Source organism: Candidatus Methanoliparum sp. LAM-1, assembly GCF_020885915.1.
GTDB classification, from domain to species: Archaea; Halobacteriota; Methanoliparia; order Methanoliparales; family Methanoliparaceae; genus Methanoliparum; species Methanoliparum thermophilum.
The window spans coordinates 746755-862097 of the sequence record NZ_AP025251.1; the positions used below are offsets into that span (position 1 = coordinate 746755).

A 115343-nucleotide genomic window follows, 5' to 3' on the forward strand; every position below is an offset into this window, starting at 1 on the left:
AAGATGATAAATAAAAAGAGGCAAAGCAATAAAGTCAGCAAGATGTTGATCAAGCGAACCTTCCTTATTTCTTATATCACATCCATAATCTAAACTATTTTTTCGATACCTCAGGTATTTACTTATATTGTATTTATTAATCGAATTAAACATATTTTTTTAACAAGATACTTAATGGTTCGATATCTTTATCATCTAAAGCTTTTAAGTTTGTAATAATTGCATCGGATAGCGAATTTTTACATTCACATTCAGTAGTTTTAAGATCAGGAATAATATCTTTTAATATTTTTTTAATCTTTGCCACGTTTAACCCGAGATTCTCTTCAACAAGACTTACACTTACCTCTTCTTTCTCTTTCCATACATCATAATCGGTCACCATTGTAAGCGATGTATAACATATCTCAGCCTCTCTAGCTAATTTTGCCTCAGGAATAGCCGTCATTCCTATCAGATCAAAACCTAATCGTCTATATATGTTAGATTCTGCTTTTGTAGAGAATTGAGGACCTTCTATACATACGTAAGTCCCACCTTTTTTAATAGTATAACCTTTTTTTATAGCCAGATCGTATATTGTCTGGGACAATCTTTTACAAAACGGGTCTGAAAAACTTATATGAGCCACGATATCTTCGAAGAACGTATTAACTCTATTTTTTGTCCTATCATAGATCTGATCTGGTATAACTATATCAAGAGGTTTTATATCTTCTCTCAAACTCCCAGCGGAACAGACACTTATGATATCTTCTACACCAAGTCTCTTGAATGCAAATATGTTAGCTCTATAATTAACCTTGGATGGAGAATAGATATGCCCTCTCCCATGACGAGAGATGAACGCTACCTTTTTATCTCCCACCCATCCAACAATGATAAAACTGGTAGGTTTACCAAATGGTGTATCTAGACTTATCTCTTGATTATCTTCGAGAATTTCCGGGTCATATACTCCACTGCCTCCAATAATGCCTATATCTACCTTTTCTACCTCTTCAATCATTATACTACCTTCTTCTCTTTTGTTTCTTTTAATATGTACATTCCATTATACTCTTTTATGATTCCTCTATATATAATTTCATTCAATACCTCATCCAACCTGCCCGGTTCGATCTGATATAAATCTTTCAAATCTTTTTTAATATCGGTCTTACTCCAATAATCCTTATCACCCTCTCTCATAATCCGTGATATTATATTTACCATATCCTCTATAAAATTCCATGGATAGATGATCCAAGCCCATTCGTCCAGGTATTCTGCATAAAAATCTATTTTTGCATTAGAGGTAAATAAAAACTGCAATACGGCTGTTTTTATATCTTTGGGATTGAGTTTTAAGATGTAATCTCTTGCACTCTCTATACTTTTGCCTGTATCGGTAATATCATCTATGATAAGAACATTTTTATCCTTAACCGCACGCTCATCCACAGTATATTTAACTATTGCTTCATCTTCCATTAACGCGGTTCCAACGTAATGTTCAATTTTTAAGCCAACCAAATCATGTAAACCGATAAAATCGCATAAGATTCTTCCTGGGATCCATCCTCCACGTGTGAGGGCTACCACTACATCTATCTTAAAATCTGAATCTTTTATCTTATTAGAGAGATTGCGGCATAGGTTGTATATATAATCCCAATTGGTCAAGACACATTTCATCTTTGTTTTAGTCATACTACAAAATTTGAGTTATCTTTTATATATCTTTATGGAATAGAATAATATAAATTTTATATGAGAAAGAAGAACAAAAAGAATAATAAAAAAAATTAGTTTAATTTATTTGCCTTGTAAAAGAATAGATAGCATAGCAGGTGTCATAGCAGGGCATATAGAGCAGCCTATGATTAAAGGCATGCAACATAGGTTTAATGCTGTTGCAGCTAAGTATCCAAAATCGCATATAGGGCAAGCGTCCGCATCTTTCAACATCCTTCCAATACTTTTCATATCTATCACCTCCTTTCGATATACATATCTTACTATCTTATAGGTTTATATATAAATTATATATAAATATTTGCTCAATACCATTTTAGAAAAACACCTTAACTATCTATCAAAAGACGATAAGACTTTTTGTGTCGTTGCTTTGCGTAAAATCACGCTAATCCTGAAATATTTTTCAAAATCAACCTTTAATTTACTTTTTATATAGGATAAAGACTCCTCCAACGATGAAAATTTTAATGGCCTATTTGATAATGCCCTTTTAACATTCTCTCTAACTTCCCATACGCCAACAGGGATATAATACTCATCACTGATCTCTCTAAAACATACTACCCGTGCTTTTTTTCCTTTATTCAGCATCTTATCCAATATAGGTAGCCTTGCCGCATAATATCCCCCGCCTTGCAGCCTTGCATACGTCTTCCTCCCTTTTTCTGGGTCATATTCGCTCGTAATGATTATATCCCCAAAGGACCAGACGCTTCCTGGCATCCAACACTCGATATTCTCAAACTCAAACGGGCCAGGCATGAACAAGATCTCAAAATGGTTTCCAAGATACGTATTACTGAAGACTAAAAATTCGTCGATGGATGGAAGATATCTCACTTCTTCCTTGATTTTAGTCGCAATTATGTCATCTACAGCAGTTATAGCCCACCTTGTTGGAACAAACCTTCTTTTCTTTCTGATACCTATCGTACCAGCAGAAAAAATTTTTGTCAAGTAATATTCATCGTACCCTCTCGTATAGAGAAAATATAATCCGTTAACCGTATTCAAATCCGTATCATAGTATATCTTTTCGACATCAGCCGGTATAGATATATTACTCTCCAATGAGAATTTTTTAATAGTAGCAGACGGCGGTAAGGGTTCGCTTATCGGATCAAAAAAAAGGTTTAATCTTGGTTTTTTTAGAAATTCTGCCTCCATATATACCGGTATTGTCGATAAAGTCAATTCTTGAATATTTTTTAAATTATAATCGGGATTTTTCGCCAGATCTGCATGAGTTATGCTCTCTGAACGTACCAATGAAGTTCTATACTCGATAAGATTATCCAGAGATAAACCATACCATTCTGCCGGATAATCCAGAACATGGAACTCCTTGTTATTCTTGTATGATTTCAGAGAGATCATAGGTCCTAATCTTATTTTAGGATAACCCACCCATCCTACAAAAATACCGGGCGGGCTAAAATTATGAATTTCTTTCGATAATAAGTCTGTAATAGAATTACTAATCAGTTTTTTATCTAATATTGGGCACTTTCTTCTTCCACATTGCAGACAGATCCCTTTTCTTTCAGAGTAATATCTTTCGTTATATATCTGCAAAAATCTACTCAATTTTAAATTATTTTGCATAAAAACCTCTTTATTGAAGGGTTAAAGGATTTATTATTTTTAAGAGATGTATTATTTAAATATATTTAGATTACGTATTGATACATAAAATGTGTTAATAATTCAAAGTAAATAAAGTCTAAGCTAGTGTTTATTTAAATTTTATTTGAGAATCGAAAAATTTAAATCTAAACATCATACCAAAGACTATAAATATAAAAATTTATATAATAGATATGATATCTAGGAATAAGAAATAGTAACTGGATAAAGAAGAATGCCCGGGTGGTGTAGTGGCCTATCATGCGGCCCTGTCGAGGCCGCGACTTGGGTTCAAATCCCGACCTGGGCGTTTTTTGGCTGAGGTATCTTTGATGGTCTCTGTTAAATCTGTTGGAAGTTCGTTGAAAAGGCGAGATTTATTAGCATGGAGAAAGGTTGTAGATAAGTCATTTGCTGGAAATGAGAACTATATTTTTTTTTCTCCTTTTCTTAGAGAGGGTGAAGAGAGAGAGTTTTTGTTTTTGATGGACGGGGATAAAGAAGTAGGCAAGGCATGTGCAACCTTTGATAAGGTTTGGGTTGAGAAAAAAAAAGAGAATATCGGATTCATAGATGATTTTTTGTTGATACCGGAGTATAAAGACCATGCAAAGTTGCTCATAGACCAATGCTTAGCAATCCTCAAAGATAAAGGTTTAGATGGGGTATATTTACGAAATAACGGATTTCCTGCTTTGCTTGCCGAAGGATACGAGCATTTACCACCTACACAGTTGCCATACAATCCGCCATCGTACATCGATCTCTTTACAGATTACGGATTTGAGAAGAGGGCTGAATGGAGTAACATGCGGATTAAGTTGCCTTTATTGAGTAATGAAGATATTGAATCGGGTAAGAAGAGATTAGAAGATGCTAATATCAAGATAACCCTTTTGAATCTAAAGAATAAAAAGGCTGTGAAGGAATATAGCGACCTGTTAAACCGTATATTCATAACACATTTTGGTTTTAATCCTAGAGAATTCATTTCTTCATATAATACGGTTAAAAAACGTGTTTTATCAAGATTTTCAGCACATTTAACCAGGCTGAAGATATACGTAGGATACAAGGAGGATAGAATGATACTTTATTTCTCTTTTTTCTCCGATATGAATCAATATTACAAATCTTTACGCGATGAAGGGAAAAACCCTGTTGGTTTTGGTTCTTTTTTAAGATTGATATTCAAAGGTCCTACAGGTGTAAATAGAGCAAGAATTGGTAGTTTAGGTATAGATGAAGATTTTAGGGGTATAGGTCTGATATCTGATATAATAGGGTATGGACTCGGGCTAATAGCAAAAGAAGGATATAAAGAGGCCGATACTGGGATTGTATCCGCAGAAAATATGCCTGTGTTCAAGATAATAGAGAAGATATCCAGAGAGTGGGAAGTAAAAGATATTACGCCGATGAAGTATTATACGCTTGCTTACATGTTCTCTTAATTACTTGTAATCTCTATCATTCTTTTTATAGGTATAACTGCCTTACTCGCAATATTTTTGTCTATTGTTACGTTGATGATCTCCGTTTTTAATGCTCTTTCGATCTTGTCCAAGGTATGGATCTTCATAGACGGACATACAGAAAATTTTGATATCATGTAGAACTCTTTATCAGGCATTTCCCTTTTTAAACGATGAATAAGTCCTATCTCTGTGCCTATCAAGAACTCTTCTTTATTTGACCTCTTACAATATCGTATTATACCACTTGTCGACGCAATAACATCGGCTTTTTTCTGGATATCCTCGGTACACTCAGGATGTACGACTATCTCGGCATTAGGATGCTTTTTAACTGCGGTCGATAGATCATTGATCGTGATTTGATAATGTGTAGAACAAAAACCATATCTAGGCACGGGTATTATCTCTTTTGATGTTTTATTTGCAACATAACGTGCTAGATTTATATCTGGACCAAACAAAACTTTATCAGAGTCCATTGAATCTACAATCTCCGGTGCATTTGAAGAAGTACATATAGCATCGGCGTATATCTTATGTTTTGCAAGGGTATTAATGTATAAGACAACCTTGGCATCAGGGTACAGTTTTTTATAATCCAATAATGAGTCTGTATCAAGCATCTGTGCAAGTGAGCAGGTTGCAATATCAGGAACCAAAACTTTTTTACTTGGATTTAAAATAGCAATGGTCTCTGCCATAAAATCTACACCACAAAACAGGATCAAGTCCGCATCTACCTTCGATGCCTTTAAAGCAAGTTCTAACGAATCACCGACAAAATCTGCGATATCTTGTATCTCTGGCCTGACGTAATTATGTGCAAGGATTATAGCATTTTTCTCTTTTTTAAGATCTTTTATCCTCATTTTATACTCATCTTCATTTTATAATCAGATTTGTTTATAATTTAATCTTTTAAATTTAACATTGTTCTATAAACATGGAAAGAGTTTACCATTATATTTAAATATTGTCTTGCAACAAGTAAATGATATGATGTTATATTATGGAGTGATTTAAATTGGTTAAATATAGTATATCATTAAAACAGGCATTGAAGTTTTTGGGATACAGTATCGTTCCAATAGTTATAGGTATCGCATTTTTAGTTTTCGGGCTAGTCCCGATCATAATCAACTTTTTCCTTGCACAAGGAGATATTTTATCTATATTAAGCGCTCCTGGGTTTGGATGGAAAATTCTGTGGACGGTCATAGGAGTTGCAATATTGATCTTGGGCATAGTCGCCGCGCTCTTTAAATTATTACCGGAGGTCATCAAAAAAGAAGAATAAACAAATATTGGAGTATTAATAAATTTAAATTTCATAAATTTTTAAATCTTAATTTTAAAGATGAAGTGGTATATAAAGGAGAAAACATTGGTTATAGAGGGAGATTTTGAAGCTTTAAGCTCTGGGCTTGATGGTGGTAGAAGTAGCGTTAAATTCATTTTGAACTCCACCGTTCATAATGAGTTTAATGCAGAAGATCACCTAAAATATCTTGAAAATAGGTTAAATATCAGATATCCGTATTTTTCTCTTCTGACTGCAGTTGATATGCGATACCTCGTCTTTATCAAGATGCAGGACTTATATACATTTGTGACTGCTGGGATTAAGAATCCTGTCCATTTTAATTTTGGAACGATCAACATCATTATAATATCAAAAAGACCTTTATCAGAGGGAGCATTGGTAAATTGCGTTATCACGGCAACGGAGGCAAAAACCTTCACTTTATTTGAATGTGGATTTAATTTTAGCGGAACTTCCACAGATGCTGTAATTGTAGCTTATGAAAAGTCAGACAAGGAAAAGATCGAATTTTCTGGTCCATATACTAAATTTGGAGAAGAGGTCGTTATATCCGTCAGAGAGGGTATTAGAAGATCTTTAAAAATGCAAAAGGCATAATATGATATGTGTTTTTGCATACTCGTGATACGGTTCATCTCCCAAATCAGAGGTATCAAGCTGAAGATTGATACGAACGACTTGGATAGTAGCATAATATAGATTACATCATTAACCGAAATGTCTATTTTAGTAATCCTCTAATTTCAACTATTTTTGATAATAATAAAAATGAGAAACTTTAAAAGGAACATAATTCTTTTGATCTATCCATGAATGATTTCCGGATGGAATGCTCTTCTACATCACCTCCAGACCGTTGAACTCGATATGTCGAATACCTCTGCTATGACAAAGGTTGATATCCTCTTCTTTACCACGTCTGCAATGATCGGGAGTGATCCTTTGCTTTATAACCTGTAGGATATACCAATATCATCCCTATCTATTTCAGATAGATTATTAATGATGTTTTACTTCAAGATATACTCTACCAAAAATTATATATATTATAATAAATAAGATTTAAATATGAAGAATCCAAACGAGGAGTTTGTAGATGTAGGTTATCATTACCAGTTGACATTGAATCATATAATAGAACATGCATCAAAGCTTCATCCTAAAGAATATGTCGTTTATAGAGATATCCGTAAGGAGACTTATAAAGAAGCGTATGAGAGATGTAAGAGACTTTCAAATGCTCTAGAAGGATTGGGTGTCAAAAGAGGTACAAAGATAATAGTATTCGAATGGAACTCAGACAGGTATCTTGAGATGTACTTTGCGATACCATCTATGGGGGCTATACTACATATGGGCAATCCTCTCTTGACTCCGGCACAGATAAGTTATATCATAAACCATGCCGGTGATGAGGTGCTTATATTAAACAAAGACATCTTACCTCTTATAGAGGGTATAAAAGATAAGATAAAGACGGTAAAAAGTTACATACTAATTACGGATGATGGAGAGATTCCGGATACGAAACTAAGACCGATATACGAGTATGAAGACCTATTAAAGTCTTCCTCGTCTAGTTACCAGTATCCTGAATTGGATGAAAATACCGTCGCAACGTTGGGTTACACCACAGGCACAACCGGTGATCCAAAAGGTTGCTGGTTCACTCATCGTGCTTTATCTCTTCACTCAATTATCTGGGCCGGTTATTCTTCCGGGCATGGTCTTACGCCTGCGCCATACGGAGCGACACTATGTATTGTTCCTATGTTTCATGCTCATGCATGGTGTATACCCTTTATGAGTACTCTTTTTGGCGCAAGACAACTGATGATCGGTAGGACAGATCCAACGATGGTATTAAATATGATAAAGAGAGAGAGGGAGGAATTACCGGATCGACCTATCACAATATTCGGTGTTGCATCGGTGCTAAGATTTTTAATTTATCATCCAGACATAGAGAAATATAAAGAATATCTAAAGAACGTTAAATATCTTGTTGGCGGAACGGCATTTCCCAGAGGTCTTGCAGAACGGTGTATAGAGTTAGGAATGGATCCGTATTCCGGATGGGGTATGACTGAGACTTGTCCTATCATGGGCATATCATTATTAAAATCACATATGAGAGATTGGCCGGATAATAAGATTCTAGATTTTAAATTGAGGACAGGATGGGCTGCACCATTCGAAGAACAGAGGGTTGTCGATGAAAATGGAAGAGATGTGCCGAGAGACAATAAGACGATAGGCGAGATAATATTAAGATCGCCTTGGTGTACTTTAGGATACTACAAGGATTTAGAAAAATCTAAAGAGCTTTGGAGGGATGGATGGTTGCATTCAGGGGATTTAGCAGTGATCGATGAGGAGGAAAACCCGTTAATAGTGGATAGAGAAAAAGATGTTGTCAAGAGCGGTGGAGAGTGGATATCTACACTGACCTTAGAAAATCTACTTAGTAAATACCCAAAAGTATTGGAGGTTGCTGTTATAGGAGTCCCTCACAAAAAATATGAAGAGAGACCTATAGCCCTCGTAGTACCTAAGAGCGAGTTTAAAGATGATATAATGGAAGATGAGTTGAGAAAACATCTTGAGAGTTATGTAGAGAACGGAGAGATATTGAAATGGTGGATTCCTGAACGATTTGTCTTTGTAAACGAGATACCAAAGACAAGTGTAGGTAAATTCGATAAAAAACTGCTCAGACCAAGGTACAAGGATATATTATCAGAATAGATAAGATTTTGATATTTATTATAAATATTAAAGGGATAGATTTATATATAAAAGAAATATATATAATTCCTTTGCAGTGGACTAGCCCGGGTGGCTCGACGTCATCTGTAACCCGAAACCGTCGATATGCGGGGGGCGAAGCCTTAGGAAGGTTTTTCTGCCTTCAGAGTAGCTTTGAAAGGCTGCTGTAGATGTCTTGTTCCATGTGGTCGCCGGTGATATAGGATATATCGGAAGGTATATTCCATATTCTTTATCGTGCAGACCGGTTCAGGCCCGGAAGGGAGCAGACTTAGCACGAACGTACGACGCTCATGGAGTGGCAGGACGGAGGCGGTTTTCAAAAGCACCTGGAGGTTAAGATTTTCCGACCGATGGCGTGTCCACTGCAAATTTATAGATCTAAAAAATCTCTTTGATCCTCTTACATACTTCTTCTGGGGATGTTGATATAACCGGCTCATTTAATAACATCCTTAGATAATTTGCGTCGTTCATATAGTATCTCTGCATGTTAGATCTCGCAATGATACGTATGTTAGTCGAAAAGTACTCTTTATCTTTAAAATCACTCATAATACCCGAATATATAGACATATTAAAGCTATCTCGGCCTTCTGTATTGTAAAATTTTAAAACTTTTGAAACTCCTGTTGCAATATCCATAATCTCTTTATCGGATAAGGATATATAATCAGGGGAATTTGTAACTCCGATTATCTCGAAATGTCCTCTTGGAGCGAATGGAGTAATCCATTCTACGGATCCTGTCTTGCCAATATACCTTTCATCTCTATCCATCTCTACGTTGATAATATCTTTCCAATACGAAGATCCATTAACAGAAAAATACTTTTTACTATTATCCAGCAACAATCGATGATAATTTGAGACGAAAGGATCTATAAGCGGTTGAATATGTGGATGCAATATGCTGCTACCGGCAGGAGGCAAATAATTCCAATTGATCGTACAGTATTTTGCAGTTTTATCGTTTTTATAGACGTTTTCTGCAAATATCTTACAAGCGATTAGAGCTTCCTTTATAAGTCCAGCATTAAACTTTTCTAGCGATATAAAATGTTCTTTAAATGCACAAACTCCGCTGTATTTACCGTAAGGAAATATGTTTGGGAATAATATAACGCTTCCTTCCTTTATTCTTCCATCTTCCACGATCTCCTGTTTAAATTTTGGTGTATCTCTCTCAATGTTCTCCTCACAAAAAAAACACCCTCTACTCTCTTCGATGATATCTGAAAAATCTTCTGTCCTCTGGAGCTCTATCCCTGTTTCAGGGACTATACGAGACGTTTCTCCAGTAAGAGGATCTTTTCTCACTTCAAAACATACCGAACTCTCTGAAAAATTGTTCATCGGATCTAAAAATACAGATTCGATGCTCTCTTTTGTAAATAGAATAGTCATATTAAGACCTCCTTTTATCTTTTATTACCAATGTTATAGAGCGACTCTATTAATATTAAAAAGAGCCGTCTCCATAAACGGTTGTTATTGTATTGTGGTATATAAATAAATCAATAGACCAAATTTAAACATACGCTCAAGAATGTTTTAAAACTTCTGTTATAGTAAATTTGTAATATTTAAAGAATTCGTTCTAATAAATAATAGTAATTTATATATATTAGATTAAATAAAATAATATAATATGAGTGAAAATCAAATAAATGTTGGAGAGATATTAGGTAATTTGATGGGTAGTTTAGCCGATACGGCAGCACCGATAGTTCTTGGAATTACAAAATCGATATTATCACCAGAATTTATAAAATCTATCGTAAAAATGATTCCTGAGCTTCTTAATACTGCCATTGATGCACTTTCTTCTATAAATTTAGGAGAGATTATATCATCGCTTGCCGGTGCGCTTCTGCCATTGCTTATGAGATTATTAGATCCCATATTAAGCTTTATTGGACCAATAATCGAGACTTTGCTTGATAAGCTCAGTCCCGTACTAAACTTCATAAGCCCATTATTAGAGATGGCTGGTCCGATTGTCGAATCTTTAAGCAAGATATTGGGACCGATAATCGATGTTCTGATAAAAGCATTGAATTCTTTACTCGGCATGTTTTCTCCGTCTATATCATAAAACTTATTTAATAAGTTTTATATTATTTAATACGAAAGTTTATATTTAATATAATAATTAATATTTATATAAGAAAGGGGAAAAGATGATAGAAATGAGTGAAAAAACATCTAAAAAAGGGTTTATGGACGGATTGGTCGGTGGACTGGTAAGGCTGATCGGTCCACCAGCGGTAGATATAATAAAGTTTTCAATGAAGTCTGTAAGCGAAGAAGATATTTCAGCCGTTTCAGAACTTGTAAATAACGTTCTTGATGTTGTGAGTGATAAACCAGATATGGTACTCGGGACTTTATCCAATTTAGATACAAAATCAATTGTAAAAATGATAGAAAATACCACTGCAGCGCTTGGTAACAATCCGGAGATTATTTCAAATATGGTCTCTGGAATCATGTCAGAACTTGATATCTCTAAGTTGATTAAATCTTCAATACCATTGGTAACCGGTTTAATAGGTCCTGTGCTGGATCTGGTAGTTCCTGTCGTTGATAAAATCTTAGATATGTTGAATTCTCTACTACAATCATTATCACCGTATATAGAATATCTGTCTTCCATGTTAAATCCAATTATAGAGGCGATATCTCCATTTATAAATCCGATAATATCAAAAGTGATGGATATCGTTAATTCTCTTATGGCATCTATTAGATAAACATATTAAAACCTTAAACACAACGGTAGCCAGTACTTTTTATACAAGTGGGGGTCGTTTAAAAGGTATCTAAAATCACTTTAGATGATATTATTAAAATATTTACGTATAAATCATAAAAATCGATAAAGATAAAAGAATACAGAAGATCGCAACGAGTAACGAAAAAAGTAACCAAAAATCCCGGGAAGATGCCCCGATTGTCTTTTTAAAACCCTCTTTATCTTTCAAATAGTTTACTAATGTGACGATGATAATTGCTGCAATAAAAAAAGTCATCAGAATGACGGAAAATAATAACGGAAGATCTTCAAATAGATTCATAGATACACCTTTTTAACAAAATATTTTAAAATTTATATATCCTTATGCAAGTTTAACCTGAATTATATTTTAAATAATCAACAAAGTTATTCAAAACTCTTCTTTACATTAATACATTAAAATCTTGTTTAAACTTATTCATTAAGTATCTATTTTATTATCTATGTAATAATGATACCTATGGGAAATAATGTAAAAAGACGGATCAATCCGACTATCGAGTATAGCTCCATCCATCTAATTTTTAATGGTCTCTCTATCAAAGATTTGTTTACATAAGATAATAATAAGACAGATAATGCAGATAAGATAAGATATACTGAAAAGATAAAGTATGTAAAATACGTATACCTAAAGGTTGAGAATGCAGCATAGTATGTTATAATAAAGATAGCACTTAACAGAATCATAAGAGAGATCGTTTTTTGGATCTTAAGGTTTTTATTCAGATTGATACTGGTAAAAGTATTCTTTATACCATATATAGCATCCTTATCTCTATCGACGATGCCGCCGTTAATAAATACAAGAAGGCTGGTAAATCCAAAAAGGAGCAATATCGGTCCTACGTATCCTACCATTAAGAGTGGTGCTGTACCCAAACAAAAATTAGAGATCATATCTACAATTTTTGTATTTTTAAAAAATTTAGAATAGAGCACCACCATCGATACAGATATAGATGCTATTACAAATTGAAAAAGACCTATGATAGCGGTAATAAGAAGCGATACAGTGCATAAAAATATAGACGACCTGAGCAGGATCCTTACATCTTTAGGATTTTTATATGTAAACTTCCAATGTTTGCCTGAATTAAAGTCCAGATCTCTATCTATAATATCGTTGAACATAAATGCAGATATGAAGATAAACCCCATACTGAGCGCGGATAATATTATCTCCGGAGAGGATAACGTGCTTAATGTTATACCAGATAGTAGAGTTATAACAAATCCTGTCATGAAAGATTCATAATAATACATCCAAAGAGCAAATGGTCTTGCCGACAAAGGGATCGATGTCATAGTAGTTTAAGTATTGATTAACGTTACCGATCAATCAATGATGCGAGCATCTGTAATAAACGAGATGTTTGATCTATTGGAAAAGCCAACTCATTGATTACTCCTTCTATTATGCCTATCAATCCATAAAATAGACGATCAATAGGATTGTAGATATCTGTTTTATCTATGAGGGTACCAGCAACTACCATCATAACACCCGTCAGTCCTTCAACCAACGCTTTTCCAACCATATTGCCAACGTTCGATTCACCACCAAACGTGTCTGGATGATCTATAGCAAATTTTGCACTCCATATAGCATTGTTTAATATTTTTGTCATATATCTCTCTATGTTGGGAGAATTTCTATGGTAGATTCTTGCTTTAGGATTGTAAACAATATTACCACCGGATTTTGCTATCCTATACATCATATCCATATCCTCAAATAATATATATTCAGGATTAAAACCACCGAGATTTTTTATTGTATCTTTTTTGAGCAGGACGTTTCGCGTTTGATGTGCATAATCGATCTTTACTCCGTTAATCTCTACAAATGCCGGATTGTGTTCTTTAATATCGGATAAAACACCGTCACCAAATATTCCTGCAGAACCCCCTACAACATCTATAGTCTTGTCCGACAAGACAGATTTTTCAAGCTCATATAACCATTTATAATCGGTTATACAATCAGAATCGGTCATTGCCACATATTCAAATGACGATCTATTTATAATCTCGTTCCTTCCTACAGCGATATTACCTTCTTTTTGTATGAGGAAGAATGGTATTTCAAAATACTCGTAATAAGCAATCGTCTCTTCTATCGCCTCTTTTGTCCCATCGGTCGAAAAAGCATCTACTATCACTATTTCATCAGGCAATCTTAATTGGTGTAATATACTACCGATTGTATCGACTATACCTTTATCGTTCTTAACAGTGATACCCACAGAGATACCAATACTTGATAGATTTGTTCTTTTCATAATCTTTCCCGGAAATCTTCAAAAAAGGATCGAGTACCACATATATAAATATATATGATTAATATTTGTATTAATATTTATATCTTTTTTACAAAATCCTTTAATACATTCTTGACAAAATCATCATCGATACCGCTCCGTACTATTCTTTTATCAACCAGATCAACGATGGTGGAAGGAATACCGGATACAGTGCCTCCATCTATATATGGGATATCGAGCATAATTTGATCTATACTATTAGGAGGATTTTCACCCGAAATATTTGCGCTTGTAGAAGTAATAGGAGAGCCAAACTTTTTGATAAGATCGTAAGCGATCGGGTGTTGTGGTAATCTGATACCTACCTTATCTGAACCGCCTGTAATATAATCTGGAACGGATTTTTTCTTCTTTAATATGACAGTAACCGGTCTGGATAAAAGAATACGCAGTATATCTCTGTTGGGTATAAAAGCAAAATTCTCTATCGTATCAAAATCCACTACAGCGATAGATAACGGTTTATCAAATGGCCTTTTTTTAATCTCATATATCTTTTTTACAGCATTTTTAGAATAAATATCACATCCCAAACCATAAACAGTCTCAGTAGGATAAACTACAATTTTTTTACGTTTTAACGAATTTATTGCATCTTCAATAGTTACAGAAATCTTCATGCAAATACCTTTTTTAGCTAAAAACGATCATTTTCTTTTTATGTTAACAACATCTCCTAATGTAAGGTCTCTTTTGACATTATCGATCTTATGCGTATGAACATCCTTTATTGGCTCCGTTAATTTTATTTTAAACAATCTCTCAAGCTTTTCTCTGATTTTATCATCTAAACTAATATCCCCTTTTTCTATCTTTTTAATAATACTCTCCTTTTCATTGATCTTTTTAGCTAGATCTTTTTGATCCCAGCATCTTTTTTCTCTCTCTCTTCTTATTATCTCATAATATCCCGAAACGAGCTCTTCTTTTAGATCAATAACATTTTTTGTCGTTTTTTGAACTAAAGGTCTCCTATTTTCTCTATCTTTTTTAATAAACACTTTTTTACCAAATTTAGAACATTTTGGACAGACATTCATGATCGTGCCATTTATCTCGATGGTTGTTGCCTCCCCTTTTATATTCTCTCCACAAATTTCACATTCCATAATCTATACTCCAAAAAGAATATATACGATAATCACTAAAATAGTTTATGGGTATGATAAAAGATGGAATACAATACTGATGATGAATTCAAAAAATACTTGATGGATCGTATAAATCAACTGGAAGATAAAAATTTAAAATTAAAGAGGCTGTGTGAGAAGTTAGAAGAAGAAAAGAGATCTTTTGAAAATTATAGATTACAATATGAGAGAGAGAATAGAAGATTGAGAAATGAACTTGAAAGGATGCATATGCCTCCTTTACTTTTAGGAACGGTATTGGACATATTGGATGATGATAGGGTCATAATAAAGAGTAGTGCAGGTCCTCGGTTCATGGTAAACGCACCAAAATCTTTTGATAAGAATTTAACGGCAGGAGATAATGTAGTATTAAATCAACAAACTTCTGCAATTGTAGATATTATTCCAATGCCTAAAGATCCATCTGTTTGTGGTATGGAGGTGATTAATGCTCCTGATGTAAGTTTTAATGATATAGGCGGATTAAAAGATCAGATAAAGGCTATAAAAGAGACCGTAGAATTACCGTTAAAACGGCCTGATCTATTCAATAGTATTGGTATAAATCCGCCTAGTGGTGTTTTGTTATATGGACCACCTGGAACAGGCAAAACAATGCTTGCCAAGTCGGTAGCTAACTCAACAGATGCTGTTTTTATACGAGTAATTGGATCTGAGTTGGTCCAAAAATACATTGGAGAAGGTGCCAGGATGGTTAGAGAACTCTTCCAGTTAGCTCGAGAAAAAGCTCCAACGATTCTCTTTATAGATGAGATCGATGCTATAGCGTCTAAACGGTATGATACCACGTCTGGAGATAGAGAAGTACAGAGGACATTGATGCAGCTTCTCGCAGAGATAGATGGCTTCGATGCAAGGGGAAACGTGAAGATATTAGCAGCAACCAACCGGATAGATATGCTGGATGATGCGTTGCTCAGACCAGGTAGATTTGATAGGCTGATAGAGGTGCCTTTACCAACTTTGGAAGGTAGGATCGATATATTAAAGATCCATACAAAGAATATGCCTATTGCGAAAGATGTAGATTTAAGAGAGATCGCTCGGCTCTCTGAAGGATCGACAGGTGCGGATATTAAGGCGATAACCACTGAAGCAGGAATGAACGCTATAAGAAACGAGAAAAAGATTGTATCAATGACCGACTTTTTAATAGCGGTTGAAACTGTCTTACGTGGGGGATCGCATTACTCGTACAAGAAGTCGCAATTTGGAAGTATATATGTATGATATCAAACATAAGTAAATCTTAAAATGGTTTTTACTATTGATATATTAGCCTCCGAAAGTATGGGGGCACGATCTATGTCTACTTTTTTAAAATCAACCAATTTATCGATGATTATAGATCCTGGGGTAGAATTAGCTCCTAAAAGATTTAATCTTCCTCCACACCAGATTGAAATAAATAAGAAAGAAGAATTATGGCTTAAAATAGAGAAATATCTTAAAAAAAGTGATCTTGTAGCCATAACACATTACCATTATGATCATTACAACCCTTTAGCAACCGATCTTTTAAAAGAAAAAACCCTCTTTATGAAAGATTACAATATATACATCAACAAAAACCAGAAAAATAGGGCAGATATATTATTAAAAAACATTTCAAGAATAAATAAAAGTGAAAAACCGTCTATTATCATAGCGGATGGAAAAGAGTTAGATCTTGAAGATATACACATCTGTTTTTCGAGTCCTGTCTTTCACGGAGTTAATGCACGGCTTGGGTATGTAATTCAAGTCTTTGTCTCTGATGGAGAGAAAGGTTTTTTATTTACAAGCGATGTTGAAGGTCCATCGACAGACGAACAGGTGAAATTCGTAATTGAAAAATCTCCAGATATTCTCTTTGTAGATGGTCCTATGACTTATCTTTTGGGTAGATCCTACTCGTATCTCGCATTGGAAAGGTCTATTGAAAATTTAGAAAATATAATGAGCGATACAAACGTCAAAGAGATAATTATAGATCACCATTTTATGAGAGATTTAAAGTATAGAGATAAGATAGAGAGATTATACGATTATTCGGAAGATCTGGGAGTTAAGATATTATCCGCTGCTGAGTTTATGAGAGAAGAGAATAATCTGCTCGAGGCGAGAAGAAAGGAATTATATGCAAGAGACAGATATGCATAGTAAGGATAGCAGAATAAATAAAAATGGTAAAAAACCTGAACCAATCCGATATTATTAAAATTACTGAATTTTAAATCGCATTTTTTTCTAAAAGATCAAGCTCGTAGTTTATAATAACTATACATTGATCCGCCTGCAATGATAAAGTTGGTATCGCTACAATATTTTCCGTGTTATTTAATACAATTTTCTCGTTATCATCATTTAATCCTAAATGGTCTCCTGTGATAAAAAGAATATCATTTTTCTCCTTTTTGATGAAATCTCTTATATCTTTCCCGTCTTCCCGTAGATAAGCTATAGTATTATATTTTTTCTCTTTACAGATATCTTTTAGCAAATCGGATAGATCTTTTCTCGATACGAATATACCAGGGGTACTCATGACCCACCCGTCAGTATATCGAATGCGTAATGCTTTGTTGATTAAGCCACCAATGCTTCTTTCATCAGGTCTCATCCCTCGAACGTATCTTCCTGATATTTTTATAGTTTTAGGATCGTTAGGATTGCCTAATAGCAGTAAATAAACCTCGACATCTCTTCTTATACCATGAGAGATAAATAGCGATTGGGCAACAAACCTGCATAATATATCCATTCGTCCGTTGCCAGGAAGATCGTTAAGATTGAACGGCTTGCCTACTGCGTTGTTACCAATAATCAAGAACCCTCTCATTATTCACCTTTTATGAATCATTGAAAAAGGTTATTTTATAAAATATCGTATCAGATTCTTATATAAATTTTATTAATTGTTATCATGATTTAATAAGAATAAGTTTGATATATTAAAAAGTTTTATATACTATGTTGTTAACGTTAATTTTATTATGGATTTCGAATTTGATGAAGACCAAAAATTGTTTAGAGATAGCCTGAGAGAATTTTTGCAGAAAGAGATTGCACCAATAGCAGATGACATGGATAAAAAAGGGGCTTTGACAAGAGAAGAGGCGCTGGGTATCATGAGAAAATTAAGACAAGTAGGTATCGGTTATGATATGGAATGTATAACCGAGCTTTTCGGTGATATGATAATGTATGGAATTGTAGCTGAAGAAGTATCGAGAGTATGGGCGTCTCTTCTTCCACTATTTGGAATGACTGCATTACCTGGGATATTGGTTAATTTTGCTACAGATGACGTCAAAGATAAATGGATACCAAGGATGGAGAGAGGCGAGTTTATAGGATGTTTTGGTGAGTCTGAGCCTGCTCATGGCTGCGATACGTCTGGAATAGAGACAACTGCTGTGCAGAAAGGGGATAAATATGTTATAAATGGGAACAAGACATGGATAAGTAACGCCACTATAGAAGATATGACCCTCGTAGGAGCAAAAGTTGATGGAGAGGCGACATTTATACTAGTAGACAAAGAAGAGTCACCATACGGATCAAGTTTGTTACATAAGATCGGATGGAACGCAGATCCAACAGGAGAACTATTCTTTGAAGATTGTGAGACTCCTGTTGATAATGAGATGAACAACCTGTTCGGCAATGCTATGAGTAGCGGAGTACTTGCAGAATTTGGTGAAAAGATGGAAGGATTCGTTAACATGTTTACCAAAATGGCTCCTGCAACGGCTCTTTTAACCCCAGCAAGAGCTGGTATGGCTTTAGGTGCTGTTGGAATTGCAGAGGCGGCATTGGAAGCAGCTAAGAAATACGCTAAAGAGAGGATACAATTTGGCAAGCAAATAGGTAGGTTCCAGCTAATACAGGAGATGCTTTACGAGATACAAGTTTTTGTCGATACGGCAAGGTTGCTCGGTTATAATGCGATATATGCTATTCAGAGAGGGCTTCCTGAAGCCAGACGTCTTTCTGCCGAGGCAAAAGTCTATGCATGTCATGGATCCGTAAAAGCCACGTATCTAGCATCGCAGATTCATGGTGGGATGGGTTTATCTACAGAGATGCCTTTAGAGAGATACTTTAGAGATGCAAGAATGATGACCGTTCCAGACGGGACTAACGAGATAATGAAATTAATAACAGGTTACGAGATGTTAGGAAAAGGATTCTCAGCGTACGTTTAAATATTTTATCCATACTCTAATCCCATTTTTATTTTTTTAATCATCTTTTATCCTATCTTTTTATTATAAAATCATAAGTCAAGATCGTTTACGAGAATTTAAATCTAGAAAAACATCTTCGAATCCGAGAGATTTAAATTTTTTTAATATAACCTCTTTATATCGAATAATACCACTAAAATACTCATTACGTGCCTCAATCCGTGCTGTTTTTCCTGGATTTCGTACTCTAACATCTTCAAACCCCAACATCTTCAAGAAACCTTCTGCTTCTTCTATCATAGAGATTCTCTCTTTATAAATCTCCTCGCCAAAAGGTATCCTTGATGCCAGACAGGCAGAAGATGGTTTATCCCATAAAGGCAGCCCGATCATTCTTGAGATTTCTCTTATATCTTCTTTGTTTATACCGACATCGAGATACGGGTGCCAAATTCCTTCTTCGTTAGAAGCTATCACTCCTGGCCGATAATCATTTAAATCGGATAGATTAACACCATCTGCTATATGTCTTATCCCCTTTTCGATCGCTATCTTTTTCAAGAGTCGGGATGATACTTTTTTACAGATATAACACCGTTTTATCGTATTTTTAATGAAATTTTCATCGTTTAGAATCGGGAGTTCTTCTACTCTGTAATCGATAAGATTTTTTTTTAAAAATGCTCTTGCCATCTCTCGTTCGGATCTTGATATTAAATCCGAATCAAAAAAGACGCATATGACATTACTATAACCTAAAACATCTTTTGCAACCTTAGCCAATAAACTACTATCAACCCCACCAGAGAAAGATATTAGAAGTTTTTTTCTATATCTAATCTCCTCTTCAAGTCTATCAAGTTTATTTTTGATGATATCGGCCCTTATAATCATATTTACACGACATCTTATTATCCATATCTGTACTATTCAGGTAGCATACAGATTGGTTTTCGCTAATTTAGCATATATATACATTATTTATAGATTCGTTGATTAAAAATTTTATATCTATCTTACTCTCTTCGTACATTACATCATCCAGTCTTGCCGAAGTAGCAGGACTTTTAGGAACGATCTTGCATTCTAAACTGGGTGATATAGAGATATCGTAAGTACCTATCTTTTTGGCGATCTCTATAATTTCTATCTTATTCATTCCTATCAAAGGACGTATTATCTGTTTTTCAACCGTCTGGTTTAAGATACAAAGGTTATGTAACGTTTGAGATGCCACCTGCCCGATAGATTCCCCTGTAACTATACCGTTAGCCTTCTCTCTATCTGCGATATCTTCCGCAATTCTCAACATCATTCTCTTGCATAAGATGCAACGAAGACTCTCTTTACAATTTTTTGCCAAAAATTTTAAATTTTTACCATTTGGAATTATGTATGCTTTGATATTTCTTTTAAAAGATTTATTGAGATGGTTTATTATTTTTTTATATTTTTGTAAGCTCTCTTGATCGATAAAAGGAGAATTATCAAAATGGATTGTAATGACATCTACATATTTATCTAATAAGAGATAGGTAGCCACAGGAGAATCGATTCCATCCGACATCAAAGAGACAACTCGTGAAAACGGTTTTTCATCCAATAAATCATATCTTTTATCCATAGGGTTGATATTAAAGAATTTTTTAAATCTATCTAGATAATCCTTTTTTAACCCAATTAGTGGTTGATATATCGGGATTTTATATCTTTTCTCATTTTTCTGCGATGGTATTTTAATATCACCTGTCACAATACCCAGAATTTTTTTAGTTTTTAAATCCTCGATGGTACTTGATTTAATATCTGGTTTAAATTCTCTTAAAACCTTTAATAGATCATCCGATTTGTTGAAATCTTTATCGATTATCGCCCAGATATTACAACCTCTCTTGATCATCATCCAACAGGCTAGTAAATCCAACTCTGAAGATAAACAACCCAATACAGAGCCCTCGACTCCTTCTGGTAATCCACCGACTCCTTTAATTATGTCATCAAAAAGATAACAATCTCTATCTCTGATCTCTATGAATATCTCTTTTTCAGGATTTTCTAAATCAACAGATAAAAAAGGATAGTTTTCTTGAATTATAGCACCCATTTGTCGGGCTACATCCTGTGAAGTAAAATTGTGATCTCCTATTCTTTTAACCCTTAAAGCAAATGTCTTTTCATCTTTCAACGATCTCTCGACAAATTCTAAGAGGTTATCTTTAAGATCGTCCAAGGTGCATGGATAACATAAAGAGAAAGAATGTATGCCTGGTATCTTTCCTAACTTGGATGATATATCCTCTCCAGAATATACCCAAATTCTACCTCTTTCGCGGCGAATATTACAAGATTTAATACGGCTCTTTATGCTCTTTACCAGCTGATCTTCCCACTTTTTCCTAACATAGTCAGATTTTAATGCCAACTCATCATATCTGATTAGATAAAGAGTCGGTTTACCCATTTTTACTCATCATCTTTTTGTAGCTCTCTTCTCATTCTTTGAGACTATTTAAAAATTCGCTAATTCGATCCGCCGCATCTATTAAATTTTTTCTAGACGTTGCATAAGATATCCTAATAAAACCTTCTCCACAATCTCCAAAAGCATTCCCTGGAACAACAGCAACTTTTTTCTCTTTTAATAAACGCTCAGAAAACTCTTCTGATCCAAGATAACCGTTTAACGATGGGAAAACGTAAAAAGCTCCTTTAGTTTCTGATAGATTTAATCCCATCTCTTTAAGCCTGCCTACAATAATTCGTCTTCTTCGATTATATTCATCAATCATCTCTTGTTTTGTATTATTTCCATTGGTTATTGCCTCTATAGCCGCCATTTGAGACATTATTGGTGCACAAATAGATGTGTATTGATGGATCTTAACTGCACCCTCTATAATCTCTTTATTAGATGCGATATACCCTACTCTCCACCCTGTCATGGCATAAGCCTTTGAAAAACCATTTAAAAGGATTGTTCTATCCTTCATCCCGTTCAAAGACGAGAAAGATATATGTTTGCCGTTGTAGGTCAAATCTTCGTATATTTCATCACTTATGAGTATTAAATCGTGATTAACAACCACATCTGCGATCTCTTCCATCTGTTTCTTATTAAGTATAGCTCCAGTAGGATTATTAGGATAATTCAATACGATAGCCTTCGTTTTATCGGTAATCTTTTTTTCTATCTCTTCATACGTTGGAACAAAATTATTCTCGATTGATGTTGGTAAAGAGACTGCTACTCCATCAACAAGAATAATACATGGCTTATAAGCGACATAAGATGGTTCTACAACTATGATTTCGTCTCCCGGATCTGTAATAGTCCTTATTGCAAGATCGTATGCCTCGCTTACCCCAGAAGTTATCAGGATTTCATCCTCATAATTATATGAAACCCCGTGTTTGTCGTAGATATACTTAGAAATGGCTTTTCTTAATTCTAACAAACCATAATTAGACGTATAAGAAGTATATCCTTTTTCTATAGCGTATATTGCCGATTCTCTTATCTCCCATGGTGTGATAAAATCGGGTTCACCCACACCTAAAGAGATAACATCTTCTGCTCCAAGTACAAGATCAAAAAATTTTCTTATGCCCGATGACGATATCTTACTAACTCTTTTAGAGATCATAATGATATAGCCAACCTATGATTTTTTTCAGTCTCGAACAATGTCTCTCCATATTCTTTGTACTTTTTCAGAATAAAATGAGTCGTGGTATGATATACCCTATCCAAAGTAGCCAATTTATCAGATACGAAGAAGGCGACATCTTTAATATTATCTCCCTCTACTAAAACAGAGAGATCATATGCACCAGAGACCAGATAAACCTCTTTAACCTGAGGAAAATTGGATATTCTCTTGGCAGTGAGATCATAGCCCTCTCCTCTTACAGGATTCAACTTTAAATCCACTATTGCATAAACTTTCTCCTCTCCAACTTTTTCTAAATCGATAACCGCCTTGAATCGCTTGATTATACCTTTATCCACATACTCTTTGACTTTTTTTTCTATCTCTTCCTCACTTAAACCGGTTATCTCAGTCAATTCCTTATATGAGATTCTTGCATCATCTTCCAAAATTTTAAGTATCTCATCCATTATTAATAACACCTTTTTATGCGTCTGTTTATATTTAAAATTTCCTTCCTTTAACCCTGTTTATATCAAATTTTGCACTATCTGCTATATGCATAACAGCAAAGGTTCCTGCCTGTATAGGATCTGTAACGACCAAATCACAAACCTTTGGAACACTACCTGCCATATTTAAAGAGATGACAGGTATCTCTTCCTCCTTAAGATGTTCCACTTCTTTTGTGATCCTTCCTCCCATTAAACTACCTGCAAGAACTAAAATAGACGAACGATGTGTTCTAGATACTGCATTTACAGCATCTGCTATCGTATCCTCTCCAACTAATGGGATTGTATCGATGCTTATCCTATCTCCACGAATGTTGTGTCTATCTGCCTCGTTTATGGCACCTATTGCTACCTGAGCAACTTGAGCACCACCTCCAATTATTATCACTCTCTTTCCCCATATCTCTTTAAACGTATGGTAAAGACCGACGTAATCTACATTCTTGATCTTCTTTAAAGAAGATACAAGAGCGTCCTTCTCTTCAAACTCTCCTTCTATTTCAAAATGTATCGATGCTTTACCTTTGTTTGGACCTTTATCAATGATGTATTGCTGAGTATACATAATATTCAATCCAAAATCTGCTATCAAAGAAGAAACATCCCTGAGAACACCCGGAACATTGTTACATATCAAAACAATAGCAAATTTATCCATAACAAGATCTCTATCCTTTTTAATACTGCAATATTAAGCCATATTAAATCTTGTTTGCTATAATCCTATATATAAAATTACCTTTAATCAAAAAGATTTTCATCGCTCCCGTATTTATTTATCAACATCCTTTTTAAAACTGCTGATTATATCCTCAATCAGTGTTAAAAACTCTGGAAATATTTTGAAAGTTAGATAAGCCAATATTACTACAACTAGGAACGAATAGATCTTTGCTATCACGTTATGTGCCCAAAAAAAGCTCTCGTGTGCTGTACCTATTATTCCAAATTGAAACAATTGATTACCATATGCGTAAATCGCAAAAGCATTTCTAAAGAGATTTGCTATGTATATTACAGGAATAAATACAAGTGCTATAATTTTTCTTTTCAAAGGAGCGTTTAGACATAAGATAAGACCAGCAAAAAATGCCATACTTTCTATTGCCGTACAGCCTATAACTATAGAGACAGGGAAGCCATTCAAGATAATAGTTGCATCTGTGATGATCTCTCCTGACGCATTAAAAACGGATGATAGTATAAAGAGAGTATGATTGGCAACCATATCTATTAAAAAATCTCTTAGTATCGGGATCTTATAAAAAGGGAATATGATCAGAATGCTTATTGTTACCCATAATGTTATATTCTTCCATGGATATTTTCTATTATCTATAATTATTTTAAAAGCAATAATAAAACTGAAAATCGCTGCTAGTAAAGTTAATAACATATTTACAAAATCGTCTGTATCCAAATAAGCTATAAAAGAAGATAACCAATATATTGAGAGAAAAATCCAGCCAATCGAGGATAGTTTATACCATCTATCAATACCGAGCCTTTCAGCAACCCGTTCGAATATAAGAATTATTAAAAAAATTGCTAGAACGATCCACATAACATTCATTAATAACCTAATAGTTAGATAAATATAGATTTGATAAAGTTTTTGAATATTAAGTTTTTGATATTTATGCATGTCATCATTAAAATTGGCTGTCGATGGAATAGTTCTATATAAAAAAGGTATAGTCTTGATAAAGAGAAAAAACCCACCATTCAAAGGACAATACGCTCTTCCTGGCGGGTTTGTCGAATATGGAGAGACGACAGAATCAGCATTAAAACGAGAGGTAAAAGAAGAGACTGGGCTGGATGCTGATATAATTAAGATTGTTGGGGTATATTCGGATCCTAATAGAGATCCTCGTGGACATATAATCTCTATTTGTTATTTAGCATTTGGTAACGGAGATTTGAAGGCTGATACGGATGCTGAATCGGTCGAATTGTTTCCTATTAAAAATATCCCAAAACTAGCATTCGATCATAATCAGATGATAAATGATGCAATGGAGGATATAAATGAAGTTTTGTCCCAAATGTAAGAGTATTATGCTACCTGTTGATAACAATAAGATGGTATGCAGAAACTGTGGATACGAGATAGATTCGGATAGAGCAGAAACTACGGATAACATGATTATAAAGGAGAAGAAAAAGGATGATAATATCACAATATTAGAAGAGCAGAGTGAAGGAATCCTTCCTGTGATCGAGGTTAAATGTCCAGAGTGTGGTAATAATAAAGCATATTGGTGGCTTAGACAATTAAGAAGCGCCGATGAAAGTGAGGTAAGATTCTTTAGATGTACAAAATGTGGGAAGACATGGAGAGAATATAATTAAAGAACTAAAGATTTAAGATGTGAGATAAAAATGTTACAAATCAAAAAATTTGTAGCTCACAAAATAGGAGGTATTTTGTGATGTTTAAGGCATTAATAAATGGTGATGTAATAAAGAACGCACTTATGGGTGTATCAATACTATCTAACGATGTTAAGATGAATTTCAATGATGAGGGGATATATATCAAAGCCGTAGATGATGCAAACGTATGTATGGTATCTTTAAATTTAAAAAAGGATGATTTTGACTATTTTGATGCATCATCTTCATCAATCGGTCTAAACATTAAAACTGCGTATGATTTACTGAAAGATGCAAAAAAGGGTGAACCAATAGAGATAGAACTTTTAGAAAAAGATAGCAAGATAAAATTTTCTATGGGCAATCTGAGTTATTCCCTCGTGCTTTTGAATATAGATGCTATAAAAAAAGAGCCTAAGACTCCTAAGATAGATCTTCCTGTTGAAGCAGTTATCAATGGAGAAGATTTTAAAAAAGCAGTAAAAGCAGCAGAGAAGATCAGTGATTACATAATCTTCAATGCAGATAACGAAGGATTAAAGATTAGTAGTAAAGGAAATATGCGTGATATGTTTTTATCCATTCCGAAGGAAGAGTTGATGAAGTATTCTATAAAAGAGGGTAATAGTGTTAGATCGATGTTTTCTCTAGAATATGTATCAGAAATCGCTAAAGTATTTACAAATCAAGAAGACGTGGAATTACATATCGGTAACGATTTCCCTATACTGATGAAATCTAATATTGCCAAACATGAAGGATTCATAGAGTATCTATTAGCACCAAGAGTAGAAGAAGGCTATTGAAGGATCTGTGGGTTTTCGAGCAGAACCACGTTCCTGCATCACAAATCGAAGATTCGAAAAGAACCGAAGGTTTTCAAAGTAGCCAGAAGTATGATTTTTTGATATATAAGAAATTCTTCTTGACATTATCGCTACCTTGAATAATAGAATCATGTCCTGGTAAAAGATATTCGATATCCAAATTAGAGACGCTATTTATAGACTCTTTCAATTTTTCGGCATTACCTCCGATTAGATCTACTCTACCAACACCCTGTTTGAATACCAAATCTCCGCAAAGTAATACCTTCTTTTTTGGTATATACAAGGATATACTCTCGGGAGAGTGTCCGGGTGTATGCAATACATCAATCTCTATATCGTTTAATTTTATATTTTTTTCAAATAACTGATCATAATAACTATAATACTGCTTTACCTCCTCATAAACCGCAATTTTCGCCTTAAATTCTTTTGCAAAATCCTCGTTTCCTCCGCTATGATCCGGATGTAGATGCGTATTTATTATATATCTTATGTCATCGATATCTATTTTATCCTGATCCATTTCTTTTATTTTATTTTTCAGGTATGCAGGTGATCCTGGATCGATAATTGCATCTCCTACTACGTAAGTATTACAATCTAAGAACCCTCTTTCGGGATAAATATAAACCTCATCGATCAATCTCATTTTTTCACCTCATAAGAATACTTCTCAAAATATATTAAAAATCCAACATCCTTTATATAAATTTGGTATCTATATAAAACTAACAAATTTCCTAATTTTCAACATATCCAAAGGCAAAGTTTTATGGATAAAATAACGATTAAATGATGATAGAATAGATATGAAACTCTTATTCGAATTATCCGGAGAAGATGAAATACTTTCTAAAGCCGAAGTTTTCTCATCATTTGATGAATATAAGGTTATTTTAGATTTTAAAACTGCCTTAGTTTTAGATTTAAAGCAAGATGAGTATACTACGAAGTATAAAAGAAAGTTTCAGTATCTAGGCTTGACAAAATACGTATCAGAAGTGCTTGCCATAACAGAATTGGACAAAGATGATATAATTAAACAGGCGATAAAGATCAAACTGGACGATGAAGATAAAAACAAAAATCTTTCTTTACGTGTAAGATGCAAAAAAGTGGAAAAATCTGATAAAATCTGTTTAGAGTTAGAGAGAAGAGTTGGAAGGATATTCAAAAATAAGGGGTTTAAAATAAATTTAACAAATCCTGATATTGAGATAAGGATTATACTTTGCAAAAATAAGGCTATAATCGGTAGAAAGATTACTTCGTATGAAGATCTTGAGAAAATATCATACAAAGATTTACCATTTTTTTATCCTGGCATCATCAAACCTAAATATTCCAGAGTCTTTGTAAATCTATGTGCATTAAAAGAGGGGGAGATACTTCTCGATCCAATGTGCGGCACCGGTTCTATGCTTATAGAAGGAATTTTAATGAATTTAAAAGCAATAGGATCTGATATACGGAAAAAGGTAGTAAAAGGTGCCATACAAAATCTTAATTTTGTATCAAATATCGGACGAGTTCTCCAACCAAAATATCATTTTATAGTGGCTGACTCAAGATACTTACCATTTAAAGATAAAACGATAGATGGAGTAGTTGTAGATATGCCTTACGGGCGATCTTCCCCTATCTTCGGAAAGAGTATGAAAGAACTCTATCAGAAATCTTTAGAGGAATTATATAGAGTATCGAGAGGACGGTGTGTCATCGTATCGAGAGACAACATCTCGGATTTAGCAGAGAGTATCGGATTCAAAAGAGTAGGATATTACGAGCAACGGGTACACGGAAGTCTGGTAAGAAAAATTTTGGTCGTCAGTCCCTCTCTATGATCATAGCTATACCCATCCCACCGCCAATACACATGGTAGCCAAGCCTCTTTTAAGGTTTCTCCGTTTCATTTCATGTATTAATGTAACGATGAGCCTCGTTCCTGTACAGCCGATAGGATGGCCTAAAGCTATACCACCGCCGTTTACGTTGGTTTTATCCAGATCTATGCCAAGCTCTTTAATGCATGCTATCGTCTGAGAAGCAAACGCCTCGTTAAGCTCTATCAGATCTATATCGTCGATGGTAAGATTCGCCTTTTCGAGAGCTTTTCTTGTTGCAGGAATCGGCCCAAGACCCATATAGGCAGGATCAACTGCACCGGATGCGTAAGATACTATTCTTGCCATAGGATTAAGGTTTAACTCTTCAGCCTTCTCTTTCAGCATTAAAAGGACGGATGCAGCCGCATCGTTTATCCCTGATGCATTTCCAGCAGTTACTTTTCCATCTTTCTTGAATGCAGGAGGCAATTTTGCCATTAAATCCATACTTGTCTCTCTCGGATGCTCGTCGGTATCGAACAACACAGTCTCTTTTTTCTTTTTTACAGGAACAGGCACTATTTCATCCTTAAATTTACCCTCTTTTGTAGCCTTTAATGCTAATTGGTTACTTCTTAACCCTATCTCGTCTTGTTCCTCCCTTGATATCGAGTACTTTTCGGCTATGTTCTCTGCAGTAACTCCCATATGATAGCCATAGAAGATCTCCCATAAACCGTCATAAACCATAATATCCATTATCTCCCCAAAAGCATTAATATTCATCCTATAACCCCATCTTGCAGATGGTAGAGCATAAGGTGCATAACTCATATTCTCCATTCCTCCTGCAATTATAATCTCTGCATCTCCTGATTTGATTGCCTGGGCTCCGAGAATTATAGATTTTAATCCTGAACCGCATACTTTATTTACTGTATATGTAGGTGTCTCCTTTGGGATACCAGCATAGATCGATGCTTGTCTTGCCGGGTTCTGTCCTTGTCCTGCCTGAAGAACGTTTCCCATTATTACCTCATCGATCGAGATCTCTTTTAATCCTTCATCCCAATCGTAATATTTCTTTTCAACGTCACATAAACCTTTATCAATAGCATTAGGAGCAAAATATGGATTTTTTTCTCCAAATTTTGGTTTGAGACCGGATTTTTTAAGTATTTCTTTTATAACGATAGCACCGAGATTTTTTGCAGGTATATCTTTTAATGATCCGCCAAAATTACCGATAGCCGTCCTAATCCCATCTATTATAACTACTTCATTCGATTTCATTCTTATCATCGAGTGTTATAACATATAATCTGTATATAGTACTTATGTTATCGATTATCATATTTATATTTATTATTTATAGAAAACCTCAGAAGATCCATATATACGATATAAAAAATAGCAGAAAAGGATGAAAATTTCACAAAAGTATTAATAGAATATTCTAATGAGGATATAGAAAGGTTTAAAATAGATGGTGTGATTTAAAAATCTAACGTGAAACGCCGAAGTAAAATTTTTTTGATATCATCTGTAGGGATTAGTATTTTAACAACACTGCTTTTATTATTTTTAACTATTAATGAAGAAACGATACTATCTTTAAAACAGATAAGGTTGGAATACTTATTTTTAACGCTGATAATCCAAATTTTTAATTGGTTCTTATGGGGGTTGCGTATAAAGTTTTTATGTAAATCGGTAGATAAAGAGACAGATCTATCGATTACAGATAGTTTTACTACCGTTCTATCCAGCTTATTTTTTGCAACGATCACCCCTTCAAGTATGGGAGGGGAACCTATCAGAATTTACATGCTAAACAAAAAGGGTTTCTCTATAGGAGACTCTACTGCTGTTATTATAGGAGAACGTATCCTTGATATGATCTTCTTTATATCTGCATTCTTAATTGCTATTTTTTTATTAAAAAATGTAGTTAACCGGGATGTATTGATTGCCGCATTTATCTTCATAGGTTTCATCATTGTTTTAGCATTAATAGCAATTGTCTATGGAATGATCAAACCAAATAGCATTAAAAGATTGATTAATAGGTTTGTAAAATCTGAAAAAATTTTAAATAAAGTAGATAGTGAAGTAACTAATTTTCACGAGGCGTTATGGAAGTTTACTAAAAACGATAGGATAAATATTATTTATGCAGCCCTCCTTACATTTCTTATCAAGATGATCGATTATTTTTTACCTGTGATAATACTTCTCGGTTTGGGTATTGATGTTAAGGATATATTGCTTTTATGTTTTGCAGCACAGGCAATAGTCTATGTAATAACCGCCATACCTATAACGCCAGGCAGCAGTGGAATAACAGAGATCAGTATGGCCTACTTGTATAACATATTCTTAAATTCACCCATCATAGGAGTTTTCGTTCTGATATTCCGCTCACTGACCTATTATTTTACCATGATTATCGGAGCACTAATCAATTTTAAAAATATACATGATTATATAATAAAGGATATTTTATAGTGCTATAGTGATATATCCAGACCGAACTCTTCAGATAACTCTTTATACCTATTTCGTATCGTTACCTCGGTCACGCCAACAACTTCTGAAACTTCTCGCTGTGTCCTTTTATCACCGCAAAGTATCGCAGCTATATAAATAGCGGCAGCCGCAACACCAGTAGGACCTTTCCCACTTGTCAGTTCTTTTTCTTTGGCTTTTTCTAAAATTTCTAATGATTTGGTCTTAACATCCTCAGATAGATTAAGTTCTGAACAAAATCTAAATATATAAGATGCTGGCGAAACCGGCGGCAACTGCAAAGACAACTCTCGTACTAAGAATCTGTATGTTCTGCCAATCTCTTTTTTAGATACTCTTGATACGGATGTTATCTCATTTAATGTTCTAGGCACACCACACTGTCTACATGCTGCATACAAGGCTGCAGATGTAACTCCTTCAATACTCCTTCCTCTTATCAAGTTTTTATCCACAGCTTGTCTATAGATCAACGCTGATGTCTCTCTTATATTCCTTGACAAGTTTAATACAGATGCCATTCTATCAAGCTCTGATAATGCAAAAGCAAGGTTTCTTTCGGTTGCATCATTAACTCTAATCCTTCTTTGCCATTTTCGTAACCTATATAACTGTGTTTTGTTTTTCGACGAGATCCTTTTACCATAAGAATCCTTGTCCACCCAATCGATTATTGTACTCAGACCTTTATCATGAATTGTGTAAGTTGCTGGAGGACCCGCACGGCTTTTCTCCATTCTTTGATCGTTATCGAATGCTCTCCATTCGGGACCTTGATCAATTATATAATCTTCTATTACAAAACCACACTTTTCACAGAACAATTCGGCACGTTTATAGTCTTGAATAAGCCTTTTATTTCCACATTTAGGACATTCTGCAATTATCTCTTCAAATTTTTCTTTTACTTCATTCTCTTTTACTAAGTAATCATTTTTTTCTATATCCAACTCATCTATCCTCTCTTTTTCTCTCAATTTTTCCTCCTTTATCAAACCATATTTGATAAAATATTTACCCTACCCTGATTATAACTTATTAAGAAAAACAAAAATTTTAATTACAGTAAGTGTGTTTTCGCTAACTTTATATAAGTGATATTTTTACTATATAAAACTTTTGATTTCTGAAATAGAAACTGCCAAATTAAACCTTTTGCACAATTAACCTTTTAAGATCATGACGAATGATCTACGATAGATAAAAAAGTTTAATATTTGGCTATAACAATAGCGGATAGATACGGGGATTCTGATGGTATCTTCTGGATAAAGATTTGGTATCTGGCTTATATTGTCATATATAATTCATAAAAGTCTTTATCTCTACAGTATTTATAAGATAATAAAATATCAAAATACGATAAAACAGATATATTAATTGAATTTATAAAAAAAGGGGAGCTCTTAGATGAAAGTTAAAATGAAATTAGAACTAAAGGACGAACCTGGAACATTAATCAAAGCCCTTCTACCGATTAGTAAATATGGTGGAAATATCGTATATGTAGTACATGATAGGGAGAAAAAACTGCCTAATGGAAATATTACAGTTCAGATTAGCATAGAAGCCAATAAAGACCAAGTTAGAGAGATTAAAAATGCTCTTGAAGATGAAGACATTGGTATACTAAGCATAGATGAAGTAAAACTGATAGAAGATCTGGCATTTATCATGATTGGGCATATTGTGGATACTGATATCAAAGATACCATAGATAGGGTTGATAATACCGGATTTGCTGAAGTAATCGATCTCAATCTTAAGATGCCTAACATAAAGAAAGAGAGCTCTGCGAGGATTATTATAAGAGCTACAGGTAAAGAAGAGATGAAAAAATGTGTAGATCTGATTAATAAGATAGCAAATGAGAAAGATTTCGTTTTAATCTATCCTTTGATGCTGGAGACGCAAAATGAAAGAGATTAAGATATCTATAATTGGATTTGGATCGATAGGTAAGGGATTAGTAAGAGAGATCATCGAAAAGAGAGATTTTTTATTACGAAAAGGATATGATTTAAAAGTAGTTGCAATAGCAGATAAAAATAGCTCTGAAATAGATATCAATGGGTTAGATTTAGCAAATGTTTTGAAAAAAGAAGAGTATTCTTATAATAAAACTGCATTAGATATAATCTATGAAGTAAAACAAGATATAATGGTAGAATGCACTCCTTCTAACATAATAGACGGAAATCCTGGATTATCTCATATCTTAGCTGCATTAAATTCTAGAATAAATGTTGTAACATCCAACAAAGGCCCTTTTGTAGTAGCATATGATAAAATAATAGAGAGTGCAGATAAGAACAATGTATCTATTGGATATGAAGCAACCGTTGGTGGTGCTATACCTATTATAAATCTGATTAAATCTAACATACGGGCAGATAAAATACTCTCAATAAAGGGAATATTGAACGGAACTTGTAACTATATATTGACAAGGATGCAGAAAGAGATGCTTGATTACGAAGAGGCATTATTCGAGGCTAAAGAACTAGGTATCGCTGAAACGGATGAAAGTTACGATGTTAAAGGTATAGATACCGCTTCAAAACTGGTTATATTGGCAAACTCTCTGATGAAAATGAATGTAAAATATACTGACGTCAAGGTAGAAGGTATAACAAGGATTACCAGAGAAGCGTTGGAGTTGGCAGAAGAGATCGACTGTACAATCAAATTAATAGGAGAGGTAAATAAAGAAGAGCGATTATTAAGAGTGGCTCCCAGATTGGTACCTTTTAATCATCCTCTCTCGGTAGGAGGTACACTCAATGTGATAATGTTAAATACAGATATAGCAGGAGAGATAACCATTACTGGAAGAGGTGCCGGTCCTAAAGAGACATCGAGTGCTATATTGAGCGATATTATTAATATTGCAGACGAGAGACTCTAAAAAGATTGCAATCTTTTGGTTTTCAAAGAAGGTTTTTACCTGAAAGGGTATTTTTTAATATTATTATCAAATCTTACAAGTGGTTTTGAAAGATGACGCCTGGCTAAAGGAGGTACCTCGTAAAATCCTTCTTCTATACCTCTATCTATTTTTTCTACAACTCGATCTTCTTTATGCGTTTTACATTTTTTGCATTTAAAACCTTGATTCTTTCCTAAAGAATCCATTCTTTTTCCGCAAAAAGGACAGATAGGATTCCTATGTATTGTATTGTTCAATCTTTTTAGATTTATCTTCTCGATATTTAACGTATCATCTTTAAATCCCCCATATATCTCGACTACGTCACCAATTTTAAGTATTCTAATTATCTTTCTGAATTGTTTGGTTGGTTCAAAAGCAGCACATTTTACGCTTTTTTTTCCATCTGTTATCTCAAAAAAGACATGTCCTCCTTTTATATCATAGGGAGCCTCCGATATTATACCATAAACGATATAAGATCCATACTCTTTCAGTTTATTGATGCTCTCTCTATTTAAATGCATATCAGTTCCTTGGTTCGTTATAAAAAGGTTTTTTGATCTTATACGCTCGCTAATGATCAAATCTGATGCTTTAATTATCGCATAAGGATCATCTCCTCGTATACCATATAAGACTGGATCTTTTCCTGCAGGGGAAAAGACTATCTTATTATTGAAACGATCCACGGTATCCCATGTTTTTGGATAAGTAACTTCATCGGCATAAAAGACGGATTGCTTATCTATTCTTCTTTTTTTATCTAAATTCGAACTTAATCGATATGCAATAAGTTCATACGTATGATCCATCTTATCCAAGTTTAAGCTCAATCCTATAGCGGATAATGCTCCTATCAGACCTCTACCGTTTTTATATTCAAAATAATCAAGATTATGCTCTTCAATGATCTTTTTTGCCTCGTCTATCCCTATAATTCTATGCAATGCAGACTTGGAAAAGTCTGTGATATCTTTTATAGCATCTTTTTTAAGATCGTCTATAAATACAATGCCCGGGTTTGTCTTTGGATCAGAAAATATGGCTAATTCTTCGACACACTCTTTCACAACATATTTGATATCTTTTATTATAGATCTTCTATTCTTTCCTTTCTCTTCTAACAAGGATAATCTTAAACATATTGCCCCATTTCCCCTAGTCTTAAAAGGGATATTCGGGTTTAGCCTAATGAGATATGATTTATCGACTATATCACCAAACCCATAATATACAAACCTCTCTTTTAAAATAGGGACAAGATATGTGGTGCACATACCTTTATCAGCAGAGTCTGTATCATCTATTCCTACGAAAAGAATCATTCTTATCAATTTCTTATTTTTTCATAATTCCTTTTATAACAACAATCCGCTCAAAAAATATTCTCTTCTCTCTAACAATCTCTGTATAAAATCCTTTAGATTTTGCAAAATCCATTATATCCTCAATCCCAGTCAACGAAGAGATAACGATTAAAAATCTTCCTTCATTGGATAAATACTTATCAATACTGTCTAAAAACTCTTTTATGATCTCTTGTCCTGTAGGTCCCCCAATCAATGCCAGATTAAACCATTTATCTTCTTCATTATACGCATCATCAGGTAGATACGGAGGATTAAACAAGACTAAATCGAATTTACCTCTTATTCCATCGAATAAATAGGTTCTAATTACGTTTATTTCTTTTTTCTTAGCAACCCTAGTTGCAAACGGGTTAATATCGGTAGCAACTAAGCATTTTGCTTTTTTCAATAATGCTTCTGCTATTACACCACATCCGGTACCGATCTCTAATACTATATCCGTCTTTTTAACCTCATCCAACGCTGCATCTAACAATATAAACGTATCATCGTTAGGTTTGTAGATATAGCCGTCCTCTTCTTTCATATCGTTAGATTATTAATATTAATCTCCATTCCGATTGTTGGATGATCCAGTTGAAAATTCCAGATTACTTCAGGATGGAACTCGCCGAAGACTCCAATTTTTTTGTTTTTGTAGAATATATCGCCTCTTCTACCATTCAAGAATGCAGGATCGTTAGACTCTTTTAGATCTACATCTATACCTATCTCTCTGAATAATGCATCGAGATATGACCGTATCTCGGCAAATTCTGCATTGGAATGCATGGATACGAAAGCCAAATTTTGGAGAGTCTTTTCATCTAAAACTATATCCCCGATCTCGAATATCTTTTGGGGTAATTCTCTGTGTTTATTATATGATAAAAACTCCATCAAGTTGGGAAGAAGAGACCCTCTTAACATAGTATGCTCGGTGCTTATGGGATTCTTCAGCACGATATAACCGGGTATCTCTTCTCGTCTCATTAAAGAGAACTCTTTGTCTCTGTTAGTAAGCGTAAAAGTCATAACTTCAAAAAATCCCAACCCAACCATAACATCGCTTAATTTTCTTGATAAAATCTCTATATCGTCCGATTTGCCTATAGAAAATGTTATTGGAAATTCTGATTTAATATTATCGTATCCGTATCCTATCGCTGCATCTTCTATTACATCCCTACTATGAAGGATATCCGTTCTGTACGGTGGAATTTTAACATGAACCATCTTATCTTTGATTTCTGCATCATACCGCAATCTCTTTAACGATTTTATTATCGTTGATTCTGTAAAATCTACACCAATCAACGAACGAAACTCTTCTATGTTTATATTTATCTCCTTATATGACATATCAGGAGACTTTATATTTTTTCCCTCTCTTTTTATGCATACCGAGTATAAATTACATCCCCTTTCATAAATAGCTGATAATACTATATTCAATGCTTTGAATACTATTGGATCGGTTCCAGTAACATCTATAAACAAATTTTTTGTATCTTCTGATACTCTTGTCAATTCTGCATTTATTATTGGTGGAAAAGATAGTACGTTATCGTTTGAATCCAATATTACAGGATATAAAGAAAAATTTTCAAAAATGCTACCATATTTTATACCTTTAGGATGCCGAGATAAGACCTCTTGCATACTCATCTCCTCGTCAAAATCCAACGGGATAAAACTGAAAGAGGGGGATACTGCCGTATATGTAAATGGCGGGGATACCTTGGACAAGTCATGGAGTCCTATTGCTAATTTCTTTCTATTTCTACCCAACCCTTTATGCAGATGCTCCTGAAGATTCATGATAGATTTTATAGACGATTCGGTAAAAAGAACGTCTTTAACGATGGCAACCGCGATATATGGCCGTATAGGTATCACTTTATCATCTACATTCAGCTCTACATCCGAATCATAGAGTCTATAATACTTTGCTCCCTCTTCGATAGAGAGAAACCCCTTGATAGCTCTTGCAACACCCTCTACAGAGTACAAATCAGGCCTATTTGGAAAAAATTCCACATCAAGCCGGTCTTCTTCTATTCTTTCTATATCTGCTCCTAGAAACGGAATCTTCTCTATGATTAGCTCTCTAGGGACCCCAACTAACCTTTCTAAATCTTCATAAGGTAAAGATACAACAGGCATTCAAAAATCTCCTTTGCAGAAACCTTGGTTTTGCTATACAAATGGGCTTTTTTCTTAACCAATCTATGTCGGATCTATAAAGTTCTCTTATATCGTTCAGGCCAAGCATCAACATTGCAAGCCTGCTAACTCCGATACCCCATGCGAGGACTGGATATTTTATACCGAATGGTTCAGTAACCTCCTGTCTGAAAATTCCAGCACCGCCTATTTCTATCCAGCCTAATCCTTCTACATATATCTCAGGCTCGACCGATGGTTCTGTGTATGGAAAATAACCTGGCCGAAATCGTATCTTCTCGAATCCCAACGCTCTATAAAATTGGTTGAGATAACCTAAAAGGTGCTTGAACGATAGATCTTTATCCATAATCACACCCTCTAACTGCTCAAATTCAGGTAGATGCGTCGGGTCTATACTCTCTCTTCTATATACCCTGCCAATACAAAAAGCTTTTACAGGCGGATCAGGATGGTCTGCAAGATATTTTATCGATAACGACGTAGTATGGGTTCTTAGGACGTTTTTTCGTGCTAACTTCTCATCCCAACTGCCACCCCAACCTTTGATATGCATATCCCTTATTCTATCAACATACTCCTTTGGAAGTTTTGACTCAGAATTTAGATAGAATGTATCTTGCATATCTCTTGCCGGGTGGTCTTGTGGTTGGAACAACGCGTCAAAATTCCAAAAAGATGACTGAATAATCTCTCCTCTTATCTCTACAAACCCCATTTGGAGAGATATCTCCCTTATCTCATCAATTATTCGTTTATACGGATGTTTCTTTGCAGGATAGACTTCTTTAGATGGTATATCTATATCGTATCTTCTAAACTTCCTGCCGATCCATTCTTTATTGCGTATTATCTGTGGTGTAATCTTAGTTATCTCGTCATAATCTTCAATTTTAGCATCTTTTGCAACTTTTTTACCAAGATCGGTCAATTTGATAACTATATAGCTATCTTCACGAACAGTTAGAAGGTTCCTTCTTTTAAGCTGGTTTAAAGAATCTTTATGCTCTTCTTTATCGATAAGACAAGAGTCTTTTTTATCAGATAACTCCTTAAGCAATCGTTCATCATCACCTAATGGAGCATCTAATGCTATTACATACTCATCATCTAGTTTAGCCCATTTTTTTCTCTTTAACCAACCAATACCTATATCTATAAATTCTGGGAACTTCTCTTTCAGGAGAGAGAGGGGGACCTTTCCTCCGTTCGATTGTATAAAATCAAATATTTTTCTCTCTGGAAGACCGCTGGTTGCATAATCCAGACCTTCCTCCGTAAGACAATACTTCTCTTCAGTATGCTCTTCTATCACGACAAGCCCTTTTTTCTCTAAGAAAAACGCCGATTGTATGACTGTTTCTACCTTCATATTTGAATCTTTAGCTATATCATCTGGCTTGGTCTTACCTGAAAGCAAGCTTTTTAATACTTTAACCTCGTTGAACGTCAAATCTTGATTGGGCATTATCTTAACCTCTCAATATATGATTCTACGGTATCTTCTACTGCCTTTCTCTTCTCTTGATGATCTCTTAAAAACTCTTCCATCAATATAGATGCCGCTTTTTTACACTCACCACACACTCTTTCTCCGCTCTTACACTCTTCTTTTATTCTTTCTACCTCTTGATCATCCTCAATTAAATGAAAATACAACAATTCGTAGACTGAACAATTCTCGGGACTACCACCCATCTTTCTTTGTTCATCTAAACTGATTCTTCCACCAGTTTTTGCTTTTTCAACCTTTTTTGCACCATCTTCCGGTTTATCTAGCAGAGATATATAACTATCTGGATTACTGCTTGACATTTTGCCACCCGTCAATCCTGATATTAATAGATGATATATAGAAGATGGATTATAAAATCCAAAATATCCGTAATCCATCTCTATTTGTCTGACGATTTTCTCAACCTCATTTAAATCTTCGTCTTTTAAACCGAATATATCTATATGTTTTTGATACATCTTAGGTCTTCCATATCCTCTTATTCTCTTATAAAGCTCATTAAACAGATCGTCATCGGCCGTTTTATTTCTTATACGAATATATCCGTCGTGCAATTCCACTTTAAACCTCCTTAATTTACCAGCAATATCTCGTACAAGCCTTATATGGGGATCTTGATCAAATCCGACTGGTACCACCACAGGTTTTGCTCCGCCGAACTCTTTAAGTTGTGGCAAGAGGATATCTGCCGATTGAGCAAGAACGCTTGACATATGTGAGATAGAGGTATCTCCTGAAAATCCATATATTGCACTCAATGTAGAAAAATTGGTAACAATACCTATCTCGAACATCAGATCTCTTAATCTAAAATTTTCTGATTGAAAATAAATATGAGCATTTTCTGGCTTTAAGCCGAGCGCGATAATGCTTGTAATATATTCTTTTATTCCTATCTCTCTACATTTCTCTAATGGAATTCCTCTAACAGCATGTGCCTCCATATCTGCAATAGACACAAAAGCATCTCCTCCCATCTCTTGGTGCCATATTATCTCATCCATCACCATTTTATTACCTATATGTGCCGCACCAGATGGCATAAACCCGCTCATCACGGCAAACCTATCGTGTTTATGAATAGCATTTAGAACTTTATCGTAATCCCGATGTCCTAAAATTATTCTTCTTCTGACAAACCTATGTTTTACCGGTATCTCTTCTAATAATGGATCTATCTTTTCCATTCCAAATTCCTTAAATATCTTAGAGATATCTATCCGTTTTGTCGTCCACGGATCTATTCTTTCCATTTTTTCCTCTCTTTTAAAATTTTTTATTATTTATTAATTTTTATCGATATTCTATCTCATAAGCTTCCTGTTCTACCTTATTCTTTTCTATTTTTAATTTATTAATAAATCGTTCTCTTGAAACCTTAGTCGAATAATACGTTCCTAAAACAGCAATTATAACACCACCTGCCAGATCTACTATCAAATCCCACATAGTATCTGCAAGACTTGGTTGAGTATTAGTCATAAAGAACATATCGGATAAAAATTCTCCTATTTCCCAAAATACGCCCATCGTCACGGTGAAAATTACTACAAAGAATGCAAGAAAGTACTTATTCTCAATCTTTATCGAATCTACATAATGATCGATAATGATTACAGAGATAAATCCAAAGATTGCAACGGCCATAGACGAGATAAGATGCGCAAATTTATCGTAAAAAGGATAAAAAATGTCATACCATTCTCTAATAGTACCTCCCATATGTAAGAGAAGAGGTAAAAGTATCAAAAAGCTTAATTCCCATGGAAGGCTGATTTTATAGCTCTTTTTTAATATTAAAGGTAGTATTGTTAAAAAAAATCCAAAAATTCCCCAAAAACCCCATAAATAATCTTTATTCAAAAAAGATGATATTATATATAACAAGATAGATATCTGAATAAGATAAGATGGGATTTGTCTAACGATGGACTTAATCTTATCTCTTTTATTACTAGCCATGATCTTCCTCTATAATAATTACTCTTTTAAATTATAGTTATTAAAGTTTAACCAATTGGTATAATAAATCAATAAAATGGTGTATATGTCTTCTTAATATTTTATTCTGGATAACTTTCTACTTTCGACATAGATAAAAAGTTTAATATTTGGCTATAAAATTATAATATTAAGTATATGAAATGGGTTGTTGCAGGATTTTTATTGATAATGTTGGGTATATTGATCCTTTTTGGAGGATTTTTTTACTTGATATACAAATCTAACTATGAGAAAGAGGTAAGAACGGGAGGTATCATAATGATAGGACCGTTTCCTATTATCTTCGGATCTTATACGGATTCTTTAAAATTTGTATCCATATTGGCAATAATCTTGATGGTTATATCTTTCATATTTATGATTTGGAGATAATACAAAATTTTAAATGATCATAGTGCTTTAATAACATCATCTATCAGGTCAGGCGTCTCGTTCTCAATAAAAGATCAGAAAAGACGAATCTTCCAACGCCAGATCTTGATCTCGTCTTTATATCTTATTATTCTTTTTTCACTACGTGCACTGAGGTAGCCTTAAATGAGGCATATACTTCCTCTCCTATTTCTAACCCAAGATCTTCCGCAGATAACTTTGTTACAAACGCGATCAAGCCGTTATCTAGTTGAAGGTGAACGAGCGCGCCAAAGTATGTCATCTTAACGATTCTCCCTCTCATATTATTTCTTGCACTGCTCTCCTGCATCTTCTTTGATATTAAGATATCCTCAGGTCTCACAAAGACTTTCACTTCTCCTTCTCCATAATCAGATACGGCATTAAGTTCGATATCGCCAAGATCTATTATGGCGATACCATCCCTGTTTCTCTTTATCTCTCCCTCCAATATGTTTTCAACACCAACAAAGGCTGCTATATCTTCATTCAAAGGTTTGTTAAAGATATCATGAGGTGTTCCCACCTGTACGATCTCACCGTCCATCATCACGGCGATCCTGTCTGCCAATATCATTGCCTCGGTTTGATCGTGTGTCACGTGAAGAGTTGTTAGTCCTTCTATCTGGTGTATCCTCTTCAATTCCTCTCTCAAAAGATTCTGAGTTCTCCGATCCAAAGCGCTCAACGGCTCATCGAGCAATAATACACTTGGTCTCGTTACAACGGCACGTGCGATTGCAACCTTCTGCTGTTCTCCTCCACTCAGCGTATCCGGATATCTATGCGATAGGTGTGATATCCCAAGCAACTTCATAATCTCATTCGATTTCCGCTCCATATCGTCTTTTGGAGTGCCTTTCAACTCCAATCCAAATCGTATATTTCTGATGACGCTTAGGTGCGGGAAGAGTGAATAATCCTGATAGACAAAACCGATATTCCTATCTTCAGGCGGATAGTTGGTCATATCTTTACCATTGATCCAGATCTCTCCCTCATCCGGTAAGTGAAAGCCTGCAATCATCTCCAGAAGTAACGTTTTTCCAGCTCCAGTTGGTCCCAAAATGACGAAATACTCGCCTTTTTTAATCTCCAAGTTTATCTCTTTTAGCGAGAATTCCTTCCAGTCCTTACAGATCTTTTTTATCTTTATCATCTTCTAATCGACCTGAATGAGATGAATATCCCTAAACAGATTAGCATCAGCAGGACTGCGACCGGTCTTGAACCTGCTAACCCATAGATCAAGAATCTCTCGTATATCAGCGTTGATACAACCATCGGATAGTATGCCAGGAGTATCACGGCTGCAAATTCGCTGATTCCTCGCCCCCAACTCATTCCAATCCCAGATAGTATGTATCTGTATGAGATGGGAATCGTGACCTTATAAAATGCCTTCCATTCTGAGGCGCCAAGCGATCTTGCGACGTTCTCTAAATGTGGATCTACGGACTGAAAGCCTTCTCTCACCGGATTTATGAAAAACGGAGCCGAAACGAATTGCATGGCAACGACGATGCCAGGAATCGCATCGAAGAAATTGATGATTGGAGAGAGAGGTGCTCCTATCAATCCATGACGATTGAATACGGAGAATAAAGCGATTCCTGCAACCATATGCGGAATCATGATTGGGAGATCTACAACACTCTCCACCATCCTCTTTCCAAAGAACTCTTTCCTGGCAAGAATATAAGCGAGAGGAATACCAAATAAGGATGATACTCCCGTTGCAAGAAAGGATGCGCCGATGGTTAGTCCTATAGAGCTCCAAACTTCTGGATCTCTGCAAACAGAGAAGAAATCATCGAGACCGAATAGAATCTGCGAAAAGATCGGTTCAGCCAGGACAATGATTATGAAAGATAGGATGAAAAAACTCAGGATATAGAAGAATATGAGCATCTTTTCTTGTTTTATTCTCATATTTTTAGCCTTTTTCTTATCTTATCCGTTCAGATCGTTTCCAAAGTTTTCGATACCAATCTCCGCTTGGTACTGTACCAGCCTCTTTTCAGATAAAGATCTCTTTTTTGTGCGTTCCAGAGCGATTCAGTCTTAGCAAATCGTTGTAGATTATCGATCTAATTCGTTTGTGATGCAGACACAATCACGGGATCCAATTCCTCTAATAGATTCCCACTTGCTTCTGCTGGAACAATCGGAGTGTGCCCCAATCTTCTAAATATATTCTGTCCTTCTTCGCTTATTACTAATTTAACGAATTCAATACCTAATTCCTCATTTATTGCATTATTTGGCACCGTTATTCCATAAACTATCGGATTACCGGTTCTTATCTCTCCAGTGGCATCCATCAGCTTCACTTTCCCATACAGATCCGTATATTCTACATCGCTTAGGTCTATCTGCGCGGGAAGATCTACAAATTTCAATCCGTGTTGTACCGCGACGCTTCTATATTCAAATGCATAATCAATCTCACCAGCTTTAACCAGATGTACCAGATCCACCGATTTATCCCTGATCGTTACCTTCCCTCTCGGCTCCAGATGTTCTGGAGATTTAATCAGATATGTCCCATCTGTCTCGTTTATTGTTATTTTCGTATTATTCGTGATTAGATCAAATATGCTTGTATTATAATATAATTCTGCGAGTTTGAATACCATTAGTGTCCTGTATCCACAAGGATCTAAATTTGGATTTGAAAATCCGAATTTAACATCAGGCTCTCGTAAAATCTCATACCAGTTCTCTTCAGTTATTTCGTCTGCATAATTGCTTTTATCTGTATATGCAAGAACCATATCATTCTTTGCAAATCTGATATACCAATCCGCATATTCTGGCATCATCATATCTGGAATGAGATGATAATCTGCCACTGCGATAACATCAGCAACTTTTCCAACCTCTGCAATCTTTCTAACGGCTTCTACACTACCAGAAGACTCCCTTTGAAGATCTACATTCGAATACTCATCCTCAAACTCATTTTCCAATTCCTCAAAAGGTACTGCTAAGCTTCCAGCATGAAATACCTTGACTTTGATCGTCTCTGTTGGAGGATGTACGAACGCCATCCACGAGGCAATACCTCCAACTATGCAGATCAAGACGGCAATCAAAATTACCGTATTCCTCTTCATGAAAAATTATTTCTCTATTATAAATAAAAACTTTTGTATTCACTCAAGGAGTTGACTTTGATTGTTCTATCAAATCTTCTAAGAACTCTCCCAGATCGCTTATCTTAATTCTCTCCTGTTTCATGGTGTCCCTATCCCGTACCGTCACTTTATCATCGTCCAACGTATCAAAATCGATAGTAACACAAAAAGGAGTACCTGCCTCATCTTGTCGTCTATATCTTCGTCCAATGCTCCCATTATCATCATAGAATACATACAAATTATAACTTTTCAATAATTCTGTAACCTCTTTACTCTTTTCTATCAACTCTTTTTTAGGAAGTAGAGGAAATACTGCCACATCTATAGGAGACATAAAAGCTTTGAAGCCTAAAACTACTCTCATCTCACCGTTTTCTAAAGGCTCCTCTCGATAAGAACTCTCCAACAGGGAATACAAAATACGATCTATACCATAAGAAGGTTCTACTACATGAGGAACAATCTTTTCTCCATGAACCTCTTCATCTGTTTCTTCTATCGAATATGCCCCGTTTTTTATTATAATATCTTCGTCCCCTATCTTCAAATGAAGATCTCCGTCTTTGATTATACCTTCTCCTTTTTTCAACTTCTCTAATATCAATGGAGACTTATCTTTAAACATAGGACCAATTATATCCATATTAGGTTTTATTACATTTTTTTTAACCTTTATAGGTTTATCAAATGGTTTAAAAATGTACAACTCTTGATCGCTCTCGATAGAATGAGATCTCAGATCATAATCTCCTCTATCTGCTATTCCCGCGACCTCAATCCAGCCATATTTATCCGTTTTTATCTCAGCATCCCAGCAATCAGATGCGTAATGTGCCATCTCGTCTTTCTTGTGCTGTCTAAACCTTATTTTTTCATTTGGGATACCTATCCTAGTCAAAAACATGTTGGCGATAGCAATATTGTAAGCAACAAACTTGTTTCTAATTATTTTATTATCTATAGCCTCTTTTATTGTTATTCGTATTTCCCTATTATAATCTCTTGGAAAGAGATTCACAACGTAATCTGCGACTTTGTCTATTGATAATCCGTCCTCGTTGGGGTCTATAAATATCTCCGCCTCTGCAATCGTAAATTCTCTTAATCGAATTATACCCTGCCTTGGAGATATCTCATTCCTGTAAGCTTTGCCTATTTGAACGACACCAAACGGAAGGGTTCTTGCCAGTCGTGATAAACGAAGAAAATTAATGAATATGCCTTGTGCCGTCTCCGGTCTTAGATAACCGCTCCTGTTATTTCTATCAACACCGATAGATGTTTCGAACATAAGATTAAACCGTTGGCATCTTCCTAATTTTCCCCCACAAACAGGACATCTTATGTTATTTCTTTCGATCAGTTCTTCATACTTGTTTAAATCTGTACCTTCTATATCGATCCCTAAGTCATTTAGCAGGTGATCTGCCCTATACTCCTCTTTACAATTGTCACATTTAACAATTATATCAACAAAGTTTTCTATATGACCGGATGCAACGAAGACTTTGTCTAAATTTATCGTTGGTGTATCCACCTCTAAAAATCCTTCTTTAATACGATAAAATCTCATCCATTCGTCGAGTATCTTTTTTTTGATGATGGATCCTAATGGTCCATAATCCCAAAAACCAGATGAGCCGCCATATAATTCAAAACTCTTCCAAAAAAAACCTTTTCTTACTGCTAGATTTATTATCTTATCATTTTTCTCTTTTTCAGTCATAAAAATCCGTTTTTATCTAATCTACAGAAATTGTTTCTAATAGACTGATAACCTCCCATATTTTTGTCCTTGTAGGCAAAGGCATATTTGAATCGCTACTGATTTCTTCTAAGAGAGATATTGCCATTGTAGCCCTCATAGGAATATCTTTAGATTCATCCAATATATTTGATCTTACTTCTCCGACTACACGCCTAATATTCTTCGGTACAGAGGCATCAGCTATAATTTTCTCTATAATATCAACGCACTCTCTTATTGTCTCCTCTTTTGTACTCATCATACCACCTTACTAAAATTACATCAAAGAGATGTTAAAGAGACATTCTATAAATAAAACTTATGCATCTATCTTTATATATCACACCATGATTTAATGATAATTATGAACGAAGATGAGAAGATTACAAAAATTTCAGATATGCTTATAAAAGGAGGAAAAATGTTATCGGCCCATTGCCCATCCTGTGGTAGCCCACTCTTTAAAAAGGATGATATAATTATCTGCCCGATTTGTGAGACAAGGTTTATCGAAGAGAAAGATCTAAAAGATAAGGATATAAAAAGAGAAGAGATACAGGACAGGTCTGATGCCAAAATGGAAAATTATATCAAAAAAGAAATACCAAAAAAGATTTTAGATATTTTTAAAGATCTTGAAGAAGAAAAAGATTTTACAAAGATAAATATGGGGCTTAATTGTATTAAAGATCTCTTAAATATCATAAAAATATTAAAAGAGGTTAAACTGATTGAAAAATAATAAAAATGCAAAAATTATAAAGATCGGTTTATAAACCCATGGTTTGTAATATCTCTTCATCGGTGTAACTTGCGTAAAACTCTTTAAAACTCTCTCTATCTTTCCTATTTTTAATATAGTTGTTCAATAGATTTTGCACGATAATTTTAGACTCTTCAACAGAGACTTTTTTTATACGTCGCCCAAAAGTAGGATTTTCTCCTAATCCTCCTCCTATCAATATCTCAAATCCTTCCTTTTTTTTAGTCCCTTCTTTAATCAAGACACCTTGAAGACCTATATCTGCGATACGGTGGCATGCACACCCGTGGGGGCAGCCGGTCACATGGATTTTGATATCTTCTACCGGGATATCATTCATCCTTTTCAGTATATCTATTCCACAATCTTTTGTATGAGCCAATCCATATCTGCATAGATCTTTTCCGATACAACAGACGAGCCCTTTTTCTATTGAAGATGGATCTGTCGATAACCCTATCTTAGATATACTTTTATCTACATCATTCAGATGCTTTTCAGGAATATTCAATATGATGATATTCTGCATAGCCGTAGTATTCAACGTTCCATCACCAAAATTAGATGCTAAATCTGCCAAACTTTTGATTTGATCCGAACGAATCCTTCCGCATGGGACAGATATACCTTTATAATAATAACCGGCTTGTTTTTGCTCGAAAGTTCCAATATGATCTTTATAGTTGTATCTTGGATATTTAAAATATATCTTATCCAATTTTTCCCCTAATTTGTCTTCTAATACTTTATTAAATCGATCTATGCCCCAATTATCTATCAAAAACTTAAATCGAGAACGGGATCTATTAGACCTGTCTCCATAATCTCGGTATATCTCTAAAATTGCTATGCAGACATTTTTAAGATTATTCTTGCCTACTAGATAACCAATGCTTCTTCCAAGATGAGGGGACGATGATAGTCCTCCTCCGACCAACAGATCAAAACCAATTTTACCATCTTCACCAGTCTTTACCGCAACTATTCCCAGATCATTAATCTCTGATTTTGTACAGTTTGATTTACAGCCAGATATAGATATCTTAAATTTTCGTGGAAGATTTAAAAAATCGTTACTTTTAAGTAAAAAATCGGATAGGTCTTTTATTATATATCGGGTATCGCACACCTCATCCTTCTCAAATCCAGATACAGGACAAGTAACGATGTTAGATACGGTATCTCCGGATGTTCCTTTTGTAGTGAGACCTACATTATTCAACTTATCTAGAACACCAGGAATATTTTCTATTTTCAACCAATGCAGTTGGATTGTCTGACGCGTGGTTAGATTAACGAAACCTTTACCATATTTTTCAGCAAGTTCTCCTATTAGCAAGGCTTGATCCGATTTTAATTCACCTCCAGGAAGCCTGATTCGCAACATGAAATATTCTTCTGTTGTTGGCTCGTGAACTATGCCATACCATTTAAACAATAATAAATCTTCCTCTTTAATAGAATCAAAACCTTTAAAAGCATATTTTCTGATATTTTCGATTATATCAAAATTGCTATTCTGTTTTACATATTCGATATCCAGCAAGATAGATTATCTCCTTTACTTTGATATCGATTATAGAATATCAATTACATAAAATACTTATTGTTAACAATATATAAAACTCATTAAATAAAATGAGTGATAATATTAAAATTATGGAGATCTTAAAAAAAGAGTACAAGAACAGATTAACTACGTTAGAAGATTCGTCTTTTAAAGACCCGTTCCAGATCCTTATCTCTTGTATCTTAAGCTTGAGAACCAGGGACAAAACAACCGATGAAGCATCTAAGAGATTATTTTCTATTGTAAAAAGACCTGAAGATGTATTAAAATTAACCAGAGAAGAGATAGAAAAAATCATACACCCCGTTGGATTTTATAGAAAGAAGGCAGATACTATCTATGAGATCAGTCTCCAGCTTGTAAAAGAATACAATTCATCTGTTCCTGATACGATAGATGAATTGTTAAAATTCAAAGGTGTTGGTAGAAAGACTGCAAACATCGTTATAACACATGCATACCACAAACCGGGTATAGCAGTCGATACTCATGTTCATAGAATATCCAACAGGCTAGGGCTTGTATCTACTAAAAATCCAGACGAGACGGAGTTTGCGTTAAGAAACGTGATTCCTAAAGAATATTGGATCTCTTTGAATAGCTTATTTGTAGTTCATGGCCAGACTATTTGTACGCCGTTAAGCCCAAAATGCAGCAAATGTATCATAAAAGAGTATTGCAAAAGAGTTAATGTAAAAAGATCTAGATAACTATCTCTTAAGACTACGATCTTGCATAACTAACACTCCTATCTATTTTGCAATTTAGTAGTTTTTCGTTTAGATGAATCTTTTTATAACATCTTCTATTTCTGCCAAACTTGAGAGAACTGTAATTCCTTCCATAATTCTCAATTTTTCCACCATTGCTGCATCTTCTTTTCTCACTCTGACAACGATCTCTTTGCCATTAGGAAGCTTAGTAACAAGTTTTCCCTCTTTAAGATCTACTGGAAGGATAAAAACAGGAAGATTTACCTTCATTGCCTGAGCAGCCGAGTTTGTAATTAACGAGTCGGCTATACAGGATGCAATTTTTGCTACGGTATTTGCAGTGGCTGGGGAGATAAGAAATAGATCATACGCACCGGTTTGCAGCCTTCCAGCTAAAAACGGAGAGTTTGGACCTTTTTCAATGCTTACCTTTACAAAATTATTTTTTACTTCATCAAGCAACTTATAGAACTTTAAAACGACTTCTCCCTCTTTTGAAATAAAAACATGAACATCTAAATCGTATTTTTTTATAAGGTCCTTCATAAAAGATATATTTTCTTCGATCATATCTCCCGCACCTGTTATACCCCAAGCAATCTTTAAACCCATTTTAATTCCCTTTTACTTTTATTATTAAATTTTTAAGTATATAAGTTTTTCCAAACATCAACCAATCTATCTAAAGTTTTATAAAGCGATTTTAACCCTTCTTTGTCCTCTTTTGCACCATCCGATCCTTTATCTTTAGACCAGATCGTAGCACCAAGATTCGCACCGAACGATCCGCCGCTTATAGGAATCATCTCATTTATCATATAAAAGTCTATTATCGATCTTAATGCAATCTCTTGACCGCCAATTCTATCTCCTCCATCTGCAATAGCAGCACCTAATTTACCGTTTAATGAATGCGGATTTTTTGCGACAAATGCCCTCATTCGGTCAAAAATTACTTTTGCTTGACCACTAAGTGTTCCTTGATAAACTGGGGTTCCAATTAAGACAGCATCTGCCCATTCAAACCCAGAATAAACATCTTTCATTGCATCGTTGAATATACAACCACCTTTTTTTATACAGTTGTTACAGTGGATACAGAAATTAATCTTTTTTCCATATACCGAAAAGAAACGAGTTTCGGCATTATATTCTTTTTCTAAATATCTTAACGCCTCGTTGATAATCCAAGCAGTGGCTGCTATTCTAGGACTTGTAGATATTCCAAAAACTTTTATCAATGCAATCTACCCCTCATATTAAAAATGTAAACATATATATAAAAGTATAAATTTAAATAAAATCTCCAAGTGATTCATGATGAAAAAAGTAGTATTAGCATACTCAGGTGGGTTGGATACATCTATCTGTATCTTCCTTTTGAAAGAGAGATACAATTTTGATGAAGTAATTTCAGTTATCGTAGATGTAGGGCAGCCTGAAGAAGATATCAAGATTGCAAAAGAGAGGGCAGAACGGTTTGCAGATAAGACTTACCGTATCGATGCAAAAGAAGAATTTGTCAATGATTATATCATTCCTTCAATAAAGGCAAACGGATGTTACGAAGGATATGTCTTAGGAACGGCGATTGCCCGACCTTTGATAGCAAAAAAAGTCGTTGACATTGCAAAAAAAGAGAATGCTCAGGCACTTGCACACGGTTGTACAGGGAAAGGAAACGATCAACTTAGATTCGATTTTATATTCTCATTATCGGGTTTAGATATAATTGCACCCATAAGAGACTTAAATTTGGTAAGATCCTGGGAAATCGATTACGCCAAAGAAAAAGGGCTTAATTTAGGGATAAATTCCAAAAAGCCATGGAGTATCGATGAAAATCTGTGGAGTAGAAGTATAGAAGGGGGAAGACTTGAAGATCCGTGGTTTACTCCACCGGAAGAGGTTTATAAATGGACTAACGATCCTAAAAACTCTCCCAAAGACCCTGCACTTATCGAGATCTCCTTCAATGATGGTATCCCTATTAAATTAAACAATAAGGAATTAGATGGTTTAAATCTTATAAGAGAGTTGAATAAACTTGGTGGATTGCATGGTATAGGAAGAACCGATATGATAGAGGATAGGATCCTTGGATTAAAAGCCAGAGAGATTTACGAGCATCCTGCCGCTACGATTTTGATATCTGCACATAAAGCGTTAGAACAGATTGTATTAACCAAGGAAGAGATATTTTTCAAGAATATGGTCGATGAAAAATGGTCTGATCTTGCATATAAAGGGCTTATTTATGAACCGTTATTTGATGATATTAACGCATTCATAGATAAGACACAAGAACGAGTCTGTGGTGATGTGAGACTAAAACTTTTCAAAGGATGTTTAAGCATCGTTGGTAGAAGATCTCCTTATCAACTTTATCAAGAAAAAAACGTCTCATTCGAAGAGAAACAAAATGAAAAAGTTATTTTATCTGAATATCATGGATATCAAGCCAAAATTTTTAAAAATATGATCATTGAGGGTAAAAATTAATGTAGATAGTAAAATAGTAATGTTTATATATGGATTTATAAATATGCAGACTTGTATAATCTAATTATATAGAAATATAAGATAGTATGGCTATGTATTAATAAAACAGAAAAAGGTGTTATTATGGGCAAAACAGGAACTACAAGATGGGTAAAAATTAAAAATAATAGAGGAAAATATAGATTGGTGGCAGAAAAAAGAACAGGTTTTAAAAAACCGGGACCGAATCAAAGATACGATGGAAAAGGACGATTAAGACGGCGAATAAAAAGATCACCATCATCGTTGATTAAATAATATTAAATTTTCAAAAAATTTATATTAAGTAACAATTAAGTATAACATATAATGAAACAAGACGTTTGTCCGATTTGTGGTTTACCGAAAGATCTTTGTATATGTGAAGATGTGGCTAAAGAGAGCCAAAAAATAGTTATAAAAGCAGATAGGCGAAGGTATGGTAAGGAAGTTACGGTAGTTGATGGAATAAATGCTGCCGATATAGATCTCGATAAATTGGCCAGGTTTTTAAAATCAAATCTGGCTTGTGGTGGAACTGTCAAGGGTTCGTCTATAGAGTTACAAGGGCAGCATAAAAATAAAGTAAAAGAGATGCTTGTATCAAAAGGCTTTTCTCCAGATCAAATAAAGGTTTTATGATGTTTTGTTGGCAATGATATTATTTTAGATACGTTAAGGGATATCGGATGTGAGAAAATGTAACGAATAAAATAGAATATTTATCATTCTAGAATATTTTTTATCATTCTAGAATATTTATCGTTCTATTTTATTTATCTTATATCATCTTATTAATTAAGTCTGAATTGGTCGGATTCTTCCCATTAATTTGGGCAGATTATGCATCGAAAGAGACAGACAATATAAGAATGGAATCCCAGCCAGAAGAGAGAGGATTATAATCGGGACAAAGAGAATAGTACCACCAAAATCTATTCTTATATATTTTTAAATGGAAAAGTTTAATATAACGAGAACTATTGCGATAAACACGGCCGATATAACAACTGTTTTTGGATTTATCCCTATTTTTGTATCCTCTGTATCGAAGTACCGCATTATACCTGCGCTTGATGATAAACCAGATGACGATTTCTTAGAAGCCATTTTGATTACATTTATAATGTAGATAACAACAGATATATAAAGATTATGAAGAAAGGGCATGAAGTTATCTTAAACGGTACCATCCTGACCGGTGAGGATCTCGATATAGTAAAGGGTAATCTTATTGTTAGAGAGGGAAAAATCCGAAGGATCGAAGAGTCGACAGTAGGATCCGAAATAATAATCCCGTCATTTATAAATGCACATACTCATTTAGGTGACTCTTTTGCTAAAGATATACCATTTAAAAATTTACGCGAAGCTGTTACCCCACCAGATGGACTTAAACATAAATTATTGAATATCACATCCGAGCATATAATATTAGAATCTATGAAGGAGAGTATAATTGATATGGTAAAATGTGGAACGGGTTTATTCATGGATTTTAGAGAAGGAGGTATAACTGGGCTTAATCTATTAAAAAAAGCGTTATCTAATTCGATTGATGCATTTATTTTAGGCAGGCCGGTTAACGAGAAAGAGATCGACGAGATTTTAAAAAAAGCCGATGGTATCGGAATGAGTAGTACCAACGATCATGAGGAGGAGTATCTAATAAGATGTATAGAACATACAAAAAAATTTGGTAAAAAGTTTGCGATTCATGCAGGTGAGTTAGATGATAGTGATATAGACCCTGCTATCGATCTTGGTGCGGATATACTGATCCATCTTACCCATGCAGATAAAAAACAGCTCAAGAAGATAAAAGATTTAGGAATCACCGTTGTTGTATGTCCAAGATCCAATTTTGTGACGGGTGTGGGTATTCCACCTATAAAAAATATGCTTGATTTAGGTATCGATGCCATTGTAGGAACCGATAATGTGATGTTTAATTCACTAAACATATTTTCAGAATTGGAGTTCATTTCAAAAATATTTTACAGAGATAATGATAAAAATGTTCTTAAGATGGCTACATCCAATATAAACCGTTTATTAAAAGATCACGGCACCATATCAGAGGGAGGATGCGCCAATTTAATGGTTATAGACGGAGGATCGCCGAATCTCAACCGGAGTAAAGATCTATATAGAAGTATCGTACGAAGAGCAAGACCTGACGATATCAAGATGATTATACATAAAAACACAGTTTTAAAAAAGTATTTTTAATATTTATCTATTTTACTTTAAATTTGATACTATCGAAAGGTTTATTACAAAGATTAGATTGAATCTCTCTTGATGATAACAATTACTATAGCAATAATAGCGTGGATATTGCTTATAGCATTTATCGCGCTAATTGCAGGAACTTTTGAAGATTTGGAGTCAGACGTTGGATCGCAGAGTAATCCTAATTCGCAGGTACAACTGGCAGCACAGGTAGGATACATAAACAGGTTTTTTAACAAGGCTATATCTGGTGAACCACCCGCATACGGATTATATTGTGCAGTCTCAGCGGGTATTGCAGTGGTCTTTTTAGGACAAGGTTACTCACCCATACTAGCGATACCGTTGGGTGCAGGAATAGCGGCTATTGTTCATATGTTGCTTGCATCTACCGCTTATATGGGTAGAACCGCATCTCAGAGAAGGTTTGAACAACCTATGTATTTGGATGTATTAATCAGACAACTGTTACCTATAGCAACGCACGGTTTTATCGCTGTGATAGGTATAACAACGATATGTTATATACAAGCTTATATTATGCCTGGCGTACTACAGAGTGCGTTTCCAATGCCTTTATTAGGATTGATTTGGGGTATAACTATAGGGTCCATAGGTTCTTCGGTAGGAGATGTGCACTATGGAACGGAGAGAGAGTTCCAGGATAGACCTTTCGGTGAAGGAAAACGTGTTGTTTATCATGGTAGGATAACCAGGTATTCAGAATGCGGAGTAAGAAACCAGAACGATGTTGTCTACTTCTGTGCCAAGTACGGCGGTCCGATAACTGGTTTGGCGTTCGGTTTGATACTGCTCTTCGAGAACTGGAGGAGTCTCTTAGGTTTTTCGTTAGGCGGTAGTCCTGAGATGGCGATAGCAATATCTATCGGTATCGGTATTGTGATAGCGGTCGCTCTCTTCTTCATAAACTATGCTCTTGTAGGATATGTTAGGAAAAGATATGGAACGTTTGTGGGGGAATAAAATATGGATCCGATCTTGATCTTTATATGTATAATAGTAGGAGGAATATTAACCAGTATAGGTGTACACTTGATGCCTGTAGGCGGTGCTCCAGCAGCTATGGGTACCGCTACGGGGGTTGCTACAGGAGTAAACATGTTATCAACGGGTGCGGCTATGACAGGTCTTTTCACTGCATCTACTGTGGCAATGGTAACCTCTAATATCTGGTTAGTCTCTTTATCAGGTGCTGTAGGCTCTATGCTGATGCTAGCGTTTACTATGCTAAGTGGTACTTTGATATATACACAAGGGACGGGGATCGTGCCTGTATCTGGAAGAGTAACGAAAGATCCGATTACTGGTCGTGATTTTCTATCTTACAAGACGCCTCAGACGGATGGACATGGCACTCCAGATGTATCTTTTTTATCTGGCGAAATTGGAGCATTTCTAGGCGGTTTTGGAGGTGCTTTAATCTTTTATTCATTAGTATTCTATGCTGGTTTTAATATAGCATTATCTGGTATCGCTGCGTTGGGTATATTCCTAGCAAACGCTGTTTTATCGGCTTATAACATAGGAGGTACGATAGAAGGATTTCACGATCCGAAGTTTAAGCTTTTGCCGAGAGCATTGCTGGCATGTTTTGTAGCATCTCTAATCTGTGCATCGTTCATCTACATAGTAGCTTATGCTTTACCAATAGGAGGAATTTAAGATGGAAGTAGACATTGATAAGAAGAAGATTGATTGGTTTAGTCAGCGGAACTTGATGATTATATCTATCGTTTTATCTACGATAATCGCGATATTCACATCGTTACCAGCCGTGGTAAAGGCGATTGGATTGATACTAGCAATAGTATGTGGTGCAGACGCAGTTAGAACGATAGCCCATTACGGGTTGGGTACAGGTGTGCCCTCGATAGGTATGCTTGCTTTGGGTATAGGTATCACGGCTGCTCTTGCAGGGATGGCAGCACCTCTCCTTTTTGAAGAAGGTGCTTATTTGGGTGTTATAATAAGCATTATTCTGGCAGCAATCGGAGGATGTGTATATGGTCTAGTTGCAGTTAATGTATTAAAGATGAAGATTCCTGTCATGGTCAGCGGTATGATTCAGTTGACGATAGCGGGTACGCTCTCTATAATTCTTGCCTCTTCTATCTTAGCAGGAACCTGGCACCTTGATATGGTGTTAAACTCTGTTATAAATACGGGATGGATTGCTGTTATATTCATAATGTCTGCTATCGGTATGCTTCATCCGTATAATGCTTGTCTCGGTCCTGATGAAAAGAGAAATAGAACTCTTGTTCTCAGTATAGAGTTAGGATCTCTTTTATCGTTGCTTCTTGGTATCGAATTGATATTTAACGATCTAATAGATGGTGCCATATTGATAGCATTATCTGGGATTATATGGGTGATAAGTTATGTCGTTTTTGTAAAATTATCTATGAAACAGGCATACAAGGTCGTTGGTACTGGATTGATCAAGACGTTGGAGTGATTAGAATATGTCGATAGTTATATCTGAAAAACATAGAGTGGTCTTAGATCCTAAGACACTAAAAGTAGGAATGGCATTACCCGACGTTTACATACTGGATATTTCTCCGATAGAGGAGAAGATAAAAGAGCTGGATATTATAGCAGATGACCTTATCGGTTGTCTGGATCCTACCACAGGTATGCTCAATTCTCAACCTAATCGAGAAGGAGCATTGAGCAGGGCAGGATTTTTAACGATGATGATGGTAGGGCTGACGATCGGGTTGGGTATGATAGCTCTTGTACTATTGTCTATCGAATAAGAGGAGTGTTAAAATATGGTTGAGAAAAAAGATGTACCACCTGAATGGCCACCGGTAAGCGGAGAGTATGCAATAGGTGATCCAAAAAATCCTGTCGTAGTCTCGTCGTTAGGAACATACTTTGATGATAAAAAGGTGCTTGGATTTGGTGCTTCTATGGTCGGTCCTACTAAGACCGAGAATATAGGATTGGAAAAGATTATAGCAAACACGATATCTAACCCAAATATACGGTTCCTTATCTTAGCAGGGACTGAAGTTCCTGGGCATTTGACAGGTAATTCAATGCTGGCATTGGCAGAATATGGTGTAGATCCTAATTCAAAAAAGATAATAAATGCTAAAGGTGCGATACCATTTATAGAGAATGCTCCAATAGAAGCAGTAGAGCGATTCAGAGAACAGGTAGAAGTAATAGATATGATTGGAACCGAGGATTTGTCGAAGATCGGTGCAAAGATAAAAGAACTTATGGAAAGAGATCCTGGTGCGTTTCCAGAAGATCCGATTATTATCAAATTAGGAGCAGAAACGGAAGAGAAAGAAGAGGCTGAACTTCCATTAGCAATGCCAACAAAACCAGTAATGGATACTTTAAACAAGGCGATAGAATCGATACAATATAAATCTCAGCTGATAGTCAGGGATCAAAAACTAACAAGCGGATTATCCAACAATGCAATCTTAGGTATATTGACCGGAATTATTCTCGCTATTATTATATCGCTGCCGCTTATACTTTTACGGTAACAGTAATCTCATAGTTAAAATTATTATATTAAAAAGAGGTAAAAATATGGAAGAACAAACGCCTGAAACGGTTTTGATAGAGGCTAAAGTAGAGGATCAAAAAAGAATGATCACCTTAATCGGTAAAGATAATCGGTTGGCCGCTGGATTATGGGTTGGATTTATAAAAGGTCTTTCAATAGGGTTATTTACAGGATTTATCTTGTTTGGAATAAGATTATTGATGGGGTAGAAAATGGATAAAGAGATCGAAGAAAAAACATCGTTAGGTGCACCTATTACGTTAACACCGCCAGAATACAAGGAGTTGCTGGCAAAACTCGATGAGATAGATGAAAAGATAGAGTTCACGGCAGGAGAGTTGGCTCAAAGATTGGGTGATAGGATAGGATTTTTGATCGGTATACCTTATGGGTTACTGATCGCTTTATTGATCTTCATATTTTTCTTTATGGGGTGAAACATAGATGTTTATATATAGTAAAGAACAAAAAGTGGTTGATTTTGCAGGAATTAAGATAGGAGGACAGCCAGGTGAGATACCAACAGTCTTGGCTGGAACGATATTTTATGCAGGTCATAAGATCGTAAAAGATGATGTGAAAGGAGTAATAGACGAAAAAAAAGCGGAAGAATTGATCAACAAACAGGATGAGATGTCTGATATGACGGGTAATCCTGCAATAATACAAATATTTGCGGAAGCACCTGAAGCGATGGAGAAATATATTAACTTTTGTACAAAAGTTAGTGATACGCCATTTTTAATAGATTCTACGGATGTAACTGCAAAGATTGCAGGAATAAAGTATACTCATGAGGTCGGTCTTTCAGATAAGGCAATGTACAACTCATTAAACGTCTCCTGTACGGAAGATGAGTTAAAAGCACTCAAAGATATGGATATTACATCTTCTATTGTTTTAGCGTTTAATCCAAGGGATGCAACGGTTAATGGTAAAGTAGATTTGCTTAAAACAGGAGCAGGACTTGTTGATAAAGGTTTATTGGATTTATCAAAGGATCTAGGGCTGGACAAGATAATAGTAGATGCGGCGTCTATGCCAATAGGCTCGGGTGCAGGATCTTCTGTTGCTGCAGGATATGTAATAAAATCTTTATTTGGAGTTCCTGTAGGGTTAGGAATACATAATGTTCCCTCTGCATGGGTCTGGCTAAAAAATTACAGGAAGGCACATTCCGAACACCCTGAAAAAGGGGTATGGATCGGAGAAGGAGCAGACGTTTTTAAAATGTGTGATATAGGTTCTAATATCATACCGATAATTTCTGGTCAAGATTTTGTCTTATATGGCCCAATAGAGAATTCCACGCTGGTATTTCCTTTATGCGGAATGGTGGATATAATGATGGCTGATGCAAATCAGGCAGAACACGGTATAACTCCTATCGATACACATCCGTTATTTAAGATGGTAGAATAATCAAAAATTATCAATATTTTTATTTTTTTACTTTTTATCTTTATATTTTTCTTTATATCTTTTTAAGAGTATCGATTCAAAAGATTAATATTACATTATTGTTTAAAATTTTTCAGAGGAAGAGATGTCATGTTCAATTCATTTACGATAACGCGTTACAAAGTTTTGAACGCATTTCATATGATTTTTAAATCAAAAGGAACGGTAATAGGATTTATTATATTCTATATACTTATGGGTGGTATTCTTATCACTATCTCTTACTATATATCCAGCATGATAGACCTTTTTATAAAATATCTTCCTATAATCTTTGGAATAGTTTTTATAATTCCTATAATGAATGCGTTTAGAGGAAGAGGTTTGCGTGCACCAAAAGAGGACGCAGATTTCGTTTTAACGACGTCAGTAAACCCAAGAGAATATTTTATGTCGATACAGTTTACATCTATCTCGACTATCATTCTCTTCATCCTACCGATAATATTCTTATGTATTATTATCCTTCTTCATAACCTTGGAATACAGTTATATCTATCCATCCCTTTAGCTTTATCGTTGGTATTCTTTATAGGAATACTAAACATGGTTGCTGCAGGGATAAGAATGGTCATAGAGAATAGGCGGAGTTTGATCATAGTACTCCCGATAATAGCAATCATTGGATCTATCTTTTATTTTTTGAGTCCGAGTCTTCTTTATAATATATTACCAAATTTTATAATATCTAATCTTACTATAGAGACGTTGAATTCTAATTTATCTGCGGTACTTATCTATTTTCTTGCTCTCGTGCTGTGGTATCTATTATTCGTCGGAATCTTCTTTTATTCTCTTAGATCTCAATACGATTTTATAGTAAAACCGATAGAAGACAGTAGAGAAAAAAAGCCACTCGTAGTATTCTCCATGATCGGTAGCACAATCGGTGTTCTTATTAAGAAAGAGTTTCTATCGATAGTTAGAACGAGAGTGATATATACACCATTACTGTATCTGTTTATATTCTTGCTTTTGCCATTATTTAGAATGTTACCTGGCTCTGATATATGGCAGGGTTTTGGTGGGATAATATTTATAACTATATTATTCATGGTTATGGGGACTTCTGCAATGGTACAGAGAAGGTTTGCTAGAGAAAAAAATACAATCTGGATACAAAAGACACTTCCTATAAAAAAAGAACAGATTGTGGATTCTATTTCTTTCTCTGCAACGATCGTAGGGATGATTTATTCGATAATCGTGCTTATCATTCTTTCTTTGATCTTTGGATCTAATCCTTTTCCATATACTCCGTTGATCTTTGCAACGAGCATTATAAGCGCTAATTTTGCTGTTTATCAAAATATCACGTCTCCAACACCTGAAGATATGTCATTTCCTCCAAATATGCCGTATATAATGCTACTTTCAATACTTCTGGTTACTCCCTGTTATATTCCTGTACTTTATATGCCTTTGATAGCAGAATATGCCGGTATAGCATTTAATTCGACTACTATCCTACTTATCTCATTTTTTATCCTGATATATGCCATTCCTGTATCATTAATTCTTAGAAAGATGTCGGCTAAAAAATTAATAGAAAACGAGGAGTTATATTAATGATTAAAAATAGTATTCTAGCAGATGTCGGCGGAAGTCCTGGCATTGATTGCAGAGGATTTTGTAGATACTGTTATTTTAAAGGTCATATATCAAAGGAGCCTTTGGGCTGCAAGTATTGCCCACCATACAAAAAGGGGTGTGATTACTGTACTTATAGTATAAGAGAGAGCTCTTTTGGATTTTTTCCTGTAGATATGGTCTTGAACAACGTTTATCTTAATTATAATGTTTATGGTGGAGATATAATAAGAATAAGTGCTGGTGGAGATTTAAGTTGCTACCCTGCTCTTATTCCATTGACAGATAGATTAAAAGATATGGAGATGCCAATTCAGTTGAATTATACAAGCGGTAAAGGATTTGATAGTGAGATAGGTAAAGAAGCAGATCTTTTGCTTAAAAATAATGTTTTAGAGGTCTCTTATACTGTGTTTTCAACAAATTTGGATCTTAGAAGAGAATGGATGAATGATAGAACTCCAAAAGCATCTATCAAAAATTTAAAGAGGTTTTGTGAGAGTTCAGATGTATATGCGGCATCTGTTATAATACCAGGCGTTAACGATGGAGAAGATCTATATAAGACAGCATCCGATCTCGAAGAGATGGGAGTAAAGGGTTTTATTCTTATGAGGTTTGCCAATAATAGGGAAGAAGGATTGATTTTAAGAAACGATCCTATTATAGAGGGTATAAAACCACATTCTATCGAATATTTCAAGGAACTTGTTACAGAGATAGATAAAAACTTCTCTTTTAGGGTAACAGGAACTCCGTTATGGGATCCACAATTAAAATCACCTTATACTATAAGATATGAAGAAGAAATGCTTAAAAAACTTCCTAAAATCAAAAAAGAGGCAACAATCTTGACAGGAAAAGTTTCTGCTCCTATATTAAACGAAATTTTCTTGAAAATAACGGATAAAGTCAATATTATCTCTGTAGAAAAAGATATAGCATGTCTAATAACTATCGAGGATATAAAAAAGATAGATCTTAAAGAGATCAAAGAGACCGTAATATTCCCAGGACGAGCATTCGTTCATGATAAAGAGATTGAAGAGGTTTTGTGCAGAGATGGTATTGGTAGATTGATAATACGCGGACCTGATAAACTTACGGCTGATGGCGAGGCAAGCATCTCAATGACAAAAGAAGAAGTAATAGAAGAAGAGATGGAAGGATTCAGAAAATTGATCGAAATGATAAACTTTTATGGAGTTTAGAAAAAAGATATTGTTGGATATATCATTAACTTAATTGCTAAGCATGCTGCCTGTTTTCTCAGTATGGTTAAAAATATGTGGTTTTTTAAGGACGAACTCATCTACTATTGCAGATACAGATATTATACCGTATAGCATCAAGTAAACAGGCATTAAAAAACCATACATGATATCGTTCCATCTAAAACTCTCTCCCGATCTTTTGTCCGCTATCAATGTCAAGATTACCGCAATCAGTGGTATCAATAGCAACAATGCCCACAAATAAGGAGGTACGATAAGTTCTATATTCAATATTTGGGCAGTTATACATAAAGGGATGAAAGATATCGTTAATAAAGGAACAAAGTTGTATAACCAGGTCATAGTTCCGTCTATCTTTCTAGCCAGAGAGATATCGCTCTTCAGCATCGGTATTATATGCGCGATGGCACATTGAACCCAACCTCTACACCATCTCTTTCTCTGATTCCACCATCCTTTAAACGTAGACGGTGTCTCTTCCCAACTTATAATGGTTGGATCTATGATTATTGTATATCCTGCCTCATAAACTCTTGCCGAAAAATCTATATCCTCTGTTAACTTATCACTGTTAAATAGACCTACTTTTTCGAAGAGTTCTCTTTTGAAAAAACCTAAACTTCCGCCAAAATAAGCAAAACCATTCAAGACATGGTTTCCATAGAAGATAAGGCGCTCTATTATATCCCTCTCGATAGCTGTAATTCTTGCTATTAAACTATCCTTTTTATTGATAACCCTTGGTCTTCCTCTAACTGCATAGATCCCATCATGATACAATCTGCTAACCGCTCTTTTAATGGCATTTTTATCTAACGAATGATCTGCATCGAGTATACAGATTACATCCCCTTTAGATAGGTTTATCCCATAATTAAGACAGACTGCTTTGCCACCATGATACTTCACAGCTTTTATTCGTTCATCTATTCTTGCAAACTCTCGTAAGATTGATTCCGTTCTATCTATACATGTATCTTCATATACGTAGATGAGTTCTATCTTCTCTTTAGGATAATCCACTTTAAGAAGAGATCTTATGGTTCTGGGTAATATTCGCTCTTCGTTATAGGCAGATACTATCACTGAAACGGTTGGAAAATGATCATTGCAGATCATATCAAGATCTTTAAAATCCGTTCTTCTGATTATGAATTCACCCCTTTTAAACATTTATTTTTACTATCGTAACCTATTTAATAATTTAATAACGACCGATACTTTCTAGTTATCAATTAAAATACTAATAAACTTTTTTAAAACGTTAACCAATACGATAATGGTTTTTATAAAATTTAATTATAATAGTATCTATCATCTATCTTTAACCAATTTATATAACGAGTAAATCCCTGAGAAAAAACCGAGTACGACACCTACAACCACTCCAATCGCGGCAAAATTTTCACCTAGTAATCTTTTAAATGAGATATATCCGAAAAGAGTCATAATAGATATACTCATACCTAACTCTGTCCCGATGGCAATATACCTAGCTACTTGGATATAAAGTGGTCTTTTGTATCCTTTCTTACTCATCGATTTTTTAGAAGAATCATTCACAATTTTTATTATTATCGATTAATAATTATTAACCTTTGCCAATGAAAAACTTTAAATATCAAAAAAAAGATGCATCTCATAGATGAGATGGTTGATAAAGAGGCATTGAAGAGGCTTGCATTGATGGGACGTGATAGATGGTTCAAGATATCTTCTGCAAAATTGGCTAAGGAGATGAACACAAGCATACAGACTGCAGCCAGAAAGTTAAAAGAGTTGGTGGATCTCAAGTTGATAGATAGAAATATAGTAAAAAATGGACAGTATGTTAAGATAAATAATAGAGGGTTTGATATATTGAGGAAGGAGTATCTAGATTATATTAATATATTCGAGTCGTTAAACGACCCAATTGTTATAAAAGGAGAGGTATTTACTGGGCTGGGTGAGGGGCAATATTATCTCTCGCAAGAAGGATATAAAAAGCAGATAAAAGAGATACTTGGTTTTGATCCTTATCCAGGAACTTTAAATCTAAAGATTTATGGTGACGAGATATTAAAAAGGAAAGAATTAAACGGAGTCGATGGTATAATAATAAAACCTTTTAAATCAGAAGAAAGGTCTTTTGGTGGAGGAATTTGCTATAAAGCTACGATTAAAAAGGATGGTGATTTAGTAGAAGGGGCTATAATTCGACCGGAGAGAACACATCATCCGGAGGATTTACTCGAATTGATAGCCTCTATTAATTTAAGAAAAAGATTAAATCTGAAAGATGGGGATATAGTGGAGGTAATATATGATAAAAGACGCGATAGAAGATATTAAAAGAGGTAGACCAATCTTACTCTTTGATTCTGATGATAGAGAAGGGGAGACAGATATCGTTATTCCTGCGATATCTACCACTGCAAAAGATGTAGCTATGATGCGAAAGGATGGCGGGGGGTTGATATGTGTATCCATCCATCCAGATGCAGCAAAAAAATTCGATCTTCCTTTCATAACAGACCTTTTAAAGAAGTTGGAGAACAATGGTTATTCTAACTTGTTAAGAGTAGTAGAAAAAGAGGGAGATCTTAGATATGATTCAAAATCTGCATTCTCTTTGTGGGTAAATCATGTCAATACGTTCACCGGAATAACAGATATAGACCGATCTTTAACGATACGAGAATTAGGTAGAGCGGTGAAAGACGTCTTAAGTGGTAAATCGTTTGATTTTGGATCGGAGTTCCGTTGCCCGGGACATGTGCCTTTGTTGAGGGCATCAGATAATTTAATATATGAACGAAGAGGTCAGACCGAATTATCGATAGCATTGGCAGAGATGGCAAAGATAACACCTGCAATGGTTGTCTGCGAGATGCTGGATGATATTAGCGGTAAAGCTTTATCCAAGGATGACGCTAAAAGATATGCTGATGATAAAGGATTAGTCTTTGTAGAAGGACGGGATGTTATCGATGAGTATAAAAAGAGAAGAGAAAGAGGTGTATTATGATAAAAGGAAGAGCATGGATCTTTGGAGATGATGTAGATACCGATGCGATAATTCCAGGCAGATATTTAACTTTAAATAATCCTGAAGACTTGGCTAAATACTTGTTTGACGGCGTTAGACCAGATTTTAGAGAAAAAATTAAGCAGGGAGACATAATTGTTGCAGGTGAAAATTTTGGATGCGGCTCAAGCAGGGAACACGCACCACTTGCAATAAAGTATGCTGGGATAAGTTGCGTTGTTGCCAAATCTTTTGCAAGAATATTCTTCAGAAACTCGATTAATCTAGGTTTACCGCCTATTGAATGCAGAGATGCTGACAAGATTGATGAAGGAGATGAAGTGGAAATAGATCTAAAAGAAGGTATAATAAAGGATTTAACAAAAGGGATGAGCTTTAAAATAACACCTATTCCTGAGTTCTTGAATAATATAATGAGGGAAGGATTGCTTGAATATACAAAAAAGAGGATAAAAAATCTGTAATTTAGATACACCAGGCGGGATTATAAGATCATACATTCCATCTTCATCCATTCTGAACAACCCTCTTATTATAGTTGATGAACAAAAATTAAAAAAAGAGAGGGGTATCGCAGCAAAAATTTTAGGGGATGGGATGCCGCGTTATATACCCTATTTTGATCTTTGTTTAAGTTTTATATATAGTTTACGATGTGATTCCGAACTAATAATTAATAAATTATGTGTATTCTTGTTATATTACACTAAATAATAATTAACAATTTAAAAAAATGGATAAATACTGTATATTTAGATTAGCAAAACCTATTTAGGATAGGAACGAATGCAAAGATAAGAAACAATAGTCCATATCTTATAAGCATAATATATCTCTTTGTTCTATGCGGGGGGCCGGATTCGAACCGGCGAACCCCTATGGGAGTAGATCTTGAGTCTACCACCTTTGACCTGACTCGGTAACCCCCGCATTCTTTTTAAAGTATATATCCTAGGTTATATTTAATATTTACTAAATTTTCAATCAGATTTAGAATATAGCATAAGTTTTTAAATTAAATAATTTTTTAATATTAATAAGAGTAAAATAAGATTATATAACCGATGGTGATAAAACTGAAATATAGTTTAGAAATAAGAAATTTGGCTGTCGATGTTGATGGCGGGCATGTTTTAAAAGATGTAAATTTGATGATCGAGAAAGGCGAGACACACGTATTATTAGGTCCAAACGGGTCAGGTAAGACTACATTGCTATTATCTATACTTGGTCTATCTAGATACAAGGTAGTTCGTGGTGAGATTATCTTTAAAGGAAGAAATATTGTAGATTTACCAATAGACGAGCGAGTCAAGATGGGAATAGGGATTGCTTTTCAGAATCCACCAATTATTCGTGGTATATCTTTAAATACAATGTTAAATGTATGCATGGGTGAGAAAACTACCGAGATTACCGACGATGCTGTGAAACTTGCCAAAGAATTGAATTTTTCTGAAGATTTTTTAACACGAGATGTTAATTATGGTTTTTCAGGAGGCGAGATAAAAAGATCGGAAATAATGCAGTTGATAGCACAACAACCGGATTTTATTATGTTCGATGAGCCTGATTCTGGATTGGATATAGAGAATATGGAACTTATAGGAAAGATAATAGGGAAGTTATTAGAGAGAGATCTTATACCTAGCAGGAGAAAAAAGATGGGATTGATCATTACGCACCTTGCAACAATACTCGATTATATTAATGCAGACAGGGCACACGTAATGCTTAAAGGAAAGATTGCCTGTTCTGGATATCCAAAAGAGATCCTTGACGGGATAAGAAAAAATGGTTATGAAAAATGTATAAGAACTTGTCAGGAACAATAACAATACGAATGATATTAATTGCAATTTAGATAAAGGAGATTAAAATGCCGAAAAATGATAAACAAGATGGTTATTATAAAGAGGATATTCTAAAGGTAGGATTCGATCTTGAAGAGAAAAATCGTTCAGGCTCTTATTTACAGATTGATCATTCTGTCTTAGCAGAAAAATCAAATTTGGAAGATATAGAGATTCTTAATACGGTAGATGCCCTTAAAAAATATGATTGGCTGAAGGATTACTGGTGGAAGGCTGTCTCTCCGGATAAGGATGAATATACAAAAGAGGTAGATATAAACCAAAATTATGGCTATTTCATACATGTAAAACCAGGTGCAAAGGTAGAGTTTCCGATACAATCCTGTCTTTTTGTCTCAAAAGAAAGCACCCATCAAAATGTGCATAATATTATCATAGTAGAAGAGGGGGCAGAGGTACATGTAATAACGGGCTGTTCTGCTTTACATGGAGTGAATAATGCGTTTCATATTGGCGTCTCTGAGATATATATTAAAAAAGGTGCAAAGCTTACTTTTACCATGATTCATCTTTGGGGACCTGAAATATTTGTTAGGCCTAGAACAGGTGTTATAATCGAAGAGAATGGAATCTATCTCAGTAACTATATCTGTATGAATCCGGTCAAAGATCTGCAGATGTCTCCAGTAACATATTGTGGAAAAAATGCAACGGCTTTATATCAGACAGTGTTATATGCATCAGAAGATTCTAATATGGATGTTGGATCTGTCATTTATTTAAACGGTGAGAATAGTAAGACCGAAGTTGTATCAAGAACTGTAGCACGGGATGATAGTGAGGCAACAGTAAGAGGTACCATTATTGGGAAGAATAAAAAGATCAAAGGGCATTTAGAATGTAGAGGATTGATGTTATCGGATAATGCAATAATACATGCGATTCCTGAACTTAGGGCAGAGACAGCAGATGCAGATTTATCACATGAGGCGGCGGTAGGGAAAATATCGGAAGAAGAGATAGAATATCTTATGTCAAGAGGTTTAAACAAAGAGGAGGCGGCTTCTGTAATCGTTAGAGGTTTTTTGAATATAGATATTAAAGATCTACCAAAACAGTTGGAAGAAGAGATACAAAAAAAGATAGATATAAGCATGGCCGGAATATGATCATAAAAAAGTTTATATTGGTGTATAGGTGAACGTACAATAGGCTTAACACCGAGGGTTACTTGGCGGACAGAGGTATATCACCGATAGGAGGAGGCCAGGAGTTAGTGTTAAGCTACAAATTTTATGCCCAAATTGTTAAAATGAATGATAAAATAAAATTGGAGAAAATAAAAGATGCAATAATCGAAATGAAGGAAATAACAGAAGATGGAGGGATAGTTATTGTAGAAGGAAGAAAAGATGAGGTCTCTCTATCCGATTTAGGAATTAAAAATTGTCTAAGACTTCCTTTAAACGTGCCTATCTTTACTTTTTCTGAATTTATTGCAAAACAAAACAGAAATGTAATTATAATGACCGATTGGGACGATAAAGGCGAAAAATTGGCTGAAAAGATCAAGAATAACCTTGAAAACATGGATATTTTACCAGATTTAAGTATTAGAGAAAGAATAAAAAAACTAGTTTGTAAAGATATCAAAGACGTAGAGAGTCTTAATAAATATCTGATTAAAAAAGTTTATAGAGAATTTGGGGTTACTATAGAACAATTTTTATAAACTTTGTTTAATAAAGTTTTTGATGATATGATGTGTTGACCAATTAATTTTGAAAAACCATTATCTCTTCCTCTTTTTACAATCAAAAATACACTGCTTCTTTATGTCTTTAAGGATTTATTCTACTGTTTTTTATAAATTATTTAATACAGTATGATGATACAAACCTTTATAAAATCATAATTATAAAATCATAATATATGACATATATAGTAAATTTTATTAACTCTGCAAAAATAAAAATGTATAGAGTATGAATATAAAAATAAGAAATAATATTGGGTAAGTTTGATAAAAAATTAAAAAATGTTCAAACTTTGAAAGATAACTTACATAAAAAGCATTAATAGTAATATAATAACTTCACAATTAACCAATCATGATCATTCATTCCTGAATAGATAGTATTGAGATCAGATTACAATAAAAAAATGATAATCTTAGGATTACAAAAAGTATTCTAAGGTTATGATGGGTAGTGAGACAGCTTTTTAAAGTTATCTTTTGGAAGATTATATGATAGGAAAAGAAATTCTTAAATTAAAGGGGGTTTATTTATTGAGTTCAGATTTATTAGAGACCACGAAATATATAATTCATCTTAATATTTATGCGGAAGGAGTTATTGAGGTACCAGATGTAATAGGTGCGATTTTTGGGCAAAGTGAGGGGCTTTTAGGCGATAATCTTGATTTAAGAGAGTTGCAAAAGACTGGACGCATTGGAAGGATCGATGTTAATATTATCAATAAGGATGGGAAATCTACAGGGACTGTCTTGATACCATCAAGTTTAGATAAAGCCGAGACGGCTATTTTGGCAGCTGCTTTAGAGATAATAGATAGAATTGGACCATGTATGGCTAAGATCAAAGTAGAAAAAATATCAGACATACGAGCTGAGAAAAAGAGACAAATAATTGATAGAGCACAAAAAATTCTAAAAACAATGTTTAAGAATGAATTTTTGGAAAGTGATAAAATAATAGACGCAGTACGGCAAGCAATACGGATCGATGAGATTTCAGAGTACGGTGCAAGCAGGCTTCCGGCAGGACCTCATGTAAAAGATTCAGATGCCATTATAATAGTAGAAGGTAGGTCGGATGTATTGAATCTTTTAAAATACGGAATAAAAAACGCTATCGCGGTAGAAGGAACGAACGTACCGAAAGATGTGATAGAATTATCTAAGACAAAAATAACAACCGCGTTTTTGGATGGAGATAGAGGTGGAGAATTAATATTAAAAGAGTTACTGCAAACAGCAGATATTGATTTTGTTGCTTTTTCACCTGAGGGAAGATGCGTCGAAGATATGAGTCAGAAAGAGATATTAAAAACGTTAAGGAATAAAATTCCATTAGAGCAAGCATTAGTACATCTTAACATTAAAAAGATAAAAAAAAATGATGAAAAACACAAGAAGTTGATTGTTAAAAAAGAAGAGACCGGTGAGGTGGAGATAGCAATAGTAAATGAAGATAAAGAAGATACTGCTGCTCTAATTGAGGAAAAAAGCATAGAAACAAATAAAGAGGTTTTAAAAGAGATCAAAACGATTATTAAATATAGAGATCATATTAAAAAATTGAATGGAACTCTTACAGCATTACTTCTTAATGAAAAAGATGAGGTAATAAAAGAGGTAGCTGTCAGAAATCTGGCTAAAGAATTAAAAGATATTAAAGAGAAGGTAAAAACAGTCATATTTGATGGTGTTATTACACAAAGGATATTAGATATATCCTTTGACAAAGGTATCAGATATGTAATAGGTGCAAAGACAGGAAATATTGTAAAAAAACCGGTATCCGTAAAAATTTTCACGTTAGACGATCTATAAAGATAAAAAAGAGAATCAAAAGAGATAGAATAAAAAGAGAATGTTTTTAATATTGTAGCTCAAAAATAATTATTTATTTGTGGTGTTTAATATTGCCATCTTCAAGAATATCAGGTTTTTATAATATCCCGCCTAAAGAACGGGCAGAAAAAGTCAGGGAGTTTGCAAATTTGACGAATGATGATATTTCCGTTTTACAGTCTATTTTACCGATAGACGACTTGGACAGGATGATAGAGAACGTTATTGGTGCGTTCTCTCTTCCGTATGGAGTAGCAACAAATTTTTTGATTAATGGGAGAGATTATCTGATCCCGATGGTTATAGAAGAGCCGTCTGTAGTGGCAGCGGCGTCGAATGCTGCAAGGTTGGCAAGAAACAATTTTGGGTTTATAGCAAAGGCAACAAAGCCTGTAATGATCGGTCAAATCCAGTTAAAAACGGATACACCACATCTCTCAAAAATGATGATACTAAACGAGAAAGAGGATATATTAAAAATAGCCAACGATAAAGATCCGGTTTTGAAAGATTTGGGCGGTGGTGCGGAGGATATAGTATGCAGGATTCTTATGAATCAATTAGTGATCCATCTGCTTGTGAACGTTAAAGATGCGATGGGTGCAAACATAGTGAACACTATGTGCGAGGCGGTTGCAGGGAGAATAGAAGAGATAACCGGCGGTAAGGTCATCTTAAGGATCGTATCTAACCTTGCAATAGAGAGACTGGCACAAGCGTATGCAGTGTTTAGAAAAGATGATATAGGTGGAGAAGATGTTGTTGACAAGATAATATCAGCCACCGATCTGGCGAATGCAGATCCTTTCCGATGCGCCACTCATAACAAGGGTATAATGAACGGGATAGATGCTTTGCTCATAGCGACCGGAAACGATTTTAGAGCGGTTGAATCTGGTGCTCATGCGTATGCATCCTTGAATGGTTATCATTCTCTGACAACATGGGAGAAGACCAAAGATGGAGATTTGGCAGGGTCAATCGAACTACCAATGCCGTTGGGTGTTGTAGGTGGTGGTACAATCTCGCCGTGTGCAAGGCTATCGTTGAAGATACTTGGCGTAAAAACAAGCAATGAACTTTCTTGCGTTGCGGCGGCACTAGGGTTAGCACAGAACTTTGCAGCGTTGAGAGCGTTGGTAACAGAAGGAATACAGAAAGGGCATATGAAGTTGCATTCTAAGAACATCGTTAAGATAGCGATGGAAAGCATGATGGATAACGAATCTTCGATTTGCAACAATAACGATATTATAAATAAGGTAGCGGATCTACTGATAAAAGAGGGGAACATCAGTGTTGGCAGAGCGAAAGAAATTTTAAAAAATATCACAAATCATGCCTGAATTTTTAGCGGAGTATATAAAAGAATTAAAGAGCAAGTCTGATAGGATAGGGAGAGATTTTGTACGAGACGATATTAAAAATATTGGATCTTTTTTTAATGAATACTGGGTTGAGTTCGATCTCTCTGATCAACCATCTAATATAGATGTCCTGGCGATAGATAGCAGTAGTGCAGTTTTTCCTACGAACGTAGGAGGTTTATTTTATGTAGTGCGAGGTTTAGGTATCGCTAAAAATAAAAATTACAAAAGAATAGCAACAGATTTTGATTATTCATCGTCAAAATCCGAGCAGGAGATCAGTCGGTTTTTAGGAATGTATCGAGAACATATGGAACATTTAGTAGGGCTTGATTCCATTGCCGATGGATATAATGGTTGTATCTTATTGGATGGATCTATCTATGGTAGGTTATCGCATATCCTATCGGAGTATAGCTTTTTAAATTCAAGTTCTAAAGGGCTATCGATAGACTATTTTGAAATTTTGGCTAAGTTTATAAAAAAATGTGAAGATAATAGAATCCTCTTAATTGGAATAAGCAAAGAGAGTAGAACTTCTTTTTTTAGGGATTTTCTTATCGAGAGGATACTAGATGATAGAGGATTAGAGAAGAAGAGTAGAAGAGATTTATTAAGCCTTGCATTAAAGGATAAAAGAAAGGCTATAGAGAAAGCGGAAAGTATGTATGACAAAGAGGTTGTAAAATTAATAGAAGAACTTACCGCGAGAATACCTGATTTTCAATTGATAACGTTACACGCAAAGCATCCAGGGTATACCAAGCCTCTTTTATTAGGAGCAAATCAGAAGAAAATAGAAGAATATAATAGGTACGTGGTGGATAAAAGATCTTTGATAAAGAGTAGTTTTCCTGAACTGTCGGATAACAAAGATACTTTTAGGAGATTATCGGTGCTATACGACGATTTATTTAACCTACCTGCTATTGTCTCGTTTCACCTATTACCTAAACAGATCGATACCGCCATGAGAATAGATGTGCCCTCATGGTATTTTGGGATATCTAAGAGAATAATAGACGTCGGATGGCCAGAATTTGTTGTAAACGATGAAAAAATTAACGAGATATTAAATATCGTATCTGCAGGATACTGCGGATTGGATAACTATAATATCTGGCTTAATATGGTAGATTTAAGAGTAAAACTTAGAAAAAAAGATTTTGAAGAGATTTATCTACCAGAATTTGAAAAGATTGTTGGACGTTTTGTAACAGCGAGAGGTTATAGACGTGACAGATATCCATAAAAAGATAGGTATAGTTATAGGAGAGGCTACATCTACCGAGTTCTTGTTTGTAGCAGACGAAGAAGTTACTAAATGGGAATATGTATCCGTAAGATCAACAGAAAAGGTAAATGGAGACGACGTAGATGTAGAAGTTTTAGGTCAAATTCATACCATCTGTTCCCAATCTATGGCATTAAGAAAGGAGATCGACTTATTCTCGGCAGAAAAAATAATACAGGCAGGATTAGCTGATAGTAAAATATTTGCAAAGACACGAATATTGGGTTTTATCCACAATGGAGAGGTTTATCAGCCAAGACGTGCCATACAACCTGGAAAAAAGGTTTATATAGCTGATGAACAGGTTTTAAAAGAATTTTATTCCAGCATGGAGGATGAGGGGCTCTTTATTGGGCATTTAATTACAAGGAATGGTGTCCCTATCTATGTAGATATCAATGGTTTCAGAAGGCATATAGCAATACTTGCACAGACAGGAGCGGGAAAAAGTTATACTACAGGCGTCTTAATCGAAGAATTATTAAAAAAAGGGGCTACAATAATTGTTATAGACCCTCATGCCGATTATGTTTTAATGTCTAAAAAAAAGAGTGGAGGAGCGATTGATGAAGTAGAGATCTTCCGCACATTGGACAGCATCGGTAGATACAGTGAGGGAGAGATTGGCAGGAAGGTTAATACTTACGAGATAAAGTTTTCAGATCTTAGTGTGGATGATATAGCAACCATTTGTGGAATTGAAGAGAAATGGACTAATATCAAGGATGCGATAGAGAATGCTATAAAGAGCCTACCAGATTCTTATGATATGAATGATTTAATAGATAAATTAGAAAAAGATAAAGTAGATAAAAACAAAGGTAACAATCCTTCTGCTGCTTTAAGATACGTAAAAAGATTAAAAAGATTAAAGGTATTTGGAGCGGCAACTACAGATATAGATAAATTTTTAAAACCAAAACACCTCTCTGTTTTAGATTTATCCGGGCTGGAGGATAGAGTATCGGATTATGTGGCATACAGAGTATTAAAAGAAATTTACGATAAATTAACATCCCGTTCTTATAAATATCCTGTCTTTTTAATGATAGAGGAGGCACATAGATTTATACCAGTTAAAGAAAATACCTTCTCACGATCTATTATTAAGAAGATAGCTGCCGAGGGCAGAAAATTCGGCGCTTTTCTAACCCTTATAACTCAAAGGCCATCTAAAATAGATCCTGACGCGTTAAGCCAGTGTAATAGTCAGATTATCATGCGTGTTACAAATCCAGAAGATCAAAATGCTATTAGAAAGAGTTCTGAAAGGATAAGTGAGAGTCTTTTAAACGATCTTCCTGGATTGAACGTTGGAGAGGCAGTAGTCGTGGGTCATCTTGTTAAAACGCCACTAATGGTAAAAATAAGAGAAAGAGAGACAAAAGAAGGCGGTGGAGATATAGATATCGTATCTTTATTAAATGATGCTTTAAAAGAGGCAGATATAAGAAGTAAAAACCGAGTTGAAGATATAAGAAAAGATTTGGATGGATTAAAAAGGATGATAGAGGGATAAATTATCTCGAATCTTTGATTCGAGGTTTACAAACCAAGGTTTGTAATAAAACATGATAAACTATTTAAACTCTTAAATAGATATATCTTTATAAAATCGTTCTTTGAGCATATTAAGATAAATGTTTTATGAATAAACATGCAAAACCCTTTGATCGATCTAGATAAAATAGAATGGAGAGATTATCAGATAAATCTTGCAAAAAAAGCTTTAGGAAAAAATTGTATGATTGTTCTACCAACAGGTCTTGGAAAAACAGTTATTTCTCTAATTGTAGCCTCATCTTGCCTATCTAAATTTGATAATGGTAAAGCACTCATTTTATCGCCTACAAAACCTTTGGTAGAGCAACATTCTCGTTTTTTTAAAAATTCTTTAAAATTAGATGAAGATTTTATCATTACTCTAACGGGTGAGATTCCTCCTAAAAAAAGAGTCGAAAGATGGGATAATGGCAGGATCATCGTATCTACACCCCAAGTAATAGAGAACGATCTTATAAGTAAAAGGATAAACTTGAGAGATGTCGTCCATATAACGTTCGATGAGGCTCATCGTGCCGTTGGTCTTTATTCTTATGTATATATCGCAAAAAGATACATAGAAGAAGGAAGTTTCGTAAATATTCTTGGTATTACTGCTTCACCAGGAAGTAACGTAGAAAACATCGAAGAGATCTGTAAAAATCTTTTCATAGACGAGATTGTAATAAAAGGGGAGAATGATCCGGATATTCTACCTTATACACATAAAAGATCTATCCAATGGATAAGATTGGATTTATCCGACGAGATCAAAGATATAAAAAAACTATTGGATGATCTTATTTATGAAAGGATGGATGATCTTAAATCTCTTGGATTAATAAACTCTCATTATAAAGATTTAACAAAAAAAGAGATTATATCTTTACAAAAATCCGTAAGAAGTTCTCTATTGAATAATCCATCCAACGATCTTTTTTTTGCTGTTTCTATATTGGCAGAGATTTTAAAGGTAAAGCATGCCGTAGAGTTGATAGAGACACAAGGTATCTCTACGTTTAACCGATATTTAGACCGTTTGATGGTAGAGGGGAGATCTAAAGGTGGAAGCAAGGCTGCAAAAAGGATTATATTAGATCCAAGATTCAATAAAGTCTTAGAATTATCTAAAAATATAAATAAAGAGAACAAAAAGATAATTGAGATAAAAAAGATACTTTCTGATCGGTTTAATAGCACACCAGATTCAAGAGTTATAATATTTGCCAATTATAGAGATACGGTAGATATAATTGTAAAGAGCATCGAAGAACTTGAAAATGTCAAACCCGTAAAATTTGTTGGTCAGGCAAAAAAAGAAAATGATAAAGGACTTACTCAGAAAGAGCAGGTAAAAATTCTTGAGGGTTTCAGAAATGGAGATTACAACGTGCTTGTAGCTACATCCGTCGCTGAAGAAGGGCTAGACATCCCTGCTACAGATCTAGTTATATTTTATGAGCCAGTTCCTTCAGAGATACGAAGTATTCAGAGAAAAGGAAGGACTGCCCGGAGAAGATATGGGGAGGTTATCTTTTTAATAACAAAAAATACTCAAGACGAAGTATATTATTGGATAAGTATGAACAAAGAGAAGAAGATGCGAAACATTGGAACATTAAATAACAAACAAGATTATAATGATCACAGAAGGCAAAAAAAAGTTTTAGAATATTTTAAAGATGATGAACGGATCAAAGTAATAGTAGATCACAGAGAGCTTAGGTCTAACGTGGCAAAAGCTTTAGAGAATAAAGGAGTAAGTATAGATGTAAAAACTCTTGAAGTAGGAGATTATATAGTGAGCGATAGGACTTGTTTAGAGAGAAAGACTACGCATGATCTTTTAGATTCTTTATTCTCTAAAAATAGGGGATTTTTCGAACAATTAATTAATCTTAAATCGTCTTACGATCGTCCCGTCTTACTAATAGAGGGTAGCGATCTCTATACTATCAGAAATGTATCACCTAATGCAATAAGGGGCTTGTTGAGCTCTATTGTACTTGATTTTAATATACCTATCCTGATGAGTACAGATTACAATGATTCTGCCGAATTAATTTATAGCATGGCCGAACGAGAACAGAAAAAGGAGAAAAGAACACCTGTGGTTCATAGTGGAAAGACAAAAAAGACTTTAAAAGAGAGACAAGAATATATAGTCTCTTCTCTGCCTAACATAGGATTGAGTACAGCAAAATCGTTATTATCTCATTTTGGATCTATCAGATCTATTTTTAATGCAGATAAAGAAGAGTTAATGGATGTTGAGAATATAGGAGAAAAAACTGCAAAAGAGATACGATATATAATAGATAAAGAGTATCAATCATCTTCTTCTGAATAACTTCTATCTTTGATATATAAAAAAGTATAGAAAGGAAAGTTTAATATTTGGCTATATATTGATGAAGAATAAGTCTAAAAAAATAAAATATTATAAGCGTAGATGATTTATATACCCATTATTCCTTCCTATTCAATCTTTCTGTTTTTCTACTTTCCAAGGAGCTGATCTGATACTATCCCTTTCTCTATCTCTTTGGTACCTTCATAGATTTCTACAACCTTGGACGCCCTCCAAAACCTTTCTACATCGTACTCATCGATATATCCATATCCTCCATGAAGTTTTACCGCTTGGTCAGAGACATATACACCCGTCTCTGCCGCGTACCATTTTGCAAGAGCCACATTTTTATGGCTTAATTTCCCATTATCTAATTCCCATGCAGCCTTATAAACAAGTTGCCTGGCTGCTTGTGTTCTCGTCTCCATCTCTGCGATTCTATGCCTTATTGCCTGAAACTTTGCAAGAGGCTGCCCAAATGCCTGTCTCTTCTTGATATAATCAATAATTCTATCTAGCGCACCCTGAGCACCGATGTACGTCCTGCCTCTATTAAAGAATGTCATCGTCTCGTAAAACCCTTTTCCACGTTATCCGACCATGTTTTCTTCAGGAATCTCAACATTATTGAAAGACAATTCTGCTGTATCTGATGCACCCATTCCGGCTTTCCCTTTTATTTTAGTACTTTCGAATCCGTCCCATCCTGTCTCTACTATAAACATACTCTGTCTTCTATGCCGTCGTTCTGCATCAGGATCGGTTACTGCAAGGACAAGGAGATGATCGGCTATTGTTCCGTTGGTTACAAACATCTTGCTACCGTTCAATATCCACGTGTCCCCATCTTTCTCAGCATGCATCGTTGTACAACCGGAAACATCGCTGCCTGCGTTTGGCTCGGTGATCGCTATTCCCATTATTGCATCACCGATAGGAACTGGTGCAAGGTACTTCTCTTTCTGTGCATCACTTCCATACTCGATAAGAACCTCTGCTCCAAGTGTTACAGAAAGAATAAAACCTATCCCAGGATCTGCACGAGTAAACTCTTCCATTATAAAAGCATTGTCGAGAAATCCTAATCCGCCACCGTTGTACTCTTCTGGTATATAACAACCGATGAACCCAAACTTACAGGCTTTTTTCCAAATATCCTTGGGAAACGTCTGTTCTTTATCCATTTTTCTAGCAAGATCACGATCAAATTCTCCCTCTGCGAATTCTTTGGCAGCATTTCTTAAATCTTCTTCTCGTGTTAACTCAAAATCCTTTTTTTTACTCCTTTGCTTAATAATAAATAATTATTAAATCAATCATTCAATATCATCAGATATTTAAATATCGATATCTGGGTTCCCTCCACTGCCAGGAAGTCTACGAGTTGGGTTATTATAATCTCCTATTACATTTAACATTTGTTATTCTGCTGTTAATAAATCTAATTATTTTCATTATTATGTACCTATTTAATAAATAACCATAACAATTATAACAATAAGGTATATTAATAACGATCAATATAAAACATTATATGATTCGTACAGAAAAAAATATAATGAATAAAAAGGATTGGGAAGAGGAGTATGTTAAATATAAAGAGAGAAAAGATCATTTTAAAACTTTATCTGGCATCAATGTGGATAGGCTCTATACACCAGAAGACATTACAGATGTAGACTATAATGAGGACATCGGCTATCCAGGGGTTTATCCGTTTACGAGAGGTCCGTATCCTACCATGTATCGGGGTAGAATCTGGACTTACAGGATGTTTTCAGGTTTCGGTCTGGCTGAAGATACAAACAAGAGATGGCATATGCTTTTGAAAAATGGAGAGACCGGATTAAGCACAGCTTTTGATTTTCCTACCCTTATGGGCAGAGATTCTGATGATCCTCTAGCTATAGGAGAAGTTGGAAAATGTGGTGTTGCGATAGATACTTTTGAAGATTTTAAAAGATTATTTGAAGGAATAAGAACAGATGAGGTCAGCAGCTCCTTCACAATAAACCCACCCGCAGCCATCATTTATGGTATGTATAATGCTCTGGCGGATGTTCAGGGCGTGGATAGAAAGATATTGAGAGGAACTATACAGAACGATATGTTAAAGGAGTTTCATGCCCAGAACACGCTGGTACTTCCTCCACGTCCGTCTCTAAAGATAATAGGAGATATATTTGAGTTTGGTGTCGATGTAAATCCAAAATTTAATCTGATAAGTATATCTGGATATCATATCCGAGAAGCAGGATCTACAGCAGTACAAGAATTGGCTTTTACCCTGGCTGACGGAATGGCTTACGTAGTATTGGCTAAAGAGAGAGGTATTGATCTAAATAAGCTTGGACCACAACTATCTTTCTTCTTCAACAGCCATAACGACTTTTTTGAGGAGGTAGCAAAATTTAGAGCCGCAAGAAGAATTTGGGCAAGGTTTATGAGGGAAGAGATGGGAACAACAAACCCAGAGGCATGGAAACTAAAATTTCACACACAGACGGCAGGATGCAGTTTAACTGCACAGCAACCGTTGAATAACATTGTTAGGACGACGTTGCAGGCGTTTGCTGCTGTCCTTGGTGGGACACAATCCCTCCATACAAACTCGTTCGATGAAGCATGGGCTCTTCCAAGTGATGAAGCAGCGAGAGTGGCTTTAAGGACTCAGCAGATAATTGCTTACGAGAGTAACGTTGCCAATACTATAGATCCATTGGCAGGATCTTATTTTGTTGAGAATCTGACCAGACGAATTGAAGAAAAAGCATTAGAATACATAGATTACATCAAAGAGATGGGAGACGGCAACATTCTTGAGGGAGAGTTTATAGGTATAGATCAAGAATATTTTATTAAAGAGATAGGAGATTCGGCTTACAAGGACCAAAGAAATGTAGAAAAGAGAGAAAGGATTGTAGTTGGAGTAAACGAGTTTGTTTTGGAAGACGAAAAACTTACCGTTCCTTTATTACAGATTAACGAGGAGGAATTAAGAGATATACAGGTTAAACGAATAGAACAAATAAAAGAGAGAAGAGATACTAAAGAAGTAGAATCTTCGTTAGAAGAGATCCAGGCTGCTGCTGATGAAGATAAAAATATAATGCCACCGATAATAAGAGCTATAAAGGCTTTAGCAACGGAGGGAGAGATAATGGGTGTATTAAAAAATGTTTATGGTATCTGGTCTAAACCAACCTTACTTTGAATGAACGGGTGATTTAAAGATGAATATGAATAGAAGCAAGATCAAAATTTTAGTAGCAAAACCGGGACTTGATGGGCATGATAGAGGCGCAAGGGTATTATGCAGGTTTTTCAGAGACTCAGGTTACGAGGTGATATATACCGGATTGCACAAAACAGCCGAAGAGGTTGCTAATGCAGCTTTACAGGAAGATGTAGATGTTTTAGGGATGAGTTTCCTATCGGGTGCCCATGAGAGTTATGTGCCTAAAATTTTAAATCTTCTCAAGAATAATGGGGTAGATCTGAATGAGATAGTAATATTGGTTGGTGGAACGATACCAGAAGAACATTTCAAGAGATTGATCGATCTTGGTGTAGATGGGGTGTTTATTCCAGGCGTACCGCTAAATGAGATATCAGACTTTATAGATCTAAAAATCAAAGAAAAAAGAGATAAAAGTGAGGCTCAACATTATTTTGTTGGTACTAAACTTATACAGAAAAATCCGGTTTAAATGAGAATGGAGTATACTATAATATGATGGTAGAAGAGATAATTGACGGTATCAAAAATAAAGATATAAGAAGTCTTGCAAGAGCAATATCATGGATCGAAAAGGAGAAGGATGAAGGTATAGAACTAATAAAGAATCTCCACCATTATCAAAAAGAGAATACACATATAATTGGAATAACCGGGTTTACTGGAGTTGGAAAAAGTACTCTATTAAGCCGAATAATTGAAAGATATAGATCTATGGGAAAGACTGTCGGGGTGATAGCCATAGATCCGTCCAGTCCTTTTACGGGTGGTGCGTTATTAGGTGATAGGCTTCGGTTGAGTATGTGGACAGATCCAGGGGTTTTTTACAGGAGTGTGAGTAATAGAGGAAGAATGGGTGGATTATCGAGGATGATTGGTGATATTATCACTACTATGAGTGTATTCGGGTTTGATAAGATTATTATAGAGACGGTCGGTGCTGGTCAATCTGAGGTTGATGTTATAAAGATTGTAGATACTTCTGTGGTTGTTTTAATGCCTGGTATGGGAGACAGAGTCCAGTTTGCAAAAGCGGGAATTTTAGAGATAGCAGATATATTCGTAGTAAACAAATCAGATCTCGTCGGTGCGGACAGAGTGAGACAATTCTTGGAGGAGATGCTAAATTTTAAAACAAGTGAAAAACGAGATTCGATGCAAGAAGAATGGAAGATACCTATTATAATGACTATCGGAGAAAGTAATAATTTAAAAGGAATAGATGAGTTAGTAGAAAAAATAGATGAACATTTCGATTATTTGATCAGGATAGGTAGATTAAAAGAGATTCGGAAGAGGAGGGCTAAAAATGAGATAGAGATGCTTGCTAGTGATATCATGCTCAGGATATGTAAAAATCATAGCAGTGATCTCGATGAATATGCCAGTAAAGTTGCAAATAAGGAGATAGACCATTATACAGCGGCTAAGAAGATCGTAGAAAAGATTATGATGGAGAACGCTATATCAAATACAAGCCGCTATACATAAACCTCCTTTTATTTTTTAATATTTCGATCATGAATATATAAAAATAAAATAAAAAATATAAAAGATAGAGGATGTATAGCTGATCTTAACAGATTAATATTCTATTCCCGCTCGACTTTCTACACCACTATCGTAGTAATGTTTTATACTCTCTATCTTGCTTACTAGATCGGCTTTTTGAATAAGAGAATCCATCATATCGGAAGATCCACGGCCTGTTAAGACCAACTCCGTTTTTTCTGGTTTTTTATCTAATAGATCTATTAACTCTTCTTCTTTTAAAAATCCATCTCTTACAGATATTATAATCTCATCGAGTACTATAAGATCATATTTATCTTCTTTGAAGATATTTTCGACGAACGCAACGCCTTTTAAACATTCTTCTCTAAGCTCCTCGCTAGTTACATCTTTATAAAAATGTGGATGCTTTTCTGCAAAACCAAATATCTTAACACCAAGTTTATCTAATACTTTTAGTTCGTTATAACCCCATTTGCTTGGTTCTTTATGGAAATATATCCAACATACGTTAAAATCATGGCCTATCGCTCTTACTGCCAATCCTACAGCCGCGGTCGTCTTACCTTTTCCTGGGCCTGTGTATATCTGAATTAATCCTTTTCTCATCTCGATCATATTACCAATTTTAATTGTTATATTTAAACCTTCTTCATATTTATGAATTATAATTTTCCCAAATTTGGATAAAAAATCATAATCTATTATTAAAATCAATAATGTTAGATTTGATATACAGTATTTTATTAGCGTAGTTACGTAATAATCAGGTTGTACAGCAGATCTACCAATCTTTCAATGATACTATAGGTTAATCCTTTATATGAGCCAATAATACTACCTATACATAGAGTTATTGCTCCAATTCCGCTAAATAACTCACTAACAATCCCAATACAGAGGAAAGATAACAAAATAGGTAGACAACAGAAAGGCATGCTTGTTATAACCTCTGTCAGTGGTAAAAACGAAGATACTATGTTAAATAATATTAAAGGCATTGCAAAGATCACTACTATAAATCCTATTATAAGCCAGGGATTCCGTAGATAAAAGCACCGACTATACATTGTTCAAGTGGGTTTAGACCGAAAAACACATCTTTTGATAGGTTATCCAAATATAGATCTATTTTGAAAACCTTTTTTCTATTTTTATATTACTTAATTATTCTACTATTAATATTTTTTATAACTAAATATCTTTTTATATTGGTATTATTATAAAACTTGATTATAACAAAGAGAAATATAAAAAGGAGTGTTTAATGGATATATCATCGTCGTTTATCGGTTCAGATGTTTTTTCGTTTGTAATTCTGCCTATATGTATATTTTTGCCAGGATAATTGATGTATCCCTTGGAACTATCAGAATTATCTATCTTTCCAAAGGATTGAAATTGTTAGCACCAATAGTCGGTTTTTTGAGACATTGATATGGCTTCTTGCTATAGCCCAAATCATGCAGAACCTCGATAATTTTATCTGTTATCTTGCATATGCAGGCGGTTATGCGATGGGAAATTTTACAGGTATAATTATAGAGAAAGATTGGCCATTGGGAAATAGTTATCGAGATAATTACACAAAAGAATGCTGATGATCTTATTAATTATCTCAGATCGATAGGATGTAGGTTTACAACGGTAGATGGTTATGGTGCCTTTAAACCTGTAAAGATAATATATAGTGTCATAGATCGTAAGAATCTTCCAAGTATTGTAAATATCATAAAAACGTTTAATCCAAATGCATTTTACACTGTTAAAGACGTTAAGTTTGTGCATGAAAAATAAATCCGTTAAATGGAATGAGGCGACGTAACAAATATCAAATTAAATTATTTAGATTACTGAAAAAGTCAAAGTAGCATATTTTGTATACAAAAATTTATATATCGATCTTTTATAATAATCATTATGAAAAAAATATCAAATAGGTCTATCTTTTTTATAATAATACTTCTGATAGCATTATGCATCTCTGTTCTATACATATATTCTAACGATAAGCAGAAAGGAACTATCGAGGTTGAAGGCATAGGCTATGCTACTGCCGTGCCAGATATCGCAGAATTATATATCGGAGTCGAGACAGAAGATATGCAATTAACTGTGGCACAAAATGAGGCTGCTGACGTAATGAGCTCCGTATTTAAAGTTTTGAATAAGAATAAAATATCAGAGAGCGATATCCAGACCATTAATTACTCGATAAGTCCTATATGGGTATGGAATCCGGATAAAGAGGTTAGCGAGTTCAAAGGGTATAAAGTTAAAAATGATATAAAAGTGAAGATAAGAGAGATAGAAAAGATTGGGAATGTGATAGATGACGTAGTTGTTGCAGGTGGTAATAATATACGGATAAACGGAATAAATTTTACCATTGAAGACTTTAACATATACCTTGATGAAGCAAGAGAGAATGCCGTGATAAACGCAGAGAACAAGGCAAGAATGCTGGCAGATAAGACCGATGTCGATCTTGGATCGCCAATAAGGATAACTGTAAAGGAGAATATTCCAGATATACGTGCTAAAAGTCTTGCTTTTCGAGGAAGTATTGAATCCACGCCGATTAGTGCGGGAGAGATGAGTGTTAGTGTATCGGTCCGTATCTTATATGAGATCTTATGATGCCCTGGCCGGGAATTGAACCCGGATCTCTGGCTCCGCAGGCCAAAAGGATAATCCATTACCCCACCAGGGCAGGGTATTAAAAATCATCGATCCATGTTGCATCTTTAATAATCCTTTTCTTAAAAACCTTACCTCTATCTCTCGGATCTCTTGCCTGATGATATTTGAAATATATCTCGTTATCTATCATACCGACGATCTCTATCTTTCCGGTCTTATGGGACATTATATACCTGAATCGTTTTCCAAAACCATCAAGCATATTTTTTGTCTCTTTTATGATACGATAGCCTTTAATTAACGGTACCTGAAAATGTGTTACTCTTTTTACAGGTCTACATTGAAAGACGTAATATGGGCTAACACCGATACTTACCAACTGGTTCATCAGTTCAGCCAAAATTTCTGGATCATCATTCACTCCTTTAAGCAGGACAGTTTGGTTGTTAACCAATACGTTAGATTTTAGTAATAGATCTATAGCGGATATGGCTTCTTCAGTGATTTCTCTTGGATGATTGAATTGAGTAACAATATAAATTCGTCTGTTAGGTACAGAAAATTCTTTAAAGATAGATAACAACTCTTCATCGGTCAATATTCTCTCTGGGAGGCTGACTGGTATCTTTGTACCGAACCTGATAAAACATAGATGATCTATCTCCGAGAGCATCTCTAAAAATTTTCTAATCATCTTTGTAGATAGCGTCAATGGATCTCCGCCACTTATAAGCACGTTACTTATCTCTTCATGCTCCTTGATATAATTTACAGCGTCTCTAAAATTTTGAATTACCTCTCTGCTAGATAAACCTACCAATCTTTTTCTGAAACAGTATCTGCAATAGGTAGCACATCTGTTCGTGGATAAAATCAACGCTGTTTGTGGATATTTATGTTGAAGCCCGATCATCTTTGTATTTTCTGCTTCGCCACTCGTGTCATAGTATCCGGAAGTATCCAGCTCTTCTATAGACGGTACAATCATTCTTCTAATGGGATCTTTTGGATCATTTTTGTCTATAAGGGATAGATAATATCTACTTATACGCATAGGATGCTTATCTATCACCTTTTCCAACGATTCTTTCTCATCTTTAGAAAGTTTTATATAACGATCTAATTCATCGATCGTATCGACTGTTTGGTCGAGCATATAATCCAAAGACATAGATAACACCTCCTTGATTTTTTTAATTGGTTGTACTCATTGCAAACTGTGTTTGTATCAAAAAAGATATTAAGATCTCTTTATATTATAATATTTATTAAACTGATCGTTATTATAATTATCGAAACCTTTATTAATAGTATTTTCGTTATCGTATAAGGTTGAGAGAGAAGAAGGGCGGCTACCGGTACCTTCATGGTACTGAGGAAAGTCCCTCCACTATATAAAACGCGAATATGCGAAAGCATATTACCCGAGAGGGTAGGTTATGGCACAGAAACGATACATCTGCGCGGAATATGACTATGATATGGCACTTAAGCTTTAATTTTGCTATAAAGGGAGAGCAAGAATAAATTTTTAATTGGAAAGCCATTGAGGATCCGTTCAGAAGTGTTGAAACGGCAAATCCTCGCGAGTGAAAGTTTAAGACGATAAGATAAATGCCGCCAAAACAGAAGGGGGCTTACTCTCTTCACTCTCAACCTTCAAATTAAGTAGCATTTTCCATAATAGTCTTCAGAAATCTGATCGAAGTTCCTTTCATAATATTTCACTGCTTTGGGAAGAAAATTCAAGATATCACTAGCAGTCACTCCTCTTGATCCAATTTCTTTAGCGGCTAAATCTCCGGATAATCCATGGATAAAAACTCCAGTTTGAACTGCCTCCTCAATATCTAATCCTTGACAAAACATAGCAGCAATAGTCCCATTCAAAACATCTCCGCTTCCAGCAGTAGCCATTCCAGCTTGCCCGTCAGTATCTCCACTCATATTAATTAAAACTCTTTGATCTGGATATCCGATCAAGGTATGGGACCCTTTCAAAACAATGATAGCTTTTAGCTCCTGGCAAGCTTGTTGTAGAAAGCCTACTCTATCTCGCTCTATATCAACACTTTTTATTTCAGTCTTCCTTAATCCTTTTATAATCCTAGCCATCTCTCCGGTATGAGGAGTGAGAATGGTCGGAGCTTTCCTCTCTTTGACAATTTCTGGATCTTTAGCAATGGCTGTAATTCCATCCCCATCGATCAACAATGGTTTTCCGATCTCTTTAGCTAATTCTCTTATCAAATTTTGAGTCTCCTCATCTATGGATAGACCAGGACCTATTATAACCATCTTTGGAACTCTTCCTTCTACTTCGTCCAAAAGATTATCTTTAGCCTCTAAACTTAGACTTTTTCTACTTGTCTCTTTTTCTTGAGGAAGAAAAACAATTTCCCTCCCACCTACCGCAATATAAGGAGTTAAGGATTTAGGACAAGCTAAGAATGAATATCCTCCCCCTGCCTTTAGAACTGAATAAGCAGATGCGTAAGGAGCCCAATAATAATTTTTTGCTCCAGCAATGGTCAAAACTGGTCCGTAACTGAATTTAGTGGTATTTGCCTCTCTTTTCGGAAGGGGAATTAATTCTGGAAGTTCTACCTTAATCTCTCCCGAATTTTGAAGTTGATATGGGTAAGAAATGTGAGTAAGATACAACTTTCCTCCTTTTCCATATCCTGGATAAAGCAAGTTTCCAATTTTTGGCATGCCAAAGGTGATAGTGTAATTTGCCTGAACTGATATTCCCATCTCTTGACCAGTGTTTCCATTTATTCCAGAAGGGATATCAATGCAAAATACTGGCTTTTTACTCTCATTGATCAACTGGATTACCTCTCTATATATTCCCTCAACATCCCGATCTAATCCTATTCCAAATATGGCATCGATAATTGCATCCGTATTAGATATGTCATCCTTGATTGAATTAATCTTAGCTTTATCTATCTCTATTGAGAATTTAGAAATAATTTCCAGGTTTTTTTTGGCAGGATCTCGGTATTTTTCTCTATCAGTCAAGAGATAAACTTTTATTTCTCCTCCTGAAGAACGGATCTTTCTGGCTACTACAAATCCATCTCCACCATTGTTTCCGCCTCCACAAAAAACTAAAAATTTCTTATTCTTTACTCCCAACTCTTTCTGAATCACATCGTAAGAAGCAATCCCTGCATTTTCCATCAAAATCTCTTGGCTAATTCCATAATCAATAGTCGCTCTTCGATCTAAGTCTCTCATCTCTTCCACTTTACAAACCTTCATTTTTTCCTCCCTTCTTTTCAATATGTCTGGAACTCATTGAAACTCTTTTCATCAAAAATTAAATTTTTATCTAACATTTCTACACACTCTTTTTTTTACTTATTCTTTGTCAAAGGAACTTTTAATTTCTTTTGACAATTCAAACAAAAATTAGAACTTTTTCTGTCTGTTTCAGATAGATTATTGGAAAAATGCATCACACATTTCGGGTCTTTACAATGATTGAGACCGAAAATATGTCCTAATTCATGAATAGCCTCTTTAATAGTTCTTTCTTTGAATACCAAAGATTTAGAAAATGGCAGAGACAAATAGATATCATCTACTAAATTTTCTCTTAATCGGGTTATAGAAATCACTGCAATCTTGGCTAAAGGTGAGGCTACTCCAAATACAAAATTAAAGTCAGGAATATACAGGTCTATATCTGCTATTCCTAACTTTATTTGACCTGATTTTGCTTGTTCTATTCTCTTTAAAATTGTTATAGCTGAATATTGGTTTCGCTGAGGATTAAAAGCATAATTTGGTTTTTCCAAAGCTTGATCTATCTCAACCTTAAAATTAAACCTATTTTCCATCTCTTTTTGAAGATAATCTAATATCTCCCCATCAATTTTACCTATCGGAATAATTAATACTTTTTCCATTTTTCTTAACTTAATTATAAAATTTCCTCCTTTTAATCCACTCAAATCTTCAAAAAAGAACGGATGATATAATTTATGAGAAGATAAAAATATATCAAATCCAATCTTATAAAGAGGTTTTTAGTAACAGATCTATTCCGCTCGTTATTTCTCTTTAAAGATAATTTGGTCTCTTTTTTCACCGATAGATATCATATTAATTTTTATATTACCGATCTCTTCTATCTTTTTGATATATTCTTTAGCCTGTTTGGGAAAGTCATTAAAATTGGTACATGAGCATATCTCCTCATCCCAACCGTCCATCTCTTCGTATATGGGTTTGCATCTCATCAATTCGTAAGAGTCTTCTGGCGGATAATCAAGCACTTTATTATTTAATTCGTAACCGATACATATCTTTAAAGGATCGATACAAGATAATACATCAATCTTTGTCAATACTATATCCGTATAACCGTTTAAATCGATCGCTTTCTTAAATAATAAGCCATCAAACCAACCACATCGTCTAGGCCTATTAGTGGTTGTTCCATACTCTCTTCCTTTTCGTCTAAATAACTCTCCTGTCTCATCATGCACTTCGGTAGGAAAAGGTCCCTCTCCAACTCTTGTCAGATATGCCTTTACGACCCCATATATCTTGTCAATCTTTTTTGGTCCTATACCGAGATACGATGAGACTGCCCCTGCGATAGTATTAGAAGAAGTAACCCATCGTTGTGTTCCATGTATCACATCAAGGAATGTTCCTTGTGCACCTTCTGCAAGAATCTTTTTACCAGTTCTCAATCCCATATTCAGTTCGTACGAGACATCCACTATAAAATCCTTTAAAAATTTTCCAAGATTCAAATATTCGGATATCTTATTTTTATCGGTAACAATGGTAGGATCTCCTCCTAATACCTTAACCATACCTTCTTTAATCGGTGCAATCTTTTCATAAATACTAAAAAATCTATCCTTATCGGTTATATCTATCAATTTAATCTCGTTTCTTAATATCTTATCAGCATAAGCGAATCCTATTCCTCTTTTTGTAGTTCCTATACCACCAATACTGTTCTTCTCGCAGAGTTCGTCCATTTCAATATGATACGGCATTACTATACTTGTTTTTGGATCAATTCCTAAAATTCTTGGTGAAATGTTTATTCCACTCTTTTTCAGGATATTTATCTCATCTTTAAGCGAGGCTGGGTTCATAACTACTCCAGGTCCTATCAAAAGCCTTTTTCCATAAAAAACTCCTGAAGGAATAAGATGAAGTTTGAAGGTTTTGCCACCGATCACAACGGTATGTCCTGCGTTATCTCCTCCTTGAAACCGGACTATGATATCGGCACTCTCTGAAAGATAATCAACAATTTTCCCTTTGCCCTCATCACCAAACTGGGCACCTGTTAATACAGTAAACATTCTAAAATTACCCCTTCTTTTATGATGATGACTCAATATATACCTTTTGATGATATATTTTTCCGATTAAATAAGGCTTGTTTAAGGATAATATTTTGATGAAACCATTTTTTCATACTGCAACCGATTTACTCGATTATCAATATCTCTCCTTCGTAACTCACTGATTGGACCGGTGTAGAGATAAATGGAAGCGAAGGAAGAGGTATTCCCATAAAAGAGCTTTCCTGTGATACTTTTAAAACATAGAAGGTATCGTAACTACTTTCGGATATAGTAAAATGTGCAGTCTCGCCACTTGATATAGTGTAAGACTCGACTACATTGTTGTTTTTTGCATCAATAAGAACAATATTCAGATCTACTGGCATTGTCGTTCCTCCTTCCTGGACATCGACCGCTCTATGCAGTATAACCATGATTGCAGTACCGTTGTTCAGCTGACCAAGCTTATAAAAATCAGCGCTTTCTGCAGAAAGCTCACCATATATTTGAATTGTTACTGCTGCAGCCGTTGTATGAAACGATAGAATAAAGATCAACAGAGATAATACTATAAAAAATCTTGTTCTTCTCATAATCATTCCTTTTTGTTTTGATAACTTTGGTGAAAAATATCGTATGATTTTTATAAGATCGAGACTCATATAAATGTTTTTAAATTTAACTATCAAGCTATAATATTTCCTATTCGTTTAACAGCCTCTTTTAATTTATCGATAGGTACTGCATAAGATATTCTTATATAATTCTCAAACCCAGGTCCAAAGGCATCACCGGGTGTCATTACCAGATACCCTTCCTTGAGCATCTTCTCAGAAAACTCGTTTGCATCTTCTGCAAAATCAGATATATCAACAAAAAGATAAAATGCTCCTTTAGGTAATAGACATCTTAAACCGATGGAGTTCAATCCATCGACAAGAAAATCTCTTCTTTTCTTAAATTCTGAAACCATCTCGTTCACACAGTCTTGAGGACCACTCATCGCACTTATAGCGGCTTCTTGGACAAAAGATGGTGCACAACTGATCGAATGTTGCTGTATTTTCAACATCCCGTCTAATATAATCTTTGGTGCAGAAGCGTATCCAATCCTCCACCCAGTCATAGCATAAGATTTTGATAATCCGTTTACCGTAATCGTCCTGTCTGCCATTTGATCGAAAGATGCTATGCTTATATGTTTTGAATCGTAGATTATCTTCTCATAAATCTCATCTGATAAAACGAAGAAATCATAATCTATAGATAAATCTGCAATCATTTTGAGAGTATTTTCTGAATAAACTGCACCAGAAGGATTATTAGGAGAATTTAGAACAATCAATTTCGTTTTTTTATTAATATTATCTTGTATATCTGTTGGTTGAAATTGATCTTCAATATTTGTCTTTATCCAGTTAATACGACCACCAGCTATCTTTACACATGCTTCGTAGCTTACCCATGCCGGAGATAAGAGTACAACCTCCTCACCCTCATCTATTATGGAGTTTATTGCCATATAGATAAGATGTTTGGCACCAGCAGAGATTATTATATTCTCATAAGAGGTATCTATATTATTATCTTTCTTTAATTTTTCTGCAACAACCTTTCTTAAACGTGGTTTGCCCAAACTTGGAGTATAATGAGTATCCCCGTTATCTAATGCCTTTTTTGCAGCATCCTTTATGAATTTAGGAGTATCGAAATCGGGTTCTCCAACACTCAAATTAATTATATCTGCGCCTTTACTTCTAAGTTGTTCTCCTATATCGTTAAGCCGCAAAGTTGCCGAATCTTTGATAAAATTGACTCTATTAGATAAGATATTCTTTCTCATTTAGATCATTTTATGGATTAACATACTACCTATTAATAAAGATAGTTTTAAAAGTATCCTCTATTTTTATAATCATTATCTGTATTGTTTTGGACTGCAAGTAAGACAAAAGGATAAAAAATGAGCAAATATACCATCATATAAACCCGTAATTTTTGGTAGGTATAAAAGAAAAATCACATTCGAGCCAGATCTTAATATCATTCAAGGGTTTTTAAGAGATTGAACAACTTTGAAAAATGTTTTCTCTCCTCCGATATTATATCGTCTACAAAACCTTTTTGATCAGTAGGTAAGAGGCTTTTTATTTCTGTATAATAAAAAATGGATCCTAATTCCAAATCTATTGAATAATTAACGGCAAATATAAGATTTTTAACCTCTTTTAACGTTTCTTTACTAATTTCACTAGGAAATACTCTATCTTTTACATATGCACGAAGGTATGCAAAGTATTCATCAGGGTATATATTTGATGATTTATATTCTTTAATCTTAGAAAGCATCGATTCAAAAGTCTTTTTATGGCTCATCTCATCGTTGGCCAGATTGTTGAAAAAGTTTCTAATATCTTCATTCTCTATCTCTTTCGCCAATCTCTTATAAAACATCTCTCCATTATTCTCTATCCCTATTGCAAACTGATAAACCTCACTAATATCATAATTCATAAAACTCCCTCGGCACAATATATTAAATTAAAAATTCTCTTTAATGCCTCTTTAAAGCCTCTTTGTGTTTTTTGAGGATATCATCTGCCAGTTTATCCAGCCTTCTGAAATCTTCCTCTTTTGGATACCCTTTCGCTACAACAGGCTCTATAAACTCGACGTTCATGTTAGAAAGCAACTCTTTAACCGACTCAACCAACCGGCCACCCCATCCGTATGACCCGATCAACGATACAAACCTTGTTTTGGGTCTTAATGCATTTAAAAGAACAATAGGTCCTATTACGTTAGGATGCGGATTTGCTAACATCATAGGAGCTCCAACAACTATAGTAGCAGCATCTACAGCTGCCATTGCCAAATCTCCCAAATCTGTCTTGGTTAAATCGAATACCTTTACAAATATGCCTCTTTTGATTAATTCATCCGTTAGATATCTTACCATCTCTTCTGTACTTCCATGCATCGATATATATGGAATAATAACCTCGTTTTCTACATTATTCGATGCCCAATCATCGTATAAATCCAATATAAAAGATGGATCGTTATATATAGGTCCATGGCTTGCTGCTATAATATTTACATCCAAATCTCTTATCTTTTTAAGGTTTCTTTGAACATGTGGAACCCTAAACGGCATCATAATCTCTGCATAGTATCTTTTCGCCGGCTCGTATATTCTAATATTGTCTTCGATAAAAAGATCGCTCGTTGCGAGATGGGATCCAAGAAAATCACACGTGAACAGAATTTTATCCTCTACAATATAGGTGAACATCGTATCGGGCCAGTGAACCCATGGTGCATAGATAAATTTGAGTGTCTTGTTACCGAGAGAGACCTCTTCACCGTCTTCGACCACCTCGATCTTATCATCAGGAATAAAAAGTAGATTGATCAACAGATCTTTACATTTTGGATTTGTAAGAACTTTTGCGTCTGGAAACAACTCTAAAATACGTGGCAGGGTACCGGAATGATCCTGTTCTGCATGGTTTACAATGATATAATCTATCTGATCTATATTCACTTCTTTGATATTCTCTATTAAAACCTCGCTCATCGTCGAATCGACGGTATCAATCAATGCAACCTTTTCGCTACCTTTGACCAGGTACGAGTTGTAGCTCGTACCATCTGGTAAAAGGATAAGAGCATCGAATAATCTTCTGTTCCAATCGATCGCTCCAACCGAGTATACATCTTTAATAATCTCCCGCGCCAATGCCATTTTACTTATTTCTCCTTTACGAATTGATCTTTACTCGCTCCACAAACAGGGCATACCCAATCGTCTGGCAACTCTTCAAAAGGTGTTCCTGGCTCTATTCCGGAGTAGGGATCTCCTTTTACAGGATTATATTGATATCCGCATACACTGCATCTATATTTATCCATTTTTTCACTCTCCTTACTCTCTTTCTTCTTTTCTTCTATATAGGTTGGTGCATTCTTAGGCGATTTACCTTTCTTTACCTCATGGTAATATGCATAAGTCATAGGTTCTTCGTTATCATCTATCACTTCAGCATCCACTACTTTACCGATAAAGATAGTATGAGTACCAACATCTATACTATTAACCATCTCTATATCCAGATATGCTATCGAGTTATCCAACACGATAGGCGCACCTGTCCTACCTATCTTGTATTTGACATTTTCAAATTTATTTTCGACATCTTTTCCAGATTTAAAACCAAATTTTCCTATAAATTCCATAGGTGTAGTTTTTGAAAGAATAGATGTAGCATAAATCTTGCTATCCTTAATAAATTCATGCGTCAAGTTATTTTTGTTTATAGCCACAGCTACCTGAATAGGATCCGATGTTACCTGAATTAACGTATTTGCAATCTGCCCGTTTAACCTTTTGCCTTTTTTTGATGTAACAACATATAATCCGTAACTTATTTTATATAATGCCTTATTATCCATTTATAACCCCTTTATAAGATATTATAAAATTGTTATCAAACATATAATTTTTCATAACTACTGACCGGTTACCCCCGTGCTTGTCTGTGCCGGCGGAACAAAAACTCTCAATGCAAGCTCTTTATCAAGCATCAGCAATCCATTGCCATCGTTACCGATATGTTTTAATTTGTTGATGATATCTGTATCGTTTGATTCTTCTTCTATCTGTTCGTTGATGAACCATTGCAGGAACATATACGTGGCATGATCTTTTTCACCTAGTGCAAGATCTGCCAGCTCGTTTATAGATTTTGTTATAAATCTTTCATGCTCCAACGTCTTTTCAAACATATCCAACGGAGACTCAAAATCTGATGGCGGCTCTTCGATGCTCCTAAGTTTAACTCTCGCTCCTTGATCATTTATATAGGTGTATATTTTCATTGTATGAACCATTTCTTCCTGATACTGAACCATAAACCAGTTTGCGAATCCTTTTAATCCTATATATGTACTATATGCAGACATGGATAGATACAGATATGCAGAATAAAGTTCTTTACTCAATTGCCCATTCAAGGCATTAGTTATTTTTTCATTAAGCATTTTTACCTCTTTGATTATTGAATTAACTCTTCCACCTCTTTTTTACCTTTTTCCAACTCTCTTACCTGATCTTCATCTTTTTTCATAAGAAGAGACAAAAATTCACCAAAATGGGTCTTTTCTTCATTTCCAACGTCTAAAAAAATTTTTTTGATATCCGAGTCATCAGCCATCGCAGCAAGTTGCTCGTAAAGATTGATCGCATCGAGTTCTGCAATAATTCCCATGCGTATTATCTCTTTATTTTTTTGATCTCTATCAAGCTTTTCTAAATTTATTGGAATCTCACTAAACATTATATCAACCTTTTAAGCCATTTTAAATCAGGCATAATACAAAAACGATACAAACGATTAATAAAAAAAATACTCAGATATTTAGAGAATCTTCCCAAACTCCGTGAATATTACAGTATTCCAATGCGATTAATGTCTTGATCCCATCTAAAGATATCTTAAAAGTCGTGATTGGATCTGTAAATGTCGGTCCAAAATCTGTTCTACCTAATTCAACAACCTGGTTGTTATCTTTCTTCACACCATACAACTGTATCCAGCAAATATGATGTTCGACCGTGTTAGGATGGGGTACCTCCTTCCCTACTGTCACCTTTACTATATTCTTCCCGTTATCGGCATTTTCTACTTCTATTATAGGCACATGTTTCTCTTTTCCTTCTACATCTCTCCCTTTTAACACTTCTCCATATTTCATATTAATACCTCCATAAATTATATTCATTATTTTTATAACTTATAAATATTTTTATTTATAAATTTCATATTAATACCTCTATAAATTATATTCATTATTCTTATAACTTATAAATATTTTTATTTATAAAGTCGATTAAAAATCGATCTTTTTAATCTTTTAGCTGATCTTCTAATTTATGTAACTTGACTATATGATCATGTTCTTCTTTAATCAATTTATCGATTAAATTTTGGTTATCATGTGAAACAAAGCTTTTTATCTCATTGAAAAATAAGATAGAATCTCTTTCAAAATTTAAAGCCAAATTAATCGCATCAAAAGGTGTCTTAATGTTTTTTACCAATTCTGATGTTGTATTTTTTTTAATAAATACGTTTTTGTCCGCCAACGCTTTTATATAATTGCTGCTATCCTCGTCATCAATTGTTGTATCTTCTTGATCTTCCATCTCTTCATATATATTCTTAAAAGCAAGTATATGCCGATTTTCTTCTCCTGCTAGAAAGGAAAAGACATCTTTTACATTTTTATTATCTATAATCTTTTCAATAGATTTATAAAACTCGAATCCATTCTCTTCTATAAATATTGCAGCCTGTATAACTTCTCTTATTTTTATAAGCCCATTCATTTTACTCATCCTAATTTAAAATACATCTCTTTCTATATATATTTTTCATTTAATTTAAAACAAGAATATTTAAATAATTGAAAAAAAAATTAGTAATATGCATATATCAGATGGAATATTAACACCATTATGGTGTTTAATATGGTTTATAATAGCGATAATATTTCTTGTGATCGGAATAAGTAGTATAAAAAAAAAGGAACGATGAGACTGAAAAATCTTATATGCCGATCTTAGCACTTATGGGAGCTGCAGTCTTTGTAATCTCAGTTTGGCATATCCCCGTCCCAGTAACAGGATCTTCATCTCATCCTGTCGGAACACCGATGGCTTCTATAATAATCGGTCCATTTGCAAGTACAGTAATTACCTTTGTTATATTGATAATCCAGGCATTTATAGGACATGGTGGATTGACAACGTTGGGCGCAAATACTGTCTCCATGGGAATTGTTGGATCGTTTAGTGCATATTTATTGTTTTTATTGTTTAAAAAGCTAAGGTTACCCGTTTGGACATCTGCAGGTATCTCTGCTTTTATAGCCAGTATCTTAGTATATCTAACAACAGCGTTACAACTGGCATTATCTCTAAATCCGACATCTGTCTTTTCACACTGGTTAATATATTCGGCAGGTTATATCCCTACACAGTTACCTTTGGCTATTGCTGAATTTATATTTACTGCCGGGATTGTGAAATATATATATATAAATAAACCAGATTTGTTTTATTTCTATCATAAAGGTGATTGAAATGATTTTTGACAAATTTACAAGAACTGCGTTGGTTTTAATGATAATTATAGTCTTTATGATTATGTTATTCTCTTATATCGGATCAGAGCACGGGATAAAAGGATCAGATGATATTGTGTCAGAAATAATCATAGAAGAGACTGGTAAAGAGGAAATATCAATAATTCCCACAGTTAGTGATTTTATTGGAGAAGAGATAACATATACGATTGTTGGAATTATTGCAGGATTCGTAGTAGGATATTTTTGGAGAGATATATTTAATAATAAAGAATAAAAGAGGTATCTAATATGCTTGAATGGCTTGCAGGAGATCCTTTATGTGGCATCGGTATCACTGTTGGATTCTTTATATTTTTAATAATAGGCTATCATGTCAGATCGTGGATGAAGAATGAAAGATAAATTGAAAAAAGGGATTGTATCGCCGATTAACGTAGAAATACCAGATGGAAGATTTTTATGGAAGATTGATGCACGTATAAAATTGATAGTTACACTTTTTTTATTGATAGCCGTTATCTTCATGGACAATTTGGCTATCCTTCCAATTCTTGCAGCTATTATCTTAATAATACCTTTATTGATATTGAAAATTTCATTAAGAGAGTATTTAAGACGTTTTATTATATTACCATTTTCTATAGCCCTTATTTTATTTATAGTTGTTGCTTTTACCTATGGTGGTATAGAGGAGGTATATTCTGTCTTTGGGTTAAAGATATATAGAGAAAGCATATCTTTTGGGCTCCTCTTGTTTACTCGTGTTATTATCTCCGTATCTGTTTTACAGCTATTTATCCTGACCACAAGCATAAATGATAATATAGAGGCGTTAAGATGGTTTAGAGTCCCAAAAGAGGTCGTAGATATTGGGTTGTTGATGATAAGATATATCTCTTTGCTGTTTGACGAATTTAAAACGATGTACAATGCACAAGTCTCTAGGGGAGGGTTTTTAAAACGGATAGGATATAAAAAAAGAATTAAAAATCTAAGTAGTATTGCTGGATTATTGTTTATAAAAAGTGAGAATAAAGGCGAACGTATATATTCAGCTATGGTATCGAGGGGATACAATTTAAATTTTTATAATAAAAATAGTAAAAAATACAATAGATCGATATCTTTAAAAGAGTTCTTGTTATGTATCTTGATGATACTCTTTATAACTTTATTTGTTATCGCAGATAAGATATGAATCATGATCCAGTGATAAAGGTTATAGATCTGTTTTATACGTATCCTAACAATACTCTTGCATTAGACGGGATAAATTTCATGGCAGATAAAGGAGAAAAGATCGCTTTAATTGGTCCTAACGGTAGTGGAAAATCAACTCTTCTTTATCTCTTAGACGGACTTCTTCTTCCAATAAGAGGTGAAATTTGGATAAAAGATAAAAAACTAAATAAAAATAATTTGGATAGGATAAGGCCTATTGTAGGACTCATATTCCAAAATCAAGACGACCAGCTATTCTCTCATACAGTTTGGGAGGATGTGGCATTTGGCCCTAGAAATTTAGGATTGGATGATAGAGAGGTAGAAAAAAGGGTAAAAGAATCATTGGAGATATTAGGTATATTCAATCTTAAAGATGAAAGCCCATATAATTTAAGCAGTGGCCAGAAAAGGCTAGCATCTATTGCCGGAGTGTTGGCAATGAATCCAGAAATAATTTTGTTGGATGAGCCTACTTCTAATCTTGATCCAAGTAGCTCTAGTAGCTTGATTCGTCTCCTACTATATTTAAACAAAGAGAGAGAGATTACGCTGATCATTGCAACACACGATATCGATAACGTTCCACTCTTCTCAGATAAGGTCTATGTTATGAAAAAAGGAAAATTTATTGCCGAAGGATCGCCTGCTGAGATATTTTCAAAACCAGATGTTATAAGAGATGCATCGTTAAGACTGCCAAGAGTCACCCATCTTATGGAGATATTAAACAAAAAAGACGGAGTGCCTATAAAAAATCCTTATCCTTTAACCATAGGCGAGGCGAGAAGAGAGATATTAAATCATATTAAATACAGATAAAAAGGATAATTATCTATTTAAAAGTAATTTTATAAGTTTGTTTGCCATTACAAGTCCAAAAGAACCTTTTTTTGCTGATTCTTCATTAAATTCTTTTATGCCATCTGAAACGGTTGATTTACTATCATAAATTATAAACGGGACTGGATCTGATGTATGGACTCTATACTCTACTGGAGTAGGATGATCTGGTAACAAAAGTATTGAAAATTCTTTAAACTCTCCTAATCCATCGAGAATTTCTCCCAAAATCTCTTTATCAAACCGTTCTATCGCTTTTATCTTTCCTTCAAGGTCTCCTTCATGTCCCATCTCATCCGTTGCTTCTACATGAACAAATACAAAATCTTTATTTTTAAGCGATTTTAAAGCATATTTTGCTTTGTTTAATAGATTTGAATCTATATAACCTGTAGCACCTGGAACATCTATGATCTCCAGCCCTGCATAGATACCGAGACCTTTTATTAGATCAACAGCCGTTATGACAGATCCGTCTATTTTGTAGAGTTCTTTATAAGTAGAGATATCCGGTTTTTTACCTTGACCCCACAACCAGATCATATTAGCAGGTCGTTTTTTGTTCCTTATTCTCTCGATATTGACGTTACTTTTCTCAAGAATAGATCCAGATTCGAGCATAATCTTATTCAACCTGACAGATTGTGAAGATTTTATAAGATAATCATCGATCTTCCTCCCAATTATGTTATGGGGTGGCGTACATTCCACTTGAATAAGTTCTGGACAATCTCTTACGACCATCAAATTTCTATAACTTTTACCCTGATAAAATTCAACCTTGTATCTCGCACCGATAGACCGGTTAAGTTTCTCTATAAGTATCTTACCTTCTTTATCTGTAATCTTATCTGCGCTGTAATCTTCTAATACCTCATCTTTTATCGTTATAAAATTACATCTAAATGCAACATCGTTATTATTAAGAGTTACACCGATGCTGGCCGCTTCTAATCCGCCCCTTCCAGCAAAATACTTCGGATCATAACCCATTATTGTAAAATTGGCAATATCACTTCCTGGTTCCATTCCATCTGGAACAGTTTTGGCAAGACCTAATAACCCTTTTTTTGATAATAAATCCATATTTGGTGTATTTGCAGCCATTAATGGTGTTTTATTACCTATACTCTTAATAGGATAATCTGCCATACCATCGGGAACTAATATTAAATATTTTTTATCTATCATATCTGTATTAGAATTACTTTAACACAATAGATTAATCTTTTTATAATATATTAAATAAATCCAAGATTATGAATGTATTGTTAATTGGATCTGGTGGTAGGGAGGATGCTATAAGTGAGGCATTGATTAATAGCAGAAGGATTGATAATCTATTCGCCACAATAAAAAATAATAATCCTGGGATAGTATCCCGATGTAAAGATTTTTTAATGACTGAAGAGACCGATATCGAAAAGATAGTCGATTATGCGATCAAAAAAGAGATAGATATCGCTATAATAGGGCCTGAGGCTCCTTTAAATGTGGGTTTGGTCGATTCTCTCGAAGAGTACAATATAAAGACTGTAGGACCTATTAAAAAGGTTGCAAAGATTGAGACAGATAAATCATGGGCAAGACGGTTGATGGCAGATTATAGGATAGATGGTTGTCCTATATTTGAAATTTTTGATGATGTTTATCAGGCAAAAGAGTTTTTAGAAGATAATAAAGATGTAGTTATCAAACCTGCAGGGCTTACTGGGGGAAAAGGTGTTAAAGTGATGGGAGAACATATAAAGAACAAGAATGATGCGATAGAATATATAAAAGAGGTTATAGAAAAGCATAAGTCCGTAATATTAGAAGAAAAATTGGAAGGAGAGGAATTTACAATACAGACATTCACCGATGGTTATAATTTGATAGGGTCTCCTGCTGTTCAGGATCATAAAAGAGCTTACGAGGGTGATATAGGACCAAATACTGGTGGTATGGGATCTTATTCCGATAGATGCCTGAATCTTCCTTTTATGAATAAAAAAGATTATAATGATGCGATAAAGATATTGAAAGATACCATATCTGCCATAAGAGATAAGACGGGAGAAAGATTTAAAGGTATTTTATATGGTCAATTTATGTTATGCAGAGATGGAGTGAAGCTGATAGAGTATAATGCACGATTTGGTGATCCTGAAGCAATGAATATACTTCCAATACTGAAGATAGATTTTTTAGATATTGCTGAAGCAATCGTTGATAAAAAAATAGATAAATTAGATATCGATTTTGAGGAAAAAGCAACGGTATGTAAATACATAGTGCCTAAAGGATATCCTTCAAATCCGAAGACCGACAGCATAATCACGATAGAGGGAAAGATTAATAAAAACGCACGTTTATATTATTCAAGCGTAAATAAGATTGATGATAAGATATATACGACAAAATCTAGATCTCTTGCAATTATAGGGATTGCAGAAACAATAAGCAAGGCTGAAAAAATAGTTGAGAACGAGATTATAAAAGTTAAAGGCGATATATTTTATAGAAGAGATATAGGAACAGATATTCTTATTAAAAAAAGAATAGAACATATAAATAGGTTAAGGAGGATAAATTGAACGTTCTTTCTATTCTAGACCTATCCAAAAAGGATATAGAAGAAATCCTCGATCTTGCTATGGAGATGAAAAGAGGTAACGAGAAAAGAAAATTTTTAAATGATAAAAACGTTGCAATGATATTTGAAAAGCAATCTACAAGAACAAGGGTCTCTTTTGAGGTTGCAATGAGACAGCTCGGTGGATATGCGATCTATCTGAATAAGAACGATCTACAGCTGGGTAGAGGTGAGAGCATTCAAGATACCGCCAAGGTCTTATCAAGATACGTAGATGGAATAATAGTAAGGACGTTTGAGCATGAAACGGTAGAAGAGATGGCAAAATATTCATCTGTTCCTGTAATAAACGCTTTGACTAATTTAGAACATCCTTGCCAGTCATTGGCAGATTTGTTTACTATAAAAGAGTTCAAAGGAGATCTTAAGGGATTAAAATTGGTATGGATCGGGGATGTCAATAATGTATGCAACTCTCTCATCCTGATATCATCCCTTTTTGGAATAAATATAAGTATTGGGTCCCCGAGAGATTATGGACCGAGTAGATATATACTCGATAAATTAGATGGGCATATAAAGTATTACAATGATCCGTACAAGGCTGCTGAAGACGCGGATATCATTTATACTGATGTCTGGGTATCAATGGGGAATGAGGATGAGAAAGATAAGAGAGAAATCGATTTCAAAGAATTCCAGGTCAACCAGAAACTTTTGAGTCATGCTAAAAAGGACGCGATAGTTATGCATTGTCTCCCTGCGATAAGAGGCAAAGAGATAACTTCCGATGTGATGGACGGCAAAAATTCTGTTATATTCGACCAAGCAGAGAATAGACTACATACACAAAAAGCGTTATTAGCAAAAGTTATAAGATAAGATGATCAGATTGTGATTGATTCAGTAGCGAATTATATTATTAATAAACTGATAAACCTTAAAGCGGAGGTTGCCGAGTGGAAAAGGCGCAGGGTTGAGGGCCCTGTTCCGTAGGGATCCGTGGGTTCAAATCCCACCCTCCGCATTAATGATAAAACCCTTTAATGCGTTTAAAAATAACAAATAGTTAAAAGGTTTTATATATATTTGGTTCTCAACTATAATAATAAGGTTATTCAAAATGGATGAAGATGGAGTGTATGATCTCATAATCCCGCCTGGTGTATCTAAATCAATAATAGAGGATATTCTCAGGGAGTTTGACGTAGAAGTTGTAGAGAGAGAAGTGAAGATCACTTATGCTATTGGAGAACAAGATGATGTAATAAGAAACGTTTTAGCATTTAGAGGAAGCAAAGAATTATTATTAAAGGTAGAAGAGTTTATCAAGCAGAGTCTGATCGATAAAATAGAGAGTTTAGGTTCGGATAGGCATAAAGATAGATCTACCAAATAAAGATCAAAAATTGATAACTCTAACCCAGTCTCTGGAACATTTTTTCTAATTGATAGGACGAGATCTTGATGATTGTCGGTCTCCCATGCGGGCATATCATCGGATTTCGGCATTTAGATAATTCTTTCAACAGGTTTAACATCTCTACCTTGCTGATCTTATCACCAGATTTTATCGAGCCGCGACATGAAATAAGTTTGATCGCCTCGTCTTCGATCTCGGGATAAGACGACCTGCTCAATGTAAACAGATCTTTAAGAAAACTATAGATCGATGGTGAATCGTTCAATTTAGACGCAGAATATGGAATCGATTTAACGTTATAAGTTCTTCCTCCAAAATGCTGTATATCGAATCCTATGCTTTCGAGAATGTCTTTCAAATCTTCAAATATTATCTGCTCTCTGGGCGACAATTCTATATTTACAGAGACAAGCAACCGTTGCGATATTTGTTTGGAATCCCTCATCGTTTTAAGCCTTTCGTATCGTATCCGTTCGTCAGCTGCATGTTGATCTATCAAAAAAATCCCGTTTTTTCCCTCTATTATAATATAAGTGTCCAAGACTTGACCTAATATCTTTATTTTTGTATCATTAAAGATATTTAAGAACGAAGATTCAAAATTGATATCGATAGCATCACTTTTTTGGTTGGTATCTCCTTCAATAAAGTCAGATATGGATACTGGTTTAGATATAAAACTATCTACTATCTTATTTTCTGAATATAAGAACGTTTTTTCCTCATTCGCATAATCGAGAAGTTTTGTCTTGTTATCTTTGATAAGGTCATTAAACGTTTTCTCAGGAAGATCCATCTCATGATCTTTTGTAATAGCCTCCAAAACTGCCTCTTTTATTCTTTTTATAACCTCTTCTTCTTTGTAAAACCGTATCGTATTTTTATTAGGATGAACGTTTATATCTATCAGGTAAGGATCGATATTTAAATGAATTATGGATATAGGATACTTGTTTGATAATATATAACCTTTATACGCCTCTTTTACTGCATTTGTAATAGATGAAGAGATTATTGGTCTGGAATTAACATAGATAAATATCCAATCACGGTTGATTTTAGTCAGATTTTTCCTGCTCGTAAAACCGGATATCTTAAAGTCGTTTGAGACAAAGTTTATAGGTATAAGATTTTTCACCGTATCAGCACCAAGAATGTTTACCAGGGTAGCTTCCCACCGATCCGAACGGACAGATTTAAAGATACTCTTATTTTTATTAATCAATTCAAAAGATACCTGGTGGTTTATTATCGCATATCTCGTTACGATATCGATGATCCGTGATAATTCGGCCCTTGAACTCTTAAGATATTTCTTTCTGGCAGGTATATTTTTAAAAAGATCTTTTACAACAATTGTTGTTCCAATTGGACAACCGATCTCTTCTATCTCTCCCATCTTCCCATCTTTAATAACCAATCGGTTACCGCTCTGCATATTTTTAACCTTAGTCTGTGCCTCTACATACCCTGATACATTTGCTATGCTTGCAAGCGCCTCTCCTCTAAAACCAAACGTGATAATACGGCTCAGATCTTGGAAAGATGATATTTTGCTCGTTGCATATCTATCAAACGCCAGAATAAGATCTTCTTTCTCAATACCACAACCATTGTCTGTAACTCTTATAAGCTGTTTACCACCATCCACCACCTCTATCACAATTTTAGTAGCCCTTGCATCTATAGAATTCTCTATCAATTCTTTAACCACAAAAGATGGTCGTTCTATTACTTCTCCTGCAGCAATTTTAATAATCGTCTCCTGATCAAGATGTTTTATCTTGGACATATAATTAATCTCTATTATTTTAACTATTCAACCTTTTTTTATAACCTTTCAAAAGCTCAAAGGCATTTAAGGGGGTAATATTGTTAATATCGATACTCTTAATATCTTCAATAATAGACTCCGCATCTGACAAAAGAGTATCAACCACAGATTCATCAAAAAAGATCAATTGTGTATATCTCTTCTTTTTATTGGTAATCTTACCTTTCTTTACTGGAGTAATATCTGTATCTTCTTCTATAATCTTTAAAATCTCTTCTGCTCGATCAATAACCTCTTTTTTTACTCCAGCCAATTTTGCAACATATATCCCATAACTCTTATCGGTCGCACCGGGAACTATCTTTCTAAGAAAGATAACAGAACCGTTAACCTCTTTTACCGCTACATTATAATTCTTTATCCCAGAAAACAAATTTTCTAATTGGGTAAGCTGGTGATAATGCGTCGCAAATAGGGTCTTTGCTTTGATCTTGTTATAGATGTATTCTGAAACTGCCCAAGCTATGCTTAAGCCATCGAAGGTGCTTGTTCCTTTACCGATCTCATCAAGAACGATAAGACTGTGTGGTGTGGCATTAGTAAGAATATTAGCTACTTCACTCATTTCTACCATAAAAGTGCTTTGGCCGGACGTTAAATCATCGTATGCTCCTACTCTTGTAAAAATTCTATCTGTTATAGGAATGGATGCATATTTTGCAGGTACAAAACTGCCCACATGAGCTAATAAAACAATAAGCGCTATCTGTCTCATATAAGTCGATTTTCCAGCCATATTTGGTCCAGTCAAAATTATAAACCGATTATCCTTGTTATCCAGATATACATCGTTAGGAACGAATCTGCCTTTCATATACTTATCTAGTATAGGATGGCGTGCATCCCTGATGATAATCCTACCATCGTTGTTTATCTCGGGTCTTATAAGATCGTTGTCTAAAGCAATAGATGCAAAAGACGATATAGCATCAAGAATACCTATGCATACGGCTTTTTCCTTTAACTCTCTTACATGTCTGCTGATTCTCTCTCTTATATCGAGAAAAAGTTCGTATTCAAGAGAAAATGATTTTTCCTGTGCAGTAAGCACTTTCTCCTCTATCTCTTTCAGCATAGGAGTAACGTATCTCTCCGAATTGACCAGCGTCTGTTTTCGTATGTAATCTTTGGGAATAAGTAAAACGTTCGATTTGCTCACTTCGATATAATACCCAAAGACTGTATTAAATCCAATCTTCAAAGATTTGATACCAGTTCTTTCCCGTTCTTTCTGTTCTAGATCAGTTAACCAGTTCTTTCCTTTTCTAAAAAGCTTCCTTAGTTCATCTAACTTCGTGTTATACCCATCCTTTATAATACCGCCTTCTTTTATAGTAAGAGGGGGGTCCTCTATTATAGATTCTTCTATTAGAGAGATGATATCGTTTAACTCTCCAAGATCGAGTCTTTCTCTAATACCCACCAATTTTTTTGATTTTGCGCGATCTAAGTTCGTTAAAATTGGTGGTAGCTTTTTTAAAGACAATTTAAGATTTATTAAATCTTTTGGTGAGGCAATTTTACACGATAATCGGGAGGATATCCTTTCAAGGTCGATAAAACCATCTAATAAACTTCTAAGATCGTTAAGCAGAATCCGATCGTTGTAAAGTTCTTCTACCGCACACAACCTATTTTCTATCTCCTCTTGTAAGAGAGATGGCATTTGAAGCCATTTATGAATAATACGAGAACCCATCGGGGTTTTTGTATCATCTAAATAATCGAAAATCGATCCTTTTTTTAACCGATCTCTTATATTTTTGAAGATCTCTAAATTTCGGATGGTAGTATCATCCAAAACCATAAAATCAGAAGACGAGTAATATTTAATCTGGACAAGATGATCGAGGATATCAATATATGTAGATTTTAAGTAGGAGATGATAGCACCGCTAATCCGTATAATAAGAGGTTTATCCAGTATTTTAAAAGATTTTAACTCCTCATCGTTAAAATACTCCGATAAAAGTTCGTATCCTCTATCTAAATCAAAAAAAGACCTTTCTTTTTTTTGGATAGTTATATCAATATTACCACCGATATCATTCATCAGCTTCGTCAAGAATGGGCTCATCGGTGAAGGTACGATACACTCGACGGGTGAGAACTTTACAAATTCAGATAAGATCTTTTTACTAAGATCCGATGAATTTAACTCAGTAACATAAAAATCACCGGTAGAGACATCAACAAAAGCCATACTGACAGCCCCATCTTCTTCAAATATAGCAGATAAAAAATTATTGGTCTTTTCATCTAGCATCGATGGTTCTAATATCGTTCCAGGCGTTACAATCCTTGTAATCTCTCTTTTAACGAGACCGTTCGATTCTGCAGAATCTTCCACCTGATTACATACCGCAACCTTATACCCCTTTTTAACCAACTTAAACAGGTAAGACTCTATCGATTTATGAGGTATACCTGCCATCGGTATTTTGTTCCCTTTTTTATCTTTTTGCCGTGAAGTTAAGACGATATCAAGCTCCTTCGATGCGATAACTGCATCATCCTCAAATGTCTCATAGAAATCTCCCATTCTAAACAGGAGAATGGCATCTTTACATTCTTTTTTTATCCGATGGTACTGTTCCATCAAAGGGGTAGTATCTTTTTCCATCTAATACTTAGTTAACATTTTAAAGATATGTAAAAAGGTGCTATGTTGGTTAATTAATAATGCTTCTTTAGTCCTTTAAGGATACCGTCTTCCAATCAACACAGCATAAAAGAGATAAAAAATTGGGTAAATACAAAAAAGGTTATAGAATTTTACAAAATTTGTTTTATCTCCGTAATACGATCTCAATATTGATATCTTTTGGTATTTGAATCCGCATTAATCTTCTGAGTGCTCTTTCATCAGCATCCATATCTATCACCCTCTTGTGAACTCGCATCTCCCAGTGATCCCATGTTGCAGTCCCTTCACCATCAGGACTCTTTCGACATGGGACGACCAATCGCTTTGTAGGCAGTGGGATCGGCCCTCTTATACTAACACCAGTCTTTTCTGCTAAATCCTTTATCTCATTACACAGTCTGTCTAATTCCTTTGAAGAGTTTCCAGATAGACGTATTCTTGCCTTTTGATCCATCTTACCACTTTATATTATTTTTTTAACATCTAAACAGACACCAGCAGCAATAGTCATACCCATATCTCTCACTGCAAATCTTCCCATCTGAGGAATATCTTTTGATTTCTCTATTACAAAAGGACGTGTAGGTTTTAATTTGACTATTGCAGCATCACCTGTCTTTAAAAAGTCAGGATTTTCCTCTGCCACCTGTCCTGTTCGTGGATCTAATTTTTTTTGTAATTCTAAAAAAGTACATGCCACCTGAGCAGTATGACAGTGTATCACTGGCGTATATCCTACCGTAATGGCTGTTGGATGCTGTAATATCACGATCTGTGCCGTAAATTCTTCTGCAACTGTCGGGGGATTATCAGGATGGCCACAGACATCTCCTCTCCGTATATCCTTTCTACTAATACCCCTAACGTTAAATCCAACGTTATCACCAGGTAAAGCTTCTGGTATCTCTTCGTGATGCATCTCGATAGATTTTACTTCACCGACTACGTTAGATGGCTGAAATATTATTTTATCTTCTTTTCTCATCACACCAGTCTCAACTCTTCCGACAGGAACCGTACCTACACCACTGATTGAATATACATCTTGAATAGGTAGTCTTAAAGGCAAGTCAACAGGCAAGACCGGTACCTCTAATGCATTCATCGCATCTATCATTGTTGGGCCATTATACCAAGGCATTTTTTCGCTTTTTTTGATAATATTCTCACCATAAAATGCAGATATTGGTATAAAAGGTATCTTATCTACTTTATAACCGATCATCTTTAAAAGGCTACTTATATCCTTTTTAACCTCATTAAACCTTTTCTCTTCGTAATTTACTCTATCCATCTTGTTTATAGCCACTATTACCTGATTTATACCGATGGTTCTTGATAAGAAGATATGTTCTTTAGTCTGTGCTTGAACACCGTCTTTCGCATCCACGACAAGTATCCCAGCATCGGCCTGGCTCGCACCGGTTATCATATTCTTGACGAAATCTCTATGACCTGGGCAATCTACCACCGTAAAATAATATTTATTTGTTTCAAACTTTTGATGAGAGACATCTATTGTGAGACCTCTTTCTCTCTCCTCTTTTAGGGTATCCATAACCCATGCAAACTCGAAAGAGCCTTTACCTATACTCTCAGCATCTTTTCTATATTTTTCTACAATGTGTTTATCTATAGAATCAGTATCATACAGTAATCTACCGACAAGCGTCGATTTTCCATGATCTACATGACCTATAACTGCTAAATTTAAATGTGGCTTTTTTTCTGGCATATTATTTTTTCCTCCTTTTTATTAAAGACAATCTTTTTGTATTAAAATATTACCAACCGTTGTTATATTTAAAACTATCATAATATATATATCTATACGTAATCGCTGATCTCAGGTATTCTTTCCTTCATACCTTTTCTACGCCTTATATTCATGACTACATCGTTATGTAAACTAGACGGTAATACCTGGAATCCTATGTTCTCGCTATTCCACAACGCTCGTCCCTCGGTTGCAGACCTTATAGACCCTGAAAAACCAAATAACTCTGATACTGGAGCTATTCCTTTTACTACTACATCTCCCTTCTCTGTTTGGATATCCATTACCTGCCCTCTTCTTCCCTGCAACTCCCTTATTATCTCCCCCATGTAATCTTGTGGTGCGCTTATATAAATCCTTTGGATCGGCTCTAGCAATACAGGGTTATCCGACAGGATAGCAGTATATATGGCATTTCGTACAGCAGGTATCACTTGTGCAGGTCCCCTATGGATAGAATCTTCATGTAACTTAACATCGACCAGTTTAACCTTTATACCTTGGCAGGGCTCTTTCGCGAGAGGACCTCCCGACATAACCTCTCTGAATCCTTCTATAATTAATTCCATAGTTTCAGGTAGGTACTGAATACCTTTAGTCATATTTAAAAGAAGGTTATTTCTATACTCATCAACCACTGCTTTTGCCTCATTGCTATTCAATCCGGCATTCATTAAAAGTTTTCTTCGTTCTAGCTCTGGTAGTTTCATAGAAAATGCCCCTGATTTCAATAATTCAACAACAGACTCGCTTAGCGGATCAACCTCCATATAAAACCTGTTATGCCTATTTGGTGATACTCCTTCAGTAGGACCACCTTTAGAGGTTATACCCTCTCTATATACCACGATCGGTTCTGATGTTATAATGGGAACTTTTTTATCCCTCTCTATCTTATGTCCTATAACTTCTAGATGAAGCTCTCCCATACCAGAGATCAAATGTTCTCCGCTCTCCTCATCTATCTGAACCTGGATTGTAGGATCCTCTTTTGATATCTCCCTTAGTACTTCTATCAAACGAGGAAGATCCTTCATATTCTTTGCCTCAACCGCAACAGTGACTACAGGCTCACTAACATGTCTTATTTCCTCAAAAGGAAACATATCTTTAATTGATGAAACGGTCGATCCAACTATAGCATCTTTTAAACCAATAACTGCTATAATGTTTCCTGCAAAGATCTCCTCAATCTCAAACCGATCAGGTCCCATATAGATACCAACCTGTTGAATCTTATTCGTCTTGTTAACACCAGAGATATAAAGCTCCATCCCCCTCTTGATCGTTCCACTGAATAACCTGCCTGTAGCTACTTCTCCAGAATGAGGATCAGGAACGATTTTTGTAACCATAAATACCACAGGTCCGTTTTTATCGCAATTCAACATCGATCTTCCTACATCACTATCCAGATCACCGTGCCAGATTGTAGGAACTCTTCTTTTTTGTGATACCAACGGATTTGGAAGATGCTCTATAACCATATCCAGGATTATATTATATAACCGGCTTTTTTCAGACAGTTCTTCCATCCGTCCAGATCTACAATAATCATAAACCTCATTGAAACCTATTCCTGTCTTTTCTAACATAGGTATGCTTATAGCCCATTTGTATAATGCCGATCCAAACGCGACGGATCCATCAGCTGGATTTATCTTCCATCCACTCTTATACTTCTCTTCTTGTATATTTTTTATGAACTTATTAACTTCTTCTATGACCTTTGCCAGTCGATACTGCATATCTTTTTTATCGATCTTGAGTTCATTTATTAATCGATCGACTTTATTCACGAAAAGCACCGGTTTAACATTCTCTTTCAATGCCTGTTTTAGTACAGTCTCAGTTTGTGGCATCATACCCTCAACCGCATCCACTACAACAATACATCCATCTACTGCCCTCATTGCTCTTGTAACGTCTCCACCAAAATCAACATGCCCTGGAGTATCTATAAGATTGATGAGATAATCTTTATTTGTCTTTTTATGATTGAACAAGATAGATACGTTTGCTGCATTTATAGTTATACCTCTTGCCTGTTCTTCTTCATCATAATCCATATAAAGCGTTTTTCCTGCTAATTCATTTGAAATAAGTCCAGAACCTGCCAGTAGGTTATCAGATAGCGTGGTTTTACCATGATCGATATGTGCGACTATACCGATATTTCTGATCATCTCTGTCTTATCCATCAGCATCTTTATCTTTTCTATTATCTCTTTTCTACTAACCATTTAATTTCACCAATTATTATCGTGATGCTTTAGCAATTCTCTCTCTTTCTTCCTTTTTAGATATGGAATAACATTTTATATCATAATTAGCTGCTGAAATAATCTCCGATGCAAGAAGATCTTCTATACTTCTTTTATTTTTAAATGATGCAATAGATGCCCCTTTTGCGATAAACATCAAAGCTTCATCTATTCTACGTAAAGGTGCCGTATCAACCGATTTTGCTACGGAAAGACCTGCATATTTGAGTTGAACGGTCTCTTCTCTCGGCCCTGCATTGGATATAGCCTTTATCAACATTTGGAGAGGGTTGTTTCCAGTCTTTTCATATATTATATCAAAGGCATCTTTAACGATGTTATATGCTTTTATTTTTTTTCCGGTATTCTTCTCCGTTCTCATAACCTTATTAATGAGTCTTTCCACTATATTTATCTTATATTTGTCCTTTCCTGCATATCTTCCACCCGTATGAGGAACCACTACAGGCCTTAACGAGATATAATTTTTTATACTTGGATCGTCGATAACCACCTCTGCCAAACTCCATTTACCAAACAACTTGATATCGCCCAATAATGCCCATAATTCATCGTCTGCATTTTCGATCATTAGAACACCTTTTACCGAACAGGTTTATTCTTTTTACCCAATGTCAATTCTCTAATCGGGGTATTATTTACTGATATCACTTTAAACTTTACTCCTGGAATATCTCCCATAGATCCACCCATCCGTCCGCCAATCCTTTCGACCAAGACCTCATCATGTTCATCGATAAAACCAATAGCTCCATCGTAAGGGCAGAATGCAGTTATCCACTTTCCATTTTTTACTAATTGAACCTTAACCGCCTTACGTATAGCAGAGTTTGGTTGTTTTGCCTCAATTCCTACTTTTTCCAAGACTATCCCTCTTGCCTGTGGAGCGCCACCTAAAGGATCTATCTTACTTCGCTCAATCTTACTTTTTCTCTCCTTTCTAAATTTTTTTCTATCATTCTTTAATTTTCTCGCACTATACATTCCTTTACCCATAATAATCCTCTTTTTTTAATTTATTACGATTGTATCGATTGAATGATGCCTTCTAGCAAGTTTTATTGCTTTTTTTACTCTTTTACCATTTTTACCAATTGCTAATCCTTTATTTTCTGATGAAACCTCAACAAACGCTATTTTTCTATTTTTATCATCAGAAATATTTATTTTTTTAATATGAACCGGATAAAATGATTTTTTAATAAATTCTTCCACATTCTCAGAATATTCTATAACTTCTATCGGTATATTAAGCGTTTTTTTGACCTTATTTATGTTTGTTCCACCTTTACCAATCGCCGCTCCCATATCTCCGCTCTCTATAACAAAGATAATGGATTCGTCATCTATAATACAGTCGATCACCTTTGCATTTGTTATCTGCTCAAAAAGAGCAATGTATCTAAGCTCTTCTGTATTTAGCTTTATATCCAAAAAATTCACCTATCTTTTAAATGTTCGTATCTTCTTTAACCACAACCAGAGTGGATATAAAGAATGGTTTACCACATATAACTCCTAAATCTACATTATTTCCGTCAAAATCATAAACTGGAACATTTTTTGCCTCTTTTTTTATAATTTTCCTCTGTTTTTCTGGACAGTTTTGTGATATTACAATATATTCAGCCTTATCATTTTTCAAACATTTTAATGTCTGTTTATATCCCATAAACACTTTTTTAGACTTTATTGCAGCATTTAAAGATTTCTTAATATCCATACAGTTATTCACCCTTCTAATTAATACACTCTTCTTTAATCATTAATTTTACATTACCTGTACCCACTTTAACAGGAATACCTACAATTATATTCTCTACAACACCAGCCAGATTATCAGTATCTCCTTTTACAGCAGATTTCAACAGATTTAATGTTGTAATCTCAAAAGCTGCCCGTGATAAAACACTGCTTTTACTTCCTGCCACACCATGCCGTCCTATTGGTTTTAAATCTCCATCTACCGTCATAGCATCAGCTATAAGCATAATATGTCTTATATCTACATCCAATCCCTGTTCTCCGATAGTATCCGTTATCTCATTTATTACAGCGCGTCTTGCACCTTCTATACCTAATACCTCCTCTATCTCTCTTATATTATTCGTCGTCGTTCTATACGGATCTACCCCTTTTATCTTCATAACGTCCATCAAATTTGATCCCTCCGTATATAAAACATATTCGTCACCTTCTTTCCTGATTACCACTCTTGTTATCTCATTTATACCTTTTAAAACGATTTTATTAAGTTTTTCTTCCAATTTATGAAGCTCTTTGAACGATCTTTCGCTTGGCCTAATCTTTAACTGTAACCCATCTACCTCTATATTAATTTTTTTTCCAGTACTGAGTTTTGATAATATATCTTCTACAGTTAAAACACGTTTCTCGAGTGATTCTTTATCTAGATCTATAACTATCTCCATTAAATCAAGATTCGTAGATATAGAACCTATATCTCTAAGTGTAGTCCGTTCTATATCTACCGCAAGTTTTTTTGCAAAATCTCTATTATTAGAGAGACCTTTTTCAATCTTTATTGTCATAATTGGTGTAGCAGGTTTTTTTCTAACATCCAAAATCTCTATCAGACGAGGAAGACCTAGTGTAACGTTTATCTCTGCTACACCAGCATAATGAAAGGTACGCATAGTCATCTGTGTACCAGGTTCTCCTATACTTTGTGCTGCTACAGTACCTACTGCCTCGTAAGGATCCACCAGTGCTTTTTTATACCTCTTTTTTATCGTATCTACGATTTTATAGAACCTTTCTTCATCCAAATCCCTGTCTTTTATCTCATCTTCAAGATTTTTTAGCAATTTATCTGGTAACACTCCTTTAAGCTCATTGATCTTTTTTAAAATATCAGAACGTTTAATAATCTTTCCAGAGATCATTCTTCCCCCATTATAAAATTTACTATCTTTTTTACATCGACCGCTTCTCCATAATCGCTTTTCATAGGATCCACTCCATCCTCACCATATTTAAATTGAACTATAACATTATCCGTTCCTCTAACCGTCCTATCTTCATCTACTTTTAAATCCTGTAAAGCATTTATAAGCCTTCGTTGTAGATATCCACTCTGAGAAGTCCTTACTGCAGTATCGACTAAACCCTCTCTCCCACCAACCGCATGGAAAAAAAATTCTGTTGGAGATAGTCCTTTTTTATAATTAGATTTTACAAATCCTTTTGCTTCGGCGCTTAGATCACCTTTTTTAAAATGAGGCAATGCTCTTCCATTGTAACCTCTAGAAATTCTTTCTCCTCGCACGGATTGTTGTCCTATACATGCCACCATCTGAGTCAAATTTAATATGGATCCCCTTGCACCAGATATAGCCATAATTACTCCAGGATTATCCCGTCCTAAATGCTTACTAGCAACAAGACCCGATTTATCCCGTGCCTTACTTAACAACTGCATTATCCGTATCTCCAGAGTCTCTTCCAACGTTCTACCTGGCAGAGGTTCTAATTGATGATTATCATAAGAGATTATATTTTTTTCAATCTCCATACGGGCATCTCTTATTATCTCTTTTATCTCATTAACCGCTTCTTCTGGTATATCTTCGTCATCTATCCCAAAACTAAATCCAAAATAAGAAATACTGTTTAGCGAAAGATGAGTCAGATTATCCAAAAATTGTCTGCCAATATCTCCACCGTATTCTTTTATAATCGTATCGAATATCTTTCCTTTAATGGTACCTACGCCTACATCATCAATAATTCCACTTAGAAGATTTCCATCTTTAATACATACGTAGGCATCATTTGGACAATCCATCTTTTTACATTTAGCACAGTTTTGG

Annotated in this window: 123 protein-coding genes, 4 tRNA genes, 2 other RNA genes and 2 pseudogenes (1 of these 131 running past the window's edge); 63 read left to right on the forward strand and 68 right to left on the reverse strand. The window is 34.8% G+C overall.

Going from position 1 to position 115343, the window contains the following annotated elements:
• Positions 1-145 precede the first annotated feature (145 nt).
• From mtnP to LPC15_RS04105, 4 genes are all read right to left on the reverse strand, one after another.
• Positions 146-1009, reverse strand: coding sequence for an S-methyl-5'-thioadenosine phosphorylase (gene mtnP / locus LPC15_RS04090; RefSeq protein WP_229234110.1), 864 nt, complete (start codon positions 1007-1009; stop codon positions 146-148).
• Entirely contained in the window at positions 1009-1692 is a 684-nt protein-coding gene (locus tag LPC15_RS04095; RefSeq protein WP_229234111.1) for a phosphoribosyltransferase, read from the reverse strand. The genes mtnP and LPC15_RS04095 overlap by 1 nt, the downstream gene beginning before the upstream one ends.
• 105 nt (positions 1693-1797) lie before the next feature.
• Positions 1798-1968, reverse strand: coding sequence for a hypothetical protein (locus tag LPC15_RS04100; protein WP_229234112.1), 171 nt, complete (start codon positions 1966-1968; stop codon positions 1798-1800).
• Positions 1969-2070: 102 nt separating this feature from the next.
• On the reverse strand, positions 2071-3345 hold the full coding sequence (locus LPC15_RS04105) for an Nre family DNA repair protein (RefSeq protein ID WP_229234113.1): 1275 nt from the start codon (positions 3343-3345) through the stop codon (positions 2071-2073).
• 258 nt (positions 3346-3603) lie between these two features.
• Between LPC15_RS04105 and LPC15_RS04110 the strand changes: the two genes are divergently transcribed.
• Positions 3604-3676, forward strand: a tRNA-Asp gene (locus tag LPC15_RS04110).
• Between the two features lie 22 nt (positions 3677-3698).
• Positions 3699-4820 (forward strand): hypothetical protein, encoded by a 1122-nt coding sequence (locus LPC15_RS04115; protein WP_229234114.1) that lies wholly within the window; start codon positions 3699-3701, stop codon positions 4818-4820.
• Here the strand turns inward: LPC15_RS04115 and nadA are convergent.
• Positions 4817-5722 (reverse strand): annotated as a pseudogene (gene nadA, locus LPC15_RS04120) (quinolinate synthase NadA); the annotation flags it as partial. The gene LPC15_RS04115 and the pseudogene nadA overlap by 4 nt on opposite strands.
• A 146-nt stretch (positions 5723-5868) precedes the next feature.
• Between nadA and LPC15_RS04125 the strand changes: the two are divergent.
• The 5 genes from LPC15_RS04125 (at position 5869) to ffs (ending at position 9305) form a co-directional block, all read left to right on the forward strand.
• On the forward strand, positions 5869-6141 hold the full coding sequence (locus tag LPC15_RS04125; protein ID WP_229234116.1) for a hypothetical protein: 273 nt from the start codon (positions 5869-5871) through the stop codon (positions 6139-6141).
• A 60-nt stretch (positions 6142-6201) separates the two neighbouring features.
• A complete protein-coding gene (locus LPC15_RS04130) occupies positions 6202-6765 on the forward strand; it encodes an adenosylcobinamide amidohydrolase (RefSeq protein ID WP_229234117.1) in 564 nt (187 codons plus the stop codon).
• Between the two features lie 216 nt (positions 6766-6981).
• Complete coding sequence (locus LPC15_RS04135) at positions 6982-7128, forward strand: hypothetical protein (RefSeq protein WP_229234118.1); 147 nt, start codon at positions 6982-6984, stop codon at positions 7126-7128.
• Positions 7129-7236: 108 nt separating this feature from the next.
• Positions 7237-8916 (forward strand): long-chain-fatty-acid--CoA ligase, encoded by a 1680-nt coding sequence (locus tag LPC15_RS04140; RefSeq protein ID WP_229234119.1) that lies wholly within the window; start codon positions 7237-7239, stop codon positions 8914-8916.
• A 74-nt stretch (positions 8917-8990) separates the two neighbouring features.
• An RNA gene (gene ffs / locus LPC15_RS04145) (signal recognition particle sRNA) lies at positions 8991-9305 on the forward strand.
• Positions 9306-9318: 13 nt separating this feature from the next.
• On the opposite strand, the gene LPC15_RS04150 is transcribed toward ffs, so the two are convergent.
• Entirely contained in the window at positions 9319-10344 is a 1026-nt protein-coding gene (locus tag LPC15_RS04150) for a hypothetical protein (RefSeq protein ID WP_229234120.1), read from the reverse strand.
• 244 nt (positions 10345-10588) lie between these two features.
• Here LPC15_RS04150 and LPC15_RS04155 point away from each other — a divergent pair, with 244 nt between their 5' ends.
• Both LPC15_RS04155 and LPC15_RS04160 read left to right on the forward strand, forming a co-directional pair.
• Complete coding sequence (locus LPC15_RS04155; protein WP_229234121.1) at positions 10589-11035, forward strand: hypothetical protein; 447 nt, start codon at positions 10589-10591, stop codon at positions 11033-11035.
• 94 nt (positions 11036-11129) lie between these two features.
• Positions 11130-11693, forward strand: coding sequence for an HET-C-related protein (locus LPC15_RS04160; RefSeq protein ID WP_229234122.1), 564 nt, complete (start codon positions 11130-11132; stop codon positions 11691-11693).
• Positions 11694-12178: 485 nt separating this feature from the next.
• On the opposite strand, the gene LPC15_RS04165 is transcribed toward LPC15_RS04160, so the two are convergent.
• The 4 genes from LPC15_RS04165 to LPC15_RS04180 all read right to left on the reverse strand — a co-directional run bounded on the left by LPC15_RS04165 (position 12179) and on the right by LPC15_RS04180 (position 15173).
• Positions 12179-13045, reverse strand: coding sequence for a UbiA family prenyltransferase (locus tag LPC15_RS04165; protein WP_229234123.1), 867 nt, complete (start codon positions 13043-13045; stop codon positions 12179-12181).
• A 23-nt stretch (positions 13046-13068) separates the two neighbouring features.
• Positions 13069-14022 (reverse strand): glycosyltransferase, encoded by a 954-nt coding sequence (locus tag LPC15_RS04170; protein WP_229234124.1) that lies wholly within the window; start codon positions 14020-14022, stop codon positions 13069-13071.
• A gap of 77 nt (positions 14023-14099) precedes the next feature.
• Positions 14100-14684, reverse strand: a complete 585-nt coding sequence (locus tag LPC15_RS04175; protein WP_229234125.1) for an L-threonylcarbamoyladenylate synthase — start codon at positions 14682-14684, stop codon at positions 14100-14102.
• 27 nt (positions 14685-14711) lie between these two features.
• Positions 14712-15173 (reverse strand): multiprotein bridging factor aMBF1, encoded by a 462-nt coding sequence (locus LPC15_RS04180; RefSeq protein WP_229234126.1) that lies wholly within the window; start codon positions 15171-15173, stop codon positions 14712-14714.
• A gap of 63 nt (positions 15174-15236) precedes the next feature.
• Between LPC15_RS04180 and LPC15_RS04185 the strand changes: the two genes are divergently transcribed.
• Together LPC15_RS04185 and LPC15_RS04190 are read left to right on the forward strand one after the other, a co-directional pair.
• The gene (locus tag LPC15_RS04185; RefSeq protein WP_229234127.1) at positions 15237-16448 is read left to right on the forward strand and encodes a proteasome-activating nucleotidase; all 1212 of its coding nucleotides are present in this window, start codon (positions 15237-15239) and stop codon (positions 16446-16448) included.
• A gap of 24 nt (positions 16449-16472) precedes the next feature.
• The gene (locus tag LPC15_RS04190; RefSeq protein ID WP_267496926.1) at positions 16473-17360 is read left to right on the forward strand and encodes an MBL fold metallo-hydrolase; all 888 of its coding nucleotides are present in this window, start codon (positions 16473-16475) and stop codon (positions 17358-17360) included.
• A 70-nt stretch (positions 17361-17430) separates the two neighbouring features.
• Here the strand turns inward: LPC15_RS04190 and trmY are convergent, their stop codons facing one another.
• Entirely contained in the window at positions 17431-18039 is a 609-nt protein-coding gene (gene trmY, locus LPC15_RS04195) for a tRNA (pseudouridine(54)-N(1))-methyltransferase TrmY (protein ID WP_229234129.1), read from the reverse strand.
• A 154-nt stretch (positions 18040-18193) separates the two neighbouring features.
• Between trmY and LPC15_RS04200 the strand changes: the two genes are divergently transcribed.
• Complete coding sequence (locus LPC15_RS04200) at positions 18194-19408, forward strand: acyl-CoA dehydrogenase family protein (RefSeq protein ID WP_229234130.1); 1215 nt, start codon at positions 18194-18196, stop codon at positions 19406-19408.
• A 78-nt stretch (positions 19409-19486) separates the two neighbouring features.
• Here the strand turns inward: LPC15_RS04200 and larE are convergent, their stop codons facing one another.
• The 6 genes from larE to artA form a co-directional block, all read right to left on the reverse strand.
• Positions 19487-20284 carry an ATP-dependent sacrificial sulfur transferase LarE gene (gene larE, locus LPC15_RS04205; RefSeq protein WP_229234131.1) on the reverse strand — a complete coding sequence of 266 codons (798 nt, stop codon included), beginning with the start codon at positions 20282-20284 and terminating at the stop codon, positions 19487-19489.
• 67 nt (positions 20285-20351) lie between these two features.
• Positions 20352-21851 carry a tRNA sulfurtransferase gene (locus LPC15_RS04210; RefSeq protein WP_229234132.1) on the reverse strand — a complete coding sequence of 500 codons (1500 nt, stop codon included), beginning with the start codon at positions 21849-21851 and terminating at the stop codon, positions 20352-20354.
• Between the two features lie 31 nt (positions 21852-21882).
• Entirely contained in the window at positions 21883-23034 is a 1152-nt protein-coding gene (locus LPC15_RS04215; RefSeq protein ID WP_229234133.1) for a pyridoxal phosphate-dependent aminotransferase, read from the reverse strand.
• A complete protein-coding gene (locus LPC15_RS04220; protein ID WP_229234134.1) occupies positions 23031-23510 on the reverse strand; it encodes an Lrp/AsnC family transcriptional regulator in 480 nt (159 codons plus the stop codon). Before LPC15_RS04220 ends, LPC15_RS04215 begins: the two co-directional genes overlap by 4 nt.
• Positions 23511-23544: 34 nt before the next feature.
• Positions 23545-24213: a DUF5612 domain-containing protein gene (locus tag LPC15_RS04225; RefSeq protein ID WP_229234135.1), complete on the reverse strand. Its 669-nt coding sequence runs from the start codon at positions 24211-24213 to the stop codon at positions 23545-23547.
• Between the two features lie 114 nt (positions 24214-24327).
• Positions 24328-25128 carry an archaeosortase A gene (gene artA / locus LPC15_RS04230; protein WP_229234136.1) on the reverse strand — a complete coding sequence of 267 codons (801 nt, stop codon included), beginning with the start codon at positions 25126-25128 and terminating at the stop codon, positions 24328-24330.
• Positions 25129-25198: 70 nt separating this feature from the next.
• Between artA and LPC15_RS04235 the strand changes: the two genes are divergently transcribed.
• The 3 genes from LPC15_RS04235 (at position 25199) to LPC15_RS04245 (ending at position 26740) form a co-directional block, all read left to right on the forward strand.
• Positions 25199-25609, forward strand: coding sequence for an NUDIX domain-containing protein (locus LPC15_RS04235; RefSeq protein WP_229234137.1), 411 nt, complete (start codon positions 25199-25201; stop codon positions 25607-25609).
• On the forward strand, positions 25587-25910 hold the full coding sequence (locus LPC15_RS04240; protein ID WP_229234138.1) for a transcription factor S: 324 nt from the start codon (positions 25587-25589) through the stop codon (positions 25908-25910). The genes LPC15_RS04235 and LPC15_RS04240 overlap by 23 nt, the downstream gene beginning before the upstream one ends.
• An 80-nt stretch (positions 25911-25990) precedes the next feature.
• On the forward strand, positions 25991-26740 hold the full coding sequence (locus tag LPC15_RS04245) for a DNA polymerase sliding clamp (RefSeq protein ID WP_229234139.1): 750 nt from the start codon (positions 25991-25993) through the stop codon (positions 26738-26740).
• A gap of 73 nt (positions 26741-26813) precedes the next feature.
• On the opposite strand, the gene LPC15_RS04250 is transcribed toward LPC15_RS04245, so the two are convergent.
• On the reverse strand, positions 26814-27413 hold the full coding sequence (locus LPC15_RS04250; RefSeq protein WP_229234140.1) for an MBL fold metallo-hydrolase: 600 nt from the start codon (positions 27411-27413) through the stop codon (positions 26814-26816).
• 160 nt (positions 27414-27573) lie between these two features.
• Between LPC15_RS04250 and LPC15_RS04255 the strand changes: the two genes are divergently transcribed.
• Positions 27574-28608, forward strand: a complete 1035-nt coding sequence (locus LPC15_RS04255; protein WP_229234141.1) for a THUMP domain-containing protein — start codon at positions 27574-27576, stop codon at positions 28606-28608.
• On the opposite strand, the gene LPC15_RS04260 is transcribed toward LPC15_RS04255, so the two are convergent.
• The gene (locus LPC15_RS04260) at positions 28592-29884 is read right to left on the reverse strand and encodes an acetyl-CoA C-acetyltransferase (protein ID WP_229234142.1); all 1293 of its coding nucleotides are present in this window, start codon (positions 29882-29884) and stop codon (positions 28592-28594) included. The genes LPC15_RS04255 and LPC15_RS04260 overlap by 17 nt on opposite strands.
• 216 nt (positions 29885-30100) lie before the next feature.
• On the opposite strand from LPC15_RS04260, the gene LPC15_RS04265 reads away from it, so the two are divergent.
• Positions 30101-31099 carry a lysylphosphatidylglycerol synthase transmembrane domain-containing protein gene (locus tag LPC15_RS04265; protein WP_229234143.1) on the forward strand — a complete coding sequence of 333 codons (999 nt, stop codon included), beginning with the start codon at positions 30101-30103 and terminating at the stop codon, positions 31097-31099.
• Positions 31100-31101: 2 nt separating this feature from the next.
• Here LPC15_RS04265 and LPC15_RS04270 read toward each other — a convergent pair whose 3' ends face one another.
• Positions 31102-32115, reverse strand: a complete 1014-nt coding sequence (locus LPC15_RS04270; RefSeq protein ID WP_420709464.1) for a transcription initiation factor IIB — start codon at positions 32113-32115, stop codon at positions 31102-31104.
• Between the two features lie 415 nt (positions 32116-32530).
• Here LPC15_RS04270 and LPC15_RS04275 point away from each other — a divergent pair, with 415 nt between their 5' ends.
• Both LPC15_RS04275 and LPC15_RS04280 read left to right on the forward strand, forming a co-directional pair.
• The gene (locus tag LPC15_RS04275; protein WP_229234145.1) at positions 32531-33049 is read left to right on the forward strand and encodes a hypothetical protein; all 519 of its coding nucleotides are present in this window, start codon (positions 32531-32533) and stop codon (positions 33047-33049) included.
• Entirely contained in the window at positions 33036-34028 is a 993-nt protein-coding gene (locus LPC15_RS04280) for a homoserine dehydrogenase (protein WP_229234146.1), read from the forward strand. Before LPC15_RS04275 ends, LPC15_RS04280 begins: the two co-directional genes overlap by 14 nt.
• Before the next feature lie 35 nt (positions 34029-34063).
• Here LPC15_RS04280 and LPC15_RS04285 read toward each other — a convergent pair whose 3' ends face one another.
• The 6 genes from LPC15_RS04285 to LPC15_RS04310 are packed head-to-tail and all read right to left on the reverse strand — an operon-like array spanning position 34064 to position 41066.
• Entirely contained in the window at positions 34064-35377 is a 1314-nt protein-coding gene (locus LPC15_RS04285; RefSeq protein WP_229234147.1) for a tRNA(Ile)(2)-agmatinylcytidine synthase, read from the reverse strand.
• Positions 35378-35390: 13 nt separating this feature from the next.
• The gene (locus LPC15_RS04290) at positions 35391-35948 is read right to left on the reverse strand and encodes a HemK2/MTQ2 family protein methyltransferase (protein WP_229234148.1); all 558 of its coding nucleotides are present in this window, start codon (positions 35946-35948) and stop codon (positions 35391-35393) included.
• A complete protein-coding gene (pheT, locus tag LPC15_RS04295; RefSeq protein ID WP_229234149.1) occupies positions 35945-37567 on the reverse strand; it encodes a phenylalanine--tRNA ligase subunit beta in 1623 nt (540 codons plus the stop codon). Before pheT ends, LPC15_RS04290 begins: the two co-directional genes overlap by 4 nt.
• Entirely contained in the window at positions 37542-39056 is a 1515-nt protein-coding gene (locus tag LPC15_RS04300) for a phenylalanine--tRNA ligase subunit alpha (protein ID WP_229234150.1), read from the reverse strand. Before LPC15_RS04300 ends, pheT begins: the two co-directional genes overlap by 26 nt.
• Positions 39056-40357: a tryptophan--tRNA ligase gene (locus tag LPC15_RS04305; RefSeq protein WP_229234151.1), complete on the reverse strand. Its 1302-nt coding sequence runs from the start codon at positions 40355-40357 to the stop codon at positions 39056-39058. Before LPC15_RS04305 ends, LPC15_RS04300 begins: the two co-directional genes overlap by 1 nt.
• A 40-nt stretch (positions 40358-40397) precedes the next feature.
• Positions 40398-41066 carry a hypothetical protein gene (locus LPC15_RS04310; protein WP_229234152.1) on the reverse strand — a complete coding sequence of 223 codons (669 nt, stop codon included), beginning with the start codon at positions 41064-41066 and terminating at the stop codon, positions 40398-40400.
• Positions 41067-41243: 177 nt separating this feature from the next.
• Here LPC15_RS04310 and LPC15_RS04315 point away from each other — a divergent pair, with 177 nt between their 5' ends.
• Positions 41244-41480, forward strand: coding sequence for a TIGR00304 family membrane protein (locus tag LPC15_RS04315; RefSeq protein ID WP_229234153.1), 237 nt, complete (start codon positions 41244-41246; stop codon positions 41478-41480).
• A 127-nt stretch (positions 41481-41607) separates the two neighbouring features.
• Here the strand turns inward: LPC15_RS04315 and wtpC are convergent, their stop codons facing one another.
• The 5 genes from wtpC to LPC15_RS04340 form a co-directional block, all read right to left on the reverse strand.
• Positions 41608-42660 (reverse strand): tungstate ABC transporter ATP-binding protein WtpC, encoded by a 1053-nt coding sequence (gene wtpC / locus LPC15_RS04320; RefSeq protein ID WP_229234154.1) that lies wholly within the window; start codon positions 42658-42660, stop codon positions 41608-41610.
• The gene (locus tag LPC15_RS04325; RefSeq protein ID WP_229234155.1) at positions 42657-43433 is read right to left on the reverse strand and encodes an ABC transporter permease; all 777 of its coding nucleotides are present in this window, start codon (positions 43431-43433) and stop codon (positions 42657-42659) included. Before LPC15_RS04325 ends, wtpC begins: the two co-directional genes overlap by 4 nt.
• Before the next feature lie 158 nt (positions 43434-43591).
• On the reverse strand, positions 43592-44620 hold the full coding sequence (gene wtpA / locus LPC15_RS04330; RefSeq protein WP_229234156.1) for a tungstate ABC transporter substrate-binding protein WtpA: 1029 nt from the start codon (positions 44618-44620) through the stop codon (positions 43592-43594).
• Positions 44621-44663: 43 nt separating this feature from the next.
• Positions 44664-46370: a glycine--tRNA ligase gene (gene glyS, locus LPC15_RS04335; protein WP_229234157.1), complete on the reverse strand. Its 1707-nt coding sequence runs from the start codon at positions 46368-46370 to the stop codon at positions 44664-44666.
• A gap of 16 nt (positions 46371-46386) precedes the next feature.
• Positions 46387-46653: a UPF0147 family protein gene (locus LPC15_RS04340; protein ID WP_229234158.1), complete on the reverse strand. Its 267-nt coding sequence runs from the start codon at positions 46651-46653 to the stop codon at positions 46387-46389.
• Between the two features lie 102 nt (positions 46654-46755).
• On the opposite strand from LPC15_RS04340, the gene LPC15_RS04345 reads away from it, so the two are divergent.
• Positions 46756-47133 (forward strand): Sjogren's syndrome/scleroderma autoantigen 1 family protein, encoded by a 378-nt coding sequence (locus LPC15_RS04345; RefSeq protein ID WP_229234159.1) that lies wholly within the window; start codon positions 46756-46758, stop codon positions 47131-47133.
• 28 nt (positions 47134-47161) lie between these two features.
• Here the strand turns inward: LPC15_RS04345 and LPC15_RS04350 are convergent, their stop codons facing one another.
• Positions 47162-48700: a nitrite/sulfite reductase gene (locus LPC15_RS04350; RefSeq protein WP_229234160.1), complete on the reverse strand. Its 1539-nt coding sequence runs from the start codon at positions 48698-48700 to the stop codon at positions 47162-47164.
• 92 nt (positions 48701-48792) lie between these two features.
• Here LPC15_RS04350 and nth point away from each other — a divergent pair, with 92 nt between their 5' ends.
• The gene (gene nth / locus LPC15_RS04355; protein WP_229234161.1) at positions 48793-49434 is read left to right on the forward strand and encodes an endonuclease III; all 642 of its coding nucleotides are present in this window, start codon (positions 48793-48795) and stop codon (positions 49432-49434) included.
• Positions 49435-49503: 69 nt separating this feature from the next.
• Here nth and afpA read toward each other — a convergent pair whose 3' ends face one another.
• Both afpA and LPC15_RS04365 read right to left on the reverse strand, forming a co-directional pair.
• Positions 49504-50049, reverse strand: a complete 546-nt coding sequence (afpA, locus tag LPC15_RS04360) for an archaeoflavoprotein AfpA (protein WP_229234162.1) — start codon at positions 50047-50049, stop codon at positions 49504-49506.
• A 32-nt stretch (positions 50050-50081) separates the two neighbouring features.
• Positions 50082-50675 (reverse strand): flavodoxin family protein, encoded by a 594-nt coding sequence (locus LPC15_RS04365; RefSeq protein WP_420709499.1) that lies wholly within the window; start codon positions 50673-50675, stop codon positions 50082-50084.
• Between the two features lie 79 nt (positions 50676-50754).
• Here LPC15_RS04365 and LPC15_RS04370 point away from each other — a divergent pair, with 79 nt between their 5' ends.
• The 3 genes from LPC15_RS04370 (at position 50755) to yciH (ending at position 52599) form a co-directional block, all read left to right on the forward strand.
• The gene (locus LPC15_RS04370) at positions 50755-51939 is read left to right on the forward strand and encodes an argininosuccinate synthase (protein ID WP_229234164.1); all 1185 of its coding nucleotides are present in this window, start codon (positions 50755-50757) and stop codon (positions 51937-51939) included.
• 123 nt (positions 51940-52062) lie between these two features.
• On the forward strand, positions 52063-52236 hold the full coding sequence (locus LPC15_RS04375) for a DUF5350 family protein (RefSeq protein ID WP_229234165.1): 174 nt from the start codon (positions 52063-52065) through the stop codon (positions 52234-52236).
• Positions 52237-52287: 51 nt separating this feature from the next.
• Positions 52288-52599 carry a stress response translation initiation inhibitor YciH gene (yciH, locus tag LPC15_RS04380; protein WP_229234166.1) on the forward strand — a complete coding sequence of 104 codons (312 nt, stop codon included), beginning with the start codon at positions 52288-52290 and terminating at the stop codon, positions 52597-52599.
• Positions 52600-52908: 309 nt separating this feature from the next.
• Here yciH and LPC15_RS07040 read toward each other — a convergent pair whose 3' ends face one another.
• Positions 52909-53127, reverse strand: a complete 219-nt coding sequence (locus LPC15_RS07040) for a preprotein translocase subunit Sec61beta (protein WP_420709465.1) — start codon at positions 53125-53127, stop codon at positions 52909-52911.
• On the opposite strand from LPC15_RS07040, the gene LPC15_RS04390 reads away from it, so the two are divergent.
• The 11 genes from LPC15_RS04390 to mmp10 all read left to right on the forward strand — a co-directional run bounded on the left by LPC15_RS04390 (position 53113) and on the right by mmp10 (position 62010).
• Positions 53113-54189 (forward strand): amidohydrolase family protein, encoded by a 1077-nt coding sequence (locus tag LPC15_RS04390; RefSeq protein WP_229234168.1) that lies wholly within the window; start codon positions 53113-53115, stop codon positions 54187-54189. The two genes, LPC15_RS07040 and LPC15_RS04390, sit on opposite strands and share 15 nt — an antisense overlap.
• A gap of 72 nt (positions 54190-54261) precedes the next feature.
• The gene (mtrE, locus tag LPC15_RS04395) at positions 54262-55176 is read left to right on the forward strand and encodes a tetrahydromethanopterin S-methyltransferase subunit E (RefSeq protein ID WP_229234169.1); all 915 of its coding nucleotides are present in this window, start codon (positions 54262-54264) and stop codon (positions 55174-55176) included.
• A 3-nt stretch (positions 55177-55179) separates the two neighbouring features.
• Entirely contained in the window at positions 55180-55875 is a 696-nt protein-coding gene (gene mtrD / locus LPC15_RS04400) for a tetrahydromethanopterin S-methyltransferase subunit D (RefSeq protein ID WP_229234170.1), read from the forward strand.
• Position 55876: 1 nt separating this feature from the next.
• Complete coding sequence (gene mtrC, locus LPC15_RS04405; RefSeq protein ID WP_229234171.1) at positions 55877-56671, forward strand: tetrahydromethanopterin S-methyltransferase subunit MtrC; 795 nt, start codon at positions 55877-55879, stop codon at positions 56669-56671.
• A gap of 7 nt (positions 56672-56678) precedes the next feature.
• Positions 56679-56975 carry a tetrahydromethanopterin S-methyltransferase subunit MtrB gene (mtrB, locus tag LPC15_RS04410; RefSeq protein WP_229234172.1) on the forward strand — a complete coding sequence of 99 codons (297 nt, stop codon included), beginning with the start codon at positions 56679-56681 and terminating at the stop codon, positions 56973-56975.
• A 15-nt stretch (positions 56976-56990) separates the two neighbouring features.
• Positions 56991-57725, forward strand: coding sequence for a tetrahydromethanopterin S-methyltransferase subunit A (mtrA, locus tag LPC15_RS04415; RefSeq protein ID WP_229234173.1), 735 nt, complete (start codon positions 56991-56993; stop codon positions 57723-57725).
• A gap of 46 nt (positions 57726-57771) precedes the next feature.
• Positions 57772-57957: a tetrahydromethanopterin S-methyltransferase subunit F gene (mtrF, locus tag LPC15_RS04420; protein WP_229234174.1), complete on the forward strand. Its 186-nt coding sequence runs from the start codon at positions 57772-57774 to the stop codon at positions 57955-57957.
• A gap of 3 nt (positions 57958-57960) precedes the next feature.
• Positions 57961-58185, forward strand: a complete 225-nt coding sequence (gene mtrG, locus LPC15_RS04425; RefSeq protein ID WP_229234175.1) for a tetrahydromethanopterin S-methyltransferase subunit MtrG — start codon at positions 57961-57963, stop codon at positions 58183-58185.
• 7 nt (positions 58186-58192) lie between these two features.
• Positions 58193-59170, forward strand: coding sequence for a tetrahydromethanopterin S-methyltransferase subunit H (gene mtrH, locus LPC15_RS04430; protein WP_229234176.1), 978 nt, complete (start codon positions 58193-58195; stop codon positions 59168-59170).
• 129 nt (positions 59171-59299) lie between these two features.
• Entirely contained in the window at positions 59300-60778 is a 1479-nt protein-coding gene (locus tag LPC15_RS04435) for a hypothetical protein (protein WP_229234177.1), read from the forward strand.
• Positions 60778-62010 (forward strand): methyl coenzyme M reductase-arginine methyltransferase Mmp10, encoded by a 1233-nt coding sequence (gene mmp10, locus LPC15_RS04440; RefSeq protein WP_229234178.1) that lies wholly within the window; start codon positions 60778-60780, stop codon positions 62008-62010. Before LPC15_RS04435 ends, mmp10 begins: the two co-directional genes overlap by 1 nt.
• A 30-nt stretch (positions 62011-62040) precedes the next feature.
• On the opposite strand, the gene LPC15_RS04445 is transcribed toward mmp10, so the two are convergent.
• Entirely contained in the window at positions 62041-63207 is a 1167-nt protein-coding gene (locus tag LPC15_RS04445; protein ID WP_229234179.1) for a glycosyltransferase, read from the reverse strand.
• Between the two features lie 141 nt (positions 63208-63348).
• Entirely contained in the window at positions 63349-63597 is a 249-nt protein-coding gene (locus LPC15_RS04450) for an AtpZ/AtpI family protein (RefSeq protein WP_229234180.1), read from the reverse strand.
• Positions 63598-63666: 69 nt separating this feature from the next.
• Here LPC15_RS04450 and LPC15_RS04455 point away from each other — a divergent pair, with 69 nt between their 5' ends.
• The 3 genes from LPC15_RS04455 to LPC15_RS04465 are packed head-to-tail and all read left to right on the forward strand — an operon-like array spanning position 63667 to position 65529.
• The gene (locus tag LPC15_RS04455) at positions 63667-64368 is read left to right on the forward strand and encodes a DUF120 domain-containing protein (protein ID WP_229234181.1); all 702 of its coding nucleotides are present in this window, start codon (positions 63667-63669) and stop codon (positions 64366-64368) included.
• Entirely contained in the window at positions 64340-65044 is a 705-nt protein-coding gene (gene ribB, locus LPC15_RS04460) for a 3,4-dihydroxy-2-butanone-4-phosphate synthase (RefSeq protein WP_229234182.1), read from the forward strand. The genes LPC15_RS04455 and ribB overlap by 29 nt, the downstream gene beginning before the upstream one ends.
• On the forward strand, positions 65044-65529 hold the full coding sequence (locus LPC15_RS04465; RefSeq protein WP_420709500.1) for a 3-isopropylmalate dehydratase small subunit: 486 nt from the start codon (positions 65044-65046) through the stop codon (positions 65527-65529). The genes ribB and LPC15_RS04465 overlap by 1 nt, the downstream gene beginning before the upstream one ends.
• Before the next feature lie 381 nt (positions 65530-65910).
• Here the strand turns inward: LPC15_RS04465 and LPC15_RS04470 are convergent.
• Positions 65911-65995, reverse strand: a tRNA-Leu gene (locus LPC15_RS04470).
• A 134-nt stretch (positions 65996-66129) separates the two neighbouring features.
• Here LPC15_RS04470 and LPC15_RS04475 point away from each other — a divergent pair.
• From LPC15_RS04475 to LPC15_RS04510, 8 genes are all read left to right on the forward strand, one after another.
• Complete coding sequence (locus tag LPC15_RS04475; protein ID WP_229234184.1) at positions 66130-66900, forward strand: ABC transporter ATP-binding protein; 771 nt, start codon at positions 66130-66132, stop codon at positions 66898-66900.
• A gap of 44 nt (positions 66901-66944) precedes the next feature.
• Positions 66945-68048, forward strand: a complete 1104-nt coding sequence (locus tag LPC15_RS04480; RefSeq protein ID WP_229234185.1) for a SufB/SufD family protein — start codon at positions 66945-66947, stop codon at positions 68046-68048.
• 143 nt (positions 68049-68191) lie between these two features.
• Positions 68192-68611, forward strand: coding sequence for a toprim domain-containing protein (locus tag LPC15_RS04485; protein ID WP_229234186.1), 420 nt, complete (start codon positions 68192-68194; stop codon positions 68609-68611).
• Positions 68612-69169: 558 nt separating this feature from the next.
• The gene (gene dnaG / locus LPC15_RS04490) at positions 69170-70456 is read left to right on the forward strand and encodes a DNA primase DnaG (protein ID WP_229234187.1); all 1287 of its coding nucleotides are present in this window, start codon (positions 69170-69172) and stop codon (positions 70454-70456) included.
• Between the two features lie 92 nt (positions 70457-70548).
• Complete coding sequence (locus tag LPC15_RS04495) at positions 70549-71823, forward strand: hydroxymethylglutaryl-CoA reductase, degradative (RefSeq protein ID WP_229234188.1); 1275 nt, start codon at positions 70549-70551, stop codon at positions 71821-71823.
• A complete protein-coding gene (locus LPC15_RS04500) occupies positions 71816-73096 on the forward strand; it encodes a DNA double-strand break repair nuclease NurA (protein ID WP_229234189.1) in 1281 nt (426 codons plus the stop codon). Before LPC15_RS04495 ends, LPC15_RS04500 begins: the two co-directional genes overlap by 8 nt.
• Positions 73080-74657 carry a helicase HerA domain-containing protein gene (locus LPC15_RS04505; RefSeq protein WP_229234190.1) on the forward strand — a complete coding sequence of 526 codons (1578 nt, stop codon included), beginning with the start codon at positions 73080-73082 and terminating at the stop codon, positions 74655-74657. Before LPC15_RS04500 ends, LPC15_RS04505 begins: the two co-directional genes overlap by 17 nt.
• A 150-nt stretch (positions 74658-74807) precedes the next feature.
• Positions 74808-77030: a DEAD/DEAH box helicase gene (locus LPC15_RS04510; protein WP_229234191.1), complete on the forward strand. Its 2223-nt coding sequence runs from the start codon at positions 74808-74810 to the stop codon at positions 77028-77030.
• Between the two features lie 149 nt (positions 77031-77179).
• On the opposite strand, the pseudogene LPC15_RS04515 reads toward LPC15_RS04510, so the two are convergent.
• Both LPC15_RS04515 and LPC15_RS04520 read right to left on the reverse strand, forming a co-directional pair.
• Positions 77180-77608 (reverse strand): annotated as a pseudogene (locus LPC15_RS04515) (acyl-CoA dehydrogenase family protein); the annotation flags it as partial.
• Positions 77609-77623: 15 nt separating this feature from the next.
• The gene (locus LPC15_RS04520) at positions 77624-78331 is read right to left on the reverse strand and encodes an acyl-CoA dehydrogenase family protein (RefSeq protein ID WP_324255074.1); all 708 of its coding nucleotides are present in this window, start codon (positions 78329-78331) and stop codon (positions 77624-77626) included.
• 260 nt (positions 78332-78591) lie between these two features.
• On the opposite strand from LPC15_RS04520, the gene LPC15_RS04525 reads away from it, so the two are divergent.
• Genes LPC15_RS04525 through meaB form a run of 3 tightly spaced genes read left to right on the forward strand, consistent with a single transcriptional unit; the run spans position 78592 to position 81762 of the window.
• The gene (locus LPC15_RS04525; RefSeq protein ID WP_229234193.1) at positions 78592-80247 is read left to right on the forward strand and encodes a methylmalonyl-CoA mutase family protein; all 1656 of its coding nucleotides are present in this window, start codon (positions 78592-78594) and stop codon (positions 80245-80247) included.
• A gap of 19 nt (positions 80248-80266) precedes the next feature.
• Positions 80267-80743, forward strand: coding sequence for a cobalamin B12-binding domain-containing protein (locus tag LPC15_RS04530; RefSeq protein WP_229234194.1), 477 nt, complete (start codon positions 80267-80269; stop codon positions 80741-80743).
• A gap of 23 nt (positions 80744-80766) precedes the next feature.
• Positions 80767-81762: a methylmalonyl Co-A mutase-associated GTPase MeaB gene (gene meaB / locus LPC15_RS04535; protein WP_229234195.1), complete on the forward strand. Its 996-nt coding sequence runs from the start codon at positions 80767-80769 to the stop codon at positions 81760-81762.
• A 93-nt stretch (positions 81763-81855) separates the two neighbouring features.
• Here the strand turns inward: meaB and LPC15_RS04540 are convergent, their stop codons facing one another.
• Entirely contained in the window at positions 81856-82401 is a 546-nt protein-coding gene (locus LPC15_RS04540; protein ID WP_229234196.1) for a cob(I)yrinic acid a,c-diamide adenosyltransferase, read from the reverse strand.
• Between the two features lie 137 nt (positions 82402-82538).
• Entirely contained in the window at positions 82539-82784 is a 246-nt protein-coding gene (locus LPC15_RS04545) for a hypothetical protein (protein WP_229234197.1), read from the reverse strand.
• 462 nt (positions 82785-83246) lie between these two features.
• On the opposite strand from LPC15_RS04545, the gene LPC15_RS04550 reads away from it, so the two are divergent.
• From LPC15_RS04550 to LPC15_RS04555, 3 genes are all read left to right on the forward strand, one after another.
• A complete protein-coding gene (locus LPC15_RS04550; RefSeq protein ID WP_229234198.1) occupies positions 83247-83384 on the forward strand; it encodes a hypothetical protein in 138 nt (45 codons plus the stop codon).
• 94 nt (positions 83385-83478) lie between these two features.
• Entirely contained in the window at positions 83479-83580 is a 102-nt protein-coding gene (locus LPC15_RS07045; RefSeq protein WP_420709502.1) for a DUF2179 domain-containing protein, read from the forward strand.
• Between the two features lie 123 nt (positions 83581-83703).
• Positions 83704-84423: an SIMPL domain-containing protein gene (locus LPC15_RS04555; RefSeq protein ID WP_229234199.1), complete on the forward strand. Its 720-nt coding sequence runs from the start codon at positions 83704-83706 to the stop codon at positions 84421-84423.
• On the opposite strand, the gene LPC15_RS04560 is transcribed toward LPC15_RS04555, so the two are convergent.
• Together LPC15_RS04560 and LPC15_RS04565 are read right to left on the reverse strand one after the other, a co-directional pair.
• Positions 84424-84496 (reverse strand) — tRNA-Arg (locus LPC15_RS04560).
• Positions 84497-84502: 6 nt separating this feature from the next.
• Positions 84503-85597 (reverse strand): KamA family radical SAM protein, encoded by a 1095-nt coding sequence (locus LPC15_RS04565; protein WP_229234200.1) that lies wholly within the window; start codon positions 85595-85597, stop codon positions 84503-84505.
• A 165-nt stretch (positions 85598-85762) separates the two neighbouring features.
• Here LPC15_RS04565 and rnpB point away from each other — a divergent pair.
• Positions 85763-86078, forward strand: an RNA gene (rnpB, locus tag LPC15_RS04570) — RNase P RNA component.
• Between the two features lie 7 nt (positions 86079-86085).
• Here rnpB and LPC15_RS04575 read toward each other — a convergent pair.
• The 12 genes from LPC15_RS04575 to LPC15_RS04630 form a co-directional block, all read right to left on the reverse strand.
• On the reverse strand, positions 86086-87696 hold the full coding sequence (locus tag LPC15_RS04575; protein ID WP_229234201.1) for an NAD(P)H-hydrate dehydratase: 1611 nt from the start codon (positions 87694-87696) through the stop codon (positions 86086-86088).
• A 95-nt stretch (positions 87697-87791) separates the two neighbouring features.
• Positions 87792-88346 (reverse strand): archaemetzincin family Zn-dependent metalloprotease, encoded by a 555-nt coding sequence (locus LPC15_RS04580; RefSeq protein WP_229234202.1) that lies wholly within the window; start codon positions 88344-88346, stop codon positions 87792-87794.
• A gap of 144 nt (positions 88347-88490) precedes the next feature.
• Complete coding sequence (locus tag LPC15_RS04585) at positions 88491-89768, reverse strand: adenylosuccinate synthase (protein ID WP_229234203.1); 1278 nt, start codon at positions 89766-89768, stop codon at positions 88491-88493.
• A gap of 128 nt (positions 89769-89896) precedes the next feature.
• Positions 89897-90346, reverse strand: a complete 450-nt coding sequence (locus tag LPC15_RS04590) for a hypothetical protein (protein WP_229234204.1) — start codon at positions 90344-90346, stop codon at positions 89897-89899.
• Positions 90347-90438: 92 nt separating this feature from the next.
• Positions 90439-91596, reverse strand: a complete 1158-nt coding sequence (locus LPC15_RS04595) for a pyridoxal phosphate-dependent aminotransferase (RefSeq protein ID WP_229234205.1) — start codon at positions 91594-91596, stop codon at positions 90439-90441.
• Between the two features lie 200 nt (positions 91597-91796).
• Positions 91797-92267: a ferritin-like domain-containing protein gene (locus tag LPC15_RS04600; RefSeq protein WP_229234206.1), complete on the reverse strand. Its 471-nt coding sequence runs from the start codon at positions 92265-92267 to the stop codon at positions 91797-91799.
• A 40-nt stretch (positions 92268-92307) separates the two neighbouring features.
• Entirely contained in the window at positions 92308-93501 is a 1194-nt protein-coding gene (locus LPC15_RS04605; protein WP_229234207.1) for an FprA family A-type flavoprotein, read from the reverse strand.
• Between the two features lie 5 nt (positions 93502-93506).
• A complete protein-coding gene (locus LPC15_RS04610) occupies positions 93507-94208 on the reverse strand; it encodes a flavin reductase (protein WP_229234208.1) in 702 nt (233 codons plus the stop codon).
• A gap of 57 nt (positions 94209-94265) precedes the next feature.
• Positions 94266-94796 carry a ferritin gene (locus LPC15_RS04615; protein WP_229234209.1) on the reverse strand — a complete coding sequence of 177 codons (531 nt, stop codon included), beginning with the start codon at positions 94794-94796 and terminating at the stop codon, positions 94266-94268.
• Between the two features lie 14 nt (positions 94797-94810).
• On the reverse strand, positions 94811-95092 hold the full coding sequence (locus LPC15_RS04620; protein WP_229234210.1) for a ferritin family protein: 282 nt from the start codon (positions 95090-95092) through the stop codon (positions 94811-94813).
• Positions 95093-95165: 73 nt separating this feature from the next.
• On the reverse strand, positions 95166-95510 hold the full coding sequence (locus tag LPC15_RS04625; protein WP_229234211.1) for a desulfoferrodoxin family protein: 345 nt from the start codon (positions 95508-95510) through the stop codon (positions 95166-95168).
• Positions 95511-95661: 151 nt separating this feature from the next.
• Positions 95662-96153, reverse strand: coding sequence for a ferritin-like domain-containing protein (locus tag LPC15_RS04630; protein ID WP_229234212.1), 492 nt, complete (start codon positions 96151-96153; stop codon positions 95662-95664).
• A gap of 88 nt (positions 96154-96241) precedes the next feature.
• On the opposite strand from LPC15_RS04630, the gene LPC15_RS07050 reads away from it, so the two are divergent.
• From LPC15_RS07050 to LPC15_RS04650, 5 genes are all read left to right on the forward strand, one after another.
• Positions 96242-96352, forward strand: coding sequence for an energy-coupling factor ABC transporter permease (locus tag LPC15_RS07050; protein ID WP_420709466.1), 111 nt, complete (start codon positions 96242-96244; stop codon positions 96350-96352).
• Between the two features lie 16 nt (positions 96353-96368).
• The gene (locus tag LPC15_RS04635; protein ID WP_420709467.1) at positions 96369-96899 is read left to right on the forward strand and encodes an energy-coupling factor ABC transporter permease; all 531 of its coding nucleotides are present in this window, start codon (positions 96369-96371) and stop codon (positions 96897-96899) included.
• Position 96900: 1 nt separating this feature from the next.
• On the forward strand, positions 96901-97179 hold the full coding sequence (locus tag LPC15_RS04640) for a hypothetical protein (RefSeq protein ID WP_229234213.1): 279 nt from the start codon (positions 96901-96903) through the stop codon (positions 97177-97179).
• Positions 97180-97296: 117 nt separating this feature from the next.
• The gene (cbiQ, locus tag LPC15_RS04645; protein ID WP_229234214.1) at positions 97297-98103 is read left to right on the forward strand and encodes a cobalt ECF transporter T component CbiQ; all 807 of its coding nucleotides are present in this window, start codon (positions 97297-97299) and stop codon (positions 98101-98103) included.
• Positions 98100-98948 carry an ATP-binding cassette domain-containing protein gene (locus tag LPC15_RS04650; protein ID WP_229234215.1) on the forward strand — a complete coding sequence of 283 codons (849 nt, stop codon included), beginning with the start codon at positions 98100-98102 and terminating at the stop codon, positions 98946-98948. Before cbiQ ends, LPC15_RS04650 begins: the two co-directional genes overlap by 4 nt.
• Before the next feature lie 9 nt (positions 98949-98957).
• Here LPC15_RS04650 and LPC15_RS04655 read toward each other — a convergent pair whose 3' ends face one another.
• On the reverse strand, positions 98958-100160 hold the full coding sequence (locus tag LPC15_RS04655) for a cofactor-independent phosphoglycerate mutase (protein ID WP_229234216.1): 1203 nt from the start codon (positions 100158-100160) through the stop codon (positions 98958-98960).
• A gap of 68 nt (positions 100161-100228) precedes the next feature.
• On the opposite strand from LPC15_RS04655, the gene purD reads away from it, so the two are divergent.
• From purD to LPC15_RS04675, 4 genes are all read left to right on the forward strand, one after another.
• Positions 100229-101545 (forward strand): phosphoribosylamine--glycine ligase, encoded by a 1317-nt coding sequence (purD, locus tag LPC15_RS04660; protein ID WP_229234217.1) that lies wholly within the window; start codon positions 100229-100231, stop codon positions 101543-101545.
• Positions 101542-102426: an ornithine carbamoyltransferase gene (gene argF / locus LPC15_RS04665; RefSeq protein ID WP_229234218.1), complete on the forward strand. Its 885-nt coding sequence runs from the start codon at positions 101542-101544 to the stop codon at positions 102424-102426. The genes purD and argF overlap by 4 nt, the downstream gene beginning before the upstream one ends.
• Positions 102427-102489: 63 nt before the next feature.
• Positions 102490-102571 (forward strand) — tRNA-Leu (locus LPC15_RS04670).
• A gap of 96 nt (positions 102572-102667) precedes the next feature.
• Positions 102668-102943, forward strand: coding sequence for a hypothetical protein (locus tag LPC15_RS04675; RefSeq protein WP_229234219.1), 276 nt, complete (start codon positions 102668-102670; stop codon positions 102941-102943).
• Between the two features lie 19 nt (positions 102944-102962).
• On the opposite strand, the gene mutL is transcribed toward LPC15_RS04675, so the two are convergent.
• The 11 genes from mutL to LPC15_RS04730 form a co-directional block, all read right to left on the reverse strand.
• Complete coding sequence (gene mutL, locus LPC15_RS04680; protein ID WP_229234220.1) at positions 102963-104759, reverse strand: DNA mismatch repair endonuclease MutL; 1797 nt, start codon at positions 104757-104759, stop codon at positions 102963-102965.
• Positions 104760-104778: 19 nt separating this feature from the next.
• On the reverse strand, positions 104779-107424 hold the full coding sequence (gene mutS, locus LPC15_RS04685; RefSeq protein ID WP_229234221.1) for a DNA mismatch repair protein MutS: 2646 nt from the start codon (positions 107422-107424) through the stop codon (positions 104779-104781).
• Positions 107425-107590: 166 nt separating this feature from the next.
• On the reverse strand, positions 107591-107902 hold the full coding sequence (gene rpsJ / locus LPC15_RS04690; RefSeq protein ID WP_229234222.1) for a 30S ribosomal protein S10: 312 nt from the start codon (positions 107900-107902) through the stop codon (positions 107591-107593).
• A gap of 9 nt (positions 107903-107911) precedes the next feature.
• A complete protein-coding gene (gene tuf, locus LPC15_RS04695; RefSeq protein ID WP_229234223.1) occupies positions 107912-109183 on the reverse strand; it encodes a translation elongation factor EF-1 subunit alpha in 1272 nt (423 codons plus the stop codon).
• Positions 109184-109275: 92 nt separating this feature from the next.
• The gene (locus LPC15_RS04700) at positions 109276-111468 is read right to left on the reverse strand and encodes an elongation factor EF-2 (protein WP_229234224.1); all 2193 of its coding nucleotides are present in this window, start codon (positions 111466-111468) and stop codon (positions 109276-109278) included.
• 16 nt (positions 111469-111484) lie between these two features.
• On the reverse strand, positions 111485-112081 hold the full coding sequence (locus LPC15_RS04705) for a 30S ribosomal protein S7 (RefSeq protein ID WP_229234225.1): 597 nt from the start codon (positions 112079-112081) through the stop codon (positions 111485-111487).
• Between the two features lie 11 nt (positions 112082-112092).
• On the reverse strand, positions 112093-112506 hold the full coding sequence (locus tag LPC15_RS04710; RefSeq protein WP_229234226.1) for a 30S ribosomal protein S12: 414 nt from the start codon (positions 112504-112506) through the stop codon (positions 112093-112095).
• A gap of 15 nt (positions 112507-112521) precedes the next feature.
• Positions 112522-112944: a NusA-like transcription termination signal-binding factor gene (locus LPC15_RS04715; RefSeq protein ID WP_229234227.1), complete on the reverse strand. Its 423-nt coding sequence runs from the start codon at positions 112942-112944 to the stop codon at positions 112522-112524.
• 16 nt (positions 112945-112960) lie between these two features.
• Complete coding sequence (locus tag LPC15_RS04720; RefSeq protein WP_229234228.1) at positions 112961-113233, reverse strand: 50S ribosomal protein L30e; 273 nt, start codon at positions 113231-113233, stop codon at positions 112961-112963.
• A gap of 16 nt (positions 113234-113249) precedes the next feature.
• A complete protein-coding gene (gene rpoA2 / locus LPC15_RS04725; protein ID WP_229234229.1) occupies positions 113250-114416 on the reverse strand; it encodes a DNA-directed RNA polymerase subunit A'' in 1167 nt (388 codons plus the stop codon).
• Positions 114413-115343, reverse strand: the 3' end of a protein-coding gene (locus LPC15_RS04730) for a DNA-directed RNA polymerase subunit A' (protein ID WP_229234230.1). The gene runs 1736 nt beyond the window's last position; the window shows 931 of its 2667 coding nt (coding positions 1737-2667); its start codon lies beyond the right edge, outside the window — the gene reads right to left on this strand; its stop codon occupies positions 114413-114415. Before LPC15_RS04730 ends, rpoA2 begins: the two co-directional genes overlap by 4 nt.

What these genes read in the sequence shown, in the direction of transcription:
- mtnP (WP_229234110.1), bottom strand. Translation starts at nt 1,009, where the DNA reads ATGATTGAAGAGGTAGAAAAGGTAGATATAGGCATTATTGGAGGCAGT.
- LPC15_RS04095 (WP_229234111.1), bottom strand. Translation starts at nt 1,692, where the DNA reads ATGACTAAAACAAAGATGAAATGTGTCTTGACCAATTGGGATTATATA.
- LPC15_RS04100 (WP_229234112.1), bottom strand. Translation starts at nt 1,968, where the DNA reads ATGAAAAGTATTGGAAGGATGTTGAAAGATGCGGACGCTTGCCCTATA.
- LPC15_RS04105 (WP_229234113.1), bottom strand. Translation starts at nt 3,345, where the DNA reads ATGCAAAATAATTTAAAATTGAGTAGATTTTTGCAGATATATAACGAA.
- LPC15_RS04115 (WP_229234114.1), top strand. Translation starts at nt 3,699, where the DNA reads ATGGTCTCTGTTAAATCTGTTGGAAGTTCGTTGAAAAGGCGAGATTTA.
- LPC15_RS04130 (WP_229234117.1), top strand. Translation starts at nt 6,202, where the DNA reads ATGAAGTGGTATATAAAGGAGAAAACATTGGTTATAGAGGGAGATTTT.
- LPC15_RS04135 (WP_229234118.1), top strand. Translation starts at nt 6,982, where the DNA reads ATGATTTCCGGATGGAATGCTCTTCTACATCACCTCCAGACCGTTGAA.
- LPC15_RS04140 (WP_229234119.1), top strand. Translation starts at nt 7,237, where the DNA reads ATGAAGAATCCAAACGAGGAGTTTGTAGATGTAGGTTATCATTACCAG.
- LPC15_RS04150 (WP_229234120.1), bottom strand. Translation starts at nt 10,344, where the DNA reads ATGACTATTCTATTTACAAAAGAGAGCATCGAATCTGTATTTTTAGAT.
- LPC15_RS04155 (WP_229234121.1), top strand. Translation starts at nt 10,589, where the DNA reads ATGAGTGAAAATCAAATAAATGTTGGAGAGATATTAGGTAATTTGATG.
- LPC15_RS04160 (WP_229234122.1), top strand. Translation starts at nt 11,130, where the DNA reads ATGAGTGAAAAAACATCTAAAAAAGGGTTTATGGACGGATTGGTCGGT.
- LPC15_RS04165 (WP_229234123.1), bottom strand. Translation starts at nt 13,045, where the DNA reads ATGACATCGATCCCTTTGTCGGCAAGACCATTTGCTCTTTGGATGTAT.
- LPC15_RS04170 (WP_229234124.1), bottom strand. Translation starts at nt 14,022, where the DNA reads ATGAAAAGAACAAATCTATCAAGTATTGGTATCTCTGTGGGTATCACT.
- LPC15_RS04175 (WP_229234125.1), bottom strand. Translation starts at nt 14,684, where the DNA reads ATGAAGATTTCTGTAACTATTGAAGATGCAATAAATTCGTTAAAACGT.
- LPC15_RS04180 (WP_229234126.1), bottom strand. Translation starts at nt 15,173, where the DNA reads ATGGAATGTGAAATTTGTGGAGAGAATATAAAAGGGGAGGCAACAACC.
- LPC15_RS04185 (WP_229234127.1), top strand. Translation starts at nt 15,237, where the DNA reads ATGGAATACAATACTGATGATGAATTCAAAAAATACTTGATGGATCGT.
- LPC15_RS04190 (WP_267496926.1), top strand. Translation starts at nt 16,473, where the DNA reads ATGGTTTTTACTATTGATATATTAGCCTCCGAAAGTATGGGGGCACGA.
- trmY (WP_229234129.1), bottom strand. Translation starts at nt 18,039, where the DNA reads ATGAGAGGGTTCTTGATTATTGGTAACAACGCAGTAGGCAAGCCGTTC.
- LPC15_RS04200 (WP_229234130.1), top strand. Translation starts at nt 18,194, where the DNA reads ATGGATTTCGAATTTGATGAAGACCAAAAATTGTTTAGAGATAGCCTG.
- larE (WP_229234131.1), bottom strand. Translation starts at nt 20,284, where the DNA reads ATGATTATAAGGGCCGATATCATCAAAAATAAACTTGATAGACTTGAA.
- LPC15_RS04210 (WP_229234132.1), bottom strand. Translation starts at nt 21,851, where the DNA reads ATGGGTAAACCGACTCTTTATCTAATCAGATATGATGAGTTGGCATTA.
- LPC15_RS04215 (WP_229234133.1), bottom strand. Translation starts at nt 23,034, where the DNA reads ATGATCTCTAAAAGAGTTAGTAAGATATCGTCATCGGGCATAAGAAAA.
- LPC15_RS04220 (WP_229234134.1), bottom strand. Translation starts at nt 23,510, where the DNA reads ATGGATGAGATACTTAAAATTTTGGAAGATGATGCAAGAATCTCATAT.
- LPC15_RS04225 (WP_229234135.1), bottom strand. Translation starts at nt 24,213, where the DNA reads ATGGATAAATTTGCTATTGTTTTGATATGTAACAATGTTCCGGGTGTT.
- artA (WP_229234136.1), bottom strand. Translation starts at nt 25,128, where the DNA reads ATGAATGTTATGTGGATCGTTCTAGCAATTTTTTTAATAATTCTTATA.
- LPC15_RS04235 (WP_229234137.1), top strand. Translation starts at nt 25,199, where the DNA reads ATGTCATCATTAAAATTGGCTGTCGATGGAATAGTTCTATATAAAAAA.
- LPC15_RS04240 (WP_229234138.1), top strand. Translation starts at nt 25,587, where the DNA reads ATGAAGTTTTGTCCCAAATGTAAGAGTATTATGCTACCTGTTGATAAC.
- LPC15_RS04245 (WP_229234139.1), top strand. Translation starts at nt 25,991, where the DNA reads ATGTTTAAGGCATTAATAAATGGTGATGTAATAAAGAACGCACTTATG.
- LPC15_RS04250 (WP_229234140.1), bottom strand. Translation starts at nt 27,413, where the DNA reads ATGAGATTGATCGATGAGGTTTATATTTATCCCGAAAGAGGGTTCTTA.
- LPC15_RS04255 (WP_229234141.1), top strand. Translation starts at nt 27,574, where the DNA reads ATGAAACTCTTATTCGAATTATCCGGAGAAGATGAAATACTTTCTAAA.
- LPC15_RS04260 (WP_229234142.1), bottom strand. Translation starts at nt 29,884, where the DNA reads ATGAAATCGAATGAAGTAGTTATAATAGATGGGATTAGGACGGCTATC.
- LPC15_RS04275 (WP_229234145.1), top strand. Translation starts at nt 32,531, where the DNA reads ATGAAAGTTAAAATGAAATTAGAACTAAAGGACGAACCTGGAACATTA.
- LPC15_RS04280 (WP_229234146.1), top strand. Translation starts at nt 33,036, where the DNA reads ATGAAAGAGATTAAGATATCTATAATTGGATTTGGATCGATAGGTAAG.
- LPC15_RS04285 (WP_229234147.1), bottom strand. Translation starts at nt 35,377, where the DNA reads ATGATTCTTTTCGTAGGAATAGATGATACAGACTCTGCTGATAAAGGT.
- LPC15_RS04290 (WP_229234148.1), bottom strand. Translation starts at nt 35,948, where the DNA reads ATGAAAGAAGAGGACGGCTATATCTACAAACCTAACGATGATACGTTT.
- pheT (WP_229234149.1), bottom strand. Translation starts at nt 37,567, where the DNA reads ATGCCTGTTGTATCTTTACCTTATGAAGATTTAGAAAGGTTAGTTGGG.
- LPC15_RS04300 (WP_229234150.1), bottom strand. Translation starts at nt 39,056, where the DNA reads ATGCCCAATCAAGATTTGACGTTCAACGAGGTTAAAGTATTAAAAAGC.
- LPC15_RS04305 (WP_229234151.1), bottom strand. Translation starts at nt 40,357, where the DNA reads ATGGAAAGAATAGATCCGTGGACGACAAAACGGATAGATATCTCTAAG.
- LPC15_RS04310 (WP_229234152.1), bottom strand. Translation starts at nt 41,066, where the DNA reads ATGGCTAGTAATAAAAGAGATAAGATTAAGTCCATCGTTAGACAAATC.
- LPC15_RS04315 (WP_229234153.1), top strand. Translation starts at nt 41,244, where the DNA reads ATGAAATGGGTTGTTGCAGGATTTTTATTGATAATGTTGGGTATATTG.
- wtpC (WP_229234154.1), bottom strand. Translation starts at nt 42,660, where the DNA reads ATGATAAAGATAAAAAAGATCTGTAAGGACTGGAAGGAATTCTCGCTA.
- LPC15_RS04325 (WP_229234155.1), bottom strand. Translation starts at nt 43,433, where the DNA reads ATGAGAATAAAACAAGAAAAGATGCTCATATTCTTCTATATCCTGAGT.
- wtpA (WP_229234156.1), bottom strand. Translation starts at nt 44,620, where the DNA reads ATGAAGAGGAATACGGTAATTTTGATTGCCGTCTTGATCTGCATAGTT.
- glyS (WP_229234157.1), bottom strand. Translation starts at nt 46,370, where the DNA reads ATGACTGAAAAAGAGAAAAATGATAAGATAATAAATCTAGCAGTAAGA.
- LPC15_RS04340 (WP_229234158.1), bottom strand. Translation starts at nt 46,653, where the DNA reads ATGATGAGTACAAAAGAGGAGACAATAAGAGAGTGCGTTGATATTATA.
- LPC15_RS04345 (WP_229234159.1), top strand. Translation starts at nt 46,756, where the DNA reads ATGAACGAAGATGAGAAGATTACAAAAATTTCAGATATGCTTATAAAA.
- nth (WP_229234161.1), top strand. Translation starts at nt 48,793, where the DNA reads ATGAGTGATAATATTAAAATTATGGAGATCTTAAAAAAAGAGTACAAG.
- afpA (WP_229234162.1), bottom strand. Translation starts at nt 50,049, where the DNA reads ATGGGTTTAAAGATTGCTTGGGGTATAACAGGTGCGGGAGATATGATC.
- LPC15_RS04370 (WP_229234164.1), top strand. Translation starts at nt 50,755, where the DNA reads ATGATGAAAAAAGTAGTATTAGCATACTCAGGTGGGTTGGATACATCT.
- LPC15_RS04375 (WP_229234165.1), top strand. Translation starts at nt 52,063, where the DNA reads ATGGGCAAAACAGGAACTACAAGATGGGTAAAAATTAAAAATAATAGA.
- yciH (WP_229234166.1), top strand. Translation starts at nt 52,288, where the DNA reads ATGAAACAAGACGTTTGTCCGATTTGTGGTTTACCGAAAGATCTTTGT.
- LPC15_RS04390 (WP_229234168.1), top strand. Translation starts at nt 53,113, where the DNA reads ATGAAGAAAGGGCATGAAGTTATCTTAAACGGTACCATCCTGACCGGT.
- LPC15_RS07040 (WP_420709465.1), bottom strand. Translation starts at nt 53,127, where the DNA reads ATGCCCTTTCTTCATAATCTTTATATATCTGTTGTTATCTACATTATA.
- mtrE (WP_229234169.1), top strand. Translation starts at nt 54,262, where the DNA reads ATGATAACAATTACTATAGCAATAATAGCGTGGATATTGCTTATAGCA.
- mtrD (WP_229234170.1), top strand. Translation starts at nt 55,180, where the DNA reads ATGGATCCGATCTTGATCTTTATATGTATAATAGTAGGAGGAATATTA.
- mtrC (WP_229234171.1), top strand. Translation starts at nt 55,877, where the DNA reads ATGGAAGTAGACATTGATAAGAAGAAGATTGATTGGTTTAGTCAGCGG.
- mtrB (WP_229234172.1), top strand. Translation starts at nt 56,679, where the DNA reads ATGTCGATAGTTATATCTGAAAAACATAGAGTGGTCTTAGATCCTAAG.
- mtrA (WP_229234173.1), top strand. Translation starts at nt 56,991, where the DNA reads ATGGTTGAGAAAAAAGATGTACCACCTGAATGGCCACCGGTAAGCGGA.
- mtrF (WP_229234174.1), top strand. Translation starts at nt 57,772, where the DNA reads ATGGAAGAACAAACGCCTGAAACGGTTTTGATAGAGGCTAAAGTAGAG.
- mtrG (WP_229234175.1), top strand. Translation starts at nt 57,961, where the DNA reads ATGGATAAAGAGATCGAAGAAAAAACATCGTTAGGTGCACCTATTACG.
- mtrH (WP_229234176.1), top strand. Translation starts at nt 58,193, where the DNA reads ATGTTTATATATAGTAAAGAACAAAAAGTGGTTGATTTTGCAGGAATT.
- LPC15_RS04435 (WP_229234177.1), top strand. Translation starts at nt 59,300, where the DNA reads ATGTTCAATTCATTTACGATAACGCGTTACAAAGTTTTGAACGCATTT.
- mmp10 (WP_229234178.1), top strand. Translation starts at nt 60,778, where the DNA reads ATGATTAAAAATAGTATTCTAGCAGATGTCGGCGGAAGTCCTGGCATT.
- LPC15_RS04445 (WP_229234179.1), bottom strand. Translation starts at nt 63,207, where the DNA reads ATGTTTAAAAGGGGTGAATTCATAATCAGAAGAACGGATTTTAAAGAT.
- LPC15_RS04455 (WP_229234181.1), top strand. Translation starts at nt 63,667, where the DNA reads ATGCATCTCATAGATGAGATGGTTGATAAAGAGGCATTGAAGAGGCTT.
- ribB (WP_229234182.1), top strand. Translation starts at nt 64,340, where the DNA reads ATGATAAAAGACGCGATAGAAGATATTAAAAGAGGTAGACCAATCTTA.
- LPC15_RS04475 (WP_229234184.1), top strand. Translation starts at nt 66,130, where the DNA reads ATGGTGATAAAACTGAAATATAGTTTAGAAATAAGAAATTTGGCTGTC.
- LPC15_RS04480 (WP_229234185.1), top strand. Translation starts at nt 66,945, where the DNA reads ATGCCGAAAAATGATAAACAAGATGGTTATTATAAAGAGGATATTCTA.
- LPC15_RS04485 (WP_229234186.1), top strand. Translation starts at nt 68,192, where the DNA reads ATGAATGATAAAATAAAATTGGAGAAAATAAAAGATGCAATAATCGAA.
- LPC15_RS04500 (WP_229234189.1), top strand. Translation starts at nt 71,816, where the DNA reads ATGCCTGAATTTTTAGCGGAGTATATAAAAGAATTAAAGAGCAAGTCT.
- LPC15_RS04525 (WP_229234193.1), top strand. Translation starts at nt 78,592, where the DNA reads ATGAATAAAAAGGATTGGGAAGAGGAGTATGTTAAATATAAAGAGAGA.
- LPC15_RS04530 (WP_229234194.1), top strand. Translation starts at nt 80,267, where the DNA reads ATGAATATGAATAGAAGCAAGATCAAAATTTTAGTAGCAAAACCGGGA.
- meaB (WP_229234195.1), top strand. Translation starts at nt 80,767, where the DNA reads ATGATGGTAGAAGAGATAATTGACGGTATCAAAAATAAAGATATAAGA.
- LPC15_RS04540 (WP_229234196.1), bottom strand. Translation starts at nt 82,401, where the DNA reads ATGATCGAGATGAGAAAAGGATTAATTCAGATATACACAGGCCCAGGA.
- LPC15_RS04545 (WP_229234197.1), bottom strand. Translation starts at nt 82,784, where the DNA reads ATGCCTTTAATATTATTTAACATAGTATCTTCGTTTTTACCACTGACA.
- LPC15_RS04550 (WP_229234198.1), top strand. Translation starts at nt 83,247, where the DNA reads ATGCAGAACCTCGATAATTTTATCTGTTATCTTGCATATGCAGGCGGT.
- LPC15_RS04555 (WP_229234199.1), top strand. Translation starts at nt 83,704, where the DNA reads ATGAAAAAAATATCAAATAGGTCTATCTTTTTTATAATAATACTTCTG.
- LPC15_RS04565 (WP_229234200.1), bottom strand. Translation starts at nt 85,597, where the DNA reads ATGTCTTTGGATTATATGCTCGACCAAACAGTCGATACGATCGATGAA.
- LPC15_RS04575 (WP_229234201.1), bottom strand. Translation starts at nt 87,696, where the DNA reads ATGAAGGTTTGTAAAGTGGAAGAGATGAGAGACTTAGATCGAAGAGCG.
- LPC15_RS04580 (WP_229234202.1), bottom strand. Translation starts at nt 88,346, where the DNA reads ATGGAAAAAGTATTAATTATTCCGATAGGTAAAATTGATGGGGAGATA.
- LPC15_RS04585 (WP_229234203.1), bottom strand. Translation starts at nt 89,768, where the DNA reads ATGTTTACTGTATTAACAGGTGCCCAGTTTGGTGATGAGGGCAAAGGG.
- LPC15_RS04590 (WP_229234204.1), bottom strand. Translation starts at nt 90,346, where the DNA reads ATGAGAAGAACAAGATTTTTTATAGTATTATCTCTGTTGATCTTTATT.
- LPC15_RS04595 (WP_229234205.1), bottom strand. Translation starts at nt 91,596, where the DNA reads ATGAGAAAGAATATCTTATCTAATAGAGTCAATTTTATCAAAGATTCG.
- LPC15_RS04600 (WP_229234206.1), bottom strand. Translation starts at nt 92,267, where the DNA reads ATGAATTATGATATTAGTGAGGTTTATCAGTTTGCAATAGGGATAGAG.
- LPC15_RS04605 (WP_229234207.1), bottom strand. Translation starts at nt 93,501, where the DNA reads ATGGCATTGGCGCGGGAGATTATTAAAGATGTATACTCGGTTGGAGCG.
- LPC15_RS04610 (WP_229234208.1), bottom strand. Translation starts at nt 94,208, where the DNA reads ATGGATAATAAGGCATTATATAAAATAAGTTACGGATTATATGTTGTT.
- LPC15_RS04615 (WP_229234209.1), bottom strand. Translation starts at nt 94,796, where the DNA reads ATGCTTAATGAAAAAATAACTAATGCCTTGAATGGGCAATTGAGTAAA.
- LPC15_RS04620 (WP_229234210.1), bottom strand. Translation starts at nt 95,092, where the DNA reads ATGTTTAGTGAGATTCCAATAAATTTAGAAAAGCTTGATAGAGATCAA.
- LPC15_RS04625 (WP_229234211.1), bottom strand. Translation starts at nt 95,510, where the DNA reads ATGAAATATGGAGAAGTGTTAAAAGGGAGAGATGTAGAAGGAAAAGAG.
- LPC15_RS04630 (WP_229234212.1), bottom strand. Translation starts at nt 96,153, where the DNA reads ATGAGTAAAATGAATGGGCTTATAAAAATAAGAGAAGTTATACAGGCT.
- LPC15_RS07050 (WP_420709466.1), top strand. Translation starts at nt 96,242, where the DNA reads ATGCATATATCAGATGGAATATTAACACCATTATGGTGTTTAATATGG.
- LPC15_RS04635 (WP_420709467.1), top strand. Translation starts at nt 96,369, where the DNA reads ATGCCGATCTTAGCACTTATGGGAGCTGCAGTCTTTGTAATCTCAGTT.
- LPC15_RS04640 (WP_229234213.1), top strand. Translation starts at nt 96,901, where the DNA reads ATGATTTTTGACAAATTTACAAGAACTGCGTTGGTTTTAATGATAATT.
- cbiQ (WP_229234214.1), top strand. Translation starts at nt 97,297, where the DNA reads ATGAAAGATAAATTGAAAAAAGGGATTGTATCGCCGATTAACGTAGAA.
- LPC15_RS04650 (WP_229234215.1), top strand. Translation starts at nt 98,100, where the DNA reads ATGAATCATGATCCAGTGATAAAGGTTATAGATCTGTTTTATACGTAT.
- LPC15_RS04655 (WP_229234216.1), bottom strand. Translation starts at nt 100,160, where the DNA reads ATGATAGATAAAAAATATTTAATATTAGTTCCCGATGGTATGGCAGAT.
- purD (WP_229234217.1), top strand. Translation starts at nt 100,229, where the DNA reads ATGAATGTATTGTTAATTGGATCTGGTGGTAGGGAGGATGCTATAAGT.
- LPC15_RS04675 (WP_229234219.1), top strand. Translation starts at nt 102,668, where the DNA reads ATGGATGAAGATGGAGTGTATGATCTCATAATCCCGCCTGGTGTATCT.
- mutL (WP_229234220.1), bottom strand. Translation starts at nt 104,759, where the DNA reads ATGTCCAAGATAAAACATCTTGATCAGGAGACGATTATTAAAATTGCT.
- mutS (WP_229234221.1), bottom strand. Translation starts at nt 107,424, where the DNA reads ATGGAAAAAGATACTACCCCTTTGATGGAACAGTACCATCGGATAAAA.
- rpsJ (WP_229234222.1), bottom strand. Translation starts at nt 107,902, where the DNA reads ATGGATCAAAAGGCAAGAATACGTCTATCTGGAAACTCTTCAAAGGAA.
- tuf (WP_229234223.1), bottom strand. Translation starts at nt 109,183, where the DNA reads ATGCCAGAAAAAAAGCCACATTTAAATTTAGCAGTTATAGGTCATGTA.
- LPC15_RS04700 (WP_229234224.1), bottom strand. Translation starts at nt 111,468, where the DNA reads ATGGTTAGTAGAAAAGAGATAATAGAAAAGATAAAGATGCTGATGGAT.
- LPC15_RS04705 (WP_229234225.1), bottom strand. Translation starts at nt 112,081, where the DNA reads ATGATCGAAAATGCAGACGATGAATTATGGGCATTATTGGGCGATATC.
- LPC15_RS04710 (WP_229234226.1), bottom strand. Translation starts at nt 112,506, where the DNA reads ATGGGTAAAGGAATGTATAGTGCGAGAAAATTAAAGAATGATAGAAAA.
- LPC15_RS04720 (WP_229234228.1), bottom strand. Translation starts at nt 113,233, where the DNA reads ATGGATATTAAGAAATCTTTAAATGCTGCAATAAAGTCTAAAAAAGTG.
- rpoA2 (WP_229234229.1), bottom strand. Translation starts at nt 114,416, where the DNA reads ATGATCTCTGGAAAGATTATTAAACGTTCTGATATTTTAAAAAAGATC.